Below are 115343 nucleotides of genomic sequence, written 5' to 3' on the forward strand. Positions count from 1 at the left end.
GGGCTAGCCTTGGAGTCGAGTATCATGGAGGTAGAGCACTGATTGGGTGCGGGGCCCGCGAGGGTTACCAAGTCTAGTCAAACTCCGAATGCCATCGATATATATCCAGGAGTCAGACAGTGAGTGCTAAGATCCATTGTCAAGAGGGAAACAGCCCAGATCATCAGCTAAGGCCCCCAAGTGTGTGTTAAGTGGGAAAGGATGTGGAGTTGCACAGACAACCAGGATGTTGGCTTAGAAGCAGCCACCATTTAAAGAGTGCGTAATAGCTCACTGGTCGAGTGACTCTGCGCCGAAAATGTAACGGGGCTAAACACACCGCCGAAGCTATGGCAAGTCGTAGGTTTCACTTCTTCTTTGAAGAAGTGTTTAGCGACGATTAACATTCGTCGAAATCAACCGCTAAGGTTGTTCAAGAATTCGACTAAATGTATGTTCTTCAGCTAAACACAAACCATCGAAGTTGAAGTGAAGCCTACGAATTGGGTAGGGGAGCGTTGAATACGGGTTGAAGTCATACCGTAAGGAGTGGTGGACTGTATTCAAGTGAGAATGCCGGTATGAGTAACGAAAAGATAGGTGAGAATCCTATCCGCCGTAAGCCTAAGGGTTCCTGAGGAAGGCTCGTCCACTCAGGGTAAGTCGGGACCTAACGCGAGGCCGAAAGGCGTAGTGGAAGGACAACAGGTTGAAATTCCTGTACCACCGTAGTTGTTTGAGCGAAGGGGTGACGCAGAAGGATAGTGACGCGGACTGATGGATGTCCGTCCAAGCAGTGAGGCTGGTGAGTAGGCAAATCCGCTCATCGAAAGGCTGGGCTGTGATGGGGAGCGAAAATTGCAGTAGCGAAGGTCATGAGTTCAGGCTGCCAAGAAAAGCCTCTAGTGAGACGAAGGTGCCCGTACCGCAAACCGACACAGGTAGGCGAGCAGAGCATGCTAAGGCGCGCGGAAGAACTCTCGTTAAGGAACTCGGCAAAATGACCCCGTAACTTCGGGAGAAGGGGTGCCCCGGTAGGGTGAATAGCCCGAGGGGGCCGCAGTGAAAAGGCCCAATCGACTGTTTAGCAAAAACACAGGTCTGTGCAAAGTCGTAAGACGACGTATACGGGCTGACGCCTGCCCGGTGCTGGAAGGTTAAGGGGAATGGTTAGGCGTAAGCCGAAGCTATGAACCGAAGCCCCAGTAAACGGCGGCCGTAACTATAACGGTCCTAAGGTAGCGAAATTCCTTGTCAGGTAAATTCTGACCCGCACGAATGGCGTAACGAATTGGGCGCTGTCTCAACGAGAGATCCGGTGAAATTTTAATACCTGTGAAGATGCAGGTTACCCGCGACAAGACGGAAAGACCCCATGGAGCTTTACTGCAGCTTGATATTGGACTTTGGTACGATCTGTACAGGATAGGTGGGAGCCTAGGAAGCATGAGCGCCAGCTTGTGTGGAGGCGCCGTTGGGATACCACCCTGATCGTATCGGAGTTCTAACCTGTCGCCCTGAATCGGGCGAAGGGACCGTGTCAGGTGGGCAGTTTGACTGGGGCGGTCGCCTCCTAAAGCGTAACGGAGGCGCCCAAAGGTTCCCTCAGAATGGTTGGAAATCATTCGAAGAGTGTAAAGGCAGAAGGGAGCTTGACTGCGAGACCCACAAGTCGAGCAGGGACGAAAGTCGGGCTTAGTGATCCGGTGGTACCGAATGGAAGGGCCATCGCTCAACGGATAAAAGCTACCCTGGGGATAACAGGCTTATCTCCCCCAAGAGTCCACATCGACGGGGAGGTTTGGCACCTCGATGTCGGCTCATCGCATCCTGGGGCTGAAGTAGGTCCCAAGGGTTGGGCTGTTCGCCCATTAAAGCGGTACGCGAGCTGGGTTCAGAACGTCGTGAGACAGTTCGGTCCCTATCTGTCGCGGGCGTAGGAAATTTGAGAGGAGCTGTCCTTAGTACGAGAGGACCGGGATGGACGTACCGCTGGTGTACCAGTTGTTTCGCCAGAAGCACCGCTGGGTAGCCAAGTACGGAAGGGATAAGCGCTGAAAGCATCTAAGCGTGAAGCCCCCCTCAAGATGAGATTTCCCAAGTAGTAAGACCCCTTGAAGACGACGAGGTAGATAGGCTGGGGGTGGAAGTGCAGCAATGCATGGAGCTGACCAGTACTAATCGGTCGAGGGCTTATCCTAAATGATTCGTAAGATGAGAAACTTTCTATCCAGTTTTGAGGGTGCAAGCCTTCAGGCAGCTACTTAAGCTGTTTGTGAGCGATAAAATGTTCCCTGATAGCTCAGTCGGTAGAGCACTCGACTGTTAATCGAGTTGTCACAGGTTCGAGTCCTGTTCGGGGAGCCATTTGCTCTCATAGCTCAGTCGGTAGAGTGCATCCATGGTAAGGATGAGGTCACCGGTTCGATCCCGGTTGAGAGCTCCATTTTCCTCATGGTTGGACAAGCTAGATAATATGGCCCGTTGGTCAAGGGGTTAAGACACCTCCCTTTCACGGAGGTAACAGGGGTTCGAATCCCCTACGGGTCACCAATTTTAATTAAGCACTACTGAAAAGCTTTAATAAATGTTGTTTTTTTGGATAAACTATCCCTTACGGAGGATTAGCTCAGCTGGGAGAGCATCTGCCTTACAAGCAGAGGGTCGGCGGTTCGATCCCGTCATCCTCCACCATTATAAATATTGGGGATTAGCCAAGCGGTAAGGCAACGGACTTTGACTCCGTCATTCCAAGGTTCGAATCCTTGATCCCCAGCCATTTTCTCTTTGAGAGCCATTAGCTCAGTTGGTAGAGCACCTGACTTTTAATCAGGGTGTCGAAGGTTCGAGTCCTTCATGGCTCACCATTTTGTGCGCGTGTGGCGGAATTGGCAGACGCACTAGACTTAGGATCTAGCGGGCGACCGTGGGGGTTCAAGTCCCTCCACGCGCACCATTTATAAAATTAACTCCACCAGAGAAATCTGGTGGTTTTTTTGTAATTATAGAGTAATATGCAGTGAAATATTGCAGGATGAACGTTGACGTTTTTTTTTTATTTAAGAGAAAATAGGTTAAGCGCAAGGAAAGGAGCTGAGCAGTTTGAAACAACGATCATTAATATTGCTTGGGCTATTAATGCGCCAGCGTCAGCATGGGTATCAAATAAATGATTTTATAGAGAAAAATCTAAGCTCCATTACCGATATGAAAAAACCAACTGCTTATGCAACTTTAGATAAGCTTAATGCGAATGGTTATATTGACATAGAACATGAGCAAGAGGGCAACCGTCCACCTCGTAAAGTTTATGCGATTAATGATAAAGGTAGAGCTTACTTCTTCGAATTGCTTATGGACAACTTAACAGAGTCTGAGACATATCACTATAAAGGTGATGTGGGACTAATGTTTATTGACTTTTTATCACAAGAGCAAGCGCTAAAGTCTCTTACTCTGCGTCTAGAAAAAAATAAAAAAATGATTGAGCAGTATACTAATGTTCCTCAGCATGTTACCACACAAGGGGTTAATTTAGTCATACGACATAAGCTGATCATGCTTCAGGCAGAAATTCAATTTCTTGAGGAAGCGTTACAACAATTAGGTAAGAAACATTTATAAGAGTCTTTTCATAAAACGAAAGGGCTCTTTTTTTGCTTTTATGGAAAATTTCATTGTTTTGTCACTCTTGTGTATAAATCCGTCAAATTTGACTAATCATAATTGAAATGAAACAGATTATAGTCTATACTTGAATAGTCAAATCTGACTATATAAAGAGTGAACAAAATTGTATTTAGCATTGAAAGAGCTACAGCATGGCAAATCGAGATTTGTTATGATTGCGGTTATCACAATTTTAATTTCATGGCTAGTATTTATTTTATCTGGTCTAGGTAACGGCTTATCAACTTTAGCAGCAGCTACAATGAAAAACGTTGATGCCAATTATGTAATGTTTGAGGAAGGCTCACGTTCATCGATGAGTCGTTCAGTTATTAGTGAAGATTTAATAACAGAGCTATTAAAGCAACCAAATGTGGAAGATGCATCTGCAATGGGACAATTAACGGCTACTATTGTTAGAAATGTTGACGATGAGGTTTTAAAAACTGATATAACTATTATCGCAGTACAGCCAGGCAGCTTTTTAGAGCCTGAAATAGTAGAAGGCAAGCCGCTTGACGCTAACGATAATATGGGCGTCATCGTAAATGATACTTTAAAGGATGAAGGTTTTGCAATCGGAGATACAATTTCCATTGAAGGATCTGTAGAGCAGTTTACAATTGTTGGTTTTGTACGTAATGAAACTTACAACCATATGCCAGCAGTTTTTGCAACGATGGAAAAGTGGAGAACAGCAGCTTTTGCAGCTCCAGGCTCAGATCACAATGTTTCAAATCCAGTTAATGCGATAATGTTGCAAGGTAAAGATATTGATCCAGAGCAAATTCAAGCTAATTTTAAGGGTGTTGAGGTAGTAACTAAGGGAGCAGCCGTAAGAGGTATGCCAGGTTATATTGAAGAAAGCGGAACGATAACAATGATGTTAGTATTTTTGCTTGTAATTTCCGCTTGTATCTTAGCAGTATTTTTCTATGTATTAACGTTGCAAAAAACAAATCAACTAGGTGTTATGAAAGCACTAGGTGCTAGTCAATCATTCTTAAGCAAAATGATTGTATCGCAAGTATTTTTACTTTCATTGGTAAGCATTGTTATCGGTATAATCATTACTTATTTAACTGCTATGGTGTTCCCAGCTGGTATGCCATTTGATTTAGATACTAAATTAGTCATTATTTATGGACTAGCCTTGCTAATTATATGTACCCTAAGTTCCGTTTTATCAATTCGCAGAATGAAAAAGATCGATCCGCTTATTGCGATTGGGAGGGTTGAATAATGTCTATTCTAACATTCACACAAGTATCTAAAACCTATTTACAAGGGGAACAAACTGTTACAGCGTTAAAAACGTTGACTTTTCATTAAACAAAGGTGAATTCGTAGCTGTAATCGGTCCTTCTGGTTCAGGGAAAAGTACATTTTTATCTATAGCAGGAGCATTGCTTCAGCCAAGCTCAGGAAGCGTCGTTATCAATGGCAAAGCTATTGATAAGCTAAATGCTAAGCAGCTTACTGAAATTCGTTTAGATGAAATCGGCTTTATTTTTCAATCGAGCAACCTGATCCCTTTCTTAAATACTACAGATCAACTGCTAGCTGTTAAACGAATGAAGGGAAAAGTAAGTGCTGCAGATGTTGAGCGAGCAAAAGAAATTTTAACTAAACTTGGATTAGGCAATAAATTAAAATCATATCCAGAGCAACTTTCTGGTGGTGAAAAACAGCGTACTGCTATTGCGCGAGCATTTATGAATGATCCTTCTGTATTACTTGCCGATGAGCCAACTGCTAGCCTTGATACTGCCCGTGCACATGAGGTTGTACAGCTAATTGCACAAGAAGTTAAAGATCGGCAAAAGGCTGCGATTATGGTTACACATGATGAGCGTTTGCTTTCATATTGTGATAAGATTTATCGTATAGAAGACGGAATATTAATGCAGCAAAAGGAAAAAGTTTTATCACATTAATCGTTTGCTCCATTAAATTTACTTTGCATTAAGGAGTGTTGTTATGATTATCGTAACAAATCGAATTAAATTAAAACCAGGATTTGCAGAGAAAATGGCTCCTAGATTTACTGCTCCAAGTCCATTGCATGATTTAGAAGGGTTCCATAAGGTAGAGGTGCTTGTAACCGAGCATGAAGACTATGAAATTATGGATGTAAATATGTACTGGGAAAACTACGAGCAATTCGAAGCATGGAGAAATAGTGATCTGTTCAAACAAGCACATGCTAATCAAGGACCTCCAAACGGAGATAGTCCTATTCTCGGCAGTGAGATTATTAAATATAAGGTAGCGGCAACAACGGAATCTAATTAACATCCCAAAAATAAAGAAAATAATCTGTAGAGCATATTGATATTGACGCAGTTGTCAATTTCATGTATGTTATATAGGTATTTATTAGCAATATTCGAGCCTGGGACAAAACCCAGCTAAATGAAAGAAAACTCCTGGTGCTCTACAAAGTAGAATGCCAGGAGTTCATTTTTTACATACAAAAGGAACACTTTCTGTTAAAATTTAAGTATCTCACCCCAAAAATTTCAAAAGAAAGGTGTTCCTTATGTTTAAAGATTATAACATGAATCAATTAGTTTTGCCTCTAAATTTAGAAGTTAAATTAGATAAACATGATATCGCATTTGCCATTCATCATTTGGTCGAAAGTATTCCAGATGAAGCGTTTCGTTCGTTTGTTCGTCGTGACGGTTGTCCAGCCTATCATCCGCGCATGATGCTCAAGATCATTCTATGCGGCTACACTCAATCTGCCTTTTCTGGTCGTAAAATTGAAGCTCTTACGAAAGACAGTATTCGGATGATGTGGTTAGCTCAAGGCTATGAACCTTGCTACCGTACGATTAATCGTTTCCGTGTTCATCCTGTGATGAAAGACTTACTCCGCCAGTGCTTCGTTCAATTTCGCTCGAAGTTAGTGGAAGAAAAGATCATTACCCAAGAAGCGATGTTCATTGATGGAACCAAAATTGAAGCCAATGCGAATAAGTTCACCTTTGTATGGAAAAAAGCCGTGGACAAACATCATGCTCGGCTCATTGAAAAGTCGAATCAACTGTACAACGAGTTATTGGAACAAAAGATCATTCCAGAGCTTGAACATGAGCAAGAACTCTCTACGGAAAACTTACTGGAGATCGCAGAACACCTTGAGCGAGTGGTTGAAAGCTATACAGAAAAGATCGCAGCATCCGAAGATACGAGTGAACGAAAACAATTACGAAGCAAGCGAAAAGCACCAAAACAACTACTCAAGCAAGTCCGTGATTGGATGGAACGAAAAAACATGTACAAGCTTCATCAACAACGATTCGGAAAGCGCAACAGTTATTCCAAAACCGATCCTGATGCAACCTTCATGCGAATGAAAGATGACTACATGAAGAATGGACAATTGAAGCCTGGATACAATGTACAAATTGCAACCGAAGGACAATACACACTGGCTTATGGTATCTATTCCAATCCAACGGACACCAAGACGCTTATTCCTTTTCTTGATGAAATTGAAACCCATTATTTTGACTTGCCTACCTATATCGTAGCGGATGCCGGATATGGAAGTGAGCAAAACTATGAGGATGTGATCACGAAGCGCAAGCGTGTTCCATTAATAAAGTATACGATGTATGAGCGTGAGCAAAAGAGAAAGTCTAAAACCGATCCATTTCAAACAAGTAACTGGCACTATGATGCCGAAAAGGATCGTTATCTTTGTCCAAATGGACAGGAACTAACGTTTCAACGCTATACCATACGCAAAGATAAAGATGGGTTTGAGCGACAATTCAAGATCTATGCTTGTGCGGATTGTACAGGATGTCCTTTCCGATCCTCATGTACGAAAGCACAAGAAGGAAGACACCGACAACTGATGATCAATGCACGTTGGGAACAACAAAAAACCTATGTAAGAGAGCAGCTTTCAGGAGAAAAAACAGGGGAGATCTACCGTCAACGAAAAATTGACGTAGAACCAGTTTTTGGATTCTTGAAGGCTAATTTAGGTTTCACTCGCTTTTCAGTTCGAGGAAAACGGAAAGTTGAGCATGAGATTGGACTTGCCTTAATGGCAGTAAACTTAAGGAAATATGTGCTACGAACGTAGCATAGCATTAGAAAAACAGAGCCTAAAATGAGCAAACGGTGAAATCTTTGAACAGATTTCACCGTTTGCTTGTTTTAAGAGACAAGTTTTGTCCCAGGCTCTTTTATTAATGAGCAGAAAATGAATAAGCATTACTGGTTGCTAAAACAATAAAGATTGATTGAACTGTTAAAAACTTGAACGGTTAAAAAGTGACGTAACTAGCCAACTGAGGTGAATAATAAATGTATACATGTTTATTCGTAGACGATGAAATCGAAATCAGAGAAGGAATGAAAAGTAAAATTGATTGGAAGTCTCAAATGTTTAATGAGCCAATACTTGCCGCAAATGGTGCTGAGGCCATTGAAATGTTGGAGAGCATTGAACCAGACCTTTTAATTACGGATATAAATATGCCATACATTAATGGACTAGAGCTAGCAACTTGGGTAAAAAAACAATACCCACTGACAAAAATTATAATTTTATCTGGATTGGATGAATTTGAATATGCCAAGGAAGCACTGCGTATTCATGTAGATGCTTATATGTTAAAGCCAGTCACTGCAGAAGAACTAGTCAGCACCATTCAACAGTTATTATCTGAGCTAGAGGCAGAACGTGAACGTCACAGTAACATGAAGCAATTGGAGGAGCATTATCGTCTTTCTTATCCGATTGTAAAAGAAAAATTTTTAACATCGCTTATAACACGTGTGCAAAATAAAGAAGAGGTACTTCAGAAAGCTGAAAAATATCAGGTTAATTTACAGGGAAGATTATATATTATTTCTTGTATTGAAGTGATCCATTCTGAATTAATTAAGCAAACAAAAAGCTCATCGCTTGCTGAATCTTCAGATCTAGATTTAAAGTTATTCGCAATAAATAATGTTACTAGTGAAATTTGGGAAAAATACGGTTTAGGTCATATTTTTGTGTTTTCAGATCATTTGCTGCTTCTTTCTGTTTTTTCTCAAAATGATGAGCAAACAGCAGTTGAAATCACTCAAAAAGCAATGGGTGAAGTGTTGAAAAGCATCAATCGATATTTAAATTTACAAGTTATGATCGGTATAGGCTCTCCTGTTGATGATGTAACTAAACTTAAATATTCGTATGAAGGAGCTTTGATGGCGATCGATTATCGAAGCTTATTAGGTAGTAACAGTGTTGTCTATATCGAAGATATGGAGTTGCGTGCACCATCCACTTTTATTTTTGATGATTTTAAAGCACAGCAACTAACACGTACCTTAAAGCTAGGGACTAAAGACGAACTTGCAACTTTATTGACTGAAATTTTTGATGAAGTTTTACAAGCAAATGTTTCACTGGCCAACAAGCGTTACTATATGCACGAGATGCTAGTTACGATTATTAAATTAATGAAAACATATACTTCAATGGAACATGATGAAATGAGTTTAATTAGTTATTTTAATCGATTACAGTCGATTGAGGAAACAAAGGCGTGGTTTGCATTAATCTGTGAGCAAATTAGAGAACAGATTGAAGAAGGCAGGGAAACAAAGTATAAGCAAATAATTGAGGAAGCTATTCATTACGTAAAGGAAAATTATCACGATAGTGAACTGTCTATAACTACAGTATGTGACTATTTACATATAAGTACAGGTTACTTTAGCGCTCTATTTAAAAAGGAATTAAAAATGACGTTCGGTGCCTACCTAAAAAAAATTCGGATGGAAAAAGCTATGGAACTGTTAAGAACGACCGAGCTAAAGTCTTTTGAAATTGCAGCTATGGTAGGGTATTCTGATCCGAACTATTTCAGTATGAGCTTTAAAAAGTTCGCTGGATTATCAGCAAAAGAGTATCGAAATACGATTAAAGAGTAGCAGAGGACAATCATATGAAGTTTTCTAAGGATTCAAGCATTCAGTCGATTTTGCTAAGAACATTAACTGTGTTTTCAGCATTAATCGTTTTAGTGATTACATTAGTGTTATATGGACACTTTTCCAGAGAAACGAATGAAATGATTTTAAACGACTCGCAATTACTGGTTAATAAAGCCAGTCAATCTCTTGAAAACTATATTGAATCTACAAATCAATTATTTTATATGATTAACCATAAGCTTGAGGAAAGTCAAAATTTGAACAATCAGCAGTTATTAAATGATGTTGAAAATTTATTATTTTCACGTAAAGACATCGTTTCCGTCTCATTGATTGATACGCAGGGGAATATGGTATTTGGACTGCCAAATGTAAAGATGAAGGAGACAGCCAATCCGCTTGAAGAGGATTGGTATAAGTCAGCAAAAAACAGAAAGGGATATATGCAAATATCCCAACCGCATGTGTTAAATATGTATTTTGAACAATATCCTTGGGTGGTATCTTTTAGTAAGACAGTCCAGCTCGTGAAGCAAGACAAAATGATTGAAGGTGTTCTTGTTCTGCACGTTAATTTTAATCAAATCGAAAGCTTGCTAAAAGAAATTGCAAACGGCACAAGAGGTTATCTTTATGTTTTAGAAGAATCAGGCGGAAATATGGTTTATCATCCGCGACTTGAACTCGTCTATACAAGAGTAATCGAAGAAAATGTAGAATTAGCACTTAAACATCCTTATGGAAGTTATTTTTATGACGATAAAGAAAAGCAAGAGAAGATTATGAGTATTCAAACAATCGGCAATGTAGGATGGAAAGTTGTCGGCATTATTGATGTAGAGAGCACAATTTTAGGAAAAAAAGTTTTTAAAGAGCCTATCATTTATTTGGGTATTGCGTTTATCCTTATTGTTATTGTCATCTCTAGTGTAATTGCACGCTGGATTTCTAACCCGATACAAAGCTTGGCGCGAAAAATGAAGGATATTGGTTATGGCGATCTAGGAGGAAAAGTAGAAATCCAAACTTCACCTTACGATCCGCGAGAAATTAGACATTTGTCTGTTCAATTTAACCATATGATGAGCACAATATCTGAATTAATGGAGAAGGTTGTCAAAGAGCAGGAATTAAAGAGAAAGCATGAGCTTGATGCATTACAGGCACAAATAAATCCACATTTCTTATATAATACGTTGGATATGCTTGTTAGTATGGTTGGCGTCAATAAAAATGATGAAGTGATTAAAACTATTACCGCCCTGTCTAGGTTATTTCGGATTAGTATCGGTAAAGGAAAAGCAGAAATTACGATTCGTGAAGAACTTGAGCATGTGCGAAATTATTTGCTAATACAACAAGTTAGATACAAGGATAAATTTGATTATGTGATTGAAATGGATGATGAGGTAGCTGATTTATTAACGCTTAAACTTATTATTCAACCGATTGTAGAAAATGCAATTAAACATGGCTTTGAGCTGGCAGTAGATAAAGGGTTAATTTCTATTTCAGCAAAACTTATCGATGGACAAGTTGTATTTACAGTCGAGGACAATGGACTTGGTATGAGTGAAGAACGATTAAATCAAATTAGAACAGGATTATACGAAAGTAAAAAGGGAACCGGCGTAGGAATATATAACGTTCAAAGCCGCATTCATCTTTATTATGGAGAACAGTATAATCTGCAGTTTGAAAGCGAAATAGAGGAAGGTACGAAAGTTACTATTCCGATACCAGTTATCGAAAAAAGTAATCATGCTTAAACAAGTCATGAAGGGAATAAATGACATGAAACTAAGATTACGTTTATTTTTTACACGTCGGATAACAATACTATATATATTTTTACTGAGCATAGCTTGTTTTCTGATTCTTAGAACCCTTTTTGATTGGAGTATTTTTCAAAAAGAAGAAAAAGTAATAGCCATTCACTACATTACAGATGTTAACAAAATTAATTATAAAAATTTAAGGATGCAAGGGATGCAAGCAGCGAGAGAGGATTTAAATGTAAGTCTATTTATTCATCCATTGCGTCCTAATTCTAATGAACTGATGAACATACTAAATGAGCATCCTGATTCAATTATTATTGGCGATTATGTTCATGATGATTTGAACACCTTTATTGAAAAAGCTAAGAAGCAACATATTCCTGTTATATTAGCTGACTATGCTGTTGATCTTGATGATTCAGATTCAGTATATATTGGCGTTGATCATCAAGCTGCTGGAATGATGGCCGCAAGATTTATTGCCCCATTGTTAGAGGAAAAAGGGAATGTAGCATTAATCGGCTATCACGAACAAGGAAGTAGCGGTTATTTAATGAGCAAAGGAGCGGAAGATGAATTATCGACCTACTCAGCGATTGACATTAAAGCCAATATAAGCTGTGCAAATGATACGGAATCCTGCTTAGAAACAATTAAAATGCTGCTGCAGCAAAAAAAGTTAGATGGGATTATCGCCTTAGATGCGCAAAGCGCATATGATGTTGCTCAGTTAGTTAAGCAAATGAATTTAACGCAGGATATAAAAATGGCAGCTTATGAGCAGAGTAATAGTCTTATTGAATTTCTCCAAGACGAAACAATAGATGCATTATTGATATACAATTATTTCAATCTTGGTTACCTGGCTCTGCAATATGCAGATGATATGGCAAAAGGTAAAAAAGTTCCATCAGCTGAAATTTTGACACCTCAAATAATTACAAAGGAAAATATGTTCTGGTTACAAAATCAAAAGCTGCTGTTTCCTCTAAATAATCTATAAGAGAATACAAAAATTCCATCATAAAAATCATGGTTTTATTAAAAATATTAGAATTTTAATAAAAACCATGATTTTTTTATATTCATTTAAGCCTTAAAAATCAGCATAATAAAACCATAACAAATGAGATACACTTAATGAAACACAGTGACTAACACAAAATGTTCTACAACTTAGGGGGAGTTAATAATGAAAAAATTATTAGCAACATTAACAATCGGTGCTTTGGCGGTTACAGCAGCAGCTTGTGGCGGCGGTAATAGTAACAGCGGAGGCAGTTCATCAGATTTGCCAAAAACAGGTGTAGCAATTTACAAATTTGATGATACATTTATGAGCGGCGTTAGAAGTGCGATTAGTGCGGCTGCAGCTGGTAAAATTTCAGTTGATATTGTAGACAGCCAAAACTCACAGCCTACACAAAACGATAAAGTTGACTTATTTATTACAAAGAAAATGAAAGCGATCGCAGTAAACCCAGTTGACCGTACAGCTGCTGGTGTTATCGTTGATAAAGCTAAAAATGCTAACGTTCCAGTTGTATTCATTAACCGTGAACCTCTAGCTGATGACTTAGCAAAATGGGATAAAACTTATTTCGTTGGTGCAAAAGCTGAAGAATCCGGTACAATGCAAGGTCAAATCTTGGCTGATTACTTCAAAAACAATCCTGAAGCAGATAAAAACGGAGACGGTATTTTGCAATATGTCATGATTAAAGGCGAACCTGGTCACCAAGATGCTGAGCTTCGTACAAAATATTCTGTGTTAGCGATTGAAGAAGCTGGCGTGCAAGTTGAATTGCTTGCTGAAGATACAGCTATGTGGGACCGCGTTAAAGGTCAAGAAAAAATGGCAGCTTTCCTATCTTCTAAAGGAGATAAAATTGAAGCAGTTATTGCAAACAATGACGATATGGCTTTAGGTGCGATTGAAGCATTGAAAGCAGCGGGTTACTTCCAAAACGGTAAATATATGCCGGTTGTAGGGGTAGATGCTACAGATGCTGCACAACAAGCACTGAAAGATGGCACAATGCTAGGTACTGTATTGAATGATGCAGAGAACCAAGGTAAAGCTACTGTAGAATTGCTTCGTGTACTAGCTAACGGCGAAACACCAACTAAAGAAAATACTGGTTATGAAATTACAGATGGCAAATACGTTTGGATTCCTTATCAAAAAGTAACAAAAGATGATGCTGCACAATAATTAAATGATGCGGATTCCTCTAAGAATGCTCTTTTCTTAAAGTAAGGTTCTTAGAGGAATCCTTTAACATGGATTTTAAGAAAATCGATGTTTAATTAAAACTGATTTAATAAGTAACTAACTATGACACAGCAGTACAGGAGGCTATACGATGGGACAAGAGCATCCTTATGTATTAGAGCTTAATGGTATAACTAAAACTTTTCCGGGAGTAAAAGCGTTAGATAACGTAACTTTGAAGGTGAAGCGCGGTACCGTTCATGCTCTTATGGGTGAAAACGGAGCAGGTAAATCGACATTAATGAAATGCCTTTTTGGTATATATTCTCCTGATTCAGGTGAGATTTATATAGATGGTGAACTTGCTAAAATTAACAATTCCAATGACGCATTAGCTGCTGGTGTATCAATGATTCACCAAGAGTTGCACCCAGTAACTCAACGCAACGTTATGGAAAACATATGGCTAGGAAGATTTCCGGAAAAGGGAGTAGGACCTTTCCGATTTATAGATCATAAAAAAATGCTGAAGGATACGGAAGCATTGTTAAAAGATTTAAGTATGGACATAGATCCTAAGCAATTAGTTGGTGAGCTTTCTGTTTCTAAAATTCAATCACTGGAAATTGCTAAGGCGGTATCCTTTAATTCTAAGGTTATCGTTATGGATGAACCAACGTCTTCATTAACAGGAAACGAAGTTGAGCACTTATTCCGCATTATAAATCAGTTAAGAGACCGCGGTGTATCGATTATTTATATTTCACACAAAATGGAAGAAATTTTGCGTATATCTGACGAAGTCACGATTATGCGTGATGGTAAATATATCGGTACTTGGGATGCTAAAACGATCACAATTGATGAAATTATTACGAGAATGGTCGGTCGTGATTTATCTGACCGCTTCCCTGAACGATCCAATAAACCAGGCGAAACGATGCTAAAAGTTGAAAATCTAACTTCTACGAATCCTGCTTCGTTTAAGGATGTTTCCTTCGAACTTCGCAAGGGAGAGATTTTAGGAATCGGCGGTTTGGTTGGTGCACAGCGTACGGAACTAGTTGAAGCAATCTTTGGTTTACGTTCCATCGCATCTGGACGAATTATTAAAGATGGTGAAGAAATTAAAATCAAATCTCCACGTGACGCTATCAAACATAATATTGCATTGCTGACAGAGGAGCGACGCGTTACGGGTATCTTCCCTGTATTGTCAGTAAAGGATAATACTGCAATTGCAAACTTAGGTCTTTATGAAAACAAATTTGGTTTCTTAAGCGATAAGAAAATGAGAGAAGAAGCTGAAAAAGGTGTTGTTAAGTTTAAAACGAAAACACCGAGCATTGACCAGTTGATTCGTAACTTATCAGGAGGAAATCAGCAAAAAGTGCTGCTAGCGCGTTGGCTGTTAACGAATCCAGATATTCTATTGCTTGATGAACCTACGCGAGGAATTGACATCGGTGCTAAGTACGAAATTTATAGCATCATTATTGATCTTGCGAAGCAAGGCAAAAGTATTATTATGATTTCTTCAGAAATGCCAGAGTTATTAGGAATGTCAGATCGAGTAATGGTTATGTCTGAAGGAAGATTAAAAGGTATTTTGGAAGGTCATGAAGCAAATGAAGAAAGTGTAATGCGACTTGCCGCACAAACTGGAAAATAAACAGCAGGATTTATAGGAGGACCATAACATGAGTAACAATAATTCATCAGCCTTAAAGTTAAAGGGTGCAATTTCACAAAACGTGATTTGGCTTGTACTCGTTGCTTTAATTATCGGGATAACCATTATCGATACCAATTTCTTATCCATAATTACAATTAAAGATATTTTAATTCAGTCCAGTACAAGATTGATTATTGCATTAGGTGCAGCGTTTGTACTAATTACAGCCGGTACTGACCTTTCTGCAGGTAGAGTTGTAGGTTTAACAGCAGTTATTTCAGCTTCAATGCTGCAAATGCCGAATTATGGAGCTAAGTTTTTCCCTAACTTGCCGGAACTTTGGGTAGTTATTCCAATCGCAATTGCGATTCTTGTTGGTTTTTTAATTGGTTTACTAAACGGTTTTATCGTATCTAAGTTTAACGTTCCTCCATTTATTGCAACACTAGGAACGATGGTAGCTGTATACGGTGCTAACTCACTTTATTTCGATATGGAGCCAAATAATTCTCAACCGATTGGTGGTCTGCGCAGTGACTTTACCGTAATTGGTTCTGGAAGCATTGGTTCTGGTCAATTCTCTGTACCGTACATCGTATTAATTGCAATTTTTGTTGCATTTATCGTTTGGGTTATCTTTAACAAAACTCGCTTAGGTAAAAATATGTACGCTATCGGCGGTAACATTCAAGCAGCTCACGTATCTGGTATTAATGTAGCAAAATACTTAATGTGGATATATGCAATTGCTGGTGCTTTGTATGGTTTAGCAGGTGTGCTTGAAGCAGCACGCACAGGTGGCGCATCTAACAACTATGGTAACATGTACGAACTTGACGCTATCGCAGCCTGCGTAGTTGGTGGTGTTTCAACAACTGGTGGCGTAGGTCGTGTTAAAGGTATTGTTGCCGGGGTATTAATCTTCACCGTTATTAACTATGGTTTAACTTATATCGGCGTTAACCCTAACTGGCAGCTAATCATTAAAGGTGCAATTATCGTCGTTGCCGTTGCATTTGATATTCGTAAATATGTTGCAAAAAAATAATGTAATCTCCCCCCTTGAATAAATTAAAAAGCTTTGTTTGTTCAGAAATATGACTTCTGTTCAAGCAAAGCTTTTTTTATGTAATTTAGAATGAATGATTAAAAAAATGTTGACATTCGAAATAAATTTGTGTATTCTATAAAGGTACTCAATTTTTTGATGTGCGCGTGTGGCGGAATTGGCAGACGCACTAGACTTAGGATCTAGCGGGCGACCGTGGGGGTTCAAGTCCCTCCACGCGCACCAGTTAATAAATTGAGAACTTCATAATGATTATGTAATGTGCGCGTGTGGCGGAATTGGCAGACGCACTAGACTTAGGATCTAGCGGGCGACCGTGGGGGTTCAAGTCCCTCCACGCGCACCAGTTAATGAATTGAAAACTTCATAATGATTATGTAACGTGCGCGTGTGGCGGAATTGGCAGACGCACTAGACTTAGGATCTAGCGGGAAACCGTGGGGGTTCAAGTCCCTCCACGCGCACCAGTTAATGAATGTTCAACCATCAGCAGTAGCTGGTGGTTTTTTTGTATATTCACTAGTGACTGTTTTTGCTAAAACCTGGGGGCTTGAATTATAATGGATATGAAAAATCATATTGTAAAGGGGTAGAGATCAATGTACGAAGTAGCGATTATTGGAGCAGGTCCTGCGGGTGCAAGTGCAGCTATTTTTACAGCTAAAGCTGGCAAAAAAACAATTGTAATCGATAGTGACAAAGGAATGACAAAGCGAGCTTGGTTTGAGAACTACTACGGTATTGAAGAGATCTCAGGCCCAGAGCTAATTGATATTGGAATTAAGCAGTTTAAAAAGTTTGGTGCGGAATATAAGGTGGCTACAGCAACAAATATTGAGCGGAATAATGATGGACTACAGATTACGTTAGACTCAGGAGAAAATATTACCGCTAAGCACGTGATTCTAGCAAGCGGCATTCATGTCGACCTTGCTGAGAAAATTGGTATTACGACAAAGCCTGGTACAGAGCCGCGTATTAAAACAATCGTTGAAGTAGACGCACAAGGCAAGACCAACGTTGATGGAGTATGGGCTGCAGGAACAATTACAGGGGTAAGTGTGCACGCTGTTATTACAGCAGGTGATGGTGCGAAAGTAGCAATCAACATCATTAGTGAGCTAAACGGCGAGCGTTATGTTGATCATGATATTTTAAAATCATAATTTTGAATATTGCAAATTGAGATGGCTATGAGCGTTGCTCCGAGAATTGGTTCATTCGATCAGATTCTTACGGAGGAATGCTCATAGTTTTTTTTATGAGATTTTTGCGATAAGCGACATTTTTTTACAAGTTAAGCGTTTAAAAAAACAATTGACAAATATTGAAAGCGTTATTATAATCTAGTTAAACGCTTAACTAAGGGGATGTACCTAGATGTCGAGGAAGAAAATAACAATACGTGACGTAGCAGAACACGCAGGTGTGTCCATAGCAGCAGTCTCTTATGTATTAAATGGTAAGGAGCATAAAGTTTCGGCAGAAACGATCGAATTAATTCATGAATCTATTAAAGCACTAAATTACATACCAAGTATGTCTGCCAGAGGCCTTGCCAAAAATCAGTCTCAGCTAATTGCAGTCATTATTCCGCAAACTGAAGATCGTAGTCAGCTTGTTTTCGACAATCCATTTTATAGCGAGATGATTAGCAATATTGAGGCGACTGTTAGGAAGGAGGGCTATCATGTCCTGCTTGCAGGAGTAGAGAAGGAGCAATCCTATCTTGATATTTCGGTATCAAGAAACTTGGATGGAGCGATTTTAATTGGAATTTATCCAGAAGAGTTATATGAAGAATGCAAGCAAGCCAATATCCCGATTGTTTTGGTAGATAGCTACATTCATGATAATTATTTTACGAATGTTGGTATCGATGATGAGCTTGGCGGGTACTTGGCGACGAAATATCTTATCGAACATGGTCACAAAGAAATTGCCATCGTTACAGGTAGCATTAAACGAGATGGCGTTGTTGAAAAACGCTATTTAGGATATCGACGTGCGCTTGCTGAAGCGGGTATTCCGTTTAAGAAGGAATATGTTTTTGAGGAATCTGTTTCGTTTGAGCATGGGCATCACTCTGGTTGCATTATTGCACGTGATTATCCAGAAATTACAGCCGTATTTTCAACTGCAGATATTATGGCGTTTGGCATAATCCGAAGTATTATGGAAAATGGCCTTCGGGTTCCCGAGGATATATCTGTTATCGGCTTTGATGATATCTCTTGGGCAGGAATGTTTTTCCCGCCGTTAACTACAGTAAGACAAAATATCGCAGAAAAAGGTAGATTGTCAGCACAGCTTTTACTTGAGCAGATTAAGGGCAATAAGAAAGAAGTAGAAAAGCAAGTACAAGTGGATTTAGAGGTTGTTTCCAGGGATACAGTTGCGAAGTTAAACGGTTAACTACCAAATGATAGTTAATTGTTTGATGATAAAAAAACCAATTTATTTTTTTAGGGGGATGGTAAGAATGAAGAAAGCGAAATGGGTAAAGCAATTATCTTTAGTGTTTTCTGCAATTTTACTTTGTACACTAATTGGTTGTAGCAGCAATGGAAATTCATCAAGCAATACTTCAAATGGTACAACTAGTAACAATTCAAATGACTCAAGCGCTAATGCCAAGGAGCAAGTCGTTGTTAAATTCGCCAACTTCTCAGGATCAGGTGAGGCTGCTCCAGCACTTGAGGCTATGCGTCAAAAGTTTGAGGAACTAAACCCAGATATCAAAATTGATATCGAAACAATTGGTTTTGATGAATACTTTACACAAATGCAAACTCGTGTTGCCGGTGGGAATGCACCAGATGCATATGAATTAAACTTTGAAAATTTTGTTTCTTATGCAAAGAAAGGTGTACTAAAAAATTTAAATGAGTATGAACTCGATACAGCTGCATTATATGAAACAGCCCTAAAAGCGTTCCAAAGTGATGGAGTACAGTATGGTTTACCAGCTAGCTTTTCTAACGTTGTTCTTATTTATAACAAAGATTTGTTTGACCAAGCGAATATTGATTATCCAACAAATGATTGGACATGGGAAGACATGGACGAAGCAGCTGCGAAAATTCGCGCTTTAGGTGAAGATATTTTTGGTGTTCATCAAAGCGTTCAATTTTTCGAATTTTTCAAAGCTGTTAAGCAAAATGGCGGCAGTCTGTTAAGTGAAGACGGAAAAACATTTACTGTAAACAGACCAGAAAATATTGATGCACTACAACATTTAGCTGATCGCATCAATAAAACAAATATTATGGCATCTGATGCACAGCTAAGTGGTATGGGAGATTGGGATTTATTTAAAAGCGGACGTCTAGGCATGATTATTACAGGTATTTGGGCATTCCCGGACTTTGTAGAAAACGTTTCCTTTAACTGGGATATCGCAGTAGAGCCAGGTAACGTACAAAAAGCAACACATTTCTTTGCTAATGGTTATGTTGTTAATGAAAAGAGCAAAGTAGCTGAAGCGGCAGTTAAGTGGATTAACTTTATGTCAGCAAGCAAAGAGGCGGCTCAAATTCGCGTCGATGCTAACTGGGAGCTTCCAGCCGTTACTTATCCAGAGGTACAAGAGAAATATTTAAGTGTTACTCCTCCTGAAAATCGAGAAGCAGTATTTGAATCACTAGATTACTTGATAACTCCTCCTGTAATTGAGCAATTTAATGAGATGAATGATATTTTAACTCAGCATCTATCTAAAGCTGCGCAAGGAGCGGTAACTGCAGCTCAAGCGCTTGATGATGCACAAAAAGAGTTAGAAAGTAAAATCAAATTGCAATAATTCATTTTGACGGACAGGAGCGGTAAGAATATTAAATCATCTTACTGCTCCTACGTATATAATGAGGTGCTCTATGATAAGAAATTCAAACTGGAAAAAAAGAATGATGATTTTGGCATTTCTGTTGCCGTCATTATTTGGACTGATTGTATTTAGTATTATTCCAATCGTATATTCGTTCATCATTAGTTTTACTGATTGGAATGGACTAAATGAATGGAGCATTGCCGAAGGTGTGCCTCAGTTTCTTGGCATAGCTAATTATATAGAAATATTAAAAAGTGAAGAATTCTGGAAAGTTTTAGGTAACACATTCTACTTTATTGTACTTTATATCCCGCTTATGTTGGCTGTAGCGATATTATGTGCAGTATTGCTTAATCAGAAACGTAAGGGCGTTGGCTTATTTCGAGTCATCTATTTTATACCTGTATTAACTTCATGGGTGGCAGCTTCGTTGATTTGGAAATGGTTGCTAAGCAAGGATTACGGTCCGATTAATCAACTGCTAGATTTTATTGGAATAGATGGACCAGCTTGGTTGCAGGATCCAAACTGGGCAATTCCAGGTATTGTACTGGCAAGTGTATGGAAGGATCTTGGTTACTTTTCTTTAATACTGCTTGGCGGATTACAAGGAATTAACCCAAGCTACTACGAGGCAGCGCAAATTGATGGAGCTAATGCAGTACAAAAACTAGTAAAAATAACGATACCGTTGTTAACACCGATTTTATTCTTCGTCATGATTATCAGCATCATTAACTCCTTTCAACTATTCCCGCAAGTAATGATAATGACTGAGGGAGGTCCGTATGGATCGACACAAGTTATGGTAGAAAGAATTTATCGTTATTCATTTAACTACTACAAAATGGGTTACGCTTCTGCATTTTCATGGATATTGTTTATCATTATTTTCATCTTTACGATGATTCAGATGAAACTGCAAAAAAAGTGGGTGCACTATGACAGCTAATCGACAGTTCCAAACATTACTTTTTTATGTTGTAGCATGTGTATTGGCGTTTTTTGCACTGCTGCCATTTGTCTGGATGCTTAGCACTTCTTTAAAAACAGAAGGCGCATTAATGAGTATTCCAATTCAATGGATTCCCGATCCAATTAGTTTTAATGCCTATGAAAAACTATTTGAACTGTTTCCATTCGCTAGAGCATTAATGAATAGTACGTTTATTACGATTGGTACGACAGTTGTGCGTCTTCTTTCTGCACTTATGGCAGCTTATATTTTTGCTAAAGTGGAGTTTAAGGGAAGAGAAGTGTTATTCGCTTTATATCTTGCGACAATGATGGTGCCAGCTCAAGTTACGACAATACCGATGTTTCTAGTGCTTAAGGAATTACAGCTTATTAATACGTATTCAGGACTTATTTTTCCTTCGATCTTCAATGCATTTGCAATTTTTATGCTACGTCAACATATAAAAACTATTCACGATGATTTTCTTGATGCGGCTTATATGGATGGTGCTAACCACGTTCAAGTATTTCGTAAAATTATAGTCCCGCTTAGCGCACCGATTGTTGTGACGCTTGGTGTGCTAGTTGTAATGGAGGCATGGGGAGATTATTTTTGGCCGCTTATTGTATTAACTGAAAAAGAAAAAATGACACTAACACTCGCTCTAGCTCAGCTAAATGGTCAATTTTCTAGTAAATACAATATTTTAATGGCTGGCAGTTTAATTTCAATGATCCCAATACTTATTGTCTATTTATTTGCACAAAAGTACTTTAAAGAAGGCTTACAGCTAGGGGGAATTAAATAATGCTAAATCATAAAGAAACGGTGGTCACAGTTGATCAGTTTTTGCTTGCTTATGCGCAATTAAAACGTGGCCATACTGAAGCTGCGAGCGAGCAGCTTCAGCGCATTATCAACTTATCAGATAAGCAGCAACTGCCGTTGCCATGCTTGGCAGGCTGGTTATGGTTATTAGGGGAATATGTAGTAAAAACGAAGGATACAACACACTACGAACAATCTGTACAGTTTGTTTATGAGCTAGTTAGCCAAATCGCAGAAGCGTGGCAAGAGCCGCAGCAACATTGGATTTATCCGAATAAAGAAGGAAGATTTTTAAGTCAGCTTGGTTTATATTATGCGGCTTTACGTTCAGCAACCTTTTTACAACTATCTGATCTCGCATTAAGAACATGCAAAGAGATGAGAGAGCAATTATTCTCGAAATTTATGAACAATATCGGCATGGTGAGTGAACAGGGGACTTCAGACGTTGAAGCAGATATTGTACTGGCAACAGTTCCATTTGGTTTTTTCACTCCAGGAGATTTAGCTTTGCTGAAAGCTTTAGAAAACATTGATGAATCATTACTAACTGGAAAAGAAGCAGCATTTTTTAGTATGTATTATGCAGAAAGTGAGCAGCAAGTAAAGGCTAAGCAGCTTTGTAACCAAGCTCAAGCAAAGGCTAGCAAGTTGTCTGATGAAGAGCGGAATTGGGTGGCTGCAGCAGAACAGTTAATTCAGTTGCATGAGGATGTGACCGAGCTAAGCTTCGATCATGTGCCGCTTGGTGCAGAGTGTCCGTATTTTTCCGGAATTAATGAACGCTCTCCGAGAATTGTGCTTGAAAATTCTCAGGTGCGTGTAGGGGTGTTCATTAAAGGAACTAAAGTTAAAGAGCTTCGCCATGTATATTTGAGCTATCAGGTGAATGAAGAGCCGTGGCAAGAGGCTGAACTTATAAGTACAGTTACTGAAAGTGGCGAGCAGGTTTGGGAAGGTTATATTCCTCCAGCAGAAAAGTATAGCCAGGTTAAATACTGTTTTTCAGCAATTGACCAAGCTGGCAGCTTAATTCAATCTAATCAATTTGGATATGATGTTTTAGCTTGGGAAAGCTTAAAGCTTCAATATAAATCTAAGGATGGCGCGCTACTTTACTATTTCATAACGAACCAAAATCAATGGTGCATCGTGCAAAGAGAGCGTGTAAATGACACTGATCGCTACAAGCTTGTTACGATAGATGAACAGGAGATCCAAAAGCAAGAGCTCATCGCAATTAGCGAAGCAGATCAACAAGCCAATGTTCCTGTTATTCAACTATTAATGAATGGTTCAGGTCAATTGGTAAAAGCAAGGCTAGCCTTTACGATCGAACCTTCATCTTTATGGTACGGCATGGGCGAGCGATTTAAGACGCTAAATTTTTCTAATTGTGAAATTGATAATTATGTCTATAACCAGTACAAGGATCAAGGACATCGAACGTATATCCCTGTACCGCTTGCTATTGGGACGCAAGGTTTTGGGGTCTTTTTAGCAAGCTCTCTATATTCGTTATTCCGCTTTGGCACTGCGCAGACTGATTTATTAGAAATAGAAGCTGATATTGATAGTTCTAAAGGTGAGCTAGTTTGGCATTATTTAACTGGTTCGCCTGCTGAGCAACTATCACAATATACAGCGATTACTGGGCGACCAAAACTTCCTCCAAAATGGGCATTCGGCCCTTGGATGAGCAGTAATAACTGGGATAGCGATGCAGAAACGCGTTATCAACTAGATCAAAATAAAAAGTATTCGATTCCGGCAACTGTAATCGTGCTTGAGCAATGGAGTGACGAGGCTACATTCTACATCTTTAACGACGCGCAATATGAAACTAAGTCTGGAGGTGAGGTGTTCAGCTATAGTGACTTCCAGTTTCCAAGCTGGGGAAGATGGCCAGATCCGAAAGGGCTTGTCGAGACGATTCATGAAGCTGGTTTAAGGATTCTATTATGGCAAGCTCCAGTGATGAAGTATATGGAGGGTCTTGCTCATATTCAACACGATATTGACGAGGAATATATGATTGCTAATGGTTATATGGTGAAGCGGGCAGACGGAAGTGCTTATCGTATACCTGGCTTTGAATGGTTCCGCGGCAGTCTAGTTCCTGACTTTACAAATGAGCAAGCAACACAGTGGTGGCTATCGAAACGTAAATATTTACTGGAAGAAATAGGGATTGATGGATTTAAAACTGATGGTGGGGAATGTATTTACGGCAGTGATTTGCAATTTGCGGATGGGCGAGACGGTAAAGCAATGCGCAATGAATACTCCAACACATATGTCGGTGCCTTCCATAACTTTGCAAATCAATTTGTAAAAGGCGGAGCAATTACATTCAGCCGTTCGGGTTATACTGGAGCGCAAAATGTACCTATGCATTGGGCTGGAGATGAAAAATCAACTTTCCAAGCCTTCCGTTCAAGTCTTATTGCAGGGCTTAGCAGCGGCTTATCGGGAATTCCTTTCTGGGGATGGGATTTTGCAGGATTTTCTGGGGAAATTCCAACTGCTGAACTATATATTCGCTCGACTCAAATGGCTGCATTCTGCCCAGTAATGCAATACCACGCAGAAAGCAAGGGGCAATTCAATATGGATCGCACGCCTTGGAACATTGCTGAGCGTACCAATACCCCTGAAGTGTTAACGATTTATAAAAAATTCGCTGACCTTAGAATGAATCTACTTCCATATATTTATGAGCAAGCGCAGTACAGTTCACAAAGCGGGGAGCCGCTTATGCGAGCATTGCTGTTGGATTATCCAGATGATGTTATAGCAAGCAAGATCGAGACTGAATATTTGTTTGGTAAAGCATTGCTTGTTGCTCCTATATTAGAGGATGGTTTGAGAAAGATTGATGTATATTTCCCTCAAGGAAGCTGGATTAGCTTCTTTAATGAATATGAGAAACCGATTCAAGGTGGACAGCAGTTAACGATTGAGGCGGAGCTTGAGCATATTCCAGTTTATTTAAGAGAAAATCAAGTCGTTCCAGTAAACTTAGATGATAGCTTAAAGCTTGCTTCGCATGTTGGCAATCAAGTAGACGGATACCATGAACTTGTATTTATTATGTATGCGACTTCGCAAGTTCACTATAGCTTTAAGGATGAAGCGAACATTTCTGTTCAATTAAATGTGGAAGTACAGAATAGCGGTTGCGTGTTAAAGGCAGAAGTCGAAGGTGGAATCAATCCAGTATTGTGGATTAAGCAGGCTGGACATATCCCTACAATCATGCTAAATAATCTCGAATTGAAGGAAGTTAAAACAGAGAATGAGCTAGAGGAACGTTGCTTCTTGCGTCGCGGTAATGACTTGCTTGTGCGATTGTCACAAGGAAGCCAAGTTATCGCATGGTAGACCATTTTAGGATTGTGCTGGGAGAGAAGCGAGGCCTTTTCTCCCAGCTTACTTCATAGAATCACCCACATATTCATTCTATTTTTAATAGGAGAGTGATTGTATGCGGATGAAGAAGAGGATTCTTCGAGCAAGTTTGGGCAGCTTCTTAGTATTAGTGCTTATGTATGCCACAGTGATGCCAGTTATGGCTCTTTCGGGAGTGTGGCACAATCCTTATGGTGATGACGATTTGTACTCGGTACAGGAGTCAGAGCGTTACCCGAGAGATCCAAAGGCAGGGGAAATGGTATATATTAAGGCTAATACATGGGAGATTGAACCCGGTCAATCAGTTTGGGTAGAATGGCAAAAGAATGGCGTATGGCAAACACCGATAGGTGCCTCTTGGAAATATAATTCCTCCAGTGATTCGTACTGGGAAGCAGCACTAGGCAGTTTTAACAAAGGTGACCATATCATTTACTATGTCAAAGCAGATGTGAATGGCACCAATACGAAAACGGTTGGACCATTCGAATTTAAGGTGACTGATTGGGAAAGTTTAGCGAAAATCAATAGCTACAGTAATCAAGGTGATCATATTGTATTCGAAGGTGAAGCGAATACAGGCACCTTTACTCCGAAATTAAACCTCTTATTTGAAAACAGCGAAACGGTAAGAGTTCAGCTATCGCCAAATGGATTAGGAACATTTGATAGCGGACAAGCCATTTTTACCGTTGACGAAACCTCATCTTACTACGATGTAAAGACATCAGACATTACCGTTCGTGTACAGAAAAATCCATTCCGCATGAGTATTTACAAGGCAGACGGAACAACGTTAATTACTGAACAGTATAACCCTTCATTAAGTCGTACAATGTCATGGCTAACTGACGGGTCAAGCGTCATTGATAAAGTTCAAGATAATTTCTACACGCCACTTGATGAGCAATTTTATGGCTTTGGCGAGCGTTATAACGAGCTGGGCAAGCGTGGACAAGTTATTGATAACTATGTGTTTAATCAATACTTGAATCAAAATGAAAAAACATATATGTCTATTCCTTATTTTGTTAGTACTAAAAATTACGGTTTGCTAGTTAACAGCACATATTATTCAAAATTTGAAATGGCTTCAAGCGGAGTAGCTAATGATCAGTATCGTTTCTCTGTTGATACTGGCGGTGACCTTACTTCACTGCTTGACTATACGATTTATACAGGCAGCGATATGAAGCAAGTTATGGAGCATTATGCTAACGATGTTGCTTTACCAGCTTTGTTACCTAAATGGGGCTTTGGCTTGTGGTTGTCTGCCAATGAATGGGATCGTCAAAGTGAAGTAGAAAACGTGCTAGATCAATTGCAAACACATCAAATTCCTGCAACAGCAATTGTGCTCGAGCAATGGAGTGATGAAGAAACATTCTATATTTGGAATGATGCTACGTATACACCAAAATCGGGTGATCAAACGTTCTCAGCTTCAGATTTCACTTACGGCGGCAGATGGCCAGATCCGACAGGAATGATTGAAGATATTCATAATGCAGGGCTGCGTGTTCTGTTATGGCAAAATCCATCGCAAAAATATACTCCATATCCTTATCAGCAAAAAGATAATGACACAGCCTATATGCTTGCTCAAGGTTACAATGTTAAGGATGGTTCAGGCGGCGACTACCGAATTCCTGCTAATGGATGGTTTGGCAACAGCTTAGTGCCTGACTTTACGAATCCTGCAGCAACAGATTGGTGGCTGTCTAAGCGTGAATATTTATTGCGCGATATGGATATTGACGGTTTCAAGACTGATGGCGGCGAAATCATTTGGGGAAGAAATACGACGTTCTACAATGGTAAAAAGGGAGACGAGATGCGCAATCAGTTCCCGAATGAATATATTAGAGCTTTCTATGATTTAGCAAAATCGTATAAATCAGATGCTATGTCTTTTAGTAGAGCTGGTACAACAGGCATTCAGCAATATCCAGCACTTTGGGCAGGCGATCAAGATTCATCCTTTAATACATTAAAACAAGCGTTGCGAGCAGGTTTATCTGCGAATATGTCTGGCGTACCGTTTTGGAGCTGGGATATCGGTGGATTTACTGGATCGTATCCTTCCACTGAGCTATACAAACGTTCGGTTGCTCTAGGTACATTTACACCTGTTATGCAAATTCACTCCGAGAAAGCAAATCCAACTATTAGTGAGGAGCGTACACCTTGGAACGCTGTAGCGCGCAATGGTAATGACAATTCGATCATGACGACCTTCAAAAAATTTGCTAATTTGCGCATGAACTTACTTCCTTACATTTATAGTGAAGCTACACAAACAAGCTTAACCGGGGTGCCGTTAATGCGCGCGATGAGCTTGGAGTACCCTGAAGACAGCAATACTCATAATCTTCAATATCAATATATGTTTGGAAGCCAGTTGTTAGTAGCTCCAATTGTTGATGAAGGTACGACGAACAAGCAAATTTACTTACCAGAAGGAGAATGGATTGATTTCTTCTACGGTGCACAAAGACCGGGCAATCAAACAATTAATTACTATGCAGATGAAGACTCGATCCCTGTTTTTGTTAAAGCAGGAGCAATCTTGCCGCTTAATTTAAATGCGAACTATGAGCTTGCAGGCACGATCGGTAATGAACTGGATTCCTATGAGAATCTTGTATTCCGCGTTTATCCGTCTGGCTACTCTACTTATCAATGGAATGATGATATTGGCGGCGGCAGTGTGGGTGCCTCAATTAAAACGATAATTGCAGATGAAAACTTTAGCACTGGGGAAGTGAATGTTACATTGCCAGCGATGGATATGAACAGTACTGTGCAAGTATTTGCCAGCAAGCCATCAGCAGTAACGATTAATAGTACCAGCGTTCCTGAGCAATCATCAATCTCTGCATTAAGCAGTGTAAGTCAAGGTTGGTATTATGACAGTGTAAATCAACTTGTTTATGTAAAAGTGGCTGCAGGTACATCAGATCGTACAGTAACGCTGACTGGAACTGCAAAAGCAGGGTATGAAGCAGAATTTGCAAAACATAACAATGTTGGAACGAACAATAATCACAGCGGATATATCGGTGTAGGTTTCGTAGACGGATTTGAAACAGTTGGCGACTATATCGAGTTCGAGGTGTATGTACCAACTTCAGGCACATATGATCTTGATGTTAGATATTCATCAGGGGCAGGAGCAGCTTCTAGAAACATTTACGTTAACTCAAGCTATGTAACGACTTTATCATTGCCTGCAACATCTGGTTGGGATGAGTGGGAAACGGCTACAACTAATGTCACGCTTTCAGCAGGCAATAACAAGATAATGATACGCTATGATGCTGGCAATGCATTAGGAGTTAACGTCGACAATATTGTAGTACGTTAATCTTTTATCCAATTAATTAATGTAAATTAGAAGGAGGATGAAGATACAAATGAAGCAGCTAAAGAAGATCCGTAGTACAATTCATATCTTACTAGTGCTTGTCCTCATGCTGCCACTTGGGTTGCTGCCCGCATCCCAAGCGGCAGATGCATACGTTCCGTCCTTAGGTAACGTTCTTAACGTTTCTGTAACCGATGATCAGGTTGTATTAACGATCGATAATGGAAGCGAGCCTAATGACGATATTTTAGAAATTGGAGTAGTATCTGAAAATATTGTAAAGGTCAATTATCGTCCAAATGCTGTTGCTTCAAGTCCTAGTACACCAATGATTGACCCAGATTTAACTTGGGATGACGTAGGAGCAACCATTAATACAACAAGTGACCCGATTACAATTACAACAAGTGAGTTGAAAGTTGAAATTGCCAAATATCCGACAAGATTAACGCTTAAAAAAGCTGATGGCACTACATTGCTATGGGAACCAAGCAGCGGCGGGGTATTCTATGATGGTGTAAGATTTAGACATGACAGCAGTCACAACATTTACGGTATTCGCAGTTATGATGCGATGGAGGATGTTGGTGGTATTATTCGCAATAACAGCGACCATCCTGCACATGCAGGTCATCAAGGAGATGCAGGCGGTCCATTCATGTGGTCTACTGCTGGTTATGGTCTTTTAGTTGACAGTGACGGTGGTTATCCATATACCGAAGGGGCTACTGGTAAACTTGAATTTTATTACGGCGGAACTCCAGTTGAAGGTAGAAGATATGAAAAAACTAATGTTGAATATTATCTGATGGTTGGAGATCCGTACGATATTATGGGTGCATATTCAAAAATCACTGGAACATCTCCAATGATGCCAAAATGGTCACTAGGGCTAAGCAACTTTGAATGGGGAATTAATGAGAGCGAACTAAAAACTTATGTTGATCGTTACCGCGCTTCTAACATTCCGCTAGATGCTTATGCTCTAGATTATGATTGGAAAAAGTATGGGGAATCTGGTTACGGTGAGTTTAAATGGAACACATCTAACTTCCCAAGTTCTTCTTCTACAGCTTTGAAAGATGATATGGATGCGAAAGGGATTAAGCTGATTGGAATTACAAAGCCTCGCATTGTAACAAAAGATTTTAGCAATAATCGGACATCGCAATATTATGATGCTGAAGCGGGTGGCTATTGGTACCCTGGCCATTATGAGTATACCGATTACTTTATTCCTGTTACTGTTCGAAGTGTAGACCCTTATAACAGTGCAGTAAGAGCTTGGTTATGGGAGAAGAGCGAAGAGGCTTTTGATAAAGGTATTGTTGGCTGGTGGAATGACGAAACGGATAAAGTTTCCTCAGGCGCTGCCCAATATTGGTTTGGAAATTTCACATCATTGCACTGGTCACAAGCTATGTATGAAGGCCAAAGAAATTATACAGCAGATAGCACGCGCATATGGCAAACTGCACGTACGTATTATCCTGGTACACAACGTTATGCCACTTCTCTATGGTCCGGAGATATTGGCTCACAATTTTACAAGGGAGAGCTATTCACTTGGGCAACCGGTATGCAGGAGCAATTGCCGATTATGCTTTCAGCTATCAATATGGGACAGCCAAAATGGGGAATGGATGCAGGCGGATTCAATCAGCCCGACGGTACTATAATGAATCCTAACCCTGAGCTATATACTCGCTGGATGCAGTTTGCTGTCGTAACACCGGTTGCAAGACTGCATGGTAATTATAATCAGCAAAGACAGCCATGGTTCTACGGTAAAACAGCAGAGGAAGTATCAAAGAGCGCATTGCACTTGCGTTATTCCTTGCTGCCTTATATGTACGCTTATGAGCGTCAAGCGTATGAAAATGGCGTAGGTTTAGTTCGTCCATTAATTTTTGATTATCCGAATGATTCTAATGTTGCTAACTATACAGACGCATGGATGTTTGGAGATTACTTGCTAGTTTCTCCTGTAGTTGGCAAAGAACAAAAGACAAAGCAAATTTACTTGCCTCAAGGTACATGGATTGATTACTTTAGAGGACAAACTTACACTGGTGGTCAAACGATTGCATACAGTATTAATGATGAGACATGGACAGACATTCCTATTTTTATTAAGCAAGGTGCAATTATTCCATCTCAAGAAGTGCTGAACTATGTAAATGAAAAACCAGTGGAATTGGTAGAGGTTGACGTTTTCCCAAGCTCACAGCCAAGCGAATTTACGTATTATGATGATGATGGTGAAACATATCAATATGAAAACGACAATTACTTTAAGCAACAGTTCACAGCACAAGATCTAGGAAGTTCAGGGTATCAGTTAACTATTGATGGTGCAGTTGGAGACTATGATCCAGATGTTGAGTCCTACTTGATTAAGTTACATGGCAAAGCGGCTACTGCAGTTAGCAGCAATTCTTCTAGTCTTCCATACTACAACAGTTTAACTGAGCTTAAACTGGCTGGCGGCAGCGGTTGGGCAGTTGGTCAAGATTTATATGGTCCAGTAACCTATGTCTTAGTTCCTGCTGGCGACTCAAGCGCTCAGCTTATTCAAGCAACAGGTTCTGCAACTGTAACTGGTACAAGCGCTATTTATGAGGCTGAGGAGGCTTCATTGACAGGGGATTCGCTTGCTACTATGGCTACAGTAAGTGACCAGCATGCAGGCTATTCTGGCTCAGGTTATGTTGACGGATTGCATCAGGAAAATGCAGCAGTAACTTTCTATGCAGATGTAAAAACAGGAGGAGACTTTGACGTTCAATTAAGATATGCGAACGGTACAGGTGATAATCAAAGCGTTAGTATTCTTGTCAACGGGGAAAGAATAGGCTCAACTACATTGTCTCCACTTGCAGACTGGAGTAGCTGGGGCATCCAAACGGAGCGTTTACCGCTAGTGGCAGGACGTAATATCATTACGTTACAGTATGATGCAGAAGCAGGGGACACAGGTAATATTAACATCGATTATATTGAGGTGCCTTTCTATCCAGTTCAAGCAAAGGTAGAGCTTGAACGAGCTAAGTTGTCAGGTGGCGCATCAACTAATCAAGATCATTGGTTCTATACAGGAACATCATTTGTTGACGGATTTACTGCTGCAGGTGCAAGAGCGGACTTTAATATAGAAGTTCCGACAGCAGGCACTTATAATCTATCTCTTCGTTATGCTAACGGCAGCGGTACAAACAAAACGATTAGCACTTATGTAAATGGTGTAAAAGTTCGCCAAAATACGCTTCCAGCCAATGGAACAAATTGGAATGCATGGTCAGAAGTTGTGCAAACTGTCAATCTTAATGCTGGAGTAAATACGATTTCATTTAGATATGACAGTAGTGACAGTGGAAATGTTAATTTGGATCGTGTGCTTATTTCTCAAGGAACGATTACCGAAACAAGAAGTGAAGCGAATTTATTAGATAATGGTGGTTTTGAACGAATAGGCTACGATAGTAATTGGACAGAATGGCATCCAGCTGGTCAAGCACTCGCATTTGGAGTAGACAGCGGTAACGGTATGAATCCGCCAGAGGCTCCTTGGACAGGAAAAAATCGCGCTTACTTCTATTCATCAGGTGCTTACCAGCAAAGCATTCACCAAACAATTTCTGTTCCAGCAAATAATAGCCACTATAAGGTGGAAGCACGAGTTCGTCTAAGCGGAAACGCTGCTAGCATCGCACGACTTGAAGTTGATTATTATGGTGGATCAAGAATAGATGCCGACATTAATCACACTGGTCAATGGACATATATCAGTGTTGATGATGTATATGTAACATCTGGACAACTTGATGTTGGCTTCTATGTAAATTCACCAGGCGGTACGGTGCTGCATATAGATGAAGTACGAGTGACAAAAAAGTAATGGTTTAGCTTACAGGATCGCATATAGAAGGGAGCATCACGCTATATGCGATCCTTCATTTCATTAGTAATGACGGCACTCATCGGGGTTCTTAAAAAAAATCAAAAAAAGTTTTAAAAAACACTTGCATTTTAGTTTTGAAGGTGATATATTATTACTTGTCGCCGCGATGAAATGTTGCGAGTGACAAACGAAAGTAATTAAGTTTTGCGGAAGTGGCTCAGCGGTAGAGCATCGCCTTGCCAAGGCGAGGGTCGCGGGTTCGATTCCCGTCTTCCGCTCCATTATTTGCGGCCTTAGCTCAGCTGGATAGAGCGTTTGACTACGAATCAAAAGGTCAGGAGTTCGAATCTCTTAGGCCGCGCCACTTAATTACACAATAACGGGATGTAGCTCAGCTTGGTAGAGCACCTGGTTTGGGACCAGGGGGTCGCATGTTCAAATCGTGTCATCCCGACCATTAAATAAGCGGGCGTAGTTCAATGGTAGAACTTTAGCCTTCCAAGCTAATAGCGTGGGTTCGATTCCCATCGCCCGCTCCATACATAAAACACAAGCCTTGAGTACTCAAGGCTTTTTTTTGTTGTTTTTAAGGGTATGGCCTCGCTATTTTCTCCATTGCATTGGTGTCTATTTGAGAGGAGATATTTGTAAAATATTTTTGCAGTACGATTATGGAATGAATGTATTCTTTGTTTTATTAATCATTAGGAACAATTGAAAACTATTATTTTTTAAAGATTTTTGGACAGATAACGGAAATGTTTCAAGCTGGAGCATGGTTAGTATTAAAAACATTATTGTTATATCTGGTTATTCCAGAAATCATTGCTATGCTAGTATTGGGATTTGTTTTTACCGTACGTACATATCAGAAGAAGCAACTAATCTTAATCTGTCTAATAACATACAAAGTCGCTTAAAATGAGTGTTTATTACTTGAGAAAATAATGGCTACATTAATTTCTTGCGGCTTCGACCTTATAGAAAACTAAAAATGATTGAAACAAAAAAGCACCTTCGGGTGCTTTTTTGTTTTTTATAGCTTCAATTTAATAAACACTTCAATCTATACCTTTAAAAAACTTACTATTACACAACAATCGTTTTAATCCGTTTTAATCTATGTAGATATGAACATAATCTACATATTTATAAACTATTCTACATATTTATGTGCATAAAAAGTTTAATAATTAAGTTTTATGAGTGTTTATTTTTTGTGTTTTGTGTATATAGGATATTGTTGGAAAAAGCGGCTAGCAGCAAGGGGTAAGTATGGCTGATCAAGCCTCTAAGATTATGCGAATTTATATTTTTCGCATAAATTAACTATTGACAAATGCGTCGAAAATGTATCTAAAATTTGAACGTATCTAATTATTGCCGCAATGTGAAGGGTTATTTGGGGATTGTGCGCACAAATAGATGGTTTATTAGATTTGTACTTATATACATAAATATTTTTTTACTTTTAAAGCGCTTTTAATCGAAATTTGATGTAATTATCAGCTTTTTTTTAGATTAATTATGTTTTTAAGGCTTCTAAGTTGTTGTATTTTGTTGTATAATAGACGGAGTGATTTTTTTGCGAATAACTGAGAGTAATCTTACGAGTTAATTCATAGCTTTTTTTATAAGCATGGTTTGTGAGTTTGCTGTACAGATTGTAGGAGGAAGAGTAATGTCGGATCAAACTGTAACATCAACAGCGACAAGTCGGACGCATTCTAATAATTTACTTAGACGTGATGTTCGTTATCTGGGCAATATTCTCGGTGAAGTGCTTGTTCATCAAGGAGGTCGCGAGCTATTAGAGCTTGTTGAAAAAATTCGTGAGCAAAGTAAGGCGCTGCGTGCCCAATTCGATCCAAAACTGTTTGCTGAGCTAAGAGAAACAATTGTATCATTGAGCTCAGAACAGCGTCACCAAGTAATTCGTGCGTTTGCAATTTATTTTCAATTGGTAAACATTGCAGAACAAAACCATCGTATCAGAAGAAAACGTGATTATGAGTTTCTAGCTGGTGAAGAAGTTCAAAATGGTTCCATTGAAAGTGCAATTAAAGTTCTTAAGGATCTAGAGATTCCACAAGAGGATGTTGAAGAACTGCTAGCGGGGCTTTCTCTAGAGTTGGTTATGACTGCTCATCCAACCGAGGCAACTCGACGTGCTGTATTAGATATTCATAAGCGTATCGCTGAGGATGTCAGAGAGTTGGATAATCCAACGTTGACTCATCGTGAACGTGAGAAGCTAAACGAAAAGTTAATGAATGAAGTGCTTATTTTGTGGCAAACAGATGAGTTACGTGACCGTAAGCCAACCGTTCTTGATGAAGTGAAAAATGGTTTATATTACTTCGATGAAACGTTATTTGAGGCTCTGCCTAATGTTTATGAAGAGCTTGAACGTTGTCTCGCTAAATATTACCCAGATAAAAAATGGCATGTTCCGAGTTATTTGCGTTTCGGCTCATGGATCGGCGGCGACCGTGATGGTAACCCATCCGTAACCTCTGATGTAACATGGAAAGCATTAACTTTGCACCGTCAGCTTGTTGTGCGCAAATATAAAGAACAATTGCGCCAAATGAGTGAAATGCTTAGCTTCAGCACGAATATCGTAAATGTAACTGAAGAACTGCTTGCTTCAATCGAAGAAGATAGAAAAAGAGTATTCATTAAAGCTAGTGAGGTTTGGAGAAATCAAACTGAACCTTATCGTATTAAAATAAATTATATGATTGAAAAACTGCAAAATACGTTAGCTTCCGGCCATGGTGAACCAGTTGTTGGTTATAACAATCCTGATGAATTAATGGAAGATCTTCGTATTATTGATCGCAGCTTGCGCGGTCATTATGCAGATTATTTTGCAGATACGTATTTGTCAAAATTTATACGTCAAGTTGAATTATTTGGTTTCCACTTAATGACGCTTGATATTCGTCAGCATAGTAAAGAGCATGAAAATGCGATGACTGAAGTGCTTCATAAATTAGGCATTGTTGATAATTATGGTGCATTATCAGAAGACGAAAAAATTAAAGTGCTTATAAAACTGTTAGAGGATCAACGTCCATTAACTTCGCATCACATTGAATATACTGATTCGACTCGTGAATGCTTAAATGTATATGAAGTGGTTGCTAAAGCACAAAAAGAATTTGGCGTTAAATGTATTACAAGTTATTTGATTAGTATGACCGAAGCAGCTAGCGATATGCTTGAAGTTATGGTATTCGCTAAAGAGGTAGGTTTATTCCGTATAGACGATAACGGCGTTGTTGAATGTACAATTCAAGCTGTTCCATTGTTTGAAACGATCGATGACCTTCATGCAGCACCTGGCATTATGAAACAACTATTCGATATTCCTACTTATCGTAAAGCTGTTGAAGCTTGCGGTAATATGCATGAAATTATGCTAGGTTATTCTGATAGTAATAAAGACGGTGGCGTTGTTACTGCAAACTGGGAGCTTCGTATCGCACTTAACAGCATTACAGCTGCTGCTGGTGAATATGGTGTTAAATGTAAATTCTTCCATGGTCGCGGTGGCGCACTAGGCCGTGGCGGTATGCCGCTTAACCGCAGTATTTTAGCTCAGCCTCCACATACAGTTGGTGCGGGTATTAAAATTACTGAGCAAGGGGAAGTATTGTCTTCTCGTTATTCCTTAAAAGGAATTGCTTATCGTTCACTTGAACAAGCAACATGGGCGTTAATTACTTCTGCGATGCTTGCGAAATATCCTGAAAAAGGACCGCAAATCGATCCGGAATGGGAAGAAATATCTGCTGAAATTTCTGAGACAGCATTAACGAAATATCAAGATCTTATCTTCCGTGATCCTGATTTCTTGACCTTCTTCAAGGAATCAACTCCGCTTAGCGAAGTTGGTGAGCTAAACATTGGTTCACGTCCATCTAAACGTAAAAACAGTGACCGCTTTGAAGATTTACGTGCAATTCCGTGGGTATTCTCATGGACACAAAGCCGTTACCTATTGCCAGCATGGTATGCAGCAGGTACAGCTATTCAAAAATATGTCGGTGATGATGAGCAGAAGTTAGAGAAATTGCGTACAATGTATGCAAAATTCCCATTCTTCCAAAGTCTTATCGACAACCTGCAAATGGCGCTTGCTAAAGCGGATATGCAAATTGCATCACTTTATGCATCAATGGTTAAAGATGATACAATTCGTGAGCGTATTTTCTCACAAGTGGAAGCTGAATATAAATTGACTTGTGATCTTATTTTGAAAATTACAAATCAAAATGAAATTTTGGATAACGTACCTGTTATTCAAGAGTCAATTCGTTTGCGTAATCCTTATGTCGATCCGCTAAGCTACTTGCAAGTTAAATTGTTAAAAGAATTGCGTGAAATTCGTGAGGCAGACGGCGACGATCAAGAATTGTTGCGTGAAGTGCTTCTTACAATTAACGGTATTGCAGCTGGACTTCGTAACACAGGCTGATAACTTGCACAAATTTAATTGTAGTATTAGGCCGTTTTTAAGTGATTAAACAGTCGGCGGCAGTCCTAATCATTCATATAAACTGCACCTTATAAAGTAGACGCTTTGCAAAAAGCCTGCTTTGTAGGGTGCATTTTTTATATTCAAGCACGCAGATTGATTAAGTGAATTTGCTATCAACGAGGCAACGAGGAGGGGGAATAAAAAAAGCTGTCTAATCCTTTAAAGAAGAGTCATAACTTATATTTGTGAGGTCTAGGGGAAGCGAAATGATAGAATGCCTTTAATGCCGCCGCATAAGTTTTATGTTGCTTTATAGTTTAATTAAGATTAGTTTAAGGTGAACCCTTCATTATAAAGATATGAAATTACTGCATGATAAATAAGCGATTAATGAAGGGAGCCATGCAAAATGATACATGATTACAATATAAATGAACCTAAATCAAATGATAAAACTTTAGCAGAGGGAGCAGCACCTGGTGACGATAAATTTGAGGTCTATTACAAAGAACTAGAAAAGCTGCCGCCGTTAAAAGTGAAAAAAAGAAGATCGATATTGCCAGCTTTCTCAGCTTTTGTCGCTGGGGCATTAATTGTTGGTGGACTTAGCTTTACAGCAGACCGCTTAAATTTGTTTACTGGCGGAAGCTCCGCTGTGGAGCAATATCAATTAAATAGCAGTTACACAACAAGTGCTGGTCTAACAACCGTTTCACATTCGACCGCTAAGTTGACTGCATCAGAGGTATATGCTGCTGCTTCATCATCTGTTGTAAAAATTGAAACATATAGCGAGCCGCAAATGTCCAGCATGTTTGATGATCCGCGTCTATGGCAATTCTTTGGTATGATGCCGCAAGGCAGCATGGAGCAAGAGGATCGTAATGGAGGAGACAACGGTGCGAGCGAGGAGGACAAGCTGCAGCTTAGTGGTTCAGGTACAGGCTTCATTATCGAGGAGTCAGGCTATATCGTAACCAATGCCCATGTAATTAGTGGTGCGAAAAAAATAGAAGTTTCACTTGAAGGCTATGATGAGCCAATTGAAGCTACTGTTGTAAGCGAAAATGATGATTTAGACATTGCCTTAATCAAAATAGAAACGCCAGATGGAGAGAAGCTACCAGCCCTTTCTTTTGCAGATTCTGATGAATTAGTGATCGGCGATTGGGTAATGGCGATCGGTAACCCATATGGCTACGACTATACGTTAACATTAGGTGTTATTAGCGCGAAGGAACGTCCAATTACGATTCAAAATGATGATGGTGAAGAGCAAGTATATGAACATATGCTGCAAACAGATGCTTCAATTAATCCGGGCAATTCAGGCGGCCCATTGCTTAATGAAGCAGGTAAAGTTATCGGAATGAATACTGCAGTAAACGCTGAGGCGCAGGGGATTGGCTTTGCAATTCCATCTAATGTGATTGTGGACTATATTAAAAGTATTTCCTCTAAAGGGAATCGTTCCAGCTCAAGCGGTGACGCAAGCATCAATATTTAAATAGAGCAATTTGGATAATATTTAGCATTGTCACAAAAATGTACAATTTTTCTAAAGATTCGAGTTTTCTGGACTCGAATCTTTTTCCATTTTGCGATAATATATATAAATGATGATCAGACGTACCATGAGACGTTTGGAGGAATATAGTAGTGAATTTATTAGAGAGTCAGCTCGTAAAGCTGGCATTAAAAGGTGATCAAGCGGCATTTGCTGAGCTTGTAGATTTGTATCAGGAAAAGTTATATCATATGGCATACCGCATGTTAAATAATCGGCAAGAAGCCGAGGATGTTGTGCAGGAAACTTTTCTAAGGGTTTACAACAATTTGGAGCGGTATAATGATGCGATGAAATTTTCTACTTGGATTTATCGCATTGCGACTAATTTATGTATCGATCGTCTTCGTAAGCGCAGGCCGATCTATTCACTCGATGCAGAGTCCTCTGACTATGAGGGGCTTGATGGGTATTCAATGATTCCAAGTGATGATCGCACTCCGGAATCAGAATTGCTCTTGTCTGAAACACAACGTATTATTCATCAAGCAATCGACACTTTGCCCCCCAAGTACAAAACTGTTATGATTTTACGTTATATCCATGAGCTTTCGCTGCAGGAAGTTGGAGATATTTTGAATATGCCAGTAACAACGATAAAAACAAGGGTGCATCGCGGTCGCGAGTATTTGCGAAAAAGGCTAGAGCACCGCTTGTAAACACATTTGAAAATTTGGGCAATATTCTTTTGAAACATATTTGTGAATGTTACGTATCTCTTATATATGACTAAAAATGCATGACCAAAAGAAAGAGGGCTGACTGCGATGAATTGTAAGGTAGCGATTGAAGTTATTCATCAATACCTAGACGGTGAGCTAGATAATCATCAATATGAGCAGCTGCAAGCACACTTGCGGCAGTGTGAAGGCTGTATGAAGACATATGAGCAATTAGAAAAAACAGATGCTTTGTCGCGTTTTGCATTGCAGTCGCCGATAAAGCATTTAGAGCGCAGTGAGACAGAGATCAACAACTTACGAAATTCGATACTTGCCCAGCTTCCTAAGAAGCAAGGAAATCGTTCTAAGGCAAGATTTGTACGTTGGTTGTATCGGTATCCCGGCTTAACAGCTGCTGCAGTTTTCTTAGTTGTTATGGTTATTAGCTTATTTGCATCATGGGATCAAGACGCTAATCTTGTGATTTCGGGATCACAGCAAGATTTACAGCACATTGTCATAAATGGAAATAAAGTAATTGTGCCAGAAGGGGTCGAGCTAAGTGGCGATCTGGTAGTAGAAAATGGTATAGTTGAGGTGAAGGGTGCTGTTAGTGGAAATGTTACCGTTATTGACGGTCAGATGGTACTAGCCTCTACTGGACATATTGCCGGTCAAAGCAAAGTGATTGATCAAGCATTAGATTGGTTCTGGTACAAGGTAACCTCATCATTTTCTGAAGTGGTTCCACAGTAATCGACAAAGCTCCCCTTTAATCGGGGAGTTTTTTAATCTGCTCGATGTAAAAAGGATTTTACTTCGACAATAGCGAAAGCATAAGTGTGCTGTAATGCTTATAGCCTATTGAGCTGCGGCAACATAGGCATTGGGGGTTGAACGATGGACAATTATTTTGCAGATGCAACTTGGCACGATTGGATAAAAGATATAATCGATGTAGGGATTGTAGCCTACATTATCTATAAAATGATGGAGCTTGTACGTGGAACACGTGCGGTACAACTGCTTAAAGGGATTTTTGTGCTTGTCGCAACCTGGGCAGTAAGTTCATGGTTTGATCTATACACATTAAAATGGTTAATGAACCAAATGTTTACGTTTGGGATTGTTACCGTATTGATCATTTTCCAGCCTGAGCTTAGAAGGGTGCTAGAGCAGTTAGGTCGAGGTAAATTATTTTCACGAAGCTCTTCCATTGACGGCAGCGGGCTTAGCGAAATGATCGACGAAATTATTCGTGCAGTGCGTTCGATGGCTAAGCGAAAGGTCGGCGCATTAATCGTGTTTGAAAGAAAAACAGGAGTTACCGAGATGATTGAGTCAGGGATTGCTCTTGAATCAAAAATTTCCTCCGAGCTAATTATGAATATTTTTACACCGAACTCACCACTGCATGATGGTGCAGTGATTATTCGCGGTAATCAAATTATGGCTGCCGGTTGTTATTTGCCTTTGTCGGAAAACCCGTTTATAAGTAAAGAATTGGGCACAAGACATCGTGCAGCTATTGGTGTAAGTGAGGTGAGTGATGCGATATCGTTAATCGTATCGGAGGAGACGGGGCAAATTTCCCTGTCTATCAATGGTATGATTGTGCGTGATATTAATGAGGAATCATTAATCTCCAAGCTGTATGAAGAGTTGTCACCGCACAAAGATGCGAGCAAAAAAGAATTTAGCTGGTTCAAACGGAAAAAGGAGGATAAACATGGATAAATTATTAAACAATCCCACCTCCTTAAAAATTATCGCAGTACTCATTGCGCTGCTTATATGGGTCGTTGTTCACATTGATCCTGAAACCTCACCGCAATCTGTTACGTCTAATACTGATACGAAGGTCATTGAGGCAGCAGCAGTGATTACAGAGGGTTTAGATAGCGATAAATATGTCGTAACAGCGATGGAACCTACCGTCGTAAGACTTGTCGTTGAAGGGCGGATAACAAGCTTATATGCGGCTACTAATGATGATTATGTCGTTAAGCTTAATCTGGATGGTGTAGAGCCAGGAATTCATGAGCTTCCGTTGACGACTGAGCTGCCTTCTGGGATAAAGCTTGTTGAAATATCACCTCGCACTGTTACAGTACAGGTTGAGGAGCTGGAAACACAAACACGTGAAGTACAGATATTAACTGAGGGTGAGCCAGCAGAAGGTTATATTATTGGTGAATCCTCTATTGTAGGGAATACAGGCAATGTAGTTCAAGTTACAATGCCTAAAGATGACTATGCTCGTCTAGGTACGCTTGCAGTAACCGTTGATGTCTCAGGTGCAGATTCTACGGTAACAAATAAAAAAGCTAAGGTGATTGCTTACGATACGCAAGGTAATCCAATGAGCAATGTAACTGTATTTCCAGAAACGCTAACTGTAGAGACGAAAATAACGCTGCCCGAGAAAGAGGTTCCTGTGCAGCTAAGGTATATGGGCTCGCTGCCAGAGGACTACAGTCTAATTTCGATTACAAGCGAGGTTGAGAAGGTAACAATTAACGCTCGTCAGGAAAAGCTGGATCAGGTTACAATGTTTGATGGATATATCGTTGATCTAAGTAAAATTAAGGCTTCAGGGGAAGTTACAGTCAAGGCTGAGCTGCCTGAGGGCATTGCAGCTGTAACACCAGTAGAAATTCCTGTGAAGGTTGTTATCGAGAAGGCAGAGAGGCGAACATTAAATAACGTGCCTGTGTCCATCATTGGATTGCCAGACAACATGAAAATTAACATTAACGATTCCAGTAATGGGCGTATTAATGTCGTAGTCAAGGGAGCAGGTTCCCTGTTGCAAAAGCTTAAAATATCAGATGTTAAGCTGTCTCTTGATGTTACAGGGCTTTCTGAAGGAACGCATCAGTTAACCGTTGCTGCTGAACTTCCTGCTTATCTTCAAATTGAAGAAAGCGATGAATACTCATTAACGGTAAATGTAAAACTTACCAGTACAGAGAAAGATTCGGAAGTCAATGCTGACTACGAGCCCAATAGTGGAAGTTCCTCCACTAGCGCATCCGCAGGAGGCTCTTCATCTACAAGCGGAGAAAGCTCCAACTCTTTATCTGGAGGCGGCAACCTATCTGCTAATAATGGAAGCTCAAATGCAGGTCATGGCGGAGATGCTAATTCAGCAAACGAAGGATCAATTTCAACTTCAGACAATGAATCTGAGTACAACGATGATGAATTGACAAGTAATACTTAGGAAATTCGCTTTAAAGCATAAAAACCAATATAGAGATTAAACGAAGCGAAAATAGAATTAAAAAGGGAGATTATAATGGGGAAATATTTTGGTACAGACGGAGTTCGTGGCGTAGCTAATACAGAGCTTACACCAGAATTAGCATATAAAATTGGTCGCTGTGGAGGATACGTCCTTACAAGAACAGCAACAAAGCCTAAAGTAGTTATTGGTCGAGATACACGTATCTCTGGACAAATGCTTGAAGCTGCATTAACTGCAGGTTTATTATCAATCGGTGCGGATGTTATTCGTGTCGGTGTAGTATCTACACCAGCAGTAGCCTTTTTGACAAAAGATTTAGGAGCAGATGCTGGCGTTATGATTTCAGCATCTCATAATCCAGTACAAGATAACGGCATTAAGTTTTTTGCTGGTGATGGCTACAAGCTATCTGATGAAACAGAGCTTGAAATTGAGGCATTAATTGATGCTGAGGTTGATGAATTGCCGCGTCCAATTGGCGGTGATGTAGGTTCCAGAATGGATGCTCATCATCTTGCACAAAATTATGTGGAGTACTTAAAAACAACTGTAAAAAGTAAATTTGACGGATTAAAAATTGTTCTAGATTGTGCACATGGGTCGGCTTATGAGCTTGCTCCACAAATCTTTAAGGAGCTGGGAGCGGATATTATTACTGTAGGCGCTGAGCCGGATGGTAAAAATATTAATGCTGGCGTAGGCAGTACACATCCACAGTTTTTACGCGAAAAGGTGCTAGAGTATGGCGCTGATCTTGGACTATCCTTTGACGGAGATGCTGACCGCTTAATTGCTGTTGACGAGAACGGCGAAGAGGTGGATGGAGATTTTGTACTATGCATTATTGGTGACCGCTTAAAGCGTGAAGGTAAATTGAAGCATGATACAATCGTCACAACTGTAATGGCTAATATCGGTTTCTTCAAGGGTGCTGAAAAGTTAGGATTGAAAACTGTAAAAACAGCCGTAGGTGACCGTTATGTAATGGAGGAAATGCGTCGCGGTGGTTATAACCTTGGCGGTGAACAATCTGGTCATGTTATCTTCCTAGATTATATTACAACAGGTGACGGTATTTTAACTGCGCTGCAATTAGTCGATACGATTAAATTAGCAGGTAAAAAGCTGTCTGAGCTAAAAACTTTAATGCGTAAATATCCACAAAAACTGGTCAATGTACGCGTGGCGGATAAAAGTCTTTACCAAGGCAATAAAGCGATCGAGCAAGTCGTTGCTGAAGTAGAGGCAGAGCTTGGCGATAATGGTCGTGTCCTTGTTCGTCCTTCTGGTACGGAGTCATTAATTCGTGTAATGGCCGAAGGACCAGATAAAGAGTTAATTGATGCATATGTTGATCGCATCGCGGCTGTTGTTAAAGAACAACTAGGATAAATGATACGATTATAACTGCAACTTAATGTTTAGCTGAAAGCATAAGCTCATAAATAATAAATGAAAGCAAGTAATTTGCTAATATGTGCAAATTACTTGCTTTTTATCCTTTTACATGAAAATGATGTAAAAAATATTTACAAATTTTAAAGATGTGGTAAACTATTGTAGTCATCCGCTAATATTGCGACTAAAAGAGTTGCAAATGAGCAACAACATGAATATGATGAGTATTATGATTCAAGAAGGAAAGCGAGGGCAGAGGTTAAAAAGTAACATAAGCGCCAGAGCTTAACGAGCGGAGAACGAGGCAGGCTGCAAGCTTGTATCGTATGTTAAGCTGACGAGGTAAAGGTGTTCGAAGTTTTCGGCGGGGACCTTTCGGTAATTCAGACAACCGTGAGCTAGTCTGCAAACCAATTGGGTGACTGATTGAACAAACAGCTAGCTGTCTGCAAATAAAAATGAAATCAAGATAAGTAAATTATTTTACTTGCGAAAATAATAAGATGTGATCGTTCATCTGGCTACTGCTTACTAGGGAGAGTAGGTGGTTGCCGGAGGGGCTTGCTTAAGTTTGCTCTTTTACGGCGATCATCTATCCCTCCCTTTGGTATCAGTGAATGCAGAATAGCACTATATATCTGCAATTGCATACCGCTAGTTTTAGCTGGATGCACGCGATACACAAGACGGAGGAATTATAAAAATGTGCGGAATTGTTGGATATATTGGTAATCGAGATACACAGGAAGTATTGTTATCAGGACTGAAGAAATTGGAGTATCGTGGGTATGACTCAGCAGGTATTGCTGTATTCACTGAGCAAGGCTTAGAAGTGAAAAAGGCAAAAGGACGTATTGCTAATCTAGAGGAAAAGCTTGAAGAAGCTCCATTGCATGGCTCTGCCGGGATTGGTCATACACGCTGGGCAACACATGGTAAACCATCAGACGTTAATTCTCATCCTCATACAGACAACTCTCATCAGTTTTCTGTTGTGCATAACGGAATTATCGAAAACTACCTTGAGCTAAAGGAAGAGCTGATCGCTAAAGGTCATGTTTTCGTTTCTGAAACTGATACTGAGGTTGTATCTCATTTGATTGCTGAGGAGTACCAAGGAAACTTGGTGGAAGCCGTACAACGTGCTACAAAACGTATTAGAGGTGCATATGCTCTTGGCGTGTTATCATCCCATGAGCCAGATAAATTAGTAGCAGTGCGCTTTGCAAGCCCGTTAATTATTGGGGTTGGCGAAGGTGAAAATTTTATTGGCTCAGACATTCCAGCGATTTTGGAATATACACGCAATGTCTATATTTTAGACGACGGAGAAATGGCAGTTTTAACGAAAGACGGAGTAGAGTTGCTTAACTTAAACGGTGAAAGCATAGCGAAAAACATCGTTCATATTGATTGGGATCTAGTTACAGCAGAGAAGGCTGGTTTTGATCATTTCATGCTTAAAGAAATTCACGAGCAGCCTAAAGCATATCGTGAAACGATGCTTGGACGTATTGCAGAAGACGGAAAAACTGTTAATTTGAGCAAAGAAATTCAAATGAGCGATGATTATGTGAAGTCTATTGCTAAAATTCATATTGTCGCTTGCGGTACTGCATATCATGCAGGATTAGTTGGTAAAACGGTAATTGAATCATTAGCTCGCATTCCAGTTGAAACTGATGTAGCTTCTGAGTATCGTTATCGTTCACCAATCATTACAAAAGATACACTTGTCATCGTAGTTAGCCAATCTGGTGAAACTGCGGATACACTAGCAGCAATGCGTGAAGCACAACGTAATGGAGCACGTGTGCTTGCAATTACGAACGTAGTCGGTAGCTCTGTTGCACGTGAAGCTGACGATGTACTTGTTACTTGGGCTGGCCCAGAAATTGCGGTTGCGTCCACTAAAGCATATTCATCCCAATTAATTGCCTTCTACTTGCTAGGTCTTCATCTTGCACGTGTACGCGGTACACAAACAGTTGATGAAATGGCTGCAATGATTTCAGCAATGAACCAGTTGCCAGAGCAAGTCGAAGCGATTTTAGAACAGGCGAATGTATTGAAGCAAGTGGCTGAGTCCATCTCCCATCATAAGAGCCTATTCTTTATTGGACGCGGTGTTGACTATGCTGTCGCACAAGAGGGTTCATTGAAGCTCAAAGAGATTTCTTATATTCATTCTGAGGCGTATGCAGCAGGTGAATTGAAGCATGGTACGCTTGCTTTAATTGAGGATGATGTGCCAGTTATTGCGCTTATCTCACAAGAGCATTTGTATGAAAAAACATTAAGCAATATTAAGGAAGTTAAAGCGCGCGGTGCGCATGTTATCGCCGTAACTAACCAAGGCTTTGAAGCAGAGGTTACGAAATCTGTTGATGAAGTATTTACAATTCCTAAAACATTGCCAGTGCTTACTCCAGCTCTATCCGTTGTGCCATTGCAATTAATTAGCTACTACGCTTCACTAGCACTAGGTCATGACGTAGATAAACCACGTAACTTGGCTAAAAGTGTTACGGTGGAGTAAGTTATACAGTTAAGATAAAGATTGTGTAGACAGCTAATAATTCCCGTCCTAGGGAAATAAAAACTGTCCAGGGAAAATAAAAAGTGTCCATGAAGCCGAGCGGTGTTAGGGTTTTGCCCTGATCCATGCTAGGCTTTTCTGTTGATAGGGGGACAGGGTATAGGGCGGAAAGGGTTGAGGGATCAGGTTTTATCCCAATATACCCATCCCTTTTTCCTTTCTCCTTACCCCTGCTCCCTATCCCCTCCAAATATTTCCCTGGACATTTCCCAACGTTCCATTTCCCTTATCCCTTCCCCCTAATCCCCTAATTCCTTCCAATTTGGCGGACACGTTTTATTTTCATGGTATTTTGTACCAAATGGCTCCTCGAATCCCGAAAACCCTTGCGGCTGTAGGCGTGAGAGAGATGAAAGGGGTGAGGGGAGAGGTGGACATGAATTATTTTCTCTTGACATAGTAGGGAATTCAAAATGGGATGATCGGTTTCCTGCGGTTGGTTTGCGAAAGGGGGCAGGGGAAAGGAACGATCATTGGGCACACAATCAGACAAAGTTTTGCGGCTTCCTTTCCTGGTTTAATTGACAAGCCCATGGTGTAAAATAGAATGAAGTACGATTTCTTTGCTGGGTAAGAAACTCGGGGGTATGAGAGTGTTCACTTTTTCGGATTTTCTATATGTCATTGATCAACAACTAATTCATAATCGAAATAAGAGTTTATTTTATGAAATAGCAAACGGACGGCTGATCTTAAGCCCCTCGAAAGAAACGGTCGAGTTACTTGTTAGAAGAATTGACGAAGTTTCCGCATTTATTCAACTCGCAGCGAAAGAAGATACATACCAACATTTACTTTCGTATGCCGCAGATAAATCAATGAACTTATTTACGGAAGTAAATCAATACTTGAATTTTAATGACACACATAAAAGGAAGCTTGAAAAGATTTATCAGGATTTTTTTGAACGAATTTGCACGATTGCTACTCATGGGGAAATAACAAAGGAAATCGATCAATTGTTTGACTTGCATTATAGGAACTTGCAATCATTTTTATTAGAATCGAATGGATCGGAAATATTTAAAAAATATAAGGAAAGCCCTAATATTATCTATGTCGAATGTGCGGAATACTCTCCTTCATTTCAGTTGGGATTGTTTGGTATAGATTTACTAACCATAGAGGAGCCTGTACTGGATTTAGGATGTGGTGTTCACGCCAGCTTAGTACAATTTTTAAGAAAAAAAGGCATAGAAGCATACGGAATGGATCGGAGTGTTTCTTCTAATCGTTACACGTACAGAATGAACTGGTTGGAAAGTACCTTTTGTCCAAAAACATGGGGAACCGTGATTTCCCATATGGCGTTCTCAAACCATTTTACACACCACCACATAAAGGCTGATGAGGAATACAAACGCTATGCACAAAAGTATATGGAAATTCTTTATTCACTAAAGATCGGTGGAAGTTTTTATTATGCTCCAGGCTTACCTTTTATCGAAAAGGTGTTGTCTTCAAATCATGAGTCATTTGTTATTCAAGTTAACGAACACGCAACCAAAGTCATACGTGTTTCTGAATAAAACAGAGTGTATACTCACAGTCCAATAAAGGATGCTTTTGCAAAATAAAAACCGCCCAATCGCTGAATGATTGAGCGGCATGCCAATAATTATCTCTTTACAGCATGAATAAAATGAATCGTTTCGAATGCAGTCAAATAATCCGTCCGATTACAAAAGAAGAGCTCGTCAATTTGGGTTGGGGTGCGAAAATGAAACAATATCAAAATGGGAACAGGAATTCTTTCACAAGGAGAGGGACAAGTGAAGGCGGTAGAAACCAATATATTGAAATTTATGCAAGGCACCAAGCAATTTATCATCCCGATTTATCAGCGAAAATATAGCTGGACGATAAAGCAGTGTCGCCAGCTTTGGAACGATATTGTAAGAGCGGCGGAAGACGAAAAGATCAAGGGCCACTTTGTTGGCTCGATTGTCTATATCGAACAAGGGCTATATCAAGTATCATCCGTTCCGCAACTGCTCGTCATTGATGGACAGCAACGATTGACCACGTTGACGTTACTGTTGCTTGCGTTGGGCAAAGCCATCGAGGAGAACGGGCAAACCTTGGATATTACGAAAAAGAAGATCATGAATTACTATCTGGTCAACAGCGAAGAAGAGGGGGAGCTGTATCACAAACTCATCTTGACGCAGAGCGATAAGGACACGCTGATCAACCTGATCTTAGACAAAAAACTCCCCGAGGAATACTCCCCGAGGGTGTACGAGAACTATCATTTTTTTGCGGAATCCATCAAAAACAGCGGTATCGATCTGAACAAGCTGTATCAGGGAATCTCCAAGTTGATTATTGTAGATATTTCGTTGGATCGTGACCATGATAATCCACAGTTGATTTTTGAAAGTCTTAACTCAACGGGGCTTGATCTGTCGCAAGCCGATTTGATCCGAAACTTCGTTTTGATGAAACTGGAGCCGAAAGAGCAAGCGGAACTGTACAGGGAATACTGGTATCCGATAGAAAAAAGCTTCGGGAATCTGACAAATTCCGCTTTATTTGACCGATTTATGCGTGACTACCTAACGGTTAAGACAGGACGAATTCCAAACATACAAGAAGTTTACTCCAGTTTCAAGGCATATGTATTTGAGCACAGTGAACTGGACGTTCAACAGATTGTCGAGGACATTTATCGATATTCCCAATACTTTGTGAAACTCGCGTTCCAGACAGAAAAGGATAAAGAAATCAATGAAGTGCTGACGGATATCAACACGCTTAAGGTCGATGTCTCGTATCCGTTCTTGCTTGAGGTATATGACGACTATGAGCGTCAAATGTTATCCAAATCGGACTTTATCGAAATTCTGAAGCTTGTTGAGGCGTACGTATTCCGCAGAGCGGTTTGCGGGGTTCCGACCAATTCATTGAACAAAACGTTTGCGACCCTCAGCAAAGAGATCGACAAGGCGAATTATTTGGAAAGCGTGCGGGCGGCGTTTTTACTCAAAGATTCCTATAAACGGTTTCCGACCGATGAGGAGTTCAAGCGGGAACTCATGATTAAGGATGTGTATAATTTCCGTAATCGAAATTACCTGCTTCGGAAGCTGGAAAATTTCAATCGGAAAGAGATTATTGATATCGAAGCCTATACGATTGAACACATCATGCCGCAAAATCCAAACTTGTCTCCAGAGTGGAGACGGGATTTGGGGCCAAATTGGGAAGAGGTGCACAAAACGTATCTTCATACGCTGGGCAACCTGACACTGACCCGATATAATTCCGAGCTCAGTGATCGGTCGTTTAAGGAAAAACGGGATATGGAGGGCGGATTTGCAGACAGTCCGCTGAGGTTAAACAGAGAACTGGCCAAACTTGAAACTTGGAATGAGGAGGAAATCCTCAAACGGGCTCAATTCTTGGCGGATTTGGCGTTAAAAGTGTGGGAGTACCCACATCTTTCCGATGATATTCTGGCCAAATATCGAAAGAAAGGCTCCGAAAATGAAAGTGTGACTTATACGATTGCCGATCACCCTGAATTACAGGGGGATATGTTGGCGTTATTCGAAGAATTGAGCAAACGAATCTGTAACCTGGACAGCTCTGTCCGCATGGAGTTCAAAAAGTTATACATTGCATTTAAGACGTCAACAAACTTCGTCGATATTGTGCCGCAGAAAAGCAGACTGCGGTTAAGCTTAAATATGCCCTTCGATGAAATTCAGGATCCGAAAGGTATTTGTAAGGATGTGAGCAACGTCGGTCGTTGGGGGAACGGAGACGTTGAGTTTGGGGTCTCGTCCGCAGATGAAATCGACTATGCGATGTTTCTGATCAGACAGTCATATGAAAGGCATCGGGAAGATGAATAAAGGTGAAGAGGAGTGATGCGGCTTCTCTTTTTCTTTTTGCACGATGGTATACTGGAAATAAAGGGAACAAGGTAATTGTTTGATCAGCTTATCCTTCAAATTAAAATGCAAAAGGGAGCGAGTATACATGGAAATGATTCCTAAGGCTGAACCGCAGAAAATCCCGATTCAAGTATTTGAAGAGTCGATCCCTAATGATGGGAAATGGGAAATCGAGGAAGGTAGGCTCTTATTTTCTGATGATGAAATGCGAAAAGTTATCCTTATGTTGATCGGTCAAATCGGGTTGAAAAAATTAATTGAAATCCTCCCTCATGAATCAAGGAATGAGCTTGAAAGACTGCTAAAGGCGGAATATCGTTGAGAGGATTTGATGGATGTGAGTTTAAAGGACTTGGCATTTGTACATCTACTAACTGAATTAACTCTCTATGCCAGGGAGAACCAGTCGGGAACGGCTTTGCCTAGAACGCTGGTTTATATCGAGGAGAAGGAAGTTGCGGTCATTCCCGATATCGTCTTTGTAAAGAGAGCAAGAAGCGGAATCATCCAGAAAAACAGGATTTTCGGCGTACCTAATCTGGTCGTTGAAATCGTGTCGAATCCAAGCCATCGTGACAAACTGCTGGGCAAAAAGAAGGATACATATGCCCGATGCGAGGTTCCTGAATATTGGGTGGCGGATCCATTTGAAAAAGCGGTTAGGAAGTATGTGTTGGTTGGTGGGGCTTATCAGGAGGCAGAAAAATCAAGGCTGTTTCCAGACCTGCAGGTACAGTTGCTTGATAGTTGAAAAGGGTTGAAGGTTGCACAGGGATGAAGTTAATAAAAAGGGAATTGCTTAAACACAAAATAATGGCAAGAGAAGCCTTGGAAATTATCACTAATGAACAGATTTGTTCATGCCAAGGGGACTAGCAGGGCAAAAAATCTAGATACGTGATGGTATCTGGAGGAGAGTGTTATGAAGGAAAGTTTTCAAGTAGTTACTTCAGTTTTCTTTTGATTTCGCGTTCCAGTTCCTGATGTATTTTTCTGACGGCACGGTTGAGTTCGTTTTTGATACGGGCTTTTGACATGGATGACGTAAGTTTGATTTTCACTTTAGCCATTAGGCAGACCTCCATTATCAAATCTAGTTTTTACCTTTTTTTGACTGTGACAAAACAGAACCAGCAAGCTTCTTGGTTGTATCACTGTACCTGTCACTCTTCAAAACCTTAGATGCTAGTGTCGCCATCTTGTCAGAAGACACTTTGTTATGGCCTTTGGTTGCCATTCAGTCCCTCTCCTTTCCAGATATTATCATTTGACTTGATTATATAATACTATATATTGTGTGTCAAACATTTGTTCTCACTATATATAGTGAACATATTGAGAGAAAAAATTGCTGGTTAAATGAAAGATATTGTGCCACGGAAATATTGGGCGACAGATCCATTTGAAAAACGGTTAGGAAATATAGGTTGACGGGACTTATCAATAGATTGAAATATCGAGGAGGGTAACCAGACCTGCAGGAGGGGTGAAATTACGCACAAGTGCCTCTGAAGAAAGCAAACTTGGAAGCGGCCATAAATGCATAAAAGGTATGAAGCAATTGTTGAACTGTTTTATATAAACTTCATAAGTTTATTGGACATTTCGGCAAAATTACGGCTACAAGTATGCAAAATTTATGAAAAGGATATTAAAAATTTATGCAGATCCTTCATAAAAGATATGCAGGCTCAGGAACATGGAGAAATTATCCACAAAATAAACAGGCGGTTCTGTGGATAAATTGTATATAAGATTCCTTTCCCCTTCAAAACCTTTTTGCCTACCAAGCAACTTCAGCAGGAAAATTTAATAAAAGCAAGAGTTGAAAACCTGCAATAGGCCAGATAAACTGATATTAAAACAACACGCAAACATTCGTTCTGATGAGGTGCGGATATAAATGCGAATATTATTTTTGCCAACGTCAAATTCAATACATGCTTTTCCCAGGGGCATCACTCCATGAATGGTTGGAGTCGATGCCCTTCAATTTTTTCAATCGAATTAAGAACATAACTTTATCCGATGGAGGGAGATCGGCATGAAGATCCAATGCACCAAGCATTTTTTGAAACGTTGCAATGAACAGAATCTGGATCCCAAGGACATAACCAATCGCCTGAAAGAAGAGATGCCGAAAATCCAGGGGATCGCAAAGTGGAGACTGCAAAATGGCGTCGAAATCGTTGTCGATGGGATGGAAAATCGGCTTGTTCTCATTACGGTTGTTGGCGTGGAGAAGCGGAAACGAGGGGTATACGGACGAAACAAAACATACAAGTTGGAACGGTCATTTGCAATGCCAATCGAGCAGGAATGGATGGAGGTAGGTTGATTGTGAATGTGGCTCAACCATTTCCAGAGCTCAGTTGGTCATGGACACGAAACCAAACGTTTCTGAATTGCAAAAGATCTTACTTTCACGCCTATTACTCCTCCTGGGGAGGCTGGAGGCGAGAAGCGTCCAATCTCTCCAGGCATGCCTATCGTCTGAAACGGCTGGTTACACTTGAACAATTGTTCGGGATTTCGGTGCACAACCAGATCCATCGAATGATTGACCAATCCCAAAAAATAACCGTTGAAGAATTCACTGAATCTGTTCGAAAAACGTTGAACAAGGCATTTTGGGAATCCGTACACAAAAAGGAGCAATGGTACGAACAACCCAGTGACATCAACATGTTGCATGAAATGTATTACGATGGTGAGCTTCCCGAACAAAAAAATCGAAGAATATCGGGAGCGGATGACCGTCATTGCCAACCATTTGCTCTCAAGTCAAACCTTCATGGACATTTTCGACGGAAAGGGAAAAAGGATTGAACTGATCACATCCGAGCGGTTCCGATTATTTGAGATTGAAGGCGTTAAAGTGTGGGTGGTCATGGATCTGCTGTATCAAGACCTCGAGAGCGGAAAATTTGTTGTCGTCGATTTCAAGACAGGGCGGCCATCCTCTGGAGATACCGTTCAGTTAATGCTTTATTCGCTGTTTTTGAAAGGTGCATTTGATATTCCTTCACTGGAACAGATAGAGCTCAGAAATGAATATTTGGCAATAGGAAAACACGCTTCCTTCACTCCAAAACAAGCTGATCTGGAGTACGTGCAGTCGTTGATTCAAACCAGCGTGAAGGAAATGAAGGCCTACTTGCGTGTTCCAGAACCAAATGTGCCATTGGACATGGAGAGGTTCGAACAAACGAAAAATCGGGCGATCTGCCGCAGGTGTGCGTTTCAGGAGTTGTGCGACAGAGGGTGAAGGACGTTGTGAGGTTTTAAGGGCTGACATGATTGACAAGGATGGCAACGCTTAAGATATGTCGAGGCAAAAATAACAGGTTTCCCGACTGGGAATCAGATGGAAAGGAAGGAGAAATACACCATGAATGAGGACATGCTGAAAGACGTGGATTTGTTGGACGAAGCGGATGAGGAGGCAGAAGGCGGTCTTACGGTCTCCGACAATTTCGGGATCATGCTGAAGCATTATCGGAAAATCAAAAATTTGTCTTTGAAGCAGTTGGAAGAACTGTGCGGTGTTTCTGCCTCGTACATCAATAGATTGGAAAGAGGAGAAAGGAAATCTCCATCTATTTCCGTTATATTGAGATTGGCGGGGGTATTGGATATCAATAGTTCGGTGTTGCTAGCGGCTATTAACATCAAAGAGCCACAGGCATCCGAAAAAATCAATTTGTCTGAACTTCTGATAAAGCATGAATATCTGTTGAATGGAAAAGAGCTGAGCAGTGAGGCAAAGGAGAGTCTGCTCAAAATTGTCGAGCATATTGCCCAGTGCCAATGGAACTCGGACACGAAAGTCCGTGATATCTTAATTTTGGCAGAGCTGATTGACCAATTCAAACTCGTGGTTTGAAAACCTTTCGAATGGGAGGGACAGGGAATGTCTCTCCCTTCCCATTCATGATGAAAAGGTAGGAATACAATGCCAAAACATCGTTCGGAAAAAGAAATGATCTTCAACCTGTATTTAAAAAAATATCCTGATGTGCTGGAACGTATCCTGGGCGTTGACCTGACTCAGATTGAACTGGAAATTCCGCATGGCCGCAAGAAGATTGATTTTTACGCGGTTTCCAAAGACAAACGGGTGGAGGTTTTCGTTGAAAATCAATTGACGCCATCCGATGATGCTCACTTAAAAGAAAAATTATGGCCAATTCTACATAACTTACAAGAGGGAATTGTGGTTTGGACTGCTCTTCGGTTCGATGAAAAACATCTTTCGGCGGTCAAAGCATTTCTGAAAGCCAATCCGCAGAAATACATCAATTTTTATGGATTGGAGCTTCATCCTGATGTGATGCAGGAGCTTGAAATATTGGATAATATCAACTCATTGGATATATGGTCGAATTTATGGCGAATAAACAAGGTTGCACAGCCGCTGAAACTGGTTTATCGGCATGAGCAAATGCCTGACACGCATATTGGAAGAGCCTATATCGGTGAATACCGTTATGATTTTAACCGCATTGAGGACGTGAAAAAGTGCCTGATGGAGTATTTGCGGAAACATCTCGCCTATTTTCCCAACGTACATAAAAGCAAAAAGCACTCGGCATACAGTTTAACAATCAACTTGGGGACAGGCATCGGCGGAGCCGTTTATCAGATCTCGACCAGAAATAGGCAAGGAAGGGCGTTTGTTGGTATACATTTTGACGAAGGCCGTGAGGACATGTATCGAAGGTTTTGCCTTCACAAGCCCCTCATAACGAAAAAAGTTCACCCAAACATCGTGATGGAGAACCGTTCACTCAGAGTATACTTTGAGCCCTGCGATGATTTGTTTAACACAATGGCGGAAATCAAAACGATTTTGGAGAAGATGATCCAATTTTTCTCGCCATATTTGATTGGTTCTATAGAGGAGCTTCCAGATGGGTTGCCTGGCGAGGCTGGTGAAGAAAAAAGCAGTCAAGGCTTGCAGGGAAAAGTCGTTGAAGAAATCATGCAAATCGACAAAGAATGGTTATGGTCGTCGATGATTAACCCAAGATTGGTGGAGATTTTGTTGGAAGAAGTCACGGATGAACGGGCGTTTTTAGCCCAACAAGAACGATTATCGGAGTATCTTATCAACCGTTTCTAAATCTGACCACTGAACCGCCTGTGTGGGCGGTTTTAATTTTGGAATTTTCATGATATGATTCATTTTTCCTTGGCTTGTATTGCACTAAAAGTAAGAATAAAATAGGATTTGAGTAATAATGAGGGCAGGTATGAGGTGTTCAGTTTGGAAATTAAACTTTTCTATAAGACGCAAAGAGAATTGGCCAGTACACTGAACAGCATGATTGATGCATATTGGAAAAATGAAATCAGTGAAGAAACCCTCATAAGAAGCATAACAGATATTTATTTAAACAACCAAAGGAAGATCTTGAAACAAAATGATTTCACCACAGTATTGAAACAACAGTGTGGGAAACGGCGACTTGAGGTCGTCGAACGAATATTAGAAATGAACGGAATATTAAAGGACAGTCAAACAGCGACTGGATAGAAGGAGTTATACCATGACTAAAGAATTAGAATATAGTGCGACTTTAACTGGGGCTTCATTCCTGTTTTTTGAGTTCAAACAGGTCGTGGGTCTTGCGGAGCAAGGTTTTACTGAGGTGGAGATCAAAGAAAAGGTGCTAACCGATAATTTGTTTCAGTACAAAGTGAAATCAAGCCTAAAACGTAGCCTCCCCTCGGTTTTGCGTAGAGTGGACGTATTGGATGCCACGCTTAGAAAATGGGTTCTAACGGATTCCTTGGACTCTGGGAAAATTATTAATCTATATGCCATTATGAAAACGGACAGGCTCTTCTTTGAATTTATGAATGAAGTCGTCAGGGAGAAACTTGAGACGGGCAATCATCTTCTTGAAAAAAAAGATCTAAACCAATATTTTGCGTCTAAAGCAGAACAGGACGCAGGGGTTGCAAGCTGGACAGAACAAACAATAAAAAAGCTGAAGCAAGTGTATGTGAGAATCTTGATGGAATCAGGGCTACTTAAAAACAAGAATACAGGCGAATTGAACCGTTTACTGATGGACGAACGGTTGAAAAAGCATTTGATAAACATAGGAGACATTGCCTATGTAAAGGCAATGGGGGAATGAGCGTGGGAATATCATGGCAAATTTGAATAGACGGCTGGATAAAATTATTCCAAAGATAAAAGAGGATAAGTTCATCCAAGGCAGGGGTCTCGGCAATGAGATCAGTTTTTATGTGTTTGATTACGAGCCTGAACATGAATTGGTGGTTCGGGACTACATTCAGCATATCAAGAAAGAATTCAGTCACGAAGGTTCCAACCGAAAAATTATCGAGTTTGACCTTTACAAAATGCTCATTGAGATTGCGAAGGAAAAGCGAATTTTTGAACGGATTTTTCAAATGGAAGAGAACCAAGGGAAAGATGCTTTATTTAAGGCGATGACGAATTTCGCCAAACCTGAAATCTTCCTTCAAAAAATAAAAGAACAGATACAGGATCATAATGTTGTGTTCATCACGGGAGTCGGAAAGGTCTATCCTTTTGTACGATCCCATACAATACTCAATAACCTTCAGGAGGTACTGGATAAAATTCCTGTCATCTTGTTCTTTCCAGGTAAATACGATGGCTTGTCACTTCAATTATTTGGTCGATTTAAGGACGACAATTATTACAGAGCATTCAGATTGGTGGATTAATTGTATTACAGGGGGAAGAGCTTATGTTGTTCAAAGATATGTTTCAAAAAGATATCGAGCGAAGCATAAAGGGTGTTATTAAGGTCGCTCAGACTGATGAGGATAACATATATCAGGAACTTGACGAGTATGTCGTTACCAGGGAATTGAACAGGCACTTATCCAAGTTTTACGAGAATTATCAGCAGGGAATCGACGGGTACACCGATAAAATGGGTGTGTGGATTTCAGGGTTCTTCGGTTCGGGTAAGTCCCATTTCTTGAAAATCCTTGCTTACCTTTTGGAAAACAAAAAGGTGAAGGATAAAAGAGCGATCGACTTCTTTATGGACAAAATCCAGGACCCGTTAGTATTGGCCAATATGAAACGAGCGGCTGATGTCGAAACGGAAGTGATCCTCTTCAATATCGATTCGAAAAGTCCTTTGGATAACAAGTCCAAGGAAGATGCGATCCTTCGGGTATTTATGAAAGTGTTTTATGAACATCGTGGTTTCTACGGTGACATTCCAGGCGTTGCTGAAATGGAGAAGTATCTCACAAAAGAAGGCGTATACGAGGACTTTAAACGGGAGTTTAAAGCCCTGGCTGGAGAAGAATGGATTGATCGTAGGCATACCTTTTGGTTTGATGCCGATTTCGTCATCGGGGCATTAACGAAAGTGACATCTATGTCTGAAGAGTCAGCCAGGAATTGGTTCGAGAACGGCGTCAATAACTTTGAAATCAGCATTGAGAAGTTTGCCAAAGATGTAAAGGAATACATAGACCAAAAAGGAGATAACTTCCACTTAATTTTCCTTGTCGATGAAATTGGGCAATACATTGGCGATAGCCGTCAATTGATGTTAAATCTGCAAACGGTGGCTGAGGATCTTGGGACGTACTGCAAAGGTAAAGTCTGGATTATGGTGACATCCCAAGAAAGCATCGACAGCATTGTGAAAGTGAAAGGTGACGATTTCTCCCGAATACAAGGGCGATTCGATACGAGGCTGTCCTTGTCTTCTATCTCCGTTGATGAGGTCATTAAAAAACGGATCCTTTTAAAGAAAGAACATGCCGCTGACATGCTCAAGCTGCTCTATCATGAGAAAAGTGCAATATTGAAGAATCTTGTTAGCTTCAAAGATAGTACGGCCGACTTAAGAGGTTACGAGGACGAGAAAGAGTTTTCAGACGTTTATCCGTTCATACCTTACCAGTTCAAGCTTCTCCAGAATGTATTTGAGCAAGTGCGTAAGCATGGAAGTTCGGGGAAGCATCTGTCTGAAGGGGAACGTTCCATGCTGTCCGCATTCAAAGAGGCTGGACTTCAGTACAAGAACGCCCAAGAAGGAATCTTGGTTCCCTTCTATGCATTTTATGATACGATCAAGGAATTTCTGACCCCTTCCATCGCAAGGGTGATTGAGGGTGCATATGAGAACCCTGCGTTAAAAGATGACGAATTTAACATCCATTTGCTCAAAGTTCTTTTTATGATCAAGTACATTAAAGAACTGCCTGCGAACATTGATAACATCGCAACACTCATGGTGACAAACATCGATGAAGACAAGCTGGCACTTAAGGCGAAGATCGAAGTTGCGTTGCGGAAGTTGATTTCGCAAACCCTGATTCAAAAGAACGGGGAAGTCTACATTTTCTTAACCGACGATGAGCAGGATATCAATCGGGAAATTAAGGGCATGAAGATTGATGAAGATCTCATCAAGAGAGAGTTGGCCAACTACATTTTTCAGGACTTGTACGATGACAAAAGGTATCGGTATTCGTCGCAGTATCAGTTCTCATACAACCAAAAAATGGATGAGAAAAACTATGGAAATCAAACTTCGAGTATCGGAATGAACATCCTTTCTCCGTTGTCTGATCATTATGCCAAATCCGATCAGGAATTAATGCTGATGTCTTCAGGGAATGGCGAGATGATCTTGAAGTTGGGAGGCAGTGATGCCTATATCGAAGAAATGGAGGAAGTTCTCAAGATCGAAGAGTACCGAAAGAAAAAGAACCCTGCTCAACTTCCTGAAAATATTCAAAATATCTTGAACAACAAACAAGTAGAAGCAAGAGACAGAAGACGAAGAGTGCGTGACATGCTAGAGGAAGCGATAAAGAGTGGAGTATTTTTCATCAACGGTGACAAAGCGGAAATCAAAGGGGCTTCCGTAAAAGAGAAAATCAACGCCGCATTCCATAAATTGGTGGAGAATGTTTATACGAAATTGGGATATGTTAAGACATTCTTAGAATCAGAGAAAGATTTGGTTTCGATTTTAAGACGCAAGGATGAGCAACTTACCATAGATGGATCGAAGCAAAACACGAATGAATTGGCTATTAAAGAAGTGTTTGATTTCATCAGCTTACAAGACAGCATTCAAAAGCAAGTCCGCGTAAAAATTCTTTTGGATCGTTTCAGCGACAAGCCTTATGGATGGAAGCCGCTGGATATCTCAGGCCTGATCGCCGAATTGATCAAAGAACAAAGAATCAGGATTCGCTACAATGCAGAATACTTGGAACCTGAAGACGGCAATATGGTTCATGTTTTAACGAAAGCAAGCGAAGTGGACAAAGCGATCGTTCTCAAGCGTGTGAAGGTGGATGAGTCCCTTCTGAAAACAGCCAAAAACATCTGTAAACAAATATTCAATAAAACAGATCTTGCTGACAATGAAGATGGCTTGATGAAAGATATTCGTCACCTTATCGACCAACAGGTTGCGGAAATCAAAGCTCTGAAAAATCGTTATGAGGGCAGAAAATATCCTGGAAAAAGCCTTCTGGATAAGGGTCTTGAATACTTTGGCGAGTTTACGAAGGGAATGGACAATGTTTCGTTCTTTACGAGACTTCGCGACCTTGAAGACAACCTGTTGGATTGGGAAGAGGACTTTTCCTACGTTAAGAGTTTCTTTGAAAACCAGAAAGATATTTTTGACAAAGGGCTTCATGCTTACGACAAATACAAAGACAACAGCGTTTATTTGACCGCTGAAGAAACCAAGGATTACGCCGCTAAATTGCAGGAGATTTTGACGGATCCGCTTCCGTACAGAAGAATTAAAGAGATTCCCGAATTGGTCAATAAGATCGACGAGGCAATTCGAAGGGTACTGGAAGATAAAAAGCTGGCGGCGAAAAATGCGATTCAATTGGATCTTGACCATCTTCTGTTGCGTTCGAACCATGATGGCGTGACGGATGAAACCAAAAATCGTATTCAAACTTTCTACGATGGGTTATTCCAGAGCATCGATGATTTTACCGATATCTTTAAGGTAGATGCGACAGTAACGCAAAGTTCCACTTTCAAAGAAACTATGGATATTCGATTGAGCCGTGAAATCCAAGAGTGGAACAATCAAGCGAAACCAGTGGTCAATGATGGAGGGGTTTCTTACGGAGTCGAGACGGTTGTTGTTCAGAAGGAAAAAGTGAAAATCAGTAACTTGATTATGGATAAGACCCTTAAAACCGAGGAAGACGTAGATAAATTGCTTCATTCTCTTTCGGTGAGGTTAAAGCAAATTATCCGAAGCAATAAACAAATAGAATTTGTGGAGTAATTTAGGTGCCGTGGTGTTCGCCGCGGCACATGATACGATGAAAATACGGGAATACGGGCTGGTGAACAAATCGACATGAATAAAACAGCGTTGAAAAACTTTGCAACCAATGCACGAAGAGAGTTGATCAAAAAGGTCGAAGCAAAGGCTCTGAAAATCGGGATTACCGAAGAAAACATTAAGAAAGCACAGATCGAAAGCTCGGATGCTATTTATATTGACGGTAAACAGCTTTCGATCACCGAAAAGAAACAGCGGGATAAGCTCATCCAACGGATCAAGGACATCGGTTTTAAACAAGTGGTGGAGGAAGTTGCCTATACCTGGTTCAACCGTTTCATAGCCTTGAGATTTATGGAAGTAAACAATTACCTCCCAACAAAAGTCAGGGTGCTGTCTTCCAGCAATCCTGACAACCCAGAGCCTGATATCTTGAAAGAGGCTTTGTCAGTTGATTTAGACATTGATAAAGAGCTTGTATATGATCTGAAGTTAAATAACAAAACTGAGGAACTCTACAAGTATTTGATTATTAAACAATGCAACAGTTTGAATAAATATCTTCCTTTTCTCTTCGAGACAATTGAAGACTATAAAGAGATTCTTTTTCCCGAAGGATTGTTGGCAAAGGACTCATTTCTGCGGGAAATGACCGATACAGACAAAATTCCCGAGTCCGATTGGGAACAGGTAGAAATTATTGGTTGGTTGTACCAATATTACATTGCAGAAGAGAAAGATCGAGTTATTAAAGCAAAGAAAAAGTATAAGAAAGAAGAAATTTCTTTTGCAACTCAGTTGTTTACCCCTGACTGGATTGTACGTTACATGGTACAAAACACTCTTGGGCGTTACTGGGTAGAGTCGCACCCAGAACATAGGGATTTAATAAAAAACTGGGAGTTCTATCTTGAAAATCCGAATCCAGAACCAGATTTTGAAGAAAAACTCGCCCCTTATATCAACAGGGAGCTAAAAGTAGAAGATATCAAATGTTTCGATCCTGCGATGGGAAGCGGTCATATTCTTGTTTATATGTTTGACGTCTTGTATGAGATTTATAGCCGTTGCGGATATATGGAAAGGGAAATTCCAAGACTGATCATCGAGAACAATCTTTATGGTTTGGATATTGATGATCGAGCATACCAGCTTTCTTGCTTTTCAGTAGTAATGAAGGCACTGCAGTATAATAATCGATTTTTTAGAAGTATAGAGAAAGGGCTAACGTTAAATTTAGCTTCTATTCAGGAAACAAATCGATTAAACGATAATGATATCGCTTATTTTACTGGCGGAAATAACAGTGCCAAATTCCTGGAAGTGAAAGGGTTTATTGAACAATTCAAAGATGCAAAGTCAATCGGTTCATTAGTCAAGTTAACACACACTGATATTCAGTTTATTGAGAACAGGTTAAATTACATTCATGAGATGCCTGTAGAGGATGTTTTTCAAATTGATTCAAGAAGCAAAATCATTGAGATAATGCCGAAATTGTTAAAACAGGTAAAAATTCTCTCCGAAAAGTACGATGTTGTAATCACTAATCCACCCTATATGGGTAATAAGTATATGACACCAGCCTTAGCTGATTATTTACAAGAGCATTATCCTGACAATAGATCAGATTTGTTTGCTGTTTTTATGGAGTTTATTATGAACTGTACAAATACTGATGGGCATATTGGGCTTGTTACTCCGTTTGTTTGGATGTTCATTAAAACATATGAAGATCTTCGTAAATATATCATTCTTAATAAAACAATAAGTTCTTTAGTTCAATTAGAGTACAACTCTTTCGAAACAGCGGCTATTCCTGTATGCACTTTTACAATGAGAAACTACTACGTCAATTATCCTGGGGAATACGTTAGATTATCCGATTTTCCAGGACCAGAAGTGCAACCAATAAAGTTGCTTGAAGCGGTTAAAGGCAATGTAACTTATCGTTATACGTCATACAGCAAAGATAATATAGACATCCCAAGTAATCCAATTGCTTATTGGATAACAAATAATGTACGTCGTATCTTCAAGGAAGGCTTACCTTTAAGTGAAATTGCAACACCGCGGCAAGGCATTGCTACTGCAGATAATGAAAGATTCTTGAGATTATGGTACGAAGTTGATTTCGAAAAATTAGGTATTGGCATGGAAAATAAAGAAGAGGCTATTGAAAGTGGAAGGAAATGGTTCCCGTACAACAAAGGTGGAGAGTTTAGAAAGTGGTATGGGAATAATGAATGGGTAGTGAATTGGTATAATGATGGACAAGAGATAAAGAATTTTGAAAGAGCTGTAGTGAGAAATCCGAATTACTATTTCAAAGAATGTATAACTTGGTCATTCATTAGTTCCACAAGATTTGGAGTTAGGTACTCCCCAAAAGGATTTATTTTTGACGTTGGGGGGTCATCCTTGTTTGTTAATGACGATAAGTTGAATTATCTAATGGGTTTTCTTTGTTCAAAACTCACTTTTGAGTTAATTAAAGTTCAAAACCCAACTATGAATTTCCAGGTGGGGAATGTTGCCAGTTTGCCTATATTCCTTCCTAGTGAAAGAGAACAATATGTAAAAATTAATGAATTAGTGCAACAAAATATTAAAATATCCAAAGAAGATTGGGATTCTAAGGAGACATCGTGGGATTTTATTAAACATCCATATCTTCAATTTAGAAATGGTGCAAACACAATTGAACAAGCTTCAAAAAATTGGAATGCGGTAACGGTAAACAGGTTTAATATATTAAAACAAAACGAAGAAAAGCTAAATGAAATCTATAATAGCATTTATGGGCTTTCTGATGAATTGAGTAATGATGTCGAAGAAAGAGATGTAACAATATATAAGGCAGACTTACTCACAGATGTGAAAGCATTAATATCATACTATTTAGGTTGTATGATGGGAAGGTACTCGTTGGATCAAGAGGGGTTAGTTTATGCTGGAGGGAAATTTGTTTCCAGTAAGTATAAATCTTTTCCTGTCAGCAAAGATGCAATTATTCCAATACTTCAAGATGATTTGTTTGAAAATGATGTTGTTACTAAGTTCGTGGAATTTGTAAAGATTTCTTTTGGCGAAGAACATCTACAGGAAAATATTAATTTTGTCGCAGGTGTTCTGGGAAAGAAGGAAGGCGAAACATCGGTAGAAACAATTAGGAGATATTTTCTCAATGATTTTTATCAAGATCATATTAGTATGTATAGCACAAGGGGGAGAAAGGCACCGATTTATTGGCTATTCACCTCTGGTAAGCAAAAAGCGTTTAACTGCTTGGTCTATATACATCGATACGATAAAACTACTTTATCAAGAATTAGGACCGATTACTTGCATAAATTTCAGAATCGACTGGATGCAGAGAAGAAATCTCTTATTAGCATAATCGAAGGTGATGGAACCGCGAAAGAAATCAGCAATGCGAAAAAAGAATTGAAGCAGTTGGATTTGAAAATAGAAGAATTGAAAACATATGACGAACTGCTTCACCATTTGGCAGACATGCAGATCGAAATCGATCTGGATGACGGTGTGGCTGTAAACTATGCCAAGTTTAATGGCTTACTTGCAAAACTGGAATAGATTTCGGGTACAATGGGGATATACCAGCTTTGTCTTGGTATATCCCTGTCAATTAACCTGATATAAAGGTGTTGATAAGCAATGAATATCGATGAAATTTTAAATACTCTAAGGGCAACCTTTCAGCAACCATTAAGTGATGGGGAGCAACGGAAGATTGTCTTTTGGATGGATAAAGATCAAGAGTTTATTGATTACATAGACGATATCCACATTGAGAACGTGAAAGTTCATAAGTGGACGGAAGGTAACAGTTTCTACACGAAATACTTGCTTGAGGAAGAGGACACAGGTTCTCACTATCTGATCTATTCCAACTTGGACATGAGTCTGGAAGAGAATTGGCTATTGGATACTCTTCTATATTCGAAAACCTTCTATGCGGATAAGATCTCGCTAATCATGAAGGAGCTGAACATTGATTCATCCTTAAGAAGCGTAGTTAAGAAATATGAAAAGTTTTTTGGCAACAAAGAGCGGCTTCGAAAATTCAAGGCATACGGCATTCCTTCATATACACAAGAAACCATTGAGCTGGCGATTATGAGCGTATTGTGTAACCTCAAATCGCCTGATTTTGAAGATGCTCTAAAAGTCATTCTCATGGATTCCCTTAATGACAGTGAGAACAAGTATTTGCTTCAAATGGAGAGGTATTTTGACATCAACGTTTTCTGGAACTATGTATCCGAGCGATTTGGCTTTGAACAAGACAACAAATCATTAAAAACATTGTTCATTCACTTAACTGTCACGACGCTTAGTCATTCCGTAGATGAAAAACATCTTTCGCTTTTGAAGAATTACATCGCGAATCGCAACAAATCAAATGCTTTAGTATTTATTGATCACTGGATGCATCATAAAACGGATTACGTTGTATTCGATCAACTTTCCGAGACTGTAGAGAAAGAAATCAAGCTTGCTGACATTGTGAACCAACTCCCCGTTTCAGAATTCAAAACAGCGGATACGTTTCCTTATTTCGATAAAGCGATCATCATATACATTGCCAACAGCTTGGACGCAAGGCTGGAAGATTATGAAGAATATATCAAGCTTATTCATTTACGCCGAACCAAGCATTTTTATGAGAGGTTTCAATACATTTACGAAGCCTTGTACTACACCGTAAAAATGTTTGAGTTTTACAAGAAGCACAGCTTGGGAATTCCACAAGCTCAGGCATTGGACATGTATCGAGCGTATGTGGAAGAATACCACAAGATGGACACCTACTACAGAAAGTTTTATGTCGCATTTGATCATGATGCAAACAGCGAGATTCTCAAAAAGCTCAAAGAAATGATTGAAAACCTGTATACCAACTGGTTCATGGGTGAATTAAGTTCGCATTGGTCTGCCGCTGTTGACGCGGAGATGAAAACGAACTGGATGATCCCAGGAATACAGAATCAAAAGGATTTTTACAGAAGCTTTGTTGCTCCAAAAATCCGCCAAGGCGATCGGGTATTCGTGATCATATCCGACGCTCTCCGTTATGAAATAGCGGTCGAACTCGCAGATAAACTCAATTCGGAAACGACTGGAGCTTGTGATATCGAAGCATTGCTGGGCGTGATCCCTTCGATAACAAAGCTTGGCATGGCGTCCTTGCTTCCGCATAGAAGTTTGGAGATCGACTTGGATGGCAGAGTTCTTGTGGACGGGAGAACTTCCACTGGTATTGAAAATCGAATGGAAATTTTACAGACGGCTGTTTCTGAGAGCATTGCAATACATTATCAAGAGCTATTCGCCATGAATAAAGCGGGTAGAAGAGAAACTTTTAAGGGCAAGAAACTGATTTACATCTACCATGACAGTATCGATGCCATCGGGGATAAAGCGTCTACAGAAATCTACACGTTTACAGCGGCGGAAAAAGCGATTGAGGAGATATACAATATCATCAAAATCATTCGCGACGATCTAAGCGGAACGAATATTTTTGTGACTGCCGATCATGGATTCGTATATCAACGGGAAGCGTTGGAGGAAAGTGATAAAATTGAGAAAGAAGGGCTTCATGCTTTTGAAGTAAAAAGAAGATATTTGCTGTCTCAGGATTTGGGGGAAAGAACGGGTCTTCTCGATATTAACATGGACTCATTAATCAAGAATGAATATCGTATAACGACTTACGTTCCCAAAGCGACGATCCGATTTAAGATGCAAGGATCTGGCGTCAATTTCGTTCATGGTGGAGCCAGCTTGCAGGAGATCGTAGTACCGCTGATCAAGTTCAAAAATATCAGAAGCGGACAGAAGAACAGCCGAGAGATCGAAAAGGTGGATGTGAAGCTAACAAACACGACGAGAAAAATCACGAACAGTTTGTTCAACTTGACTTTCTTCCAGACCGAAAAAGTCGAAGACAAGCTGATCCCTCGTACCGTGAAGATTTATATGGTTGACGATACTGAATCCGTGATTACCAATGAAGAAACCCTAATTTGTGACCGAACCTCTGACAAACCAGAGGATCGGACTTTCAAGCTTCGGTTTGCCTTAAAGTCGATCCCATACGACAAGAACAAGGATTATTACCTTATCATCAAGGACGTTGAAACAAACGTAGTCGTTGAGAAAATACCATTTCAAATTAGCTTGGGGATCGTCAGCGAGTTTGACTTTTAGAGAGGAGGACAGGAATGGAGCCACAAAGAGAAGACCGCTCTTTAGATTTAGACCGAAAACTGAATGAAGTGTTTTCGGGCAGGGTTGTTCGTAAAGATTTGACCAAAATGATTAAAGAAGGGGCTAATGTCCCTGTTTATGTGCTCGAATACTTGTTGGGCATGTACGCGGCGACTGATGACGAGGAGAATATACGGGAAGGGTTGGAACGGGTCAAGAAGATCCTCGCCGAAAATTTTGTTAGACCCGACGAAGCCGAAAAGATTAAGTCCAAAATTCGGGAGCTGGGACAATATTCCATCATTGACAAGGTCACAGTATCCCTTAATGCGAAGATTGATACCTATGAAGCCGAATTTTCCAACCTGGGTCTAAAAGGTGTTCCCATCTCTCCAAACTACGTGAAGGAATACGATAAGCTTTTGGCTGGCGGCATTTGGTGTATGCTGAAGATGGAATATTACTTTGATGAAGAGGTAAAGAACCATAATCCGTTCAGAATCAGTAGCCTGAAGCCCATCCAACTACCCAACATGGATTTGAATGAGGTGTTGGAAGGCAGAAAAAGCTTCTCAAAAGAAGAATGGATGGATGTACTTATTCGTTCGACTGGAATGGAGCCAACGCATTTTGAGGAAAGGGTCAAATGGCATTTGCTCCTAAGGCTCGTTCCTTTGGTAGAGAACAACTACAATTTGTGTGAACTTGGTCCAAGAGGAACAGGCAAGTCCCATGTATATAAAGAGATCTCTCCGAATTCCATTCTGGTATCAGGTGGGCAAACGACTGTAGCGAATTTGTTTTACAATATGTCCACTAAAAAGGTGGGATTGGTCGGTTTATGGGATACGGTCGCTTTTGATGAAGTGGCGGGCATCCAGTTCAAGGATAAAGATGGCATTCAAATTATGAAAGACTACATGGCTTCTGGATCGTTTGCAAGGGGGAAGGAAGAAAAAGCGGCATCGTCCTCTATGGTTTTTGTCGGAAACATTAATCAGAGCGTGGATTCGTTAATCAAGACCTCACATTTGTTTGCCCCGTTTCCAGAAGCGATGGCAAACGATACGGCGTTTTTTGATCGGATGCATTATTATCTTCCAGGTTGGGAAATACCGAAAATGCGGCCTGAATTTTTTACCGATAAATACGGGTTTATCGTTGATTATTTGGCCGAATTTTTCAGGGAGATGAGAAAACGTTCATTTTCCGATGCCATTGATAAGTATTTTAAACTGGGAAACAACTTGAATCAACGCGATGTTATTGCTGTCCGTAAAACGGTATCGGGGCTGATCAAGCTCTTGTACCCGCATGGAGAGTATACAAGAGAGAATGTTGAAGAAATCCTGAAATATGCCCTTGAAGGTCGAAGAAGGGTAAAAGAACAACTGAAGAAGATCGGCGGTATGGAATTTTACGATGTGCACTTCTCCTATATTGACAGGGAAACGCTGAACGAGGAATATGTTTCTGTACCAGAGCAAGGCGGCGGCAAGCTGATCCCCGAAGGTATGGGGAAACCTGGCCATGTCTATACCGTTGGCCATGGTGATTCAGGCATGATCGGGGTATATAAGCTTGAAAATCAGGTGGTCTCTGGAACAGGGAAGTATGAAAAATCGGGTGTTGGATCCCATCGGGGGGCAAAAGAAAGTCTGGACACGGCTTTCCGATACTTTACTGCCAACTGCAAAAGCATAAGCAGTTCTATCAGTACGAAAACGAAGGACTATCTTATGCATATCAGCGACCTTCAAGGCATCGGGTTGACGGAAGAATTGGCTATTGCTGAATTGGTTGGGCTGTGTTCAGCGGCTCTGGAAAGACCTGTTCAAGAGAGTATGGTGGTACTTGGCAACATGACTGTAGGAGGAACGATTGCCAAAGTTGAAGAATTTGCAAATGTATTGCAAGTATGTGTTGATGCAGGGGCAAAGCGTGTATTGATTCCAGCATCGTCGGTTATGGACTTGCAGACTGTTCCTCCAGATTTGCTGATCAAGATTCAACCTATCTTTTACTCAGATCCAACCGATGCGGTGTTTAAAGCTTTGGGTGTGAGTTAAAAAATTAGGACAAATTGGGAAACTCCGCCGTTGTGTACAATAAAGGGATCGGCCTGGCTCCTAAACACCTTCTCTTTCTGTTCTGATTGGAAACAACGAAAAGCCATTTTGGATGAGGAAGTGGTTCGGGAACTCTAATGCCAATTAATAAGGAAAGGGTAATGTTAACGAACAACATTACCCTCTTTAATCTTTTTTATCTTTTGCGAATGCAGATGGTACAATTCCCCAACATGCACATAATCTTCGCAATCCCAACACCAAGTAAAAATACCCTCTTTGCAAACCAGCAATTCACAATCCCATGGATATAACTCGTTATCACAGGTTGGATTTCCATATTTATCAATGCCAGTTTCCAATGCTTCCTTTTGCTCCAAGATATCCTTCCTTAGATCATCAACGCTGGCTAATTCTAGATGTTCAAGGTAGTGTAGGGTTCCAACAACCTCGCCTTCGTGGATATGCAAGTATTTCAATGGAGTATGGTTTCCCTTATAATCTTCTTCCCCTTTAATTCTCTTGTGATTTTCTCTCCAATGATTGAGGTGTTCGACGTTGCTCAATTTCTTAAAGCCTCCTTATTTCTTTGATGTTAAGACGATGAACTGATAAATAAAGTTGCACATATATCCATTATATTCAATCCTTTGAGTTTTAAAAAACTTATTTATCAGACCGATCTCCTTTTTATATTTCGCTGTTTTTTGATCATTGAACTTTGCAATTGTTGAAATTTCTTCGTTATTTTGACTTGTTTCCTTTCCCAAAAGATAACCCCAACCTTTGATAATGTAAAGACTATTTTCAGATCAAAATAGCTGATTGAGGAGATCGACATCTTCCTTTGAGAGAAAGTCATTATTATTGATGTTCGGCCGATTTTCAAATGAAACTGGACTTTTCTGCAAAATTTCCAACACAATTTCCCGTATTTGATCATGGAGATCCGAACGGCCATGGTTCATAAAGGATTCAACTGCCTTAGCAATATAGTAGCTTTTATTGGGCATCGATTTCAAATGTTCGTATATATGCCTATGTTGCTGTTTGAACGAAATCGAGAGCCTCATTCGATTACCCATTTTGCTTAGCCTCCAAAATTTTAAGGAAGCTGAGTGCATTGGCAAACTGGGCATCGGTGTGAATGATGGATGATGGATATTCATCGATAATGAAATCCCTGAGCAACAACGCCCCGCCTCCAACGAAATGAACCTCCGTATTGTTAAACGAGATCTTCCTGCTTCTGGCGTGATTAAAGATTTCTTTCACATGGTTGCTAATGAGTTTTTCTACAATCTCCTTGCTGTCTTCTTGCTTTTCGCCGTTTAGGTACAAATATTTATCACCTCGCAATAATCGTTTAACATCCAGGTCTGAAACGGTGGTTCCGAATCTGCTGGTTAAGGCATCGGAAATTTTGCTTCTTAGCAGATTGATTCCAAGGTCAGCCGTAACCATCTGCTGGAATGAAGGGATCAGGTTCGTGAATTCTTGAAAGTTTACATTCAAGGAACCGATATCGATAACCAAACTGCGTTTGTGACGGAATTCGTTGATTTCGCTGTAAACGGGACCGATGCCCTCTGGGAGCACATAAATTTGGTTGATCCGAAAGACAAATGCTTTGCCGTTCACCTTCAGGCAAATCGGCTCCCCGCCATTTTGGATAAATTCTTGATATGCCTGTTTTTGTCGGTCGTTTTTGTAAAGACTTAGTGGTATGTTGGTCGCCAAGCAAATATTCGCGAAGGCGATGGAACGTTTGGATTTTTGCAACAGCTTTGCAATGGCTAGATAGATGCAAATCTGGTGTGTTTGGTTGTGTTTCGTCAAACGATAATCCATTTTTTCGTCAAGCATTTCACCGACCAAGAATGATTTCCCCTGGAATTCCACGAGATCGGTATTAGGGGACATATCAGCCCCGAAATCCTCGACTTCTTCCACAAGAGTTCGAAACTTGACCCTTTGCAAACCTCCCTCGTCTTTCATGATGGCTTTCGTCGAATGTTTCCCACTGTCGATTGCAATCAAAAATCTATTGTGCATTCACATTCCCCCTTTTTGGTAGATTCAATGGTTTTTTAGATTTTATGCAGTTCTTGTGCGACTTAATCGGAACAAGTCGCATTTTTTTGTCGGTACATGTCGGACATGTACGACAGGGGTGGGGGCAAAGAAGCAAGTCGTTATGGTTGTCAGTAACTAATGTGTCCAACCTGGTTCGACGTTTTATATCTGTTGACCCGCAGTCAAAATAATTATCATCGTATTGTAAAGACAATACTGGGGGTGATAAAGCATGAAAAGTATAGACGAAATTTTTGAACCTAAAGGAACACCGAAACAATTGCTTAAACAAAAAATAGTCCGATTGAATAAAGGCAAACGTGAATTGCGAAAGCAGGGGTTTAGGGGGAAAGAATTCGCAATAGAGGTATATAAACTGAAAAGAAGAGAGGATCAAATATTAGAGAAAGGGGTTTTGGTATCATATCGAAAGGCTAACAAGATAGTAAAAGCGGCAATCCATCAACATTTGCTGGAAACAGGGAAAATCCATAATTTCGTTAAACGGACATTGGATTCAAGATTACACGATTTGAATATCACAACTCAGCAATTTGACCAGTTTGCGTTACAAAACAACCTGTTTGGCAGAATTTATGCCAATATTCCTGGCGAAGAAAACATATTTTTTCCATGTCAATTGGTGTCGAGTAACATAGCGTGGATATCAAAGGATAAAAAAGGTGTCTATCGATATTTCACTAAGCGGCCAAATGGACGGACGATTGGAATGAATATATTTGATTTCATTGAAACAGTGGAAGGGATAGGCATTGGAACGAGTGTTGCTGACAGCTTTATAAAAGCTCGTCAAGAACTGGCCAAACTGTTTCATATCGAGGAACTCCACGATGAATGGAGTCTCCAAGAGAATCAAAAGTATGAATATAATTTAGATTTGCTACAGGATGGGATAGCTCGAATAAAACAGAGACAACCGATACTTTATGATTATACAAAAGGCTTTGTTCCGCTGTTGATTTTGCTAAACTCTTGGGGGAAGGAGCATATTTATCCAAAGTTTCGTTGCAACGGAGAATCGGTTTTCTTTGTTTCTTCCACTGAGCTTAAGAATAGGTTGGGGGATCTTTATGAGAGGTCTACGATAACAAGAGCCATCAATATGTTGGCTTTAATCGGTCTCCTCATCAAAATCCCGCACACAGAACTTTCGGATGAACTTTGGGAGATTGCGAAAGGGATTCATGGAGGGAGAAAAGGGCATAAGTTCATCAATTTTTACCAAATTCCACGGTATACAGATAACATTTTGGCGGAAGCGGAACAGGTCGTCACAAATCTTCTTCAACATGGAATGAGCAACGTCGGCAAAATTACGAAAGAAAAAATTGAAACGTTTTTTGGCAAAGAGTATGCCTTGAGAGTTTTTCCCCCATCAAGAAGCATTGATGATCCGCCAAAACCAGATAATTTTGACGACATTCCATTTTAAGCGGGGCAAAAAAAGCTTCGCTTTTTTTATTTTGCATTAGCTTGTATCACTTTATCATTTCACCGCAATAAAGTTCATTACAAGGATACCCAACTTTGAAAAATGAATAATTCCAAAAAGCAAGATCGTTTTTGGCTTATAGTTTCATAGTCACCCTTTGGGTGACTACGGCGTTCGGTAGGAACGCCCAACTCATAGGTATTGTATTGCAATCAGGCTTCGAAGAAGCCGAACTTGGAGATAATGTTTTTTCAACAAAAATGAATATTCTTGGGGATTTTGCAAACATAATAAAGTCTATTATTTGTGTTTGGCGAGAAGATGGTGCGGGCAAGTCACTGATTATCGGTGTTGATCTGCCCTGTTTCTCGAAAGAGATAGGGGGGCATTTTTATTAATTGATTTGGTATAGTTTTGCAAAATGATTTATGAAAAAAGAGATTTTAATCCCTCATCTTCCAGCAACTCTTCAATGTCCGCGAAATCGTAGACGCCCAATTCGATGCAACCCAAAACAATCTGATCCCTTAGATCGCAATCGGAAAAGGTATACCCAGCTTTCGCCAACAGTTCATGTGTTTGTTTCAAGTCGCATCTGAAAAGAATGGCAATACGCAAAATAACCTCTTTCGAAGGTCTTTCATATTTATCGTTGAGCAGTTTTGACCAGTATTGGCGGGTGATTTGAGCCTGTCCAAAAAACGCCTCATTGTAATGGAACCGTCCCTTATCAGCGGCTAATTTTCGTATGTATTTGCCCAGGGATAAGGTGTTCTGTGCAGTCCTGAGTCTTGATTGGATGGCATTCACTTGAAAACTGCTCAAACTGTGCCCAAATACAGTTGTGCCCTCAGTTTGGTTTTCATAGATTGCAGAATATTTTTTGTTTTTCTGAAGAAAATCATCGGAAAAGGCTAGTTCTTTGATTTTTGTTTCAGATTAGCGTCTAATTTACCCATCTGTTGCCTCCTCTTATGTTGCCTGTCAGGCGACAATTTCCTTCTATTTAATATATACAATGAATCCAGAGGCAGGCAAAACAGGGGGGAGGGCTGAACAAGCAATTTTAACGTGAGAGCCCTGTTATAAAACTCAAATCGGAAGGATCGTGAGTGCATGTTGAATGAAATTCGGAGGCTTGTTTCAGATATTCAATTTGCAGAAACGGAACTGAAAAGATTAACAAGGGAAAATAAGAAAACAGGTGAATGGATGATAGAGCAGGTATTTGAAATCGCCAAAAACGTCCTGAAATTTGAACCCATTTTTAAAAAGGCGTCAATGTTCGGGACGCGAATGGAGCAAAGGGAATATTTTTACCGAACGGACGGAGAATTGCTAAAGGGGTTTTTGATCAATTCCTCACTTGAATATTCGGGCAATGCCAATGGTGAAGAAACAGAGGAATTCAACGAGTTGTTTTTGACGGAAGACAGGAAACTCATATGTTTTTACACTGTCCATAAATATCCAGATTCTCGAAAACATTCGATGCAACATGAAGTAACTCGATTTGAAGCCTATTTTGATGATGAGGAAATATACTATGGCTCGGTCATAAGGAGCTTGTCGAAAATGCTGAAAAGCAGGTATCAAGAGTTGATGACGAGAAGAGAAATTATGCTTGAACGGTTAAAGGATTTGGACTCAGTACGGATTGATGTGGAGGAATTTTAGGTTCATTACCAACCGAAGTATAGCGGCGGAGGGGGTGAGGAATTTATTCATGAAAGATTTCAAAACGTTGACCTTATATCAAAAAGCAATTGCTTTGGAAGACGAAATCGATGAGATCGTAAAAAAATTCCCACAAGACGAAAAGTATCGGTTGGTGGATCAGCTCATCCGATGTGTCACAAGCATCGGTGCAAACATCGCTGAATCGAATGGCGGGCAGTATGCAGGGCGTGAGCGGTACCACTTGGGGATCGCATTCGGATCGGCTAACGAGACCCGCTATTGGATTGAAAGGGCTTTCAGAAAGGGCTACATTGATAGAGACACGTTCGAGCGGCTGGATGAAAAAGCCCAGGAACTTCGCCGAATCATGGCAGGAATATTCAAGCGGTTGGACAATAACCAATCCGCTTGAATCGTTCCACAATACCGCATCCCCGAGAGGGGGTGCACCCCATACATAAAGCATTCAATGGCGAGAGCCAGATATTGGAAACATGTCATCTTCTATGTGTTTTCGATGAAGTTATAAAATGATTAATCCCATACCCAGACACAGGAAAATTGGAACAAATGGATTCGAAAATAACCGCTCGCTTCTACATTAGGCACCTCACCAGTCATGCTTCCCGCATCCTGCTCGGATCATGCTTGTCGTCATGATGGAAACGGCTCTTTCAATCGAATAAATGATACCGCTGACCAAAATAAACACAAAACCTAAATTCTATCTGTTTTCAAGCCGTCTCCCCCTTTGTCTTATTCTATTAAACAAGTTCAAACGGGACAATGGTATATCACCTGCACAAATTCCAGCAATGCAATATACAAAAGCCATGGTTTTAGCCTTAATAAGTTATGTGGTGAGTTTTTTCATTCTTAAATGCCCCAAAATGCTGAAGGTGAACAGGGAAACGAGCTTTAACTCTCAACATAATCAAGAGTTATGTAGTCAAGTTATTTGTCAGGTTTAGGATCCTGTTTCCTCCGTGTAAGTTTGTGCATTGATACAGCCAAGTATATGAAAATGGCGATTAATGCACTAAAGAAAAGTGAAATTAACAACCATTTGGTTTTTACATCGTTATAAGTTTCTTCTGGATAAGGAAGGAGAATGCAGGGGTAGGCTATGCCAACAATACAGGAATATATCAATATCGCAAGACCGCTCCATAACCCATAAGGTTTGACGTAATCATTCAAAATTTTTTGCTGTTCATTCTTTCTTACCGAAAGAAAATATACTTCATTCCTTAACTCGTCCCTATACTTTACTTTCTCACGATACGTCTGTGCATCCATGATGCTCAATACAGGGGGTTCAAGGTCATATAAGAATCCTGTACCGAGGACATTCTTCCTTATTATTTTGTACACTAATTCATACCAGCTTTTCTTTCCTTCGATTTGAATCCCGTTGTCATTGATGAACTCAGTAAAATCACTGGGAAGGTCTTCAGACTTTTCTATCATTTCTATGGTTTTATCCCTGATTGTAATCAACTCTTCAACATATGGTTTTAGATCCTCTTCGCTGAAATTGCAAGAATCATCATCACGAAGGATTTCCTCAAGGGATTTACCTTCAATAATCAATTCTTCGCAGTGGTTTTGAATAAAATCATCGATATCTTCTTCGAAAATGACTTTCTCAATGTTTTCCAGCATTTCTTTCTTGATAGTTAGATCGTTATCTATTTCTTGTAATCTTCGTTCGATAGATTGCTTTTCACCTGCAAGAGTAATTACTCTGCTAACCAGAAATCCGCCAATGATCGCAACAAGTGCGGCTGTCGCTGTGATAATCGTAGAAATCAGACCATTTAAATCCACTTTCCTTTTTCTCTCCTCCAGAGATTTATGGGCAATTTTCCTCATTATATCATGTCGTAAATATGACTAGGACGCTTGAAAGGCGGAGATATGTCCAATATAATAGTCCTTAATCACATAACCATTGAAAAAGTGCTTTTTCATGTGGATGATGTTTCGACTTTTAAAAAAAGGCGGAATGTTGCCCATTTGAAACAGCACTTTTTTTGTTGTCTGGCAAAGAAGGGGAGAGGAATTTGTATCTGGATCAATTTCGCGAAGAATTGTTGCGGGAAGGAAAGAGTTGGCTCACGGTAGAAGCCTATTTAACCGATATCCAACAATTTCAGTCATGGCTTCAGGATACGCTGGGGTACGAGAGCGACTCGATCACGGAAACCGATGTGCGAGAGTACCGACAATATCTGAACTTGCACAAGAAACTCAAACCGACCAGCATCAATCGGAAACTGAAAAGTGTCGTGTTGTATCAACGTTACCTAGTGAAGGCAGACGTATGCAAAGAGGAAATTCAATTGAACAGAGTGTTGTTGAAACACACGACAGAGCTGGATCGGGAAATTAAAGTTGTGGAAAAAACGGACATGTACCGTCTGAAGAGGACCATTGAAGCGGAAAACAACAAAAGGGACATCTGTATTTACTATTTGCTTTTTGGAACGGGAATCAGGTGTTCGGAACTCGTCAATATTGAATTGGATGACATTGTGCTAACCGAACGAAACGGCAAGAACCATTACAGTTACATTCTTATACGTAACGGCAAAGGGAACAAGTCGCGAAAAGTGAACCTGAATGCGGCAACAGTGAACGCGGTTAAGGAATATTTAAATGTGCGTCCTAACACGGATTCGAACAAACTGCTTATTGGACAGCGAGGCCCACTCACGCGATTGGCGATCAATAAAATTTTGGATAAGTACAGCAGAAAAGCACAATTGTCCGAGAAAGTGAATCCCCATGCGGCTCGTCACACATTTTGTTCCCAACTGATCAAAAGTGGTGTCGATCCCAAGACGGTTTGCCTATTGACGGGGCACAGTTCGGTGGATCTGGTTTATCGGTTCTACGTCAACTCCAGTGCGGAAGACAAGCAAAGAGCGGTTGACGGGTTGCAAATCTGATCACATGAAACCATACAATCTTACTTTCTTTAATATAAAAAGTGCAAGTGCCATGAGTCGTTGCAGGCACAGTGCCGTTTCAAAAAAAAAACGGATGCTGTTGTCTATGTGCGACTCATTGGCACTTTTTCTTTTCAGGCAATGGAGGCGAATCAATTGGCAAGAAGCTCAGATTGGACAGAAGCAAAACTGAAACGATTTTTGGCGGAAGGTCGGGGGCAAGGTGAACGCGAATGCTACCGCCCTTGGTTGACCGTAATGGACATCCCCAGCCGCGGCAGAGCAAGCCGAGTGTTTTCAAGAAAGTGCAACCGTGTGGTGCATCTGCTCACCGATACGCAACTGCGGTACTTTTATTTGCTGGAATGGGATGAATCGATACTGGATATCAAGGAACAGTTTCCGCTTCTTGATGCAGAGATCATCGTGGATCAAATGGACGAGTCGCTCTTAAAGCGGCTCAAGGATCCCAAAACGGAAGTCCCCCATGTAATCACTACGACATTTGTCATAACAGCAAAGGATCATGAAGGAAGAGAAATCCAGTATGCCCGTGCCATCAAAGATGCCGCCGAACTGGAGAAAAAGGCAACTTTGGAGAGGCTGGATATTCAGCGGCGGTATTGGGAAGCCCGCCAGGTGGATTTTGCCGTTGTGACCCAGCACGAAATTCCATATCAGCGAAGCCGCAACATTGAATGGGTGTTGTCTGCTTTGAACGTTCAGGATTACGGATTTTCGATATCGCAAATCCAGGCATATGCCTCGAACCTGCAGGAACGACTGTTATCCTCTGACCAAAGTCTCCGTGCCATCCTGGCTTCTTTTGAAAGGGAGATGAAAGAAGAGGCGGGCACGGGGCTTTGGGTGTTCAGGTACTTGATCGCTTCCCGACTCATCCAGGTCAACATGGACGCAGACATTCAGCTGTCTGCGACTCCCAAGGATCTTGGGCTAAAGGTTAATATGCTTCAGGGAGGGGAGAAGAGATTTGGAGCTGTGCGTTAACACCGTGATCAACTATGTCGGCGAACAACGGCTTGAACGCATCCTTTGGATCGATGCGGAACAGACGGCCTGCTTTGTCATCGACATTCAGGGCAAGGAATTTCCCCAAAGCCGCTGGCTGGAAGATATCCATCACGGAATCGAGCAAGGCTTCATCGGGATTGAAGAATCCGATCCGTGGGCCTGCATTGTGGATCCCGACATGCTGTCGGAAAAGGAAAAAGAGAAGTGGGAAGCGGATTGGCAGATCGTCCAGGCGATTGCTTCCAAAAATTTTGAACCGCAAATCTTCGTTTCAACCGAACGGTCGAAGCTCGTTCGCCAGGCGGCGGAGAGGTTTGGGTTGTCGGAAAAGCAGATCGGGAGAATTCTCAAAAGGTATTGGAGCCGCGGCAAAACCAAGCTGGCGGTATTGCCCGATTTTGCCAACCGTGGCGGCAAGGGAAAGGAACGGGGGCAGGCGGCAAGGAAGCGGGGCAGACCAAAACGGTTTGATTCCATCTACGCGGAAATAAACGTGAGCGAGGACGTGAAAAAGATATTCCGAATTGCCTTGGACAAGTATTACTTTAAAGCCAATCGCCCCTCCCTCCGCTGGGCGTACGAGCAGATGCTGAAAGAATATTTTGCTGTGGATCGCAAGCTGGACAACGGAGTCGAGCTTCCCGTCATGGAAAGCGGCACGGCGATTCCTTCCTTTTCGCAATTCCGTTACTGGTTTCGCAAATGGCGGGATTTGAAAAAGGAAATCTCCCTGCGGGAAAGTGCGAAAAAGTTCCATCAGCGGTACCGACCTGTTTTGGGTTCCACCCAGCAAGACGTGTTTGGTCCAGGATCGGTTTATCAGATAGACGCTACAGTAGCAGACGTTTATCTCGTCAGTTCGTTCGACCGAAGGCTCATCATAGGGCGTCCTGTGCTGTACCTGGTGATGGACGGGTATAGCCGAATGATCGCAGGTCTATACGTTGGGCTGGAGGGACCAAGCTGGCAAGGGGCGATGATGGCGTTGAAAAATGCGTGCGAATCGAAGGTGGAATGGTGCCGTCAATATGGGATTGAGATCCGCGAAGAAGATTGGCCATGTGTGTACCTTCCCGAATCGATTCTGGCGGATAGAGGTGAACTGCTTTCCGACAAGGCGTTGTCCATCATCGAGCATTTGCAGATTGCGGTGAAAAACACCTCCCCATATCGTCCAGACTGGAAAGCGGTTGTGGAGAAACATTTTGATCTTATTCAAACGCATGTAAAACCATTCTTGCCTGGGGCGATTCAAGAGGACTTTCAGGAACGGGGAGCCAAAGATTATCGGCTGAACGCCGCTCTCACCATCCAAGAGTTCACGCAAATCCTCATTAAATGTGTGTTGTACTACAACAATAGACATTATTTGACAGGATACCAGCGGGATGCTGATCAGATTGCACAAGATGTCCAGCCAATTCCTATTCTTCTATGGAATTTTGGCATCGGGCACCGTTCGGGAAGGCTCCGTAGGGTATCGGAAGATATTTTGCGTTTCAATCTGTTGCCGACGGAGGAGGCGACGGTGACGCCTGGCGGAATCCGTTTTCAAGGCATGTACTACAGTTGCCCCACGGCGTTGAAGGAGAAATGGTTTGTCCACGCTCGCACACATGGCACATGGAAAGTGGCTATTTCTTTCGATCCTAGAAACGTCAGCCGCATTTACCTACGGTTGGGCAGAACCCAATATGATGTGTGTCATTTGTTGGAATCCCAGGCTCGGTATCGGAATCAAAGTCTGGAGGATGTGAACTATCTTCTTGCATGGGAGAAGCAGAATCAGGCGGAATCGCAAGACCTGGAATTGAAAGAGCGGATATCGCTTGCGGCGGAAATTGAAGCGATTGTCGAGGAAGCCAGGAGGAAAACCCGTGCAGAATCTCTTCCTCTGTCCAAAACCCAAAAACTGAGGGACATAAGGGAGAACAGGCGGCAAGAGAAAGAAGTGAACAGAAAACAGGAAAGTTTTTCGTTGGTGAGATCTTCGGCAAGTGAACGTTCGGAACGGCGGGATGAGGAAGTTCAGGAAGAACGAAGCTATTTGAGAATCTTGAAACAAAAGCAGGAGGATGTGTTTTGTGGAGATCGTTAGATTGCCAAACGGAACGGAAGCGGTTGTTGCGACATACCGAAAGCAGGTCATTCCCGATTTTGCGGGCAATCCATGGATCGAGGCGTTGCCCGACATTTTATCGCCTGAACAGGTGATCGAAGCGTTGTCCAGTTATCCGCCGATGGATCCGTTGGAAAGACAGTTGGAACCGCATCTTCGCATTCACTTGATTCCGCAACGGCTTTCCCAATACTTTCAGCCTCTGGAACAACACCTGGTGCTTTATGATGCGATTTCGTCAATAATTCGGGGCGGATATGCGGAACGCAATCCTTTTTTGCCGAGCGTCATCAGGCGATTATCTCAAATGGAGAACAGGAAAAGGGGCAATGTATATCCGTCGCATTCGACTGCCAAAAGCATGGCGTTGATTGGCATTTCGGGTTCAGGGAAAACCAGCTCGCTGAACAGAATCCTTGCCCTCTTCCCGCAAGTGATCGTTCATTCCGAGTATCAGGGGCAAGACTTCTCCAACTGCCAAGTCACGCACATTCGCCTGGAGGCTCCATATGACGGAAGCCTGAAGGCTTTGTGTTTGCAATTGTTTTCCGCCATCGATACGCTTCTGGGCACGCAATATTTGGACAGGTACGGGAACGGGCGTTGGTCAACGAACGTGATGATCCCGATTTTGTCCCGACTGTTGCAAAACATGGGGACGGGAATTTTGGTAGTGGACGAGATTCAACATTTAAGTCTCGCGAGAAGCGGCGGTTCCGCCCAAGTGCTCAATTTTTTCACGACCCTGATCAACTCAGCCCAAATCCCCGTTCTGTTGGTGGGCACACCGAAAAGTTTGAAGGTGCTTACCTCGGAATTTCGCCAGGCACGACGAAGCTTAAGCGGGCATGGCGGTTTTCTGTGGGATCGTTTGAAAAATGATGAAAACTGGGCATTGTTTCTGTCAGGATTGTGGCAATACCAGTGGACGAGACACGTGGAGGGGCTGACACAGGAATTGTCCGATGTCATGTACGAGGAGACACAAGGGATCCTAGATTTGTCCTTGAAACTTTTCGTGATGACGCAAGTGCGGGCAATCGTCACTGGAAAAGAGAAGATCACCGCCGAGTTGATTCGCAAAGTGGCGAAGGAACAATTCAAAATCATCCGCCCCATGCTCGATGCCCTGCGGGATGGACGAAAAACGCAGTTGCTGGATTATGAGGACATTGTCGTTCCCGATGTGGAAGAATTTATTCAAAGGGAGCGAATTCAAATCGATGTGCAAACTTTTATCCAGGAAACCCGAAAACGAACCGAATCCAGGCAGGAACAAATTGTGCGGGTGAAAGACGAAGCCATCATTCGACTGCAGTTATTGGGGATTTCCGAACGACAAGCTTCGGAACTGGTGAGAGTCGTGTTAACCGAGCAACCGAGTGCTTCCGATGTCAATGAAGTCGTCAAGGCGGCTTTTCAATTATCGATTCAAAAGAAACAGGACAGACAGGGCGGGAAGGTAAACCCTGCGGAAGACGAACGTGACTTGCGGTTGATCGTGAAAAAGGGCAAGGATGAGGGGATGACCGCTTATGATGCCCTGAAACAGGCAGGCGTGATCCGATTCGACAAGTGGTGTGCGGGGTGATGGCGAGTGCTCGTATTTTTTCCTACCCCCTATCCCGATGAGCTTCTATATTCCGTCTGTGCCCGTTATCGCAAGCGGACAGGAGATCCAAGTCCCAAGAACCTGCTTCAGGATTTGTTCGGCAAGAACAACGTCCTGGCTTCCGTGGATTTGCCGTCCCATATCGGGGCGTTGGTTGCTCGACTTCCTGTCGGTTCCAAAATAACGGCGGAACGATTGATCATGGATCACACGATGTATCCCTTTTATTCCGCTTTTCTCCCTCCCGAGCAAGCAAGAGCGGTTTTGGAGGCGATGGTCAGCGGAAGCGGCAAAAGGATTTATGCCCAGGCAGGAGTCATGGCGAGTTCGATTCGAAACTCGTCAACCTTTCGATACTGTCCCCTTTGTTTTCGGGAAGATTTGGAGCGGTACGGTGAGCTGAATTGGCATCGCATGCATCACATTCCTGGCTGGGATGTGTGCGTCAAACATGGAACGTGGCTAAACGACAGCAAGATTGCCCTGCGGCAAACGAACAAACATGCGTTTGCGGAACCGACGGAAGAAAACTGTCCTTTGGATCAGGTTGCGTTCATAACGGATTCAAGACTGCTTTCGCATTACCGTTCCATAGGCAACGGCATTGAAGCTCTGCTCACGCAACGTTTTCCTCATCGGCCGCTCGATTGGTTCCAGAGGCATTATGAAGCCAGGCTTCGGCAAAAGCATTATGCTTCCCTTGTCAGTGGGAAAGTGGATCAAGCAAAGCTTCAACGGGATTTTGTTCAATACTACAGAAAGGAGTTTTTGGAACGGTTACAGTCCAGCTTGCGGGGAGAAAGCAATTGGCTGGCGATGATGGCCAGAAAGCATCGGAAATCCTTTCATCCCTTGCGGCATCTGCTTTTGATGAATTTTTTGGGTGTCACGCTTGAGGAAATGTTTTATCAGGATGAGCAGTACAAGCCGTTTGGGGATGGACCGTGGATTTGTCTAAATCCTGCGGCGGAGCATTATCAACAAAAGGTGATTACCGATTTAACCATAAGCACTTGTGAAATAACCAAGAAAGTGATTGGAACCTTTGCATGTACCTGCGGATTTGTTTATACAAGGCGGGCTGGAGAAAGTGACCCAAGCAAAATATCCAGGGTTAAACAATACGGGGAGGTTTGGGAACAAGCCTGCCTGCGGCTGGCTAACGAGGGTTTAAGTTTGCGAGAAATTGGCCGAAGGCTTCATGCGGATCCCATGACCGTTAAGAAGCATATCAGAGGAAAGGAAGTAAAGGATGGACGGCGGGATCTAGAGCGGGAACGGGATCGAATCGAGTGGCTGTCCCTTCAACAACAGCATCCGAATTTATCCAAAACCGAGCTTCGGAAACTGAATCCCGCACTGTACGCCCGTTTGTATCGAAATGATCGGATTTGGCTCAATAAGCATTCCCCTGAAACCAACAATAAGAAGACCAGGAACGTTCGGGTCGATTGGAATCAACGCGATCTTGAAGTGTTAGCAAAAGTCCAGGATGCAGTAAGTCAAATTCTTGAATCCAACGGAAAGCCCAAAAGACTGACTGTGAGCAGAGTCGGGGCAATTGCTGGTGTTAGACCTTTGCTGGAAAAACATTTGGAACGATTGCCCAAAACAAAGAAATACCTTGATCGAACAGTCGAAAGTGAAGAACAGTTTCGACGGCGAAAAATTCAGTGGGCTATAAAAGAATTGGAACGGGTGGGAAAACCCGTGCAGGAATGGTCCATTCTCAGAAAAGCGGGCATTCGCAAGGAACATGCTCCAATGGAGTTTTTCAGGGAACGCGATTCGATTTTCATTGAGAAAGCGGCAAGGATTTGTTATGATGATCTCATCTCATTGGATGATTGGAAAAAGGAAAGAAGTTAAAATGAAATTGTTCATTTTGCACAAAAACCATAAAATACCAAACCAACGCTCAGTCGAAAGACTGGGCGTTTTTAATTGTGTTTTCTTTGAAACAGGATTAGGTCTGAAAGGGGTGATTGCAAATGAAAAAGATGATGGGGAATCTGCAGGATAAACATTGGCTTCAAGATGTCTGCATGGAAATGTTGGCGTGTTTGCTCATGCTTTGTGCTGGCATCGTGATCGGCTCTTTTTTCAAATCGTTGCTGTTTTAAGGGATGAAATAAGTTTGGAGGGGAAAAAATATGATCATTTTCTAAGATTAAAGTAGCCGAGGAACTGAGAGAAAGAATTAAGCAAACGGTGCACTGCATGACCTGGAAGACGGTGAGTCCTTTGCCATCCTTGATGGAGGGCGGGTGATTGTTGGTTACGGGCACGACGGAAGGGCAGATAACCTTGTTTTAAATGGTTTAATTGACTTAAAAACGCCAAATGATCGGTTCTCGTTCACCTTTTTCCCCTTTGCCTTCCTCAATAATTTCAATTACCTCAACATGGCAACCATATAAGAGCTTCAATAGGGCAAGCCCCCTGATTTGGCTGTCTCTTAACTTATCGTGGGTATCTTGTCTTTTACATTCTGCAAAGCGGATCTCTGAACAATCGGGTTTGTAAATCATAAGATCAGGTTGTTCCATTCGAACGGCAGGGTAAAACAAATAATACAATTGTCGGCCTTTCTCATATCGCTCGTCACCAAAGAATTGACGGAATATCTTCTCCGCTTTTGGATATTTCCCAAGTTTGTTACCGCCAAACAAATTGAAGTCATGATGTATCCATTCGTATCCTATTGACTCGTAATATTTCCCGCCAATATATTCACCAAACCCCATAGTACCAGGAAGGTTTCGGCAATAGGGATCGATGCAGTCTTCACGGTATCCAAGTTTCAAGCGTTCATATTGTTCTTTCGTGTATGTCACTATACGGGTTGGAATCAGAATATCCAAGGAACAACACCTTCTTTGATTAGTACGATTTGAAACTTCACAGGCCAAGAATGCAAGAACTCTCCCCGATACGAAACAACTCGAACTTTTTGCCCACTACTTTATAATAATTGCATGTACCAATTTATGAATTAAAGCGGTTTCAATAAAAAACTATCTAATAATTCATTAAAAATCACTTCAAGTGTATTTGAAATGAGGAAACAATAAAATTTGCTTTGATATTTATTATTATAGCATAGTTGATTTTAATAGTTCTTTTTCCCTAAATAAAAATTCCTGTCCGTGAATAAAAATAATTGTCCAGAGATAAAATTTGTGTCCATGAATACACCAAATACTGGAAAATGGTGCAACTGGATTTTTGCTTGGGTTTTTATTCGAGAAAAAAAGCGGAAATCCTTCAAGGATTCTGCCGCGGCGGACGAAAAAAGACTGGATCATGATCGGGAACTAACCTGATACAAGGATTGTAGGCGTTTTTTCTGTCAATATCCTGTTATGGATCTTGCTTTAATCATGAACCAAACTCAAGCCAAGTCCCTTATCCTTTTTACCTACATTCCTCTAAATACGAGCAATAATTTTTATCTTGTTTTGCTCACAATTGTTCCATTTATTCCCTGTAAAAACACCTTCATACCTCACATAAGTGGACAATAATTTTTATTTCGAAATTGGCGTGAAAATGGCTGAGATGGCTTGAGGGGAAAGGAATTTCGGGATTTGTGTGGAATTAGAAATTGAGGACAGGAATTTTTATGTTGTTACAGCATTTTTCCCTAAATAAAAATTCCTGTCCAAACGGATATAAAAGTGTCAGGAATAAAAATTAATGTCCTTGTATGTGAGGTTTCGCAGGGAAAGAAGTCTGAATTCTACCTGAGAGCATGGATTCAGACTTTTTGTGTTACGGCAAAGATGGGAAGTAGCTTTCAGGATTTCACATCGGGAAGGTGAAAAAGTGCGTAACTTATGGAAAAACCTCATTTTGGTACGTAACTTTTGTAAAAAGCCTTCTAGAGCAGGGGTGAGGAAAATGGGCTGAGGAAGGCGGCATGGATCATGGAGCTTTCAGGGATCAGCGGAAATAAACCAAAAGTAGAACGGGAATTTAGGTGAAAAATTAGTTGAGAAGCACTGCATATAATTTTAGAACGGAGATTTGGGTGAAAAATTTATTGGGTTATAATTAAAAAGTTAAATTTAGAACGGAGAAATGGATGAAAAATTGAATGGAGTACGCGGAAATTGTAAAAATAACGGAAAGAGTATGCGGCTTTTGTAAAAATTATGGATTTGGTATACGGATTATGTAAAAATAAAGGAACGGGAACACAAGGAGCCTTGCAAGGCTAAATCAAGGGATTCCAGCCTTTTCTCAAGCTCTCACCCAAGCATTTGCTCAGTTTACCTGTCCCCTTTACCACCTCCTTTCCCCTACAAATGGACAATAATTTTTATTTTGATTTTGACGTGAAAATGGCTTGGAGGGCTTGAGGGGCAAGGCATTTCGGGATTTGTAAGGGATTGGAAATTGGGGACAGGAATTTTTATTTTTTTACATAGTAGGCGAAAAGGTTGTTGAGGGGAAAGGGAAGTTGACAGTAGATATGCAACAATGAAAGTTGAGTGATTTTGCAGATTCGATTTTTGTTGAGAAAGCGGCATGTTTTTGCTATGATGATCTCAACCCATAGGATAATAACTGGAATAAGGAAAGAAGTTAAAATGGAGAATTGTTCAATTTACACGAAAAACCAAAAATCTCCGATCCAACGCTCAGTCGAAAGACTGGGCGTTTTTAATTGTGTTTTCTTTGAAACAGGATTAGGTCTGGAAGGAGTGATTGCAAATGAAAAAGATGATGAAGAATCTGCAGGATAAACATTGGCTTCAAGATGTCTGCATGGAAATGTTGGCGTGTTTGCTCATGCTTTGTGCTGGCATCGTGATCGGCTCTTTTTTCAAGTCGTTGCTGTTTTAGGGATTGAACATGGTGGATTGGGAGGGAAGGAAAAATGATCGTTTTTAAGATTCAGGTATCTGAAGAGCTGAGAGAAAAGATTAAGCAAACGGTCCAGGATCAACTGCATGACCTGGAAGACGGTGAGCCCATTGCGATCCTCGATGGGGGGCGGGTTATTGTCGGTTACAGGCAAGGCGGCAAGGTGGTGATTGAGCAAATCGTGGATAAAGTGATCGGTCTCGAAGACATGGCGGGAGAACAGCAGAAACCGACAGAGTAAGAAAGGAAAGCCAAGGTGACAGGTCCAACGGACCGTTCATGAAAGTGGATTTTCAGTTAGAGATGAATGGGCTTTGGAAGAAAACAGTGCGATATTCGAAACAATATGTGACGAAGGGTCGGTATTTACAACCCTTCAGAATTCAGGAGGTTCAGGAAATGGATAAAGAAACTGCCGACCATCATTTCGAAACATCGAAGTTTAAAGAGATCGTGATGCAGTCAAGGGACATCATTTACTACTGCCGCATCAAACCAAAGCCGCAAGTGTTGTTTGTCAATGGGGCCTTGGAGCAGTATTTCGGCAGAGGCTCGGTACAACTATGTTATGAGCATCCCGAACACATTTACCGTCATTTGCACCCTGATTTCCGTGACATCATCCAGAAAAAATGGAGCGGGGATTTCGACTATGACAAGCCCATCATTCAATGTTGGATGGATGAAAATGGACGGGAACGGTGGTTTGAAGAGCTGGTCACGCCTGTTTATGAAAACGGAGAGCTGATCGCGATGCATGGCATTCTCCGAAACATCGATGGGTGGATCCAGCTCAAGAAAGATCTGGAGTATCGGATCTCGCATGACGCTTTGACGGGGGCTTATAGCAGGAATTTTTTTGAAAGGATGATGAAACGATACGACGAGGAAGTAGACGTTCCTATGGCGATCATCCTATGCGACCTGGACGAACTGAAAACGGTGAATGATCACTTCGGGCACAGGGAAGGGGATCGGCTTATCAAGGAAGCCGCCAAAATACTGATGAATTTTCAGTCGGAAAAAGTGTTTGTTTCAAGAATTGGCGGTGATGAGTTTGTCATCCTGGTCATTGAAATGGAATCATCCGAAGTGGAAAAGTTGGTTGAAAAAATGGATGAAGCTATAAAGAGCTACAATAACAGGGATTGTCCGATGAAGATGTCCTACGGATACGCTTATTCTCATTCGTCCAAAGGGAACATGGAACGATTATTCGAGGAAGCGGATCGGAACATGTATAGCAGTAAATTTGGAAAGAAGGAATGAAGTAGAGTTAGCACACAAAGCGAAGAGCGGCCATATTTCCGTGGTTCCGTGAAAGTTTAATCTCCCTTTTCGTTATCTGCCTGTTCGTGTTCACGCTTTAATGCGATAAAGCTCAGACATCATAGAACCGAATCGCCGTAGATTCTGGATGAATACTGCTTAAAATGAATGAACAGGTAAAAATCGTAAAGGGGGGTTATAAACATGTATGGTCATCAGTTTTATCGCTTCCCCGTTGAAAGAAGGGTTCAGTTTATCAATACAGAGCTGAACAATGGTCATTATCAGTCGTTGGAGGAATTGGCGGACGATATTTTTCTGGATGCCCAAGACATGAAACGTGAACTAAAACTTCACGGATATATCTATGTGCCAGAGATGAATCAGTTTGTGAAATATGTGGGCACATCAAAATGACTGCCAGTTTAATGGTCTTCTAAAATCAAGGAAGGGATTTTGTTTGCGGAATGGAACAAACCAGATTTAAGCTGATTATATCGGGCATTAAACTGATATCCGATTTTCGTCCGTTGGATACCATTCATAGTCGTTACGTCCGTGATGTTCTGTGTTCGATCGGCGATCGAAATACAGTCGTGATAACGGGAACGATTTGCAGTGAAGATCAGAACAAAAATTTCCTGATTGCAGAAGACCTGACCGTCTTTTTTCTTAGATTGTTTTCCCTGTTCGGGTTGAATTGCCGTATTGAACATTTTGAATTGGACAAGGGCGGCGATGTTTTGTGGGACTATCCGCCTGTGCCAACGGTTGAAAGGCAGATGATTAATGATCAAATAGGCAAGATCAAGTCTTCATTTTTCGAACCCCAATCATCCGCTGGGTTTCAAGCCATCCAAGCTTCAACAAGGGTAGATGTACCGCATCATTTTCGCTCTTTGGCGGCGTTCTTCTTTGAAGAACTGTGTCCTCGCTGGGATGATAACGTGCTAAGAGAATATGTGGAAGTGTTGCTGGAGCGATATGAAGGTCAGTACGAAAAAAGGTTGCTGGAACTTATCCATGTGTTATGTGACGCAGATATTACCGACTCTCGTACCAATTTGAATCAATTATCCAGGTTGCGGTCGGCTATGCAAAACGCTAGCGGATCCAGGTTAATTGACGAAAATGTTGCTCAATCCATATTGGCATGCATCAAAGCGATTTATTCCCAAATGAGACAAGGCGATTATGATCGATTAAATAGAAAGCTCGTCTCATGTGCACATGAATTGCTATTCCCGCTAGTTCAGAAATTATTACGTTCTTGAATGGCGAGCCTATAAGATGGGGAATCCAGGTTAGAAGGGCTTCGCCGCCATTGCAATTGACCATTAATTGGTTATAATTATGGGTACGGGTAAGTTTGTCGCTAACCGACATGCGACGAATAAATGGTCGGTACGCAGGTATGTCGCTGACCGATATGCGACTCATCAAGTGGTCGGCTTGTAAGTTCACAGCAACGCCTCTAACCTTAGAGAACGAGGTGTTCGCATGAATCGGGAAGAAATTTTTAAAAGCTACAAAGGCAAGAAAGGAAATACTTCAACGAAAGTTCTTAGACCCGCACAAGAGCCAGAAGTGTTTCGATTGGCAAAAAAAGCGTTGCGGATCATCGCTTTGAGAAGAATGGGTGGATAATGTGAAGGTATGCCCCGTAATCCTATGATAGGGTTATGGGGCTTTTTTGATTTTACGGCATACCGTTGTCTCGTGAATTCTCCCGAAAAGGTACGTTTTCGGAAGAATTGTTTTCATTTTATTATTAATGTGACAAACCATATGTTCATTCGACAAAAAGCTAGGTCTATGATATATATTTGTCAAATACGTGTTTGAATATGGTAAAATTTGTGTAAGCTTTTTATGGGATGGTGCATTTTTATGAATCTGAGAGAAAAGGTTGCGGGTTATTTTAAAAAAGAATATAACGTTTCTTCCAAAAAAATTTTTATTGAAGATAAGCCCGTTGAGGAAATTAATGAGGATAAATTTCAGTATAAGCAAGTCGCAGAAATAATTTATGATCTGCTAAACCAAAATAATTTCCCAATCCATATTGGTTTATTTGGCAAATGGGGTTCTGGAAAAACAACGGTTATAAAACTTCTTGAACAAATTATTACTTCGAATGAAGGAGATAAAAATAAATACAAGACTAAATTAATAAGCGTATGGAAATTTGCTGATGATGCTCCGTCTTTACATCGCAAAATAGTTCGAGAAGTCGAATTTGCGTTAGATATAAAAAACGATGAAGGACTTGATATAGAAACCACTAACCAAGAAAGTCTTTCTACAACTGATGGGGCTACTCTATTTTCTATAAAAAAAGGTTTCATAGCAAAAACATTAATTTATGTATCAATTCTTATGTTGATTTTTTTAATCGCTATTGTCATGAATAATCCTTTATTTATTTCAACTGTTACCAATTTTGTATCGTTGACCACTATAGTTATCATTTTGGGATTGTTAAATGTCTTAAAGGGGACATTTAGGAGAACAAGTCAAATAACTACTAAAGCAATTGCACTGCAATATGGGGATCAATATGAAGAAAGATTTAAAAATGCAGTGAATAAATATTTAGAAAAAAATCATGGAAATAATCTAATACTTATCTTTGATGACTTAGACAGATTACCACCCAAACAACTTGTTGCGGCATTAAATTCAATTAAAACATTTTTACATTCTGATTCTTGTGCATTCATTATCCCTTGTGACAAAGAAATTCTTCGTCAAGGAATCAGAGTTGTTTTAAGTGAGAAAGCCGACGATTCGGACATAGATGATAAATTTATTTCGGAATACTTAAATAAAACATTTGATTATCAGATTCACTTGCCTATATTAGAACAAAAAAATATGAAAAGATATGCGAAACAATTACTAATGGAGCAGAACATTGAATGGGCTAGTGATCCAGATATTAATTTGGATAGAGTTCTCGGAGTTTTAATCCATAGTTCTATAAAAACACCACGGCAAACTAAGGAATTGTTAAATGCCTTTGCTTCAGATTGGATATTGGCAAAGAAACGAGATAATGAGGTCGGCAAAAAAGTATTAACGAAAAATCCACTTACACTGGCTGTTTTTACTGTTATTAGAACAAACTTTCCTGATTTTTATAAAGAAATTGAGATTGATCCATATTTAACATACAGGGAGGAAGATATTAAGCAATTAGGTAACAATGAGTTGCTGGCTTACTTATCTAGAGTAGAGCGTTACATTCCCAAAGATGATCCTAGGCCCTATATTTATTTTAGTAATGAAAAATTAAATCCTGCGACGGGGAAACCAGCTGTTGAAAGAACAAAGCAGTTTTTAATTAACGGGCAGGAAGAAGAATTTGTTAAATCAATGAATGAATTAGGTAATGATGATAAAGGAATAGTTCTTTCGTCTTTATTATCTGATATAGATGACAATGCAGGGATCGAAGTTGAAAATTGCCTTAAAACATTAATTCATACTGAAATTGACTTATCTTTTGTGTCTGAATCAGATATAGATCGTTGGGATCAATTATTAAGAGACAATAAGGATTACCTGATGAAGTTTAGTCCATCAAAAGTGTGTAAACTGTTGGATCAGTTATCGGATAATTTAAGTACTTGGAATGGATATGGCGAAGGTATTGATATTAATGAGTATTATAATGATTTAGTTGATTTGTGGATTAGCAACCCAGATTATATTAATAAACTAGGGTTATCTCATTTAGGGGACAAGCTTACAAAAACTTTTTTGGAAAAAAATGAAGGCTTGAAATTAGCAAAACGTCTCTTCAAAATACCTAATAATAATAAGTTCTTAAATGAAATTGATTGGATAGAATTACTTAACGAATCATTGATTAATGAAGAAGAACTGGATTTCAATTTGTCTACCTGGTTATTGGAATGGGAATCAAAAACATTTAATAAAATTACACCACTGCATGTAACGGATTTATTGGAAAAGTATGATTTCAGATCCTCTGAGCAAATCGAAGGAATTGGAGATGTGTGGTGTTCTGCTTACGAGAATAATAATAATGGCGAACTATTAGCATTAATAAATCTTATAAATCATGATGATTTTTCGGGGTTTAACGAAGAGAACTACAAAAAACTTAATAGTATCTTAGAACAACAACATGGTGAAAACTACAATCAGTTGGCAGAAGTCGTAAATGAAATGTTATCAAATTGGTGGGATAATGGGAACCAAGATAGGGCAATAGATTTTATTTCAAAATTATACAATAGTCCAGGAGTCGTAGAGTTCTGTGAGTTACATTTTCACTTTGGATTAGCTGAAGAAGAACTTCAGTTATTCCTCGAGGTATTAATTAAAAGAGGACAAATATTGGAGACAAGCTCCCATTTTATTGAAAAGTTAAGAACTGAGTTCATTAATGCAGGTAATAGCCATGTTCAATCAAAATCAGTTTCAATAATTAAAAAGCTCATGGAGAATTCTTATTGGGCGAACAAACTAAAAGAAGTTAAAGAGCAATTTGTCCCGATAAATGATCATGGTTATTGGCTGAATTGGAACGAAACTGTTTTAACACAAAAATTAGATGTATTTTTCTTGGTTTGGGAAACAAATGAGGATGCTCAAGTATGGTTGTTTAATTGTATTGAGTATATGGCAAAAGTTGCAAAAGGATATATTAATTCAGGGCGTAGTTATAACGGACAAGCTTCAAGATATTTAAATATTATTGTTGAATCCATGATTCAACATTATAGAGAAACTATTAATTGGAATGATAAAGTAAAATTATGGGTGAACATTCAGCATCCGAACCAACCGAATTTTAGTTTATTTTCAATTTTAGAAACAAGCGTAAGAGGTAACATTTTAGGTTTTCTTGGTAGGCAAATTAAAATTAATAATGAAGAATTTAATAGTTTGTTAGTAGAATACGCAGAACTTAATGTAAAAGCTTGTCGAGAAGCAATATTTGCAAGATGGGAAGCTATTGGCAAGGAGGGTAGAAAAGAAATAGCGGGTTTATTTAGTGAACTCAATGAAGAAATTGTAAATGAAAATATTCAGTTGCTTAATAAGTACCTTAAGTATAATGCGAGTATCAATTATCTAGATGAAGTTATTAATTGGAACATCGAAGATAGCTTGAAAAAGCAAATTTTGAATACTATCATTAAATCCTCGCCACAACATGAACTAAACAAATGGATTATAGAATCTCTAGACTTTATGAATAAAAAGGGTAATAACTATTGGTTAGGATACTGTATTGATTATTCGATAGATGAAAATCTGATTTCAGGTGACCTCTCAGAGAACGTCATAGAAACCTCTCTTAATCTAGGTGATGAAAGGGCAAAATATGCTCTAAAATTACTAGATGCTTCGGGGATATCAAAGGGACAAATGAGAAGGTATCGTGCCAAAATAGAGCAGTTATCTGATAAACATGAAGAGTTGGTGGAGAAAATACGAATGAAACAGGGGTGGAAATTTAGAAAAAAAAGTATTACAAAATAAGCTTATATGGTTTACATGTTCTATGTCACCGTAAAATAAATCCCGTCCTGTGAAAATAAAAACTGTCCAGAGATAATAAAAAATGTCCGTGAAGCCGAGCATGGTAGGGGTTTTCCCTGATCCATGCTTGGCTTTTCTGTTGATAGGGGGGCAGGGTATAGGGTAGAAAGGGTTGAGGGATCAGGTGGAACTGACCCCCGTTTTTGAGACAGGGATCAAAACACCTTCTAAGAAGCCAGTTCTCGATACTCGATCGGGGACTGGTTTCTTAGTTTCGCTTGAATGCGAAACTTGTTATAATAATCAATGTAATCTCTGACTGTCTGCTCTACGATGGCGGTCGTAGTACAGGTTAAATGGTCAAGATAGAATGTTTCACACTTTAGGGTTGCGTGAAACGATTCGATGGGGGCATTATCAGCGGGTGTACCTTTACGGGACATACTCATGATCATGCCTCTTCGTTTAACAGCCTCCTGATATGCTGCAGACGTATAGACAGATCCTTGATCGCTGTGTAATAGGCAGCCAGGCGGAAGAGCTGGTAGTTGTTCTAACGTATCTAGCACGCAGTGTACATCTTGTCGATGACTAAGCGTGTAGGCTAGAATCTCCCCGTTATACAAATCCTGAATACTGGAAAGATACAACATTTGACCACCAAAGGGCAAGTAAGTAATGTCCGTTACAAGTTTTTGCAAAGGAGATTTCGCCTTGAAATCTCGTTTTAATATATGCTCTGCCACTTGAGCTGGTTGTCCTATACGGTGACGTTTCTTTGGCTTTACACGACATTGTAAGCCATACTGTTGCATGATCCGCTGTACCACTTTATGGTTCACACGTTTGGTGCGATTGACGAGTGCTGTGATCTTTCGATAACCTAATCTAAATTTATGAGAGATGCAATACTCACGAATGAGTGCAACAAGTTCATCGTCTTTTTTACAGATGGGACGCTTTTTCCATCGATAATAGGTTGCTCTCGATATGTTTAAGGTTTCACAAACCAGCCTAACCGATAACTCAGGATGTTCGTTGATAAATGAGATAGCTACTTCTTTGTCCACCTCCTTTCCCACGCCTTGAACTTTTTTAGCACCTCTAGTTGTTGTTGAAGAAATCTAATTTCGGCTTGTAATTTTTCTACTTCAGAAGCATATTCCGCTCCTTTTCCATACGAATATTGTTTACCAACAGGCTGTTCCAAGCGATGTAATTCACCGTTACGATACCACTTCATCCATGTCTCAACTTGTGAGTCGTTGCGTATATTCAATTCATCTAGTACCACTTTCATAGGTATTCCTTGTAATCTCATTTCAATAGCTTTCATCTTAATTTCGATTGGATAACTCACTCTAGTTCTCAAAACAAAAACACCTCCAAGTTGTATTCATATCTTACGACATGATTTACATTTCTTAAAGGTGTTTTGATTTTGTCTCACTTTATGGGGTCAGTTCCGGTTTTGTCCCAATATACCCATCCTTTTTTCCTCTCCCCTTACCCCTGCTCCCTATCCCCTCAAATTATTTCCCTGGACATTTCCCAACGTTCCATTTCTCTCATCCCTTCCCCCTAATCCCCTAATATCTTCCAATTGAACGGACACTTTTTATTTTCCTGGTTTTTTGTTCCAACTGGTTCCTCAAAACACGAAAACCCTTGCGGCTGTAGGGAAGAGAGGGTCTGAGGGGGGGTAGTGTCAAAAGTTCTATGAAAACTCAATAGGTGTTCGGGTCGTCTCCCATTTGTTGGGTGGAAAGGCCACGCAATCGCTCTTGACAAACACGCCAATGGTTTGACTCTACTTTAACAAGGGCGACGGGGACAAAAAGAAGGCATGCTAAATAGCCCTTGGTTTTTCCATTTTAAACCATTGGCTAGTTCGGTTTGTCAAGAGTTCGCTCCGCCGATTGCTCGTTTTTACTTCGGGCTCTGCTAAACCAAAAAGTTAGGCTGGTTGTTGTTCGTTAATCCATTGTTGTGCTAAAGCGATCAGTTTAGTCCATCTCGCAGGCATATTCGGGAGCTGCAGTAACTCTGGATTAAGCACTGGCACCTTACCTTCTAATGCAGAATGAGGCCTTAAAAAGTTAAAGTAAGCTACAAACAGGGTCACAAAAGAAACAGATCCTTGTTCGGATCCAAACCCGTGTGTTGAACGATAATTGCCTTTAAATGTGCGATTTAGTCTTTCGATAACTTGTTTGAGATGCCTATACTCCGTTGACACAGGATCTTCATTGGTAAGTCCAATAACCTGCTTGATGTCGAACTGAATATCGTGTTGAGCGAAAAAGTGCTGAGCTAAGAGATAAATCGGATTGCCATCCACCACAAATGTAAGATCTTTAGGAATCTCTTTCAGTTTCATTAAGACATCATCAATGGCACGGATTGCTGACACTGTATCCCGATTTGGCGATACTGGGTAAGACAAAATAATCTTTTTTACCGCATCAAAGAAGAAAAACAAGTAATGCCAACGCCCATTCACCTTGATGTAGGTTTCGTCTCCACAGAACTGGTCAGAAAGTTCGTAGGGATAATAATCTACGTAAGGCTTAAGTATTAGGGCAACTGCATTCTCATAATTTAAAATACTTTGATGCGATATGCTTACCCCATGTACATCTTTCATGAGTGCAGCTGTTTTACGGGCCGAAAGTCCATAGTTGACATGATAGGTTAAAATGAGCCCCAAAGTATGTGGCGACGCATACAGCCTGGATAAATCAACCTTGGGCTTTTTGGGGGAAGACTTAGACAATGGCTGAAAATCGATGTGAAACTGCCGGAAAATGTATCTTAACTTAAAGGATTGAGGATCTTTTTTAAACTGTCTCTTCTCTTTCGAAGACATACCATTTAGTTTCTTTTGGTAATAGGGACAATCATTATTTTTACACTTGAACACGTTAAAGTCTTTTCGCTCTTTGATTTTTTCAAGAGTCTTAGAACAATGAGGACACTTTAAAATGGCCTCTTTCAAATAGCGGCTCTTATCATTAAACAGACAGGAACATACCTTACATTGATACTGTCCTTTGCCCCCATTATTGGCATAAAGATAATCCGATGGAGCACCACACTTCGGACAGTTCATAGATTTAGGTACAGTCGTCTTTGCATTCAAACGCCTTTGAACAGGCTTTAGATGTTTACCGTTTTTCTCTAGGTATTCTGTTAGAAGGATTCGATAATCAAGCTTCTGAAGAGTTTCGTTGATCGGAAGATCATCCACCTGAAGCTTACGATATGGTTTATTGATTGGCTCTTCTTTAGGTTTATCAAACATGTTTTTACCGATAAGAAGAGTAAGTAAAGTTTTAATAATTTGATCTTGGTACTTGATAAATTCAAGTAAATAGGTTAATAATTGAGGATACAAACTTGTCACTTCCTAGTTGTTTGGGATTAAGTGTTCGGTGTGGTAACCTTACTTTTAACCTAAAACTATGGGGGTGGCAAGTTTTTTGCTTTCCGAGACTTATATATCAAGGAAAACCCTCAATTATATATATAAAGTTTTTACAATACGTGAGGGGGGAGGGGAGGGATGGACATGAATTATTTTCTCTTGACAATTGTAACCATAAAATAAAGTTGTATTACGGCTTTTAAAGTCGTATTAAAGCTTATAAAGTTGTATCAAAAAGCCGAGCGAACCACAGGTACTCACTCCTGTTTTCCTCGGCTTCTGTTATTTTTGGAGCGGGTCATAAGGCGTTGTAAAACCCTTCATAAATCAAGCTTTTCTCCAATTCTTCATTGCGTCTGTTTCAATTGATAGTAAACAGTACTATGCTAAGAGCTGCTTGCTTTAAAATGTCGTTCTCTATCATTAATCGTAAGTTTTCCTTCTGTAAGCTTTAATGTTAATAGAAACAGAATTAATTACAAATATGAAGTCACTGTAACCGTCTTGAGGCATAAAATATCCCCTCTATTGCTTTTCCTAAATTGTCGATTGAAATTATGACAATAACAGAAACTTTTAATTTATTGCATTAAGTATTTTATTGGAAGAGAATTTATCCCCGTATATTATCGATGTATAATAGCAATACATTCTACTTACGATAAGATCTCACAAAATTGCAGTTATCAATGATCAGTAGTTTGTACTTGGATGGAAAGTTAAGCGTTAAATAGAGAATCAAGTTAAAAAATATTTACAGATTTATTCATGTAAAACTAGGAGAGAACAACATGAGAAATGAAAAGGCAAGAGTATTAGATTATGATATGCTGTACAATAAAGAATGGAAAAAAGCTTTTATTGAACAGTATGATGTAGAAGAAACAAGAGTAACAATATACTGTCAATTAGTTAAAATAAGTAAATCTGAAAATTTCGGAGAATTCAAACTAAATAAAGATATTTCTCAAATGAATCATGAGGAACTTGAATCGCTATTGAAAGAAATTGAGTGTTCTACAATCACAAGTGCTATTAATCATTTAAGTACTTATAACAGATATTGCAGTTTTGTTTGCGGGGAATTAACTGACTATAATCCATTCTATAAATATAAGCAATATGGTATTTCTAAGCTTGCAGAAGATGTTGTAGCAAATAAATATAATATGCGTTACACAAGAGAAGAAATATTGTATATGATTGATGAACTTATTAATCCAACTGACCAAGCTTTAATACTTGCTTTGTTTGAGGGGATAAAAGGAAAATATTTTAGTGAGTTACTTACATTGACAATAGATAATGTAAAGCAAAAGACTGATGAGCAGGATAATGACATCTATTATGCAAGAGTATATGATGAAGATTCAAAAACATATCGTAATGTGAATATTAGCAAAAAATTATATATTTTATTCCATAGAGCGAATCAAGAAAAATATTACTACAGCAATGAGGTGGATAATGTAAAAACACTATTTCAAGATTCACCATACATTTTTAAACGTTCATTAAAAGGAAAAGCAAGAGATAATGAAAATTCACCGTTAGACAGACATTTTATAACAAGAAAATTTTTATTTTTCAAAAAGCACTTTGGCAACTCTTTTTTATCAGCAGATGACATATTTCAAAGTGGCATGCAGCATATGGCACATGAACTTTATTTAGAAACTGGAAAACTAGGGAGAGAAGAACTAATAAAAATAGGTGAGAAATTTAATACCGTTATGGCTTGTACAAAAAAATCAGAGCCATACAGAAACATTACAATGTTAAAGAGAATTATATTTACAGAATCACTAGGACTACTATACAAGGAGTTAAAAGGTGTAAAATACAATACCTAAATGATTGGCTCTAGTAAGAATCTGGTAAAACAATCCATGCAGCATGTGTTTAATCATAGGACAAAGTCCCGATGAATCAATCGTCGGGACTTTTTTATGTACTTAATCCTGAAAAGACAAGTGCCCTTCTATCGTCACCTTATTTCTTAAACAAGCGAAATTGTCAAAGACTAACTTGACATTAATATTCATATCAAAGTATGCTGAATAAAAAACATAATTTTCCTATAATAATATCAAAAAAATATCTTTATGAAATAAAAAAACGCTTATTTTTGGATATAAAACACTTAATTTTTGTTACATTAAATGGGATTCTATTTATTTTTAATATTTGATAGATTGTCAAGCTAAGTGCGACAACTCTTCCATAACTGCCTCATGAGAAGTTTTCCAATTCAGACATTTGCGTGGTCTATGGTTAATTAAATCCAAAGCACATTGAAGTTCAGCTTGATCAACGGTGTTTAAGTCGTACTTCTTAGGAAAGAATTCTCGGAGAAGTCCATTTGCATTTTCGTTACTGCCTCTTTGCCAAGATGAATATGGATCAGCAAAGTATACCGTCAAGCCATGCTCTTCTAACAATGCTTGATGGCAGGCGAATTCCTTTCCACGGTCAACGGTAGCTGTGAGCATAGGCAACGCGAGTTCTTCTAGCACCGTAGCAACCGCTTGCTCCATAGATGCCGCTGAACGGTCTGGCATTTTTACAGCGTGGTAATAGCGTGTTTTTCGCTCAACAAAAGTAGCCAAGCAGCCTTTACTTTTACCACGGCTAGAAACGACAGTATCAAGCTCCCAATGACCAAAGGATTCACGTTGCTTCACTTCTTTTGGACGTTGCCTGATGGATAACCCGAGATTAAAGCGACCTCTGCTTTCACGAGGCTTTCTACGCTTTCCCTTCTGTCGTAAGAAGATGGTGTTCCCTTGGACTAGCCTACCTTGGTAAATCCAGCGGTAAATGGTTTTGAAGGATACCGCTTGCTCAGGATAGTCTTGTTTCATGCGCCCTTCAATTTGTTCTGGGGACCACGTTGCAGCCAAGGTTTGAGTAAGGTAATGTTCTCTTTCTTTCGTCCACTTCCCTTTAGGCTTGCTTTGCATGCGTTTGCGCTGGTAATCTGCTTGCGCATCGCTAGCCTCATAAGCAGAAGACGAGGTATTCAAACGATGAAGCTCACGAGACACCGTAGAATGATGGCGTTTGATCTGCTGTGCAATGGCTCTCGCACTCCAGCCTAAATGAAATAATGTTTCTATTTTTATACGCTCGTTTATGGTAAGATGTGTATAGCTCATGACGAGCCTCCTTGTAGATGGTGTGTGGTAACTTCATTCTACACGAGTTTTCGTCATGGGTTATTTTTTTAGGTGTCGCACTTCATATTACAATCTATCATTTATATAAGGAGTTTTTTATGGCAGAGGACAGAAAGCAAGATCGAAGCAGGGCAAGGCTTAATCTCTACACCATTAACAACAGATTAATATTATCTATTGTGGGGATTACCATAATTTCTTTAGCACTCGTAAGCATTGTTGTATCATTTAAAGTTAGTAAACAAACAGAAGAGGAATTTAGTCAAACAATAGATGTTCAGTTGACTAATATTGATGCGAGTATTGACGCTTTTTTTGCTGAGGTTGAATCAAATTCTTTAATGTTAACAAATTTATCGCTTCTGAAAGAAACAGATAGCAGAATTACAACATATGTGGATAAAAAAGGGGTAGATGGCAAAGTTCCAATGAAACCACTGGAAGGAGATCCGTTCGAAGCAGAAGTATATAAAACATTTAAATCCTACGTAGAATCTCACCCTAACATATTAGCTTCGTCATTAGGGGTAGAGGAAAATGGCGGGTTTGTCCAATATCCAGAAAATCCTCGCGATGAGGGATATGATGCGAGAGAACGCTCCTGGTATAAACTAGCGACTGCTAATCCAGACAAAGTTAACTTTTCTGATGCCTATACAACTTCCAGTGGTCAGCTCGTAATTTATGCCGCAAGAGCAGTTTTAGATGATAACAAACAGCTGCGCGGTGTATTGAGCATTGACGTTGATTTAACGAGTTTAACTGATCTGATGAAGACGAATAAAATTGGAGAGACAGGTTATATCGTTCTTGCAGATAGTCTTGGCAATATCATTGCACATCCAAAAGATGACAGTTTACTATTTTCCAATATTTCTACACTCGGAATTAAACAATTTGAAGATATTGCAAACTTGCCGCAGGAGTCATTTACTGCGACAATAAATGGGAAAAAATACATAGCTAGTGTTCATCCTTCTTCAAATCAAGAATTAGGTTTTAACTATTTTGTATTTGTAGAAGAAAGTGAATTCACAAAAAGTGCTAATGAAATAACAAGATTCATATTATATACAACAGTAATTGTAATTATCGTTTCTATAATAATAGCTTATTTCCTTTCCAACAGAATATCAAAACCAATCAAATTCGCTTCTTCTCACTTAAAACAATTAGGAGATGGAGATTTTACCCAAGTTATTCCTGAAAAATATTTACGTTTTAAGGATGAGGTTGGGGATATTATGAGAGATACAAGCAACATGCAATCGAGCTTAACGAAACTTATTGCCTCCATTTCAAATGCATCTAAAGAAGTTTCTGTTTCTTCAAATGACTTAATGGAAACGAGCGAACAAACAGTCACTGCTGCTAATGAGGTTTCTCGAGCTATTGCAGAAATTTCAAAGTCTGCTGGAGAACAAGCTGTAGATACTGAACAAGGAGCTGCGTATATTAGTGAGTTAGGAAATCTTATTACAAAAGCTCAACAAGATATTTATAATCTAAATCAATCTGCCAATGAAGTAGATGCTATAAAACTGGAGATACTAGACATATTAAAAGCTTTGGTTGAAAAGACGAACAGTAGTTATGCAGAAGCTAAAGAAGTATCAGATATCATTATCAACACAAATGAAAGTGCGTCAAAAATTGGAACTGCTAGTCAAATGATTAAAAGTATAGCGGAGCAAACGAACCTCCTCGCTCTAAATGCCTCTATCGAAGCGGCTAGAGCTGGAGAATATGGAAAGGGCTTTGCTGTTGTGGCGGGCGAAATAAGAAAATTAGCCGAACAATCAAATAAATTTACACAAGAAATTTCTGAAATCATCCATGACCTAACAGGAAAGACAGAGTTTGCTGTTGGGAAAATGCGTGAAGTTGGGGAAATTGTACAATCCCAGACAGAAAGCGTTAATGATACGAATAGCCAAGTTGATCGAATTGCCGATGCTATTGACCAGATGAAGCAAGTAATTATGCAAATTAACAGCTCTTCAAATGAAATGGAAAGCAAAAAGAATGAAATTATCCAAATCATTCATAACATATCGGCAAGTGCTGAGGAAAATGCAGCTGGAACAGAAGAGGCATCTGCATCTGTAGAGGAGCAAACAGCCTCGATGGAAGAAATATCACATGCAAGTAAGAGACTAGCTAAATTAGCACATGATATGAAAGAGAGTATTGAGCAATTTAAATATTAATCATAATAAATAGTTAATTGAAAGAAGCTGAGATATATCTAATTTGGTAGCACAGTTTCAAACTTCTGTAATTTTATTGAGGAAAGTCCCGATGAATCATTCATCGGGACTTTTAATATTTAAAAAATGGTGAGACGAAAAATCGCTTGCAAATCGTAATGATTACGAATTATAATAATAAGGCACAGTTATTAATCGTAATCATTACGCTTATAGGCTAGAGATTAATTACATATCAACGCAAGTAATTTAACTACAAACAGGTAACTGAAAAAAGATAAGGCGAGTCGATTTTAACGGGTTGAAGATAAAAAGTGTTGTCCTCGTTTTGCAAGACGTGCCTTCTTCAGAAATTAAAATAATCAAATTTAAGTTAAAAGGATAGGTGAGAATATGAATAAAATTCCAGTTACAGTGTTGAGTGGTTATTTAGGCTCAGGCAAGACAACATTGTTAAATCATGTTTTAAATAATCGTGAAAATCGAAAAATTGCTGTCATTGTTAACGATATGAGTGAGGTTAACATTGATGCTGAAATGGTAAAAAGGGGTGGATTTGTCCGAACTGATGAAAAATTGGTCGAGCTTCAAAATGGCTGTATTTGTTGCACTTTGCGAGAAGACTTAATGATCGAGGTTGAAAAACTTGTTAAATCAGGCGACATTGACTATATCTTGATTGAATCATCGGGGATTTCTGAGCCAATTCCTGTTGCTCAAACCTTTACTTATGTCGATGAAAATCTAGGAATTAATTTATCTGAATACTGTCGACTCGATACAATGGTAACCGTGGTAGATGCTAACCGATTTTGGACTGACTTTTCATCAGGTGAAAGTTTGCTAGATCGAAAGCAAGCTACTGATGAATTAGATACACGTGAAGTAGTTGATTTGCTAATTGATCAAATCGAATTTGCTAATGTGATCGTCTTAAACAAAATTGACCTAATAGATCAAGAAAGTGCTCTTAAACTTAAGGCGGTTTTACAGAAGCTCAATCCTAGTGCAAAAATTATCGAAAGTATACATTCGCAAATTGAGCTAGACAATATTTTAGATACAGGCTTATTTGATTTTGAAGAAGCAAGCCAAGGAGCAGGATGGATAAAGGAATTAAATGAGGAACATATTCCCGAAACAGAGGAATATGGAATTTCATCATTTGTTTATAAAAGAAAAAGACCGTTTCATCCTGAACGTTTTCAACTATGGCTAGAGCATTGGCCTGTTGATGTTGTTCGAGCAAAAGGCTTCTTTTGGCTTGCATCGAGAAATGATTTTGCAGGCTTACTATCTCAGGCAGGTCCCTCTATTACGATGCAAGCTGTAGGAGAATGGATTGCTGCTTATCCTAAGAAGGAAAGAGAGCAAATTTTGAAGGAGGAACCTGAAATCCTTGAAAGATGGGATCCGGAATTTGGAGATCGCATGACTGAATTAGTTTTTATCGGAATTAATATGGACAGAAAGAAAATTGAAAGCAGATTAGATGAATGTTTATTGACGGATGAGGAAATGAACATGGACTGGACTAAATTTAAAGATCAGCTCCCAAATTTTCAAGCGAATGATTAACATCTATTTAAATTCTGTGACAGGATTAGCTATAAATGACGATTGAGCCTGGGACAAAACTTGTCTCTTAAAACAAGCAAACGGTGAAATCTGTTCAAAGATTTCACCGTTTGCTCATTTTAGGCTCTGTTTTTCTAATGCTATGCTACGTTCGTAGCACATATTTCCTTAAGTTTACTGCCATTAAGGCAAGTCCAATCTCATGCTCAACTTTCCGTTTTCCTCGAACTGAAAAGCGAGTGAAACCTAAATTAGCCTTCAAGAATCCAAAAACTGGTTCTACGTCAATTTTTCGTTGACGGTAGATCTCCCCTGTTTTTTCTCCTGAAAGCTGCTCTCTTACATAGGTTTTTTGTTGTTCCCAACGTGCATTGATCATCAGTTGTCGGTGTCTTCCTTCTTGTGCTTTCGTACATGAGGATCGGAAAGGACATCCTGTACAATCCGCACAAGCATAGATCTTGAATTGTCGCTCAAACCCATCTTTATCTTTGCGTATGGTATAGCGTTGAAACGTTAGTTCCTGTCCATTTGGACAAAGATAACGATCCTTTTCGGCATCATAGTGCCAGTTACTTGTTTGAAATGGATCGGTTTTAGACTTTCTCTTTTGCTCACGCTCATACATCGTATACTTTATTAATGGAACACGCTTGCGCTTCGTGATCACATCCTCATAGTTTTGCTCACTTCCATATCCGGCATCCGCTACGATATAGGTAGGCAAGTCAAAATAATGGGTTTCAATTTCATCAAGAAAAGGAATAAGCGTCTTGGTGTCCGTTGGATTGGAATAGATACCATAAGCCAGTGTGTATTGTCCTTCGGTTGCAATTTGTACATTGTATCCAGGCTTCAATTGTCCATTCTTCATGTAGTCATCTTTCATTCGCATGAAGGTTGCATCAGGATCGGTTTTGGAATAACTGTTGCGCTTTCCGAATCGTTGTTGATGAAGCTTGTACATGTTTTTTCGTTCCATCCAATCACGGACTTGCTTGAGTAGTTGTTTTGGTGCTTTTCGCTTGCTTCGTAATTGTTTTCGTTCACTCGTATCTTCGGATGCTGCGATCTTTTCTGTATAGCTTTCAACCACTCGCTCAAGGTGTTCTGCGATCTCCAGTAAGTTTTCCGTAGAGAGTTCTTGCTCATGTTCAAGCTCTGGAATGATCTTTTGTTCCAATAACTCGTTGTACAGTTGATTCGACTTTTCAATGAGCCGAGCATGATGTTTGTCCACGGCTTTTTTCCATACAAAGGTGAACTTATTCGCATTGGCTTCAATTTTGGTTCCATCAATGAACATCGCTTCTTGGGTAATGATCTTTTCTTCCACTAACTTCGAGCGAAATTGAACGAAGCACTGGCGGAGTAAGTCTTTCATCACAGGATGAACACGGAAACGATTAATCGTACGGTAGCAAGGTTCATAGCCTTGAGCTAACCACATCATCCGAATACTGTCTTTCGTAAGAGCTTCAATTTTACGACCAGAAAAGGCAGATTGAGTGTAGCCGCATAGAATGATCTTGAGCATCATGCGCGGATGATAGGCTGGACAACCGTCACGACGAACAAACGAACGAAACGCTTCATCTGGAATACTTTCGACCAAATGATGAATGGCAAATGCGATATCATGTTTATCTAATTTAACTTCTAAATTTAGAGGCAAAACTAATTGATTCATGTTATAATCTTTAAACATAAGGAACACCTTTCTTTTGAAATTTTTGGGGTAAGATACTTAAATTTTAACAGAAAGTGTTCCTTTTGTATGTAAAAAATGAACTCCTGGCATTCTACTTTGTAGAGCACCAGGAGTTTTCTTTCATTTAGCTGGGTTTTGTCCCAGGCTCATCATTTATTTAAAATCTAATCTTATGCTAAATGACCGTTATGCCATAATTGCTGATAATACGAATGTGTTGCTAGTAATGCTTCATGAGTACCTTGACCCGACAAGCGTCCTTCTTCAAAGACAAGGATTTGGTCTGCGTTTATTATCGTCGATAATCGATGGGCAACACCAATGACCGGTAAAAGTGATGAGAAGGCAAAGCCACTTGATGAAATTTGATTAATAAGCTTCATTGTTAGTAAGGGAACAGTTAGGCCTGCTACGACCTCTACAATACTAATAAAAAATAAAAAAATAAATTGACTTTTAGCTATTTGACTGAGATTTATTAATGTCCAAAGCTGTTTAATCTTTCTCTGCATTATAAGTCACGACTCTCTTTCGTCATGACCTTTTCAAAACGGAAAAATTCAAATTCCTCATCGGAATCAGAATTTTCTCTTTCACCATTCGGTTCTTGATGGCCTTTATGATAAAACTCGACAATTTTAAAGCCGCACTTATTCACATAGAAATGGATATTTCTCTTTTCAAAATATGGTGTATGCAGTTCCCAAACTTTTGTTTCAGGAAATGCTGCTTCAATAGTAAACCATGCCTTTGTGCCAATACCTTTACCATGTGCTGACGATATTATATAAAAGAAATCAACTTCATTTCGTCCTGTTTCTTCATTTACTTGTAATACAGCACCTCCAATTCGTTTTCCGTCTTGAATAAATTGACGTATAACCGAATCTTTAGCATGTAAGGAATGTATGTAATCTTCTTCTGATGGCACTGGTCCCATCTCAGTTAGATCCTTCGCGTCCGGAAAACTATCTTGTAATCCTTTCATAAATGCCTCTTGTAATTCTGTTTTAAATGTGGCTAGCTCTTCCTCAGGCAGAGGAGCTAATGTAATTTGTTCATTTTGCATTTTCATTTTAAAAACCTTCCTTATTAAATTACTGATTAAAATATTCGCCCAATTGTCAAAAATAGTAGACTCCAAAGTAAAGCACTCACACTTGCTTACAACACCTTAGTATGGCTTGTCTCCTTTTTGCTTTCATGCTATGTTTTCAAAGAACAGTATAAAGTATAGAGTAACTCCATAGTAAAGAAAGAAGTGAAAAGAAAAATGAAAAAGACAGTCAAAAAAACATATTCGACAGGCGAATTTGCCAAGTTGCTCGAAATCAATAAAGATACGTTGCTTTATTACGATAAAATCGATTTATTTAAGCCAGCAGGCACCTTTGATAATGGCTATCGCTACTACACATTTGAGCAGTTTGATCAATTTGTAGCGATTCAATCGCTTCGTGCCGTAGGACTGCCGATTAAAGAACTTAAAACGTATTTTGACGAGCCTAACATCCAAGCATTACAACATTTAGTAATGGAGCAGCAGGAAAAAGTAGTAAAAGAAATTCAAAAATTGCAGGACATTCAATTTTTCTTCAAACGAACGACTGAGCTGACAAAAGAGATGGAGGAGGTTTCATTTGAACAAGTATCAATAAAGCAATTACCTGCCGAACCTGTTGTGTATAGCGACAGAAAAATAGATTGGTCGGTATCAATGGAGGAACTTTATGAGCAATCTACGTCATTTTTAAAAAAGCTAGGAGTTAAAAGCACAGCTGCCTACGGTATTGTGGTTTCAAAAGAAGATTTTCTAAATAAGGAGTTTGGAGGCACAAGCTACCTATTTTGTCGTCTGGATGACCCATCGGCAGAAATGAAACCGGCTGGGCATTACGCGATCATTTATCACCAAGGAACTTATGATGAATTCTCACAGTTTGAGACTTATCATAGGCTGTACGCTTATTTAGAACAGGAGCAACTGGAAGTAGATGGTGATATTTATGAGGAATATTTATTGCACTCGATTGCATCAAAAGAGGAAAAGGAAAATATTACAAAAGTTAGTGTAAAGGTAAAATCACATAAGGGGAGTTATTAGGGTTAAAGGTTATCTTCAACCTATTACAATAGAGGATACATATTTTAATATTCATAGCTGCCTAAAATCATAAAATCTACTGCAACATTATCCACAGGTTCTTCTGAACCTAAAACTGTGACTCCTAGAAGGGTTAAGTTCAAACCTTCTACTTTTGTAACGTTGGCAGAGACATATTTTCCAGCAATGTTTTTCTCTCGCATTTGAACTCTAGGTCTAGAAATGATGGAAGAATTCGTGGAATATACGCTTGCCACAGCATAATCAATTGTTGTTAATAATGGATTTCCAGTAGCTAAGCCGTTATCTGTGAAATAAAGTGTGGCTACACCATTTTCATTTGATGTAGCTTGACCATAAATCATACGTTTGAATTGTCTTGGATTTGTTTCTCCTGCTTTTAATACTTGAATTAATGTTGGTGAAAGATTAATAACATAAAGACTCACAGCAATTCCCCCCTATGAAAGTTAATTATCTGTTGTAACACGAAGGGTCTAAAGTATTATCATTCTATGAATGTCTTGTCTGTAAGGTTACAAATAATTTAGCAGAGTTAGGTGAAGTGGAGGGTATAGCTATATCTATCGAGACTTATCTTCTGAAATGATGGCTCTTGTCTAGCTCCGAGAGCAGATATTTCTAGAGCAGAAGTAGCTGTAATCATTGAACGGATTTATGCACAATTGCTATAATTGGATAAACAAGCAGTAGACTGATATGCAGCAGATCCAGATGATGTGCTTAATGATATTAGGCGGGAACAAGATAACTTTAGACATTCTGAGCAACTATAAGCGAACAGTTTTCTTAAATAATTTACTGTTATGCTTTTGAAGTTTAAAATGACGCTTGAACATGCCCGTAATCCAATATTTGGATTGCGGGTTTTTCTATAAAATAACCGATATGTGTGGTGTGACAGACAGTGATAAATGAACAAATAACTACTCTCATTGAAAAGATGCAGGATACAAAAAAAAGAGCTCGACAAAAAGCAGTAGATGAAATGTTACAGCTTATACAGGAAAATGGTATTGAACCTAATCTTTTAAAGGAAGCACTGCTTGGAGACAACTTAAATGTAACGAGCAGTGTCATTCAAATTATGTGCAGATTAGGGGCTGATGAAACTAAACAACTACTTTATTGGCTAAAAGAATATCGTGACCTCTATAATCCGATATTGGACGAGTATGAATGGCTTCGCTTAGAGAAGGAAGATAAAGGTGAACGCATTTACAGTTCGATAAAGAAATATGCAAAGCAGAATATTAGATTTCAAGATTTGATTGAGTTTCTACAGCAGCTGTATGCTGAAACTATTATTCTGCGCAGAGGATTGATTTCGGAAATTAGGGAGAATTACACTGATTTAATTCAAGAATTAGCGCTTTACTTTATTATTCATCAAAAACTAGATTGGACAAGTATAACAGAGGATACATATAAAAAAGCGGAGAGAATGGAAGTTGAGGATGATGCAGCCTTTAGATCAAAGCTGCCGATTATACTAAAGGAAACGTACTTATATAAGTTATACTTTTATCAATTTTGGCTTCACCTGCTAAGAGAATTGAGCTTTGATTTTGTGCATAATGCATCTCATGAGCTAGTCTTCCCAATAGATGAAATTTTAATTTTGAAAGAGGACAGTTGTCTGGATAAAATTTGCTGTCCTAATTCTCGTTTTCGCAGGCTTGTATTAGAGGCGATCAAGCAACTGCCTGACACAAATTATATGATTTTAAGAAGCATTGAAACTTCTTCAAATGAATATCTTTGGAAAACGATTGCTGATTCTCAAAATTGGTACAAAATAACAACGTTAGCGGATTATAGTGAGCATCCTGCTTCGCAAGCGTTACAAGCATTGCTTATTTTAGGTGATAAAGAGGCACTATTTTTATTTAAAGATGTTTGTGAATATTACGATGCAAATGAAAATGGAGTGCCAAATGACGCTTTTAAAATTTATCAAAGGTTTACTTTGCCTGAAGTATCAAATGCTGAGTTGAATGATGATCCTAATATTCAAATCGGAAATCGCTGGGAAGAAATATGCAGAGCGTTAGCTAAACATTTCTACGGTAACATTATGATTCATCCTCAACTCCCAAATGGCTTTGTACCTGATATTGCGGTAGATCAACATTTAAAGTTTGAAAAAGGGGAATTAGTTAGAGCGGAAATCTTAATTGAATGCAAAAAAAGTGAGTACTTCCTATACAATGAACTTCCTCCAAATCGTCAGCAACCAGTATCAGAATATAACAATGCTGTTACAGCCAAATATAAACCTTATTGTGAACGGCTTGAATTTTGGTTGTTTGAGGACAACGATATATTTAATAAAGGAAATGCGAGCAATCGTGAAGTTGTTGTGCGTTATGCGTCCGATTTTTTAAATGATTTATCAATTCCAAATGAAATAAAAAATCAAATTACCGATTTAATTACGTTTAGTCAGCAAATATTTGAAGAAGCTGAGCAGCAAATGACTAAAGATCCAATATCCGAGGCACAACGAGGAATTTATGAACTATATAAAAAGCAATTTTATTCGAAATAAAAAAGTGAATGCGGGAATCATAAATATGTACATGCTGTGCAATTAGGCGGATCTGACAGATCGCGGTAACGTTATAATTGTCGAAGGAATAGGATAAGATAAGGAATTAGGAAAATTAAGTCATAAAATTTCAAAAAAAGAAGTATTTTTTAATGAAAAATTGGAATAATATCCATGAATAAAAATTAGGGAGGTAATGAAAATGGCATTAGTACCATATGATCCATTCAGACAACTCTCAAATGTGAGCAGAGAATTTGATCGTTTCTTTTCAGATTTTCCGTTTCCGTTTAATCATGAGCATAGTTTCGGCGGAATACGAGTAGATGTACATGAAACAGAACATGAAGTAGTTGCGACATGTGATATTCCTGGGCTTGAAAAGAAGGAAGATGTGAATATTGATATTGAAAATAATAGATTAAGTATTAGCGGTTCTATTAATCGTACAAATGAAATAAAAGAAGAAAATATGTATAGAAAAGAACGCTATGCAGGACGTTTCCAACGAATGATTACTTTGCCTAGCCCAGTTTCCCATGAAGGGGTCAAAGCAACTTACAGAAATGGTGTGCTTGAAGTACGAATGCCAAAATTAGCAAAGGATACAAAGAAAAAAATCGATGTAGATTTCCACTAGGATCTGAAAATAAAAGCAAACGATAAGGGCTGCCTTCGGGGCAGCTCTTATCGTTTCGAAGTTATGCGTTAAGTATAATGTAAGGTAAGTAGGTTAAGCCTAAATTTTAAATTTACTTACCAATACGTTTAACTGATCTGCAACCTCTGATAATTGCTTACCGAAATTCGCAATTTCATCAATAGCAGCAGCTTGTTCTTCCATAGTTGCAGAGACTTGCTCTGTTCCAGCGGCGTTTTCTTGCGCAATGGCTGAAAGATTTTGAGTTAACTCAGTAATTTTATGTTTATTTTCAGTCATCAGGTTTACAGAATGATTAAGTTTAACAATAATGGCATTAATTGTACCTATTGCTCCTGCAATCGCCTCAAATTTATGCTCTGTTTGCTTTACACTATCGGCTTGATCGTTAAAAATTGTTTTCACTTCATTCATAGTGTGAACAGCAGAATTCGATCGAAGCATTAACTCATTAATTATATTTGAAATATCATTAGCGAAATGATTTGATTGCTCTGCTAGCTTTCTTATTTCACTGGCAACAACCGAGAATCCTTTACCGGCTTCTCCAGCTCTAGCAGCTTCAATAGCGGCATTAAGAGCTAACAGATTAGTTTGACCGGCAAGATTTTCAATCATCTCACTTGCATTTTGAATTTTTTCAGAGCTTTCACCATTCTCTAGTATTAACTGGTAAATTTCATTTGTAGCATTGTTGATTGCATTTGTTTTTTCAACAAGCCCTTTTACAATCTCAAATCCCTCTTCTTTTTGCGTTTCGATTTGCTCGATCGCTTGATTTAGTTCATTAATGTATCGAGAATCCTTTTCCAGTAAATCGCTCAATTCTGCTACATTTACAGCAGTTGATTCAACGTCCTTGGCTTGTTGACTTGCACCATTTGCAATTTCTTCAGTTGTTTTTGCAACTTCAGCAGAGGCAATGGCTGCTTGTTCGGAAGTCATGGACATTTTATCAGTCATTGTGGCGATATTTTTTGAATTATTAGTAATCGTATTTACCATATGTCTTAAATCATTAAGCACATTGTTGTAATATTCGCCCATCTTTCCGATTTCATCTTTTGTTGTAATGTCGACAGGATGAGTAAAGTCACCTTTTGCTACGAAAGCTAAATTGTTAACAAAGCGCTTAATGGATTTTGAGAAAGAAGTACTGTAAAGATGTATGCAAATGATTGTTAATAGCAAAATTACAAAAGCAGCAATGGCTGCAACCATTACCATACGATCTACAGAGGCAAATAGCTCATCTGTTGGCGCCATAACTACCAGCTTCCAATCTGTGCTATCAATGGTCATATAATACGCTTTGTAGTTCTGACCGTTTGATTTTACATTGACTGAGCCATTACGATTATTCATAATATCGTTTGCAATTACATTTAATTCTTTATCTTCACTAATGTTCAATTGCAACACTTTATCAGCGTCATTATGAGCAATGAATTTTCCAGTAGAATCTAGCAAGAAATCAAATCCACTATCTTCCAGCTCTATATCCGCAATAAATTTTGGATTGTGGTCAAATCATAATCAGCAGATGTAACACCTATAATTTTGTTATTTGACTTAATTGGAACCGCAGTGGTAACCATTGTAATGCCAGTAGATTCATCAAAATAAGGATTTACCCAGACCTCATCAGTTTTAGCATTTATACCAGCGAGATACCATTCTTGATTTTGGTAATCGTAATCTGCACTTTCATATTCTTCAGTGTAGACAAGTTGATCTCCATTTTTGTAAACATAAGGTCCGAAATATTTTGTGTTGCTGTCATAAACGTAATCTTCAAGATATATCCCTGAACCTAGCGTTTGCGGATTTAGTTGAATCATTTTTTCGATAATGACTTTATAATCTGATTTTTTTAATTCGTTTCCTTTAACGGCATAGACAGAGGCAATAGCTTCTGCAACCCGACTATGGGCAGTAAACTGATGTTCAATAGATTCATTAAATTCACTAAGAATGACGGAGACTCTAGCATCAATCTGTTGCTCTAATCCACTTTTTGCATTAAAAATGGAGGTTGCAGCGATAGCTACAGTACTTAGTAAGACAACAGGAATAAAAGCAAATAACATTTTAGATCTGATACTTGGCAAATTATTGTACAATCTCATAGTAACCCTCCCAAGTGATATTACGTATTGTAAAAACTTTATATATATAATTGAGGGTTTTCCTTGGAAAGCAAAAAACTTGCCACCCCCATAGTTTTAGGTTAAAAGTAAGGTTACCACACCGAACACTTAATCCCAAACAACTAGGAAGTGACAAGTTTGTATCCTCAATTATTAACCTATTTACTTGAATTTATCAAGTACCAAGATCAAATTATTAAAACTTTACTTACTCTTCTTATCGGTAAAAACATGTTTGATAAACCTAAAGAAGAGCCAATCAATAAACCATATCGTAAGCTTCAGGTGGATGATCTTCCGATCAACGAAACTCTTCAGAAGCTTGATTATCGAATCCTTCTAACAGAATACCTAGAGAAAAACGGTAAACATCTAAAGCCTGTTCAAAGGCGTTTGAATGCAAAGACGACTGTACCTAAATCTATGAACTGTCCGAAGTGTGGTGCTCCATCGGATTATCTTTATGCCAATAATGGGGGCAAAGGACAGTATCAATGTAAGGTATGTTCCTGTCTGTTTAATGATAAGAGCCGCTATTTGAAAGAGGCCATTTTAAAGTGTCCTCATTGTTCTAAGACTCTTGAAAAAATCAAAGAGCGAAAAGACTTTAACGTGTTCAAGTGTAAAAATAATGATTGTCCCTATTACCAAAAGAAACTAAATGGTATGTCTTCGAAAGAGAAGAGACAGTTTAAAAAAGATCCTCAATCCTTTAAGTTAAGATACATTTTCCGGCAGTTTCACATCGATTTTCAGCCATTGTCTAAGTCTTCCCCCAAAAAGCCCAAGGTTGATTTATCCAGGCTGTATGCGTCGCCACATACTTTGGGGCTCATTTTAACCTATCATGTCAACTATGGACTTTCGGCCCGTAAAACAGCTGCACTCATGAAAGATGTACATGGGGTAAGCATATCGCATCAAAGTATTTTAAATTATGAGAATGCAGTTGCCCTAATACTTAAGCCTTACGTAGATTATTATCCCTACGAACTTTCTGACCAGTTCTGTGGAGACGAAACCTACATCAAGGTGAATGGGCGTTGGCATTACTTGTTTTTCTTCTTTGATGCGGTAAAAAAGATTATTTTGTCTTACCCAGTATCGCCAAATCGGGATACAGTGTCAGCAATCCGTGCCATTGATGATGTCTTAATGAAACTGAAAGAGATTCCTAAAGATCTTACATTTGTGGTGGATGGCAATCCGATTTATCTCTTAGCTCAGCACTTTTTCGCTCAACACGATATTCAGTTCGACATCAAGCAGGTTATTGGACTTACCAATGAAGATCCTGTGTCAACGGAGTATAGGCATCTCAAACAAGTTATCGAAAGACTAAATCGCACATTTAAAGGCAATTATCGTTCAACACACGGGTTTGGATCCGAACAAGGATCTGTTTCTTTTGTGACCCTGTTTGTAGCTTACTTTAACTTTTTAAGGCCTCATTCTGCATTAGAAGGTAAGGTGCCAGTGCTTAATCCAGAGTTACTGCAGCTCCCGAATATGCCTGCGAGATGGACTAAACTGATCGCTTTAGCACAACAATGGATTAACGAACAACAACCAGCCTAACTTTTTGGTTTAGCAGAGCCCGAAGTAAAAACGAGCAATCGGCGGAGCGAACTCTTGACAAACCGAACTAGCCAATGGTTTAAAATGGAAAAACCAAGGGCTATTTAGCATGCCTTCTTTTTGTCCCCGTCGCCCTTGTTAAAGTAGAGTCAAACCATTGGCGTGTTTGTCAAGAGCGATTGCGTGGCCTTTCCACCCAACAAATGGGAGACGACCCGAACACCTATTGAGTTTTCATAGAACTTTTGACACTACCTGATATTAATTCATTTACTAAACATCAGTTATTCAATATGACTAGGTTTAATCTTCTGAAATTTTTGACAATTCAAAAACTAAGCCATTAGTCTTAGGTTAATCATATCATTAGTTTGTCTAAGCATACATGATAAATTTTTCAAATTAGCTCATGGTAACACAGAAAAATACTACTTTGTTGCAAAATAGGAGATAGTATAAAATACTATAA

Annotated in this window: 81 protein-coding genes, 14 tRNA genes, 1 rRNA gene and 3 pseudogenes (1 of these 99 only partly in view); 81 read left to right on the plus strand and 18 right to left on the minus strand. The window is 39.7% G+C overall.

The window, feature by feature from the left end; genetic code table 11:
* The 43 genes and pseudogenes from AC2TDL_RS11215 to AC2TDL_RS11425 all read left to right on the plus strand — a co-directional run.
* A 23S ribosomal RNA gene (locus tag AC2TDL_RS11215) occupies positions 1–2180 on the plus strand; it begins 878 nt to the left of the window's first position.
* Between the two features lie 90 nt (positions 2181–2270).
* Positions 2271–2346: transfer RNA gene (locus AC2TDL_RS11220), tRNA-Asn, on the plus strand.
* Between the two features lie 3 nt (positions 2347–2349).
* Positions 2350–2425, plus strand: a tRNA-Thr gene (locus tag AC2TDL_RS11225).
* 32 nt (positions 2426–2457) lie between these two features.
* A tRNA-Glu gene (locus tag AC2TDL_RS11230) sits at positions 2458–2532 on the plus strand.
* Positions 2533–2597: 65 nt separating this feature from the next.
* Positions 2598–2673, plus strand: a tRNA-Val gene (locus tag AC2TDL_RS11235).
* 10 nt (positions 2674–2683) lie between these two features.
* A tRNA-Gln gene (locus AC2TDL_RS11240) sits at positions 2684–2758 on the plus strand.
* A 12-nt stretch (positions 2759–2770) separates the two neighbouring features.
* Positions 2771–2846 (plus strand) — tRNA-Lys (locus tag AC2TDL_RS11245).
* Positions 2847–2852: 6 nt separating this feature from the next.
* Positions 2853–2935, plus strand: a tRNA-Leu gene (locus tag AC2TDL_RS11250).
* A 146-nt stretch (positions 2936–3081) separates the two neighbouring features.
* Positions 3082–3603, plus strand: a complete 522-nt coding sequence (locus tag AC2TDL_RS11255) for a PadR family transcriptional regulator (protein WP_484696216.1) — start codon at positions 3082–3084, stop codon at positions 3601–3603.
* 169 nt (positions 3604–3772) lie between these two features.
* The gene (locus AC2TDL_RS11260; protein ID WP_484696217.1) at positions 3773–4891 is read left to right on the plus strand and encodes an ABC transporter permease; all 1119 of its coding nucleotides are present in this window, start codon (positions 3773–3775) and stop codon (positions 4889–4891) included.
* Positions 4892–5003: 112 nt separating this feature from the next.
* Positions 5004–5585: an ABC transporter ATP-binding protein gene (locus AC2TDL_RS11265; protein WP_484701147.1), complete on the plus strand. Its 582-nt coding sequence runs from the start codon at positions 5004–5006 to the stop codon at positions 5583–5585.
* Positions 5586–5628: 43 nt separating this feature from the next.
* Positions 5629–5943, plus strand: a complete 315-nt coding sequence (locus AC2TDL_RS11270) for a heme oxygenase (protein WP_484696218.1) — start codon at positions 5629–5631, stop codon at positions 5941–5943.
* A 247-nt stretch (positions 5944–6190) separates the two neighbouring features.
* Positions 6191–7738 (plus strand): annotated as a pseudogene (locus AC2TDL_RS11275) (IS1182 family transposase); the annotation flags it as partial.
* 239 nt (positions 7739–7977) lie between these two features.
* Positions 7978–9597, plus strand: a complete 1620-nt coding sequence (locus AC2TDL_RS11280) for a response regulator (RefSeq protein WP_484696219.1) — start codon at positions 7978–7980, stop codon at positions 9595–9597.
* Positions 9598–9611: 14 nt separating this feature from the next.
* A complete protein-coding gene (locus tag AC2TDL_RS11285; protein WP_484696220.1) occupies positions 9612–11369 on the plus strand; it encodes a sensor histidine kinase in 1758 nt (585 codons plus the stop codon).
* A gap of 220 nt (positions 11370–11589) precedes the next feature.
* Positions 11590–12384, plus strand: coding sequence for a substrate-binding domain-containing protein (locus tag AC2TDL_RS11290; protein ID WP_484696221.1), 795 nt, complete (start codon positions 11590–11592; stop codon positions 12382–12384).
* Between the two features lie 189 nt (positions 12385–12573).
* Positions 12574–13596 (plus strand): galactose ABC transporter substrate-binding protein, encoded by a 1023-nt coding sequence (locus AC2TDL_RS11295; protein ID WP_484696222.1) that lies wholly within the window; start codon positions 12574–12576, stop codon positions 13594–13596.
* A gap of 151 nt (positions 13597–13747) precedes the next feature.
* Positions 13748–15268, plus strand: a complete 1521-nt coding sequence (locus AC2TDL_RS11300) for a sugar ABC transporter ATP-binding protein (RefSeq protein WP_484696223.1) — start codon at positions 13748–13750, stop codon at positions 15266–15268.
* Positions 15269–15296: 28 nt separating this feature from the next.
* Entirely contained in the window at positions 15297–16319 is a 1023-nt protein-coding gene (gene mglC, locus AC2TDL_RS11305; RefSeq protein WP_484696224.1) for a galactose/methyl galactoside ABC transporter permease MglC, read from the plus strand.
* A gap of 163 nt (positions 16320–16482) precedes the next feature.
* A tRNA-Leu gene (locus AC2TDL_RS11310) sits at positions 16483–16565 on the plus strand.
* A 38-nt stretch (positions 16566–16603) separates the two neighbouring features.
* Positions 16604–16686, plus strand: a tRNA-Leu gene (locus AC2TDL_RS11315).
* 38 nt (positions 16687–16724) lie between these two features.
* Positions 16725–16807, plus strand: a tRNA-Leu gene (locus AC2TDL_RS11320).
* 132 nt (positions 16808–16939) lie between these two features.
* Positions 16940–17506 (plus strand): FAD-dependent oxidoreductase, encoded by a 567-nt coding sequence (locus tag AC2TDL_RS11325; protein WP_484696225.1) that lies wholly within the window; start codon positions 16940–16942, stop codon positions 17504–17506.
* A gap of 214 nt (positions 17507–17720) precedes the next feature.
* Complete coding sequence (locus AC2TDL_RS11330; protein ID WP_484696226.1) at positions 17721–18755, plus strand: LacI family DNA-binding transcriptional regulator; 1035 nt, start codon at positions 17721–17723, stop codon at positions 18753–18755.
* A gap of 67 nt (positions 18756–18822) precedes the next feature.
* Complete coding sequence (locus tag AC2TDL_RS11335; RefSeq protein ID WP_484696227.1) at positions 18823–20142, plus strand: ABC transporter substrate-binding protein; 1320 nt, start codon at positions 18823–18825, stop codon at positions 20140–20142.
* A gap of 73 nt (positions 20143–20215) precedes the next feature.
* On the plus strand, positions 20216–21121 hold the full coding sequence (locus AC2TDL_RS11340) for a carbohydrate ABC transporter permease (protein WP_484696228.1): 906 nt from the start codon (positions 20216–20218) through the stop codon (positions 21119–21121).
* A complete protein-coding gene (locus AC2TDL_RS11345) occupies positions 21111–21935 on the plus strand; it encodes a carbohydrate ABC transporter permease (RefSeq protein ID WP_484696229.1) in 825 nt (274 codons plus the stop codon). The genes AC2TDL_RS11340 and AC2TDL_RS11345 overlap by 11 nt, the downstream gene beginning before the upstream one ends.
* Complete coding sequence (locus tag AC2TDL_RS11350; RefSeq protein WP_484696230.1) at positions 21935–25339, plus strand: glycoside hydrolase family 31 protein; 3405 nt, start codon at positions 21935–21937, stop codon at positions 25337–25339. The genes AC2TDL_RS11345 and AC2TDL_RS11350 overlap by 1 nt, the downstream gene beginning before the upstream one ends.
* A gap of 109 nt (positions 25340–25448) precedes the next feature.
* Positions 25449–28736 carry a TIM-barrel domain-containing protein gene (locus AC2TDL_RS11355; RefSeq protein WP_484696231.1) on the plus strand — a complete coding sequence of 1096 codons (3288 nt, stop codon included), beginning with the start codon at positions 25449–25451 and terminating at the stop codon, positions 28734–28736.
* Between the two features lie 49 nt (positions 28737–28785).
* Positions 28786–32634 carry a TIM-barrel domain-containing protein gene (locus AC2TDL_RS11360; protein ID WP_484696232.1) on the plus strand — a complete coding sequence of 1283 codons (3849 nt, stop codon included), beginning with the start codon at positions 28786–28788 and terminating at the stop codon, positions 32632–32634.
* Between the two features lie 209 nt (positions 32635–32843).
* Positions 32844–32918, plus strand: a tRNA-Gly gene (locus AC2TDL_RS11365).
* 6 nt (positions 32919–32924) lie between these two features.
* A tRNA-Arg gene (locus AC2TDL_RS11370) sits at positions 32925–33001 on the plus strand.
* Positions 33002–33017: 16 nt separating this feature from the next.
* Positions 33018–33094: transfer RNA gene (locus tag AC2TDL_RS11375), tRNA-Pro, on the plus strand.
* An 8-nt stretch (positions 33095–33102) separates the two neighbouring features.
* Positions 33103–33176, plus strand: a tRNA-Gly gene (locus AC2TDL_RS11380).
* Between the two features lie 1142 nt (positions 33177–34318).
* Entirely contained in the window at positions 34319–37123 is a 2805-nt protein-coding gene (gene ppc, locus AC2TDL_RS11385) for a phosphoenolpyruvate carboxylase (RefSeq protein WP_484696233.1), read from the plus strand.
* A 412-nt stretch (positions 37124–37535) separates the two neighbouring features.
* Complete coding sequence (locus AC2TDL_RS11390; RefSeq protein WP_484696234.1) at positions 37536–38633, plus strand: S1C family serine protease; 1098 nt, start codon at positions 37536–37538, stop codon at positions 38631–38633.
* Between the two features lie 152 nt (positions 38634–38785).
* On the plus strand, positions 38786–39352 hold the full coding sequence (gene sigW, locus AC2TDL_RS11395) for an RNA polymerase sigma factor SigW (protein ID WP_484696235.1): 567 nt from the start codon (positions 38786–38788) through the stop codon (positions 39350–39352).
* A 108-nt stretch (positions 39353–39460) separates the two neighbouring features.
* On the plus strand, positions 39461–40111 hold the full coding sequence (locus AC2TDL_RS11400; RefSeq protein WP_484696236.1) for a zf-HC2 domain-containing protein: 651 nt from the start codon (positions 39461–39463) through the stop codon (positions 40109–40111).
* A gap of 144 nt (positions 40112–40255) precedes the next feature.
* Positions 40256–41092 (plus strand): diadenylate cyclase CdaA, encoded by an 837-nt coding sequence (gene cdaA / locus AC2TDL_RS11405; protein WP_484696237.1) that lies wholly within the window; start codon positions 40256–40258, stop codon positions 41090–41092.
* Positions 41085–42581, plus strand: coding sequence for a CdaR family protein (locus tag AC2TDL_RS11410; protein WP_484696238.1), 1497 nt, complete (start codon positions 41085–41087; stop codon positions 42579–42581). The genes cdaA and AC2TDL_RS11410 overlap by 8 nt, the downstream gene beginning before the upstream one ends.
* Before the next feature lie 75 nt (positions 42582–42656).
* Positions 42657–43997: a phosphoglucosamine mutase gene (gene glmM, locus AC2TDL_RS11415; RefSeq protein WP_484696239.1), complete on the plus strand. Its 1341-nt coding sequence runs from the start codon at positions 42657–42659 to the stop codon at positions 43995–43997.
* Between the two features lie 709 nt (positions 43998–44706).
* Positions 44707–46542 carry a glutamine--fructose-6-phosphate transaminase (isomerizing) gene (gene glmS, locus AC2TDL_RS11420; protein ID WP_484696240.1) on the plus strand — a complete coding sequence of 612 codons (1836 nt, stop codon included), beginning with the start codon at positions 44707–44709 and terminating at the stop codon, positions 46540–46542.
* Between the two features lie 653 nt (positions 46543–47195).
* Positions 47196–48131: a class I SAM-dependent methyltransferase gene (locus AC2TDL_RS11425; protein ID WP_484696241.1), complete on the plus strand. Its 936-nt coding sequence runs from the start codon at positions 47196–47198 to the stop codon at positions 48129–48131.
* Positions 48132–48220: 89 nt separating this feature from the next.
* Here the strand turns inward: AC2TDL_RS11425 and AC2TDL_RS11430 are convergent.
* A pseudogene (locus AC2TDL_RS11430) lies at positions 48221–48304 on the minus strand (SAM-dependent methyltransferase); the annotation flags it as partial.
* 70 nt (positions 48305–48374) lie between these two features.
* Between AC2TDL_RS11430 and AC2TDL_RS11435 the strand changes: the two are divergent.
* The 3 genes from AC2TDL_RS11435 to AC2TDL_RS11445 all read left to right on the plus strand — a co-directional run bounded on the left by AC2TDL_RS11435 (position 48375) and on the right by AC2TDL_RS11445 (position 51255).
* Positions 48375–50462 (plus strand): GmrSD restriction endonuclease domain-containing protein, encoded by a 2088-nt coding sequence (locus tag AC2TDL_RS11435; RefSeq protein ID WP_484696242.1) that lies wholly within the window; start codon positions 48375–48377, stop codon positions 50460–50462.
* A 127-nt stretch (positions 50463–50589) separates the two neighbouring features.
* The gene (locus AC2TDL_RS11440) at positions 50590–50826 is read left to right on the plus strand and encodes a hypothetical protein (RefSeq protein ID WP_484696243.1); all 237 of its coding nucleotides are present in this window, start codon (positions 50590–50592) and stop codon (positions 50824–50826) included.
* 9 nt (positions 50827–50835) lie between these two features.
* Complete coding sequence (locus tag AC2TDL_RS11445) at positions 50836–51255, plus strand: Uma2 family endonuclease (protein ID WP_484696244.1); 420 nt, start codon at positions 50836–50838, stop codon at positions 51253–51255.
* 193 nt (positions 51256–51448) lie between these two features.
* Here the strand turns inward: AC2TDL_RS11445 and AC2TDL_RS11450 are convergent, their stop codons facing one another.
* Both AC2TDL_RS11450 and AC2TDL_RS11455 read right to left on the minus strand, forming a co-directional pair.
* Complete coding sequence (locus tag AC2TDL_RS11450; RefSeq protein WP_327875234.1) at positions 51449–51574, minus strand: hypothetical protein; 126 nt, start codon at positions 51572–51574, stop codon at positions 51449–51451.
* A 23-nt stretch (positions 51575–51597) separates the two neighbouring features.
* Positions 51598–51741 carry a hypothetical protein gene (locus tag AC2TDL_RS11455; RefSeq protein WP_327875232.1) on the minus strand — a complete coding sequence of 48 codons (144 nt, stop codon included), beginning with the start codon at positions 51739–51741 and terminating at the stop codon, positions 51598–51600.
* A gap of 897 nt (positions 51742–52638) precedes the next feature.
* Between AC2TDL_RS11455 and AC2TDL_RS11460 the strand changes: the two genes are divergently transcribed.
* The 11 genes from AC2TDL_RS11460 (at position 52639) to brxL (ending at position 69117) form a co-directional block, all read left to right on the plus strand.
* Complete coding sequence (locus AC2TDL_RS11460) at positions 52639–52842, plus strand: hypothetical protein (protein ID WP_484696245.1); 204 nt, start codon at positions 52639–52641, stop codon at positions 52840–52842.
* Positions 52843–53196: 354 nt separating this feature from the next.
* Positions 53197–53772: a PD-(D/E)XK nuclease family protein gene (locus tag AC2TDL_RS11465; RefSeq protein ID WP_484696246.1), complete on the plus strand. Its 576-nt coding sequence runs from the start codon at positions 53197–53199 to the stop codon at positions 53770–53772.
* 123 nt (positions 53773–53895) lie between these two features.
* The gene (locus AC2TDL_RS11470; RefSeq protein WP_484696247.1) at positions 53896–54390 is read left to right on the plus strand and encodes a helix-turn-helix domain-containing protein; all 495 of its coding nucleotides are present in this window, start codon (positions 53896–53898) and stop codon (positions 54388–54390) included.
* 69 nt (positions 54391–54459) lie between these two features.
* The gene (locus AC2TDL_RS11475) at positions 54460–55629 is read left to right on the plus strand and encodes a hypothetical protein (RefSeq protein ID WP_484696248.1); all 1170 of its coding nucleotides are present in this window, start codon (positions 54460–54462) and stop codon (positions 55627–55629) included.
* 135 nt (positions 55630–55764) lie between these two features.
* On the plus strand, positions 55765–56043 hold the full coding sequence (locus AC2TDL_RS11480; protein ID WP_484701149.1) for a TIGR04540 family protein: 279 nt from the start codon (positions 55765–55767) through the stop codon (positions 56041–56043).
* Positions 56044–56056: 13 nt separating this feature from the next.
* Entirely contained in the window at positions 56057–56653 is a 597-nt protein-coding gene (locus AC2TDL_RS11485) for a DUF1819 family protein (RefSeq protein WP_484696249.1), read from the plus strand.
* A gap of 13 nt (positions 56654–56666) precedes the next feature.
* A complete protein-coding gene (locus AC2TDL_RS11490) occupies positions 56667–57233 on the plus strand; it encodes a DUF1788 domain-containing protein (protein ID WP_484696250.1) in 567 nt (188 codons plus the stop codon).
* Positions 57234–57256: 23 nt separating this feature from the next.
* Positions 57257–60811 carry a BREX system P-loop protein BrxC gene (gene brxC, locus AC2TDL_RS11495; protein WP_484696251.1) on the plus strand — a complete coding sequence of 1185 codons (3555 nt, stop codon included), beginning with the start codon at positions 57257–57259 and terminating at the stop codon, positions 60809–60811.
* A 75-nt stretch (positions 60812–60886) separates the two neighbouring features.
* Positions 60887–64408: a BREX-1 system adenine-specific DNA-methyltransferase PglX gene (gene pglX / locus AC2TDL_RS11500; protein WP_484696252.1), complete on the plus strand. Its 3522-nt coding sequence runs from the start codon at positions 60887–60889 to the stop codon at positions 64406–64408.
* Between the two features lie 81 nt (positions 64409–64489).
* Entirely contained in the window at positions 64490–67048 is a 2559-nt protein-coding gene (gene pglZ / locus AC2TDL_RS11505) for a BREX-1 system phosphatase PglZ type A (protein ID WP_484696253.1), read from the plus strand.
* 14 nt (positions 67049–67062) lie between these two features.
* Entirely contained in the window at positions 67063–69117 is a 2055-nt protein-coding gene (gene brxL / locus AC2TDL_RS11510) for a protease Lon-related BREX system protein BrxL (RefSeq protein ID WP_484696254.1), read from the plus strand.
* Positions 69118–69281: 164 nt separating this feature from the next.
* Here the strand turns inward: brxL and AC2TDL_RS11515 are convergent, their stop codons facing one another.
* The 3 genes from AC2TDL_RS11515 to AC2TDL_RS11525 all read right to left on the minus strand — a co-directional run bounded on the left by AC2TDL_RS11515 (position 69282) and on the right by AC2TDL_RS11525 (position 71172).
* A complete protein-coding gene (locus AC2TDL_RS11515) occupies positions 69282–69683 on the minus strand; it encodes a hypothetical protein (RefSeq protein WP_484696255.1) in 402 nt (133 codons plus the stop codon).
* 246 nt (positions 69684–69929) lie between these two features.
* On the minus strand, positions 69930–70202 hold the full coding sequence (locus AC2TDL_RS11520) for a hypothetical protein (RefSeq protein ID WP_484696256.1): 273 nt from the start codon (positions 70200–70202) through the stop codon (positions 69930–69932).
* Positions 70195–71172 (minus strand): ParM/StbA family protein, encoded by a 978-nt coding sequence (locus AC2TDL_RS11525; RefSeq protein WP_484696257.1) that lies wholly within the window; start codon positions 71170–71172, stop codon positions 70195–70197. The genes AC2TDL_RS11520 and AC2TDL_RS11525 overlap by 8 nt, the downstream gene beginning before the upstream one ends.
* 253 nt (positions 71173–71425) lie before the next feature.
* Here AC2TDL_RS11525 and AC2TDL_RS11530 point away from each other — a divergent pair, with 253 nt between their 5' ends.
* Together AC2TDL_RS11530 and AC2TDL_RS11535 are read left to right on the plus strand one after the other, a co-directional pair.
* Positions 71426–72646, plus strand: a complete 1221-nt coding sequence (locus AC2TDL_RS11530; protein ID WP_484696258.1) for a hypothetical protein — start codon at positions 71426–71428, stop codon at positions 72644–72646.
* A 131-nt stretch (positions 72647–72777) separates the two neighbouring features.
* Positions 72778–73044 carry a hypothetical protein gene (locus AC2TDL_RS11535; RefSeq protein WP_484696259.1) on the plus strand — a complete coding sequence of 89 codons (267 nt, stop codon included), beginning with the start codon at positions 72778–72780 and terminating at the stop codon, positions 73042–73044.
* Between the two features lie 28 nt (positions 73045–73072).
* On the opposite strand, the gene AC2TDL_RS11540 is transcribed toward AC2TDL_RS11535, so the two are convergent.
* Complete coding sequence (locus AC2TDL_RS11540; RefSeq protein WP_484696260.1) at positions 73073–73456, minus strand: hypothetical protein; 384 nt, start codon at positions 73454–73456, stop codon at positions 73073–73075.
* Between the two features lie 306 nt (positions 73457–73762).
* Here AC2TDL_RS11540 and AC2TDL_RS11545 point away from each other — a divergent pair, with 306 nt between their 5' ends.
* Complete coding sequence (locus tag AC2TDL_RS11545) at positions 73763–74323, plus strand: hypothetical protein (RefSeq protein WP_484696261.1); 561 nt, start codon at positions 73763–73765, stop codon at positions 74321–74323.
* Positions 74324–74372: 49 nt separating this feature from the next.
* Positions 74373–74738, plus strand: coding sequence for a four helix bundle protein (locus AC2TDL_RS11550; RefSeq protein WP_484696262.1), 366 nt, complete (start codon positions 74373–74375; stop codon positions 74736–74738).
* Positions 74739–75280: 542 nt separating this feature from the next.
* On the opposite strand, the gene AC2TDL_RS11555 is transcribed toward AC2TDL_RS11550, so the two are convergent.
* A complete protein-coding gene (locus AC2TDL_RS11555; RefSeq protein ID WP_484696263.1) occupies positions 75281–76201 on the minus strand; it encodes a hypothetical protein in 921 nt (306 codons plus the stop codon).
* A gap of 191 nt (positions 76202–76392) precedes the next feature.
* Between AC2TDL_RS11555 and AC2TDL_RS11560 the strand changes: the two genes are divergently transcribed.
* From AC2TDL_RS11560 to AC2TDL_RS11585, 6 genes are all read left to right on the plus strand, one after another.
* Positions 76393–77280, plus strand: coding sequence for a tyrosine-type recombinase/integrase (locus tag AC2TDL_RS11560; protein ID WP_484696264.1), 888 nt, complete (start codon positions 76393–76395; stop codon positions 77278–77280).
* 156 nt (positions 77281–77436) lie between these two features.
* The gene (locus AC2TDL_RS11565) at positions 77437–78288 is read left to right on the plus strand and encodes a TnsA endonuclease C-terminal domain-containing protein (RefSeq protein WP_484696265.1); all 852 of its coding nucleotides are present in this window, start codon (positions 77437–77439) and stop codon (positions 78286–78288) included.
* A complete protein-coding gene (locus AC2TDL_RS11570) occupies positions 78272–80410 on the plus strand; it encodes a transposase (RefSeq protein ID WP_484696266.1) in 2139 nt (712 codons plus the stop codon). Before AC2TDL_RS11565 ends, AC2TDL_RS11570 begins: the two co-directional genes overlap by 17 nt.
* A complete protein-coding gene (locus AC2TDL_RS11575; protein ID WP_484696267.1) occupies positions 80397–82022 on the plus strand; it encodes an ATP-binding protein in 1626 nt (541 codons plus the stop codon). Before AC2TDL_RS11570 ends, AC2TDL_RS11575 begins: the two co-directional genes overlap by 14 nt.
* A 6-nt stretch (positions 82023–82028) precedes the next feature.
* Complete coding sequence (locus tag AC2TDL_RS11580) at positions 82029–83912, plus strand: TnsD family transposase (protein ID WP_484696268.1); 1884 nt, start codon at positions 82029–82031, stop codon at positions 83910–83912.
* Between the two features lie 122 nt (positions 83913–84034).
* A complete protein-coding gene (locus AC2TDL_RS11585) occupies positions 84035–84166 on the plus strand; it encodes a hypothetical protein (RefSeq protein WP_484696269.1) in 132 nt (43 codons plus the stop codon).
* 207 nt (positions 84167–84373) lie between these two features.
* On the opposite strand, the gene AC2TDL_RS11590 is transcribed toward AC2TDL_RS11585, so the two are convergent.
* Positions 84374–84880: a hypothetical protein gene (locus AC2TDL_RS11590; protein WP_484696270.1), complete on the minus strand. Its 507-nt coding sequence runs from the start codon at positions 84878–84880 to the stop codon at positions 84374–84376.
* Positions 84881–86762: 1882 nt separating this feature from the next.
* On the opposite strand from AC2TDL_RS11590, the gene AC2TDL_RS11595 reads away from it, so the two are divergent.
* From AC2TDL_RS11595 to AC2TDL_RS11625, 7 genes are all read left to right on the plus strand, one after another.
* Complete coding sequence (locus tag AC2TDL_RS11595; protein ID WP_484696271.1) at positions 86763–86894, plus strand: hypothetical protein; 132 nt, start codon at positions 86763–86765, stop codon at positions 86892–86894.
* Between the two features lie 34 nt (positions 86895–86928).
* Complete coding sequence (locus AC2TDL_RS11600) at positions 86929–87156, plus strand: hypothetical protein (protein WP_484696272.1); 228 nt, start codon at positions 86929–86931, stop codon at positions 87154–87156.
* Positions 87157–87314: 158 nt separating this feature from the next.
* Complete coding sequence (locus AC2TDL_RS11605) at positions 87315–88184, plus strand: GGDEF domain-containing protein (RefSeq protein ID WP_484696273.1); 870 nt, start codon at positions 87315–87317, stop codon at positions 88182–88184.
* A 204-nt stretch (positions 88185–88388) separates the two neighbouring features.
* A complete protein-coding gene (locus tag AC2TDL_RS11610) occupies positions 88389–88601 on the plus strand; it encodes a DUF4250 family protein (RefSeq protein WP_484696274.1) in 213 nt (70 codons plus the stop codon).
* 50 nt (positions 88602–88651) lie between these two features.
* Positions 88652–89458, plus strand: coding sequence for a hypothetical protein (locus AC2TDL_RS11615; protein ID WP_484696275.1), 807 nt, complete (start codon positions 88652–88654; stop codon positions 89456–89458).
* Positions 89459–89684: 226 nt separating this feature from the next.
* Positions 89685–89831, plus strand: coding sequence for a hypothetical protein (locus AC2TDL_RS11620; RefSeq protein WP_484696276.1), 147 nt, complete (start codon positions 89685–89687; stop codon positions 89829–89831).
* Positions 89832–90074: 243 nt separating this feature from the next.
* A complete protein-coding gene (locus tag AC2TDL_RS11625; protein ID WP_484696277.1) occupies positions 90075–93704 on the plus strand; it encodes a P-loop NTPase fold protein in 3630 nt (1209 codons plus the stop codon).
* A 227-nt stretch (positions 93705–93931) separates the two neighbouring features.
* Here AC2TDL_RS11625 and AC2TDL_RS11630 read toward each other — a convergent pair.
* Both AC2TDL_RS11630 and AC2TDL_RS11635 read right to left on the minus strand, forming a co-directional pair.
* Positions 93932–95076 (minus strand): IS3 family transposase gene (locus AC2TDL_RS11630; RefSeq protein ID WP_484696278.1). Its coding sequence is split into 2 segments (ribosomal slippage): positions 93932–94803 and positions 94803–95076, totalling 1146 coding nucleotides; the frame shifts between segments, so codons are not numbered across the junction.
* Between the two features lie 585 nt (positions 95077–95661).
* A complete protein-coding gene (locus tag AC2TDL_RS11635) occupies positions 95662–97101 on the minus strand; it encodes an IS6 family transposase (RefSeq protein ID WP_484696056.1) in 1440 nt (479 codons plus the stop codon).
* Between the two features lie 821 nt (positions 97102–97922).
* On the opposite strand from AC2TDL_RS11635, the gene AC2TDL_RS11640 reads away from it, so the two are divergent.
* The gene (locus AC2TDL_RS11640; RefSeq protein WP_484696279.1) at positions 97923–98984 is read left to right on the plus strand and encodes a phage lytic cycle repressor MrpR family protein; all 1062 of its coding nucleotides are present in this window, start codon (positions 97923–97925) and stop codon (positions 98982–98984) included.
* A 345-nt stretch (positions 98985–99329) separates the two neighbouring features.
* On the opposite strand, the gene AC2TDL_RS11645 is transcribed toward AC2TDL_RS11640, so the two are convergent.
* Positions 99330–100289 (minus strand): IS30 family transposase, encoded by a 960-nt coding sequence (locus AC2TDL_RS11645; RefSeq protein WP_484696043.1) that lies wholly within the window; start codon positions 100287–100289, stop codon positions 99330–99332.
* Positions 100290–100408: 119 nt separating this feature from the next.
* Here AC2TDL_RS11645 and AC2TDL_RS11650 point away from each other — a divergent pair, with 119 nt between their 5' ends.
* Both AC2TDL_RS11650 and AC2TDL_RS11655 read left to right on the plus strand, forming a co-directional pair.
* Entirely contained in the window at positions 100409–102520 is a 2112-nt protein-coding gene (locus AC2TDL_RS11650; RefSeq protein ID WP_484696280.1) for a methyl-accepting chemotaxis protein, read from the plus strand.
* Between the two features lie 393 nt (positions 102521–102913).
* The gene (locus tag AC2TDL_RS11655) at positions 102914–104098 is read left to right on the plus strand and encodes a GTP-binding protein (protein ID WP_484696281.1); all 1185 of its coding nucleotides are present in this window, start codon (positions 102914–102916) and stop codon (positions 104096–104098) included.
* Between the two features lie 160 nt (positions 104099–104258).
* On the opposite strand, the pseudogene AC2TDL_RS11660 reads toward AC2TDL_RS11655, so the two are convergent.
* From AC2TDL_RS11660 to AC2TDL_RS11670, 3 genes and pseudogenes are all read right to left on the minus strand, one after another.
* Positions 104259–105806: pseudogene (locus AC2TDL_RS11660) on the minus strand (IS1182 family transposase); the annotation flags it as partial.
* Positions 105807–105979: 173 nt separating this feature from the next.
* A complete protein-coding gene (locus AC2TDL_RS11665; RefSeq protein WP_484701337.1) occupies positions 105980–106192 on the minus strand; it encodes a hypothetical protein in 213 nt (70 codons plus the stop codon).
* 128 nt (positions 106193–106320) lie between these two features.
* Complete coding sequence (locus tag AC2TDL_RS11670; protein WP_484696282.1) at positions 106321–106884, minus strand: GNAT family N-acetyltransferase; 564 nt, start codon at positions 106882–106884, stop codon at positions 106321–106323.
* A 198-nt stretch (positions 106885–107082) separates the two neighbouring features.
* On the opposite strand from AC2TDL_RS11670, the gene AC2TDL_RS11675 reads away from it, so the two are divergent.
* Complete coding sequence (locus AC2TDL_RS11675) at positions 107083–107913, plus strand: MerR family transcriptional regulator (RefSeq protein WP_484696283.1); 831 nt, start codon at positions 107083–107085, stop codon at positions 107911–107913.
* A gap of 44 nt (positions 107914–107957) precedes the next feature.
* Here the strand turns inward: AC2TDL_RS11675 and AC2TDL_RS11680 are convergent, their stop codons facing one another.
* Positions 107958–108362: a hypothetical protein gene (locus tag AC2TDL_RS11680; RefSeq protein ID WP_484696284.1), complete on the minus strand. Its 405-nt coding sequence runs from the start codon at positions 108360–108362 to the stop codon at positions 107958–107960.
* A 479-nt stretch (positions 108363–108841) separates the two neighbouring features.
* On the opposite strand from AC2TDL_RS11680, the gene AC2TDL_RS11685 reads away from it, so the two are divergent.
* Together AC2TDL_RS11685 and AC2TDL_RS11690 are read left to right on the plus strand one after the other, a co-directional pair.
* Entirely contained in the window at positions 108842–110485 is a 1644-nt protein-coding gene (locus AC2TDL_RS11685; RefSeq protein WP_484696285.1) for a hypothetical protein, read from the plus strand.
* 202 nt (positions 110486–110687) lie between these two features.
* On the plus strand, positions 110688–111125 hold the full coding sequence (locus AC2TDL_RS11690; protein ID WP_484696286.1) for an Hsp20/alpha crystallin family protein: 438 nt from the start codon (positions 110688–110690) through the stop codon (positions 111123–111125).
* A 99-nt stretch (positions 111126–111224) separates the two neighbouring features.
* On the opposite strand, the gene AC2TDL_RS11695 is transcribed toward AC2TDL_RS11690, so the two are convergent.
* Positions 111225–112568: a methyl-accepting chemotaxis protein gene (locus AC2TDL_RS11695; protein ID WP_484696287.1), complete on the minus strand. Its 1344-nt coding sequence runs from the start codon at positions 112566–112568 to the stop codon at positions 111225–111227.
* Between the two features lie 74 nt (positions 112569–112642).
* Positions 112643–113275, minus strand: a complete 633-nt coding sequence (locus AC2TDL_RS11700; protein WP_484696288.1) for a cache domain-containing protein — start codon at positions 113273–113275, stop codon at positions 112643–112645.
* Positions 113276–113434: 159 nt separating this feature from the next.
* Here AC2TDL_RS11700 and AC2TDL_RS11705 point away from each other — a divergent pair, with 159 nt between their 5' ends.
* Entirely contained in the window at positions 113435–114874 is a 1440-nt protein-coding gene (locus AC2TDL_RS11705) for an IS6 family transposase (protein WP_484696056.1), read from the plus strand.
* The last annotated feature ends 469 nt before the right edge of the window (positions 114875–115343 follow it).

The sequence above is a fragment of the Paenibacillus sp. plas6 genome (genome assembly GCF_057221655.1).

Bases quoted from the DNA above. Each gene is read 5' to 3' on its own strand.
- glmS (WP_484696240.1), top strand. From the start codon at position 44,707: ATGTGCGGAATTGTTGGATATATTGGTAATCGAGATACACAGGAAGTA.
- AC2TDL_RS11650 (WP_484696280.1), top strand. From the start codon at position 100,409: ATGGCAGAGGACAGAAAGCAAGATCGAAGCAGGGCAAGGCTTAATCTC.
- AC2TDL_RS11670 (WP_484696282.1), bottom strand. From the start codon at position 106,884: ATGAAAATGCAAAATGAACAAATTACATTAGCTCCTCTGCCTGAGGAA.
- AC2TDL_RS11610 (WP_484696274.1), top strand. From the start codon at position 88,389: ATGTATGGTCATCAGTTTTATCGCTTCCCCGTTGAAAGAAGGGTTCAG.
- AC2TDL_RS11450 (WP_327875234.1), bottom strand. From the start codon at position 51,574: ATGGCTAAAGTGAAAATCAAACTTACGTCATCCATGTCAAAAGCCCGT.
- AC2TDL_RS11280 (WP_484696219.1), top strand. From the start codon at position 7,978: ATGTATACATGTTTATTCGTAGACGATGAAATCGAAATCAGAGAAGGA.
- brxC (WP_484696251.1), top strand. From the start codon at position 57,257: ATGTTGTTCAAAGATATGTTTCAAAAAGATATCGAGCGAAGCATAAAG.
- AC2TDL_RS11355 (WP_484696231.1), top strand. From the start codon at position 25,449: ATGAAGAAGAGGATTCTTCGAGCAAGTTTGGGCAGCTTCTTAGTATTA.
- AC2TDL_RS11340 (WP_484696228.1), top strand. From the start codon at position 20,216: ATGATAAGAAATTCAAACTGGAAAAAAAGAATGATGATTTTGGCATTT.
- AC2TDL_RS11520 (WP_484696256.1), bottom strand. From the start codon at position 70,202: ATGGGTAATCGAATGAGGCTCTCGATTTCGTTCAAACAGCAACATAGG.
- AC2TDL_RS11455 (WP_327875232.1), bottom strand. From the start codon at position 51,741: ATGGCAACCAAAGGCCATAACAAAGTGTCTTCTGACAAGATGGCGACA.
- AC2TDL_RS11485 (WP_484696249.1), top strand. From the start codon at position 56,057: ATGACTAAAGAATTAGAATATAGTGCGACTTTAACTGGGGCTTCATTC.
- AC2TDL_RS11400 (WP_484696236.1), top strand. From the start codon at position 39,461: ATGAATTGTAAGGTAGCGATTGAAGTTATTCATCAATACCTAGACGGT.
- AC2TDL_RS11285 (WP_484696220.1), top strand. From the start codon at position 9,612: ATGAAGTTTTCTAAGGATTCAAGCATTCAGTCGATTTTGCTAAGAACA.
- AC2TDL_RS11555 (WP_484696263.1), bottom strand. From the start codon at position 76,201: ATGAGGAAAATTGCCCATAAATCTCTGGAGGAGAGAAAAAGGAAAGTG.
- AC2TDL_RS11360 (WP_484696232.1), top strand. From the start codon at position 28,786: ATGAAGCAGCTAAAGAAGATCCGTAGTACAATTCATATCTTACTAGTG.
- AC2TDL_RS11390 (WP_484696234.1), top strand. From the start codon at position 37,536: ATGATACATGATTACAATATAAATGAACCTAAATCAAATGATAAAACT.
- pglX (WP_484696252.1), top strand. From the start codon at position 60,887: ATGAATAAAACAGCGTTGAAAAACTTTGCAACCAATGCACGAAGAGAG.
- AC2TDL_RS11545 (WP_484696261.1), top strand. From the start codon at position 73,763: ATGTTGAATGAAATTCGGAGGCTTGTTTCAGATATTCAATTTGCAGAA.
- AC2TDL_RS11470 (WP_484696247.1), top strand. From the start codon at position 53,896: ATGAATGAGGACATGCTGAAAGACGTGGATTTGTTGGACGAAGCGGAT.
- AC2TDL_RS11290 (WP_484696221.1), top strand. From the start codon at position 11,590: ATGCAAGCAGCGAGAGAGGATTTAAATGTAAGTCTATTTATTCATCCA.
- AC2TDL_RS11655 (WP_484696281.1), top strand. From the start codon at position 102,914: ATGAATAAAATTCCAGTTACAGTGTTGAGTGGTTATTTAGGCTCAGGC.
- AC2TDL_RS11700 (WP_484696288.1), bottom strand. From the start codon at position 113,275: ATGAGATTGTACAATAATTTGCCAAGTATCAGATCTAAAATGTTATTT.
- glmM (WP_484696239.1), top strand. From the start codon at position 42,657: ATGGGGAAATATTTTGGTACAGACGGAGTTCGTGGCGTAGCTAATACA.
- AC2TDL_RS11440 (WP_484696243.1), top strand. From the start codon at position 50,590: ATGGAAATGATTCCTAAGGCTGAACCGCAGAAAATCCCGATTCAAGTA.
- AC2TDL_RS11595 (WP_484696271.1), top strand. From the start codon at position 86,763: ATGAAAAAGATGATGAAGAATCTGCAGGATAAACATTGGCTTCAAGAT.
- AC2TDL_RS11345 (WP_484696229.1), top strand. From the start codon at position 21,111: ATGACAGCTAATCGACAGTTCCAAACATTACTTTTTTATGTTGTAGCA.
- AC2TDL_RS11490 (WP_484696250.1), top strand. From the start codon at position 56,667: ATGGCAAATTTGAATAGACGGCTGGATAAAATTATTCCAAAGATAAAA.
- cdaA (WP_484696237.1), top strand. From the start codon at position 40,256: ATGGACAATTATTTTGCAGATGCAACTTGGCACGATTGGATAAAAGAT.
- AC2TDL_RS11350 (WP_484696230.1), top strand. From the start codon at position 21,935: ATGCTAAATCATAAAGAAACGGTGGTCACAGTTGATCAGTTTTTGCTT.
- AC2TDL_RS11410 (WP_484696238.1), top strand. From the start codon at position 41,085: ATGGATAAATTATTAAACAATCCCACCTCCTTAAAAATTATCGCAGTA.
- ppc (WP_484696233.1), top strand. From the start codon at position 34,319: ATGTCGGATCAAACTGTAACATCAACAGCGACAAGTCGGACGCATTCT.
- AC2TDL_RS11530 (WP_484696258.1), top strand. From the start codon at position 71,426: ATGAAAAGTATAGACGAAATTTTTGAACCTAAAGGAACACCGAAACAA.
- AC2TDL_RS11600 (WP_484696272.1), top strand. From the start codon at position 86,929: ATGATCGTTTTTAAGATTCAGGTATCTGAAGAGCTGAGAGAAAAGATT.
- AC2TDL_RS11625 (WP_484696277.1), top strand. From the start codon at position 90,075: ATGAATCTGAGAGAAAAGGTTGCGGGTTATTTTAAAAAAGAATATAAC.
- AC2TDL_RS11640 (WP_484696279.1), top strand. From the start codon at position 97,923: ATGAGAAATGAAAAGGCAAGAGTATTAGATTATGATATGCTGTACAAT.
- brxL (WP_484696254.1), top strand. From the start codon at position 67,063: ATGGAGCCACAAAGAGAAGACCGCTCTTTAGATTTAGACCGAAAACTG.
- AC2TDL_RS11465 (WP_484696246.1), top strand. From the start codon at position 53,197: ATGAAATGTATTACGATGGTGAGCTTCCCGAACAAAAAAATCGAAGAA.
- AC2TDL_RS11300 (WP_484696223.1), top strand. From the start codon at position 13,748: ATGGGACAAGAGCATCCTTATGTATTAGAGCTTAATGGTATAACTAAA.
- AC2TDL_RS11525 (WP_484696257.1), bottom strand. From the start codon at position 71,172: ATGCACAATAGATTTTTGATTGCAATCGACAGTGGGAAACATTCGACG.
- AC2TDL_RS11475 (WP_484696248.1), top strand. From the start codon at position 54,460: ATGCCAAAACATCGTTCGGAAAAAGAAATGATCTTCAACCTGTATTTA.
- AC2TDL_RS11330 (WP_484696226.1), top strand. From the start codon at position 17,721: ATGTCGAGGAAGAAAATAACAATACGTGACGTAGCAGAACACGCAGGT.
- AC2TDL_RS11645 (WP_484696043.1), bottom strand. From the start codon at position 100,289: ATGAGCTATACACATCTTACCATAAACGAGCGTATAAAAATAGAAACA.
- AC2TDL_RS11460 (WP_484696245.1), top strand. From the start codon at position 52,639: ATGCCGAAAATCCAGGGGATCGCAAAGTGGAGACTGCAAAATGGCGTC.
- AC2TDL_RS11325 (WP_484696225.1), top strand. From the start codon at position 16,940: ATGTACGAAGTAGCGATTATTGGAGCAGGTCCTGCGGGTGCAAGTGCA.
- AC2TDL_RS11270 (WP_484696218.1), top strand. From the start codon at position 5,629: ATGATTATCGTAACAAATCGAATTAAATTAAAACCAGGATTTGCAGAG.
- mglC (WP_484696224.1), top strand. From the start codon at position 15,297: ATGAGTAACAATAATTCATCAGCCTTAAAGTTAAAGGGTGCAATTTCA.
- AC2TDL_RS11605 (WP_484696273.1), top strand. From the start codon at position 87,315: ATGGATAAAGAAACTGCCGACCATCATTTCGAAACATCGAAGTTTAAA.
- AC2TDL_RS11445 (WP_484696244.1), top strand. From the start codon at position 50,836: ATGGATGTGAGTTTAAAGGACTTGGCATTTGTACATCTACTAACTGAA.
- AC2TDL_RS11585 (WP_484696269.1), top strand. From the start codon at position 84,035: ATGAAAAAGATGATGGGGAATCTGCAGGATAAACATTGGCTTCAAGAT.
- AC2TDL_RS11550 (WP_484696262.1), top strand. From the start codon at position 74,373: ATGAAAGATTTCAAAACGTTGACCTTATATCAAAAAGCAATTGCTTTG.
- AC2TDL_RS11620 (WP_484696276.1), top strand. From the start codon at position 89,685: ATGAATCGGGAAGAAATTTTTAAAAGCTACAAAGGCAAGAAAGGAAAT.
- AC2TDL_RS11615 (WP_484696275.1), top strand. From the start codon at position 88,652: ATGGAACAAACCAGATTTAAGCTGATTATATCGGGCATTAAACTGATA.
- AC2TDL_RS11335 (WP_484696227.1), top strand. From the start codon at position 18,823: ATGAAGAAAGCGAAATGGGTAAAGCAATTATCTTTAGTGTTTTCTGCA.
- pglZ (WP_484696253.1), top strand. From the start codon at position 64,490: ATGAATATCGATGAAATTTTAAATACTCTAAGGGCAACCTTTCAGCAA.
- AC2TDL_RS11665 (WP_484701337.1), bottom strand. From the start codon at position 106,192: ATGAAGCTTATTAATCAAATTTCATCAAGTGGCTTTGCCTTCTCATCA.
- AC2TDL_RS11690 (WP_484696286.1), top strand. From the start codon at position 110,688: ATGGCATTAGTACCATATGATCCATTCAGACAACTCTCAAATGTGAGC.
- AC2TDL_RS11295 (WP_484696222.1), top strand. From the start codon at position 12,574: ATGAAAAAATTATTAGCAACATTAACAATCGGTGCTTTGGCGGTTACA.
- AC2TDL_RS11675 (WP_484696283.1), top strand. From the start codon at position 107,083: ATGAAAAAGACAGTCAAAAAAACATATTCGACAGGCGAATTTGCCAAG.